At 69.0% G+C, this 111,479-nt stretch carries 113 protein-coding genes and 1 pseudogene (2 of these 114 cut by a window edge); 78 read left to right on the top strand and 36 right to left on the bottom strand.

The window, feature by feature from the left end:
* The 4 genes from B7K23_RS07325 to B7K23_RS07340 all read left to right on the top strand — a co-directional run.
* Window positions 1-1,391: the 3' portion of an ABC transporter substrate-binding protein gene (locus B7K23_RS07325; RefSeq protein ID WP_307175609.1), read on the top strand. Its footprint begins 262 nt before the window's first position; 1,391 of the gene's 1,653 nt are visible here — the last part of the coding sequence; the start codon falls outside the window, past its left edge; the stop codon is at window positions 1,389-1,391.
* A gap of 310 nt (window positions 1,392-1,701) precedes the next feature.
* Window positions 1,702-2,628: an ABC transporter permease gene (locus B7K23_RS07330; RefSeq protein WP_084125688.1), complete on the top strand. Its 927-nt coding sequence runs from the start codon at window positions 1,702-1,704 to the stop codon at window positions 2,626-2,628.
* Window positions 2,621-3,556, top strand: coding sequence for an ABC transporter permease (locus B7K23_RS07335; RefSeq protein ID WP_084125689.1), 936 nt, complete (start codon window positions 2,621-2,623; stop codon window positions 3,554-3,556). The genes B7K23_RS07330 and B7K23_RS07335 overlap by 8 nt, the downstream gene beginning before the upstream one ends.
* A complete protein-coding gene (locus B7K23_RS07340) occupies window positions 3,553-5,298 on the top strand; it encodes an ABC transporter ATP-binding protein (RefSeq protein ID WP_084125690.1) in 1,746 nt (581 codons plus the stop codon). Before B7K23_RS07335 ends, B7K23_RS07340 begins: the two co-directional genes overlap by 4 nt.
* A 67-nt stretch (window positions 5,299-5,365) precedes the next feature.
* On the opposite strand, the gene B7K23_RS15710 is transcribed toward B7K23_RS07340, so the two are convergent.
* Window positions 5,366-5,536 (bottom strand): hypothetical protein, encoded by a 171-nt coding sequence (locus B7K23_RS15710; protein ID WP_159451351.1) that lies wholly within the window; start codon window positions 5,534-5,536, stop codon window positions 5,366-5,368.
* 167 nt (window positions 5,537-5,703) lie between these two features.
* Between B7K23_RS15710 and ychF the strand changes: the two genes are divergently transcribed.
* The 3 genes from ychF (at window position 5,704) to B7K23_RS07355 (ending at window position 8,298) form a co-directional block, all read left to right on the top strand.
* On the top strand, window positions 5,704-6,789 hold the full coding sequence (gene ychF, locus B7K23_RS07345; RefSeq protein WP_084125691.1) for a redox-regulated ATPase YchF: 1,086 nt from the start codon (window positions 5,704-5,706) through the stop codon (window positions 6,787-6,789).
* A gap of 212 nt (window positions 6,790-7,001) precedes the next feature.
* Window positions 7,002-7,712: a hypothetical protein gene (locus B7K23_RS15460; protein ID WP_143338142.1), complete on the top strand. Its 711-nt coding sequence runs from the start codon at window positions 7,002-7,004 to the stop codon at window positions 7,710-7,712.
* Window positions 7,713-7,896: 184 nt separating this feature from the next.
* Entirely contained in the window at window positions 7,897-8,298 is a 402-nt protein-coding gene (locus B7K23_RS07355; RefSeq protein WP_084125693.1) for a hypothetical protein, read from the top strand.
* A 1-nt stretch (window position 8,299) separates the two neighbouring features.
* Here the strand turns inward: B7K23_RS07355 and B7K23_RS07360 are convergent, their stop codons facing one another.
* Both B7K23_RS07360 and B7K23_RS07365 read right to left on the bottom strand, forming a co-directional pair.
* Window positions 8,300-8,527, bottom strand: a complete 228-nt coding sequence (locus B7K23_RS07360) for a hypothetical protein (protein WP_084125694.1) — start codon at window positions 8,525-8,527, stop codon at window positions 8,300-8,302.
* Window positions 8,528-8,656: 129 nt separating this feature from the next.
* On the bottom strand, window positions 8,657-9,259 hold the full coding sequence (locus tag B7K23_RS07365; protein WP_084125695.1) for a hypothetical protein: 603 nt from the start codon (window positions 9,257-9,259) through the stop codon (window positions 8,657-8,659).
* 168 nt (window positions 9,260-9,427) lie between these two features.
* On the opposite strand from B7K23_RS07365, the gene B7K23_RS07370 reads away from it, so the two are divergent.
* The 5 genes from B7K23_RS07370 (at window position 9,428) to B7K23_RS07390 (ending at window position 12,606) form a co-directional block, all read left to right on the top strand.
* A complete protein-coding gene (locus B7K23_RS07370; protein ID WP_084125696.1) occupies window positions 9,428-10,021 on the top strand; it encodes a hypothetical protein in 594 nt (197 codons plus the stop codon).
* Window positions 10,014-10,469 carry a HEPN domain-containing protein gene (locus B7K23_RS07375; RefSeq protein ID WP_084125697.1) on the top strand — a complete coding sequence of 152 codons (456 nt, stop codon included), beginning with the start codon at window positions 10,014-10,016 and terminating at the stop codon, window positions 10,467-10,469. The genes B7K23_RS07370 and B7K23_RS07375 overlap by 8 nt, the downstream gene beginning before the upstream one ends.
* 160 nt (window positions 10,470-10,629) lie before the next feature.
* Complete coding sequence (locus tag B7K23_RS07380) at window positions 10,630-11,163, top strand: RNA polymerase sigma factor (protein ID WP_084125698.1); 534 nt, start codon at window positions 10,630-10,632, stop codon at window positions 11,161-11,163.
* Entirely contained in the window at window positions 11,160-12,134 is a 975-nt protein-coding gene (locus tag B7K23_RS07385) for a hypothetical protein (RefSeq protein WP_143338143.1), read from the top strand. Before B7K23_RS07380 ends, B7K23_RS07385 begins: the two co-directional genes overlap by 4 nt.
* A 70-nt stretch (window positions 12,135-12,204) precedes the next feature.
* The gene (locus B7K23_RS07390; protein WP_304441560.1) at window positions 12,205-12,606 is read left to right on the top strand and encodes a pentapeptide repeat-containing protein; all 402 of its coding nucleotides are present in this window, start codon (window positions 12,205-12,207) and stop codon (window positions 12,604-12,606) included.
* A gap of 3 nt (window positions 12,607-12,609) precedes the next feature.
* Here the strand turns inward: B7K23_RS07390 and B7K23_RS07395 are convergent, their stop codons facing one another.
* On the bottom strand, window positions 12,610-13,317 hold the full coding sequence (locus tag B7K23_RS07395) for a hypothetical protein (protein WP_084125701.1): 708 nt from the start codon (window positions 13,315-13,317) through the stop codon (window positions 12,610-12,612).
* Between the two features lie 146 nt (window positions 13,318-13,463).
* On the opposite strand from B7K23_RS07395, the gene B7K23_RS07400 reads away from it, so the two are divergent.
* On the top strand, window positions 13,464-13,829 hold the full coding sequence (locus tag B7K23_RS07400; RefSeq protein ID WP_084125702.1) for a RidA family protein: 366 nt from the start codon (window positions 13,464-13,466) through the stop codon (window positions 13,827-13,829).
* Between the two features lie 12 nt (window positions 13,830-13,841).
* On the opposite strand, the gene B7K23_RS07405 is transcribed toward B7K23_RS07400, so the two are convergent.
* The gene (locus tag B7K23_RS07405; protein WP_084125703.1) at window positions 13,842-14,759 is read right to left on the bottom strand and encodes a pseudouridine synthase; all 918 of its coding nucleotides are present in this window, start codon (window positions 14,757-14,759) and stop codon (window positions 13,842-13,844) included.
* Window positions 14,760-14,887: 128 nt separating this feature from the next.
* On the opposite strand from B7K23_RS07405, the gene B7K23_RS07410 reads away from it, so the two are divergent.
* The 5 genes from B7K23_RS07410 (at window position 14,888) to B7K23_RS07430 (ending at window position 19,362) form a co-directional block, all read left to right on the top strand.
* The gene (locus B7K23_RS07410; RefSeq protein WP_084125704.1) at window positions 14,888-15,217 is read left to right on the top strand and encodes a TfoX/Sxy family protein; all 330 of its coding nucleotides are present in this window, start codon (window positions 14,888-14,890) and stop codon (window positions 15,215-15,217) included.
* Between the two features lie 67 nt (window positions 15,218-15,284).
* Entirely contained in the window at window positions 15,285-16,994 is a 1,710-nt protein-coding gene (locus B7K23_RS07415) for an FAD-dependent oxidoreductase (protein ID WP_200809780.1), read from the top strand.
* A 129-nt stretch (window positions 16,995-17,123) separates the two neighbouring features.
* A complete protein-coding gene (locus B7K23_RS07420) occupies window positions 17,124-17,699 on the top strand; it encodes a dihydrofolate reductase family protein (protein WP_084125705.1) in 576 nt (191 codons plus the stop codon).
* 87 nt (window positions 17,700-17,786) lie between these two features.
* The gene (locus B7K23_RS07425; RefSeq protein WP_159451352.1) at window positions 17,787-18,929 is read left to right on the top strand and encodes a VanZ family protein; all 1,143 of its coding nucleotides are present in this window, start codon (window positions 17,787-17,789) and stop codon (window positions 18,927-18,929) included.
* 10 nt (window positions 18,930-18,939) lie between these two features.
* The gene (locus tag B7K23_RS07430) at window positions 18,940-19,362 is read left to right on the top strand and encodes a VOC family protein (protein ID WP_084125707.1); all 423 of its coding nucleotides are present in this window, start codon (window positions 18,940-18,942) and stop codon (window positions 19,360-19,362) included.
* Here the strand turns inward: B7K23_RS07430 and B7K23_RS07435 are convergent.
* On the bottom strand, window positions 19,359-20,030 hold the full coding sequence (locus tag B7K23_RS07435) for a DNA alkylation repair protein (RefSeq protein WP_084125708.1): 672 nt from the start codon (window positions 20,028-20,030) through the stop codon (window positions 19,359-19,361). The genes B7K23_RS07430 and B7K23_RS07435 overlap by 4 nt on opposite strands.
* Window positions 20,031-20,161: 131 nt before the next feature.
* Here B7K23_RS07435 and B7K23_RS07440 point away from each other — a divergent pair, with 131 nt between their 5' ends.
* Complete coding sequence (locus tag B7K23_RS07440) at window positions 20,162-20,668, top strand: HXXEE domain-containing protein (protein ID WP_084125709.1); 507 nt, start codon at window positions 20,162-20,164, stop codon at window positions 20,666-20,668.
* Here the strand turns inward: B7K23_RS07440 and B7K23_RS16070 are convergent.
* Complete coding sequence (locus tag B7K23_RS16070) at window positions 20,644-21,774, bottom strand: methyl-accepting chemotaxis protein (protein ID WP_304441561.1); 1,131 nt, start codon at window positions 21,772-21,774, stop codon at window positions 20,644-20,646. The genes B7K23_RS07440 and B7K23_RS16070 overlap by 25 nt on opposite strands.
* Window positions 21,775-21,858: 84 nt before the next feature.
* Window positions 21,859-22,395 carry an ABATE domain-containing protein gene (locus B7K23_RS07450; RefSeq protein WP_084125711.1) on the bottom strand — a complete coding sequence of 179 codons (537 nt, stop codon included), beginning with the start codon at window positions 22,393-22,395 and terminating at the stop codon, window positions 21,859-21,861.
* Window positions 22,396-22,433: 38 nt separating this feature from the next.
* On the opposite strand from B7K23_RS07450, the gene B7K23_RS07455 reads away from it, so the two are divergent.
* Window positions 22,434-23,453 (top strand): DMT family transporter, encoded by a 1,020-nt coding sequence (locus B7K23_RS07455; protein ID WP_084125712.1) that lies wholly within the window; start codon window positions 22,434-22,436, stop codon window positions 23,451-23,453.
* Between the two features lie 30 nt (window positions 23,454-23,483).
* Here the strand turns inward: B7K23_RS07455 and B7K23_RS07460 are convergent, their stop codons facing one another.
* Window positions 23,484-23,822, bottom strand: coding sequence for a DUF952 domain-containing protein (locus B7K23_RS07460; protein ID WP_084125713.1), 339 nt, complete (start codon window positions 23,820-23,822; stop codon window positions 23,484-23,486).
* A 24-nt stretch (window positions 23,823-23,846) separates the two neighbouring features.
* Window positions 23,847-24,941, bottom strand: a complete 1,095-nt coding sequence (locus B7K23_RS07465; RefSeq protein ID WP_143338144.1) for a methyl-accepting chemotaxis protein — start codon at window positions 24,939-24,941, stop codon at window positions 23,847-23,849.
* A 247-nt stretch (window positions 24,942-25,188) separates the two neighbouring features.
* Between B7K23_RS07465 and B7K23_RS07470 the strand changes: the two genes are divergently transcribed.
* The 9 genes from B7K23_RS07470 to B7K23_RS07515 all read left to right on the top strand — a co-directional run bounded on the left by B7K23_RS07470 (window position 25,189) and on the right by B7K23_RS07515 (window position 36,343).
* Window positions 25,189-26,709 (top strand): LPXTG cell wall anchor domain-containing protein, encoded by a 1,521-nt coding sequence (locus B7K23_RS07470; protein ID WP_084125714.1) that lies wholly within the window; start codon window positions 25,189-25,191, stop codon window positions 26,707-26,709.
* 136 nt (window positions 26,710-26,845) lie between these two features.
* On the top strand, window positions 26,846-28,747 hold the full coding sequence (gene typA / locus B7K23_RS07475; protein ID WP_084125715.1) for a translational GTPase TypA: 1,902 nt from the start codon (window positions 26,846-26,848) through the stop codon (window positions 28,745-28,747).
* Between the two features lie 282 nt (window positions 28,748-29,029).
* On the top strand, window positions 29,030-29,383 hold the full coding sequence (locus B7K23_RS07480; RefSeq protein WP_143338145.1) for a hypothetical protein: 354 nt from the start codon (window positions 29,030-29,032) through the stop codon (window positions 29,381-29,383).
* Complete coding sequence (locus B7K23_RS16075) at window positions 29,373-32,231, top strand: VanW family protein (RefSeq protein WP_159451353.1); 2,859 nt, start codon at window positions 29,373-29,375, stop codon at window positions 32,229-32,231. Before B7K23_RS07480 ends, B7K23_RS16075 begins: the two co-directional genes overlap by 11 nt.
* A 91-nt stretch (window positions 32,232-32,322) precedes the next feature.
* Complete coding sequence (gene fdxA, locus B7K23_RS07495; RefSeq protein WP_062203417.1) at window positions 32,323-32,640, top strand: ferredoxin; 318 nt, start codon at window positions 32,323-32,325, stop codon at window positions 32,638-32,640.
* Window positions 32,641-32,649: 9 nt separating this feature from the next.
* Window positions 32,650-33,765, top strand: a complete 1,116-nt coding sequence (dapC, locus tag B7K23_RS07500; RefSeq protein ID WP_084125719.1) for a succinyldiaminopimelate transaminase — start codon at window positions 32,650-32,652, stop codon at window positions 33,763-33,765.
* A gap of 84 nt (window positions 33,766-33,849) precedes the next feature.
* Window positions 33,850-35,145 (top strand): citrate synthase, encoded by a 1,296-nt coding sequence (locus B7K23_RS07505; RefSeq protein WP_084125720.1) that lies wholly within the window; start codon window positions 33,850-33,852, stop codon window positions 35,143-35,145.
* Between the two features lie 162 nt (window positions 35,146-35,307).
* On the top strand, window positions 35,308-35,589 hold the full coding sequence (locus B7K23_RS07510) for a 2TM domain-containing protein (RefSeq protein ID WP_084125721.1): 282 nt from the start codon (window positions 35,308-35,310) through the stop codon (window positions 35,587-35,589).
* A gap of 277 nt (window positions 35,590-35,866) precedes the next feature.
* A complete protein-coding gene (locus tag B7K23_RS07515; RefSeq protein WP_159451354.1) occupies window positions 35,867-36,343 on the top strand; it encodes a MarR family winged helix-turn-helix transcriptional regulator in 477 nt (158 codons plus the stop codon).
* 13 nt (window positions 36,344-36,356) lie between these two features.
* Here B7K23_RS07515 and B7K23_RS07520 read toward each other — a convergent pair whose 3' ends face one another.
* Window positions 36,357-37,253, bottom strand: coding sequence for a hypothetical protein (locus B7K23_RS07520; RefSeq protein WP_084125723.1), 897 nt, complete (start codon window positions 37,251-37,253; stop codon window positions 36,357-36,359).
* A complete protein-coding gene (dapD, locus tag B7K23_RS07525; protein ID WP_084125724.1) occupies window positions 37,253-38,200 on the bottom strand; it encodes a 2,3,4,5-tetrahydropyridine-2,6-dicarboxylate N-succinyltransferase in 948 nt (315 codons plus the stop codon). The genes B7K23_RS07520 and dapD overlap by 1 nt, the downstream gene beginning before the upstream one ends.
* A gap of 44 nt (window positions 38,201-38,244) precedes the next feature.
* On the opposite strand from dapD, the gene B7K23_RS07530 reads away from it, so the two are divergent.
* The 4 genes from B7K23_RS07530 (at window position 38,245) to B7K23_RS07545 (ending at window position 40,932) form a co-directional block, all read left to right on the top strand.
* Window positions 38,245-38,676, top strand: coding sequence for a hypothetical protein (locus B7K23_RS07530; protein WP_084125725.1), 432 nt, complete (start codon window positions 38,245-38,247; stop codon window positions 38,674-38,676).
* Between the two features lie 34 nt (window positions 38,677-38,710).
* Window positions 38,711-39,802, top strand: coding sequence for a succinyl-diaminopimelate desuccinylase (gene dapE, locus B7K23_RS07535; protein WP_084125726.1), 1,092 nt, complete (start codon window positions 38,711-38,713; stop codon window positions 39,800-39,802).
* 95 nt (window positions 39,803-39,897) lie between these two features.
* Entirely contained in the window at window positions 39,898-40,629 is a 732-nt protein-coding gene (locus B7K23_RS07540; protein WP_084125727.1) for a TIGR00730 family Rossman fold protein, read from the top strand.
* A 135-nt stretch (window positions 40,630-40,764) separates the two neighbouring features.
* Entirely contained in the window at window positions 40,765-40,932 is a 168-nt protein-coding gene (locus B7K23_RS07545; protein ID WP_083979979.1) for a DUF3117 domain-containing protein, read from the top strand.
* Between the two features lie 40 nt (window positions 40,933-40,972).
* Here B7K23_RS07545 and B7K23_RS07550 read toward each other — a convergent pair whose 3' ends face one another.
* Window positions 40,973-41,614 carry an O-methyltransferase gene (locus tag B7K23_RS07550; protein ID WP_084125728.1) on the bottom strand — a complete coding sequence of 214 codons (642 nt, stop codon included), beginning with the start codon at window positions 41,612-41,614 and terminating at the stop codon, window positions 40,973-40,975.
* A gap of 146 nt (window positions 41,615-41,760) precedes the next feature.
* Here B7K23_RS07550 and sigE point away from each other — a divergent pair, with 146 nt between their 5' ends.
* The 7 genes from sigE (at window position 41,761) to B7K23_RS07585 (ending at window position 48,482) form a co-directional block, all read left to right on the top strand.
* Window positions 41,761-42,351: an RNA polymerase sigma factor SigE gene (gene sigE / locus B7K23_RS07555; RefSeq protein WP_234996442.1), complete on the top strand. Its 591-nt coding sequence runs from the start codon at window positions 41,761-41,763 to the stop codon at window positions 42,349-42,351.
* The gene (locus B7K23_RS07560; RefSeq protein ID WP_084125730.1) at window positions 42,348-43,199 is read left to right on the top strand and encodes an anti-sigma factor; all 852 of its coding nucleotides are present in this window, start codon (window positions 42,348-42,350) and stop codon (window positions 43,197-43,199) included. Before sigE ends, B7K23_RS07560 begins: the two co-directional genes overlap by 4 nt.
* A 17-nt stretch (window positions 43,200-43,216) precedes the next feature.
* Window positions 43,217-45,025, top strand: a complete 1,809-nt coding sequence (locus B7K23_RS07565) for a S1C family serine protease (protein WP_084125731.1) — start codon at window positions 43,217-43,219, stop codon at window positions 45,023-45,025.
* Window positions 45,026-45,091: 66 nt separating this feature from the next.
* The gene (locus B7K23_RS07570) at window positions 45,092-45,436 is read left to right on the top strand and encodes a twin-arginine translocase TatA/TatE family subunit (protein WP_084125732.1); all 345 of its coding nucleotides are present in this window, start codon (window positions 45,092-45,094) and stop codon (window positions 45,434-45,436) included.
* A gap of 104 nt (window positions 45,437-45,540) precedes the next feature.
* Window positions 45,541-46,551 (top strand): tryptophan--tRNA ligase, encoded by a 1,011-nt coding sequence (trpS, locus tag B7K23_RS07575; protein WP_084125733.1) that lies wholly within the window; start codon window positions 45,541-45,543, stop codon window positions 46,549-46,551.
* Window positions 46,552-46,581: 30 nt separating this feature from the next.
* On the top strand, window positions 46,582-47,664 hold the full coding sequence (locus B7K23_RS07580; RefSeq protein ID WP_084125734.1) for a YihY/virulence factor BrkB family protein: 1,083 nt from the start codon (window positions 46,582-46,584) through the stop codon (window positions 47,662-47,664).
* A gap of 92 nt (window positions 47,665-47,756) precedes the next feature.
* Entirely contained in the window at window positions 47,757-48,482 is a 726-nt protein-coding gene (locus B7K23_RS07585; RefSeq protein WP_143338147.1) for a hypothetical protein, read from the top strand.
* 82 nt (window positions 48,483-48,564) lie between these two features.
* Here B7K23_RS07585 and B7K23_RS07590 read toward each other — a convergent pair whose 3' ends face one another.
* Genes B7K23_RS07590 through sdhC form a run of 4 tightly spaced genes read right to left on the bottom strand, consistent with a single transcriptional unit; the run spans window position 48,565 to window position 51,947 of the window.
* Window positions 48,565-49,332, bottom strand: coding sequence for a succinate dehydrogenase iron-sulfur subunit (locus B7K23_RS07590; RefSeq protein ID WP_084125736.1), 768 nt, complete (start codon window positions 49,330-49,332; stop codon window positions 48,565-48,567).
* A gap of 13 nt (window positions 49,333-49,345) precedes the next feature.
* On the bottom strand, window positions 49,346-51,115 hold the full coding sequence (gene sdhA / locus B7K23_RS07595; RefSeq protein WP_084125737.1) for a succinate dehydrogenase flavoprotein subunit: 1,770 nt from the start codon (window positions 51,113-51,115) through the stop codon (window positions 49,346-49,348).
* Entirely contained in the window at window positions 51,112-51,570 is a 459-nt protein-coding gene (locus B7K23_RS07600) for a succinate dehydrogenase (RefSeq protein WP_143338148.1), read from the bottom strand. Before B7K23_RS07600 ends, sdhA begins: the two co-directional genes overlap by 4 nt.
* The gene (gene sdhC, locus B7K23_RS07605) at window positions 51,567-51,947 is read right to left on the bottom strand and encodes a succinate dehydrogenase, cytochrome b556 subunit (protein ID WP_084125739.1); all 381 of its coding nucleotides are present in this window, start codon (window positions 51,945-51,947) and stop codon (window positions 51,567-51,569) included. The genes B7K23_RS07600 and sdhC overlap by 4 nt, the downstream gene beginning before the upstream one ends.
* A 48-nt stretch (window positions 51,948-51,995) precedes the next feature.
* Between sdhC and B7K23_RS07610 the strand changes: the two genes are divergently transcribed.
* The 15 genes from B7K23_RS07610 to B7K23_RS07680 all read left to right on the top strand — a co-directional run bounded on the left by B7K23_RS07610 (window position 51,996) and on the right by B7K23_RS07680 (window position 67,849).
* Window positions 51,996-53,084, top strand: a complete 1,089-nt coding sequence (locus B7K23_RS07610; RefSeq protein ID WP_084125740.1) for a mannose-1-phosphate guanylyltransferase — start codon at window positions 51,996-51,998, stop codon at window positions 53,082-53,084.
* A 258-nt stretch (window positions 53,085-53,342) separates the two neighbouring features.
* On the top strand, window positions 53,343-54,395 hold the full coding sequence (locus tag B7K23_RS07615; RefSeq protein WP_084125741.1) for a BMP family protein: 1,053 nt from the start codon (window positions 53,343-53,345) through the stop codon (window positions 54,393-54,395).
* 131 nt (window positions 54,396-54,526) lie between these two features.
* The gene (locus B7K23_RS07620; protein ID WP_084125742.1) at window positions 54,527-56,041 is read left to right on the top strand and encodes an ABC transporter ATP-binding protein; all 1,515 of its coding nucleotides are present in this window, start codon (window positions 54,527-54,529) and stop codon (window positions 56,039-56,041) included.
* A complete protein-coding gene (locus tag B7K23_RS07625; protein WP_375730877.1) occupies window positions 56,038-57,258 on the top strand; it encodes an ABC transporter permease in 1,221 nt (406 codons plus the stop codon). Before B7K23_RS07620 ends, B7K23_RS07625 begins: the two co-directional genes overlap by 4 nt.
* A complete protein-coding gene (locus B7K23_RS07630; RefSeq protein WP_084125743.1) occupies window positions 57,255-58,568 on the top strand; it encodes an ABC transporter permease in 1,314 nt (437 codons plus the stop codon). The genes B7K23_RS07625 and B7K23_RS07630 overlap by 4 nt, the downstream gene beginning before the upstream one ends.
* Window positions 58,569-58,589: 21 nt before the next feature.
* Entirely contained in the window at window positions 58,590-58,988 is a 399-nt protein-coding gene (locus B7K23_RS07635; RefSeq protein ID WP_084125744.1) for a cytidine deaminase, read from the top strand.
* A 5-nt stretch (window positions 58,989-58,993) separates the two neighbouring features.
* Window positions 58,994-60,304, top strand: a complete 1,311-nt coding sequence (locus tag B7K23_RS07640; RefSeq protein ID WP_084125745.1) for a thymidine phosphorylase — start codon at window positions 58,994-58,996, stop codon at window positions 60,302-60,304.
* The gene (locus B7K23_RS07645) at window positions 60,304-61,320 is read left to right on the top strand and encodes a hypothetical protein (protein WP_084125746.1); all 1,017 of its coding nucleotides are present in this window, start codon (window positions 60,304-60,306) and stop codon (window positions 61,318-61,320) included. The genes B7K23_RS07640 and B7K23_RS07645 overlap by 1 nt, the downstream gene beginning before the upstream one ends.
* Window positions 61,321-61,329: 9 nt before the next feature.
* Window positions 61,330-62,400: an adenosine deaminase gene (locus tag B7K23_RS07650; protein ID WP_084125747.1), complete on the top strand. Its 1,071-nt coding sequence runs from the start codon at window positions 61,330-61,332 to the stop codon at window positions 62,398-62,400.
* Between the two features lie 92 nt (window positions 62,401-62,492).
* A complete protein-coding gene (deoC, locus tag B7K23_RS07655; protein WP_084125748.1) occupies window positions 62,493-63,185 on the top strand; it encodes a deoxyribose-phosphate aldolase in 693 nt (230 codons plus the stop codon).
* Window positions 63,186-63,264: 79 nt separating this feature from the next.
* Entirely contained in the window at window positions 63,265-63,927 is a 663-nt protein-coding gene (locus B7K23_RS07660) for a hypothetical protein (RefSeq protein ID WP_084125749.1), read from the top strand.
* The gene (locus B7K23_RS07665; RefSeq protein WP_084125750.1) at window positions 63,920-64,402 is read left to right on the top strand and encodes an RNA polymerase sigma factor; all 483 of its coding nucleotides are present in this window, start codon (window positions 63,920-63,922) and stop codon (window positions 64,400-64,402) included. Before B7K23_RS07660 ends, B7K23_RS07665 begins: the two co-directional genes overlap by 8 nt.
* 73 nt (window positions 64,403-64,475) lie before the next feature.
* Window positions 64,476-64,904, top strand: a complete 429-nt coding sequence (locus B7K23_RS07670) for a helix-turn-helix transcriptional regulator (protein ID WP_143338149.1) — start codon at window positions 64,476-64,478, stop codon at window positions 64,902-64,904.
* Between the two features lie 10 nt (window positions 64,905-64,914).
* Window positions 64,915-65,319 (top strand): VOC family protein, encoded by a 405-nt coding sequence (locus B7K23_RS07675; RefSeq protein WP_084125752.1) that lies wholly within the window; start codon window positions 64,915-64,917, stop codon window positions 65,317-65,319.
* 169 nt (window positions 65,320-65,488) lie between these two features.
* Window positions 65,489-67,849 (top strand): excinuclease ABC subunit UvrA, encoded by a 2,361-nt coding sequence (locus B7K23_RS07680; protein ID WP_084125753.1) that lies wholly within the window; start codon window positions 65,489-65,491, stop codon window positions 67,847-67,849.
* 1 nt (window position 67,850) lies between these two features.
* On the opposite strand, the gene B7K23_RS07685 is transcribed toward B7K23_RS07680, so the two are convergent.
* The 3 genes from B7K23_RS07685 to B7K23_RS07695 form a co-directional block, all read right to left on the bottom strand.
* Window positions 67,851-68,504 (bottom strand): vancomycin high temperature exclusion protein, encoded by a 654-nt coding sequence (locus B7K23_RS07685; RefSeq protein ID WP_084125754.1) that lies wholly within the window; start codon window positions 68,502-68,504, stop codon window positions 67,851-67,853.
* Window positions 68,505-68,631: 127 nt separating this feature from the next.
* Complete coding sequence (locus tag B7K23_RS07690) at window positions 68,632-70,329, bottom strand: phospho-sugar mutase (RefSeq protein WP_084125755.1); 1,698 nt, start codon at window positions 70,327-70,329, stop codon at window positions 68,632-68,634.
* 2 nt (window positions 70,330-70,331) lie between these two features.
* On the bottom strand, window positions 70,332-71,129 hold the full coding sequence (locus B7K23_RS07695) for a purine-nucleoside phosphorylase (protein ID WP_084125756.1): 798 nt from the start codon (window positions 71,127-71,129) through the stop codon (window positions 70,332-70,334).
* A 124-nt stretch (window positions 71,130-71,253) separates the two neighbouring features.
* On the opposite strand from B7K23_RS07695, the gene B7K23_RS07700 reads away from it, so the two are divergent.
* Window positions 71,254-72,642 carry an NAD(P)H-quinone dehydrogenase gene (locus tag B7K23_RS07700; protein ID WP_084125757.1) on the top strand — a complete coding sequence of 463 codons (1,389 nt, stop codon included), beginning with the start codon at window positions 71,254-71,256 and terminating at the stop codon, window positions 72,640-72,642.
* A 51-nt stretch (window positions 72,643-72,693) separates the two neighbouring features.
* Here the strand turns inward: B7K23_RS07700 and efeB are convergent, their stop codons facing one another.
* The 6 genes from efeB to B7K23_RS07730 form a co-directional block, all read right to left on the bottom strand.
* Complete coding sequence (gene efeB, locus B7K23_RS07705; RefSeq protein WP_084125758.1) at window positions 72,694-74,109, bottom strand: iron uptake transporter deferrochelatase/peroxidase subunit; 1,416 nt, start codon at window positions 74,107-74,109, stop codon at window positions 72,694-72,696.
* Window positions 74,110-74,134: 25 nt separating this feature from the next.
* Entirely contained in the window at window positions 74,135-75,301 is a 1,167-nt protein-coding gene (efeO, locus tag B7K23_RS07710; RefSeq protein WP_084125759.1) for an iron uptake system protein EfeO, read from the bottom strand.
* Window positions 75,302-75,321: 20 nt separating this feature from the next.
* Complete coding sequence (efeU, locus tag B7K23_RS07715) at window positions 75,322-76,191, bottom strand: iron uptake transporter permease EfeU (protein WP_084125760.1); 870 nt, start codon at window positions 76,189-76,191, stop codon at window positions 75,322-75,324.
* Between the two features lie 154 nt (window positions 76,192-76,345).
* Entirely contained in the window at window positions 76,346-78,130 is a 1,785-nt protein-coding gene (locus B7K23_RS07720; protein ID WP_084125761.1) for a biotin carboxylase N-terminal domain-containing protein, read from the bottom strand.
* Between the two features lie 229 nt (window positions 78,131-78,359).
* Window positions 78,360-79,016 carry a nucleoside triphosphate pyrophosphatase gene (locus B7K23_RS07725; protein WP_084125762.1) on the bottom strand — a complete coding sequence of 219 codons (657 nt, stop codon included), beginning with the start codon at window positions 79,014-79,016 and terminating at the stop codon, window positions 78,360-78,362.
* 10 nt (window positions 79,017-79,026) lie between these two features.
* Window positions 79,027-80,685 (bottom strand): MFS transporter, encoded by a 1,659-nt coding sequence (locus B7K23_RS07730; RefSeq protein WP_159451355.1) that lies wholly within the window; start codon window positions 80,683-80,685, stop codon window positions 79,027-79,029.
* 123 nt (window positions 80,686-80,808) lie between these two features.
* On the opposite strand from B7K23_RS07730, the gene B7K23_RS07735 reads away from it, so the two are divergent.
* Both B7K23_RS07735 and B7K23_RS07740 read left to right on the top strand, forming a co-directional pair.
* A complete protein-coding gene (locus B7K23_RS07735; RefSeq protein ID WP_084126248.1) occupies window positions 80,809-81,312 on the top strand; it encodes a MarR family winged helix-turn-helix transcriptional regulator in 504 nt (167 codons plus the stop codon).
* Between the two features lie 93 nt (window positions 81,313-81,405).
* The gene (locus B7K23_RS07740) at window positions 81,406-81,864 is read left to right on the top strand and encodes a MarR family winged helix-turn-helix transcriptional regulator (RefSeq protein ID WP_084125764.1); all 459 of its coding nucleotides are present in this window, start codon (window positions 81,406-81,408) and stop codon (window positions 81,862-81,864) included.
* A 64-nt stretch (window positions 81,865-81,928) separates the two neighbouring features.
* On the opposite strand, the gene B7K23_RS07745 is transcribed toward B7K23_RS07740, so the two are convergent.
* Genes B7K23_RS07745 through B7K23_RS07755 form a run of 3 tightly spaced genes read right to left on the bottom strand, consistent with a single transcriptional unit; the run spans window position 81,929 to window position 84,383 of the window.
* Window positions 81,929-82,558 (bottom strand): vancomycin high temperature exclusion protein, encoded by a 630-nt coding sequence (locus B7K23_RS07745; protein ID WP_159451356.1) that lies wholly within the window; start codon window positions 82,556-82,558, stop codon window positions 81,929-81,931.
* The gene (locus B7K23_RS07750; protein ID WP_084125766.1) at window positions 82,555-82,797 is read right to left on the bottom strand and encodes an acyl-CoA carboxylase subunit epsilon; all 243 of its coding nucleotides are present in this window, start codon (window positions 82,795-82,797) and stop codon (window positions 82,555-82,557) included. The genes B7K23_RS07745 and B7K23_RS07750 overlap by 4 nt, the downstream gene beginning before the upstream one ends.
* On the bottom strand, window positions 82,794-84,383 hold the full coding sequence (locus B7K23_RS07755) for an acyl-CoA carboxylase subunit beta (protein ID WP_084125767.1): 1,590 nt from the start codon (window positions 84,381-84,383) through the stop codon (window positions 82,794-82,796). Before B7K23_RS07755 ends, B7K23_RS07750 begins: the two co-directional genes overlap by 4 nt.
* Before the next feature lie 192 nt (window positions 84,384-84,575).
* Here B7K23_RS07755 and B7K23_RS07760 point away from each other — a divergent pair, with 192 nt between their 5' ends.
* The 5 genes from B7K23_RS07760 to B7K23_RS07780 all read left to right on the top strand — a co-directional run bounded on the left by B7K23_RS07760 (window position 84,576) and on the right by B7K23_RS07780 (window position 87,519).
* Complete coding sequence (locus B7K23_RS07760) at window positions 84,576-84,887, top strand: PTS lactose transporter subunit IIB (RefSeq protein ID WP_084125768.1); 312 nt, start codon at window positions 84,576-84,578, stop codon at window positions 84,885-84,887.
* 43 nt (window positions 84,888-84,930) lie between these two features.
* Entirely contained in the window at window positions 84,931-85,353 is a 423-nt protein-coding gene (locus tag B7K23_RS07765; protein WP_084125769.1) for a PTS sugar transporter subunit IIA, read from the top strand.
* A 150-nt stretch (window positions 85,354-85,503) separates the two neighbouring features.
* Window positions 85,504-86,265 carry a DeoR/GlpR family DNA-binding transcription regulator gene (locus B7K23_RS07770; protein ID WP_084126249.1) on the top strand — a complete coding sequence of 254 codons (762 nt, stop codon included), beginning with the start codon at window positions 85,504-85,506 and terminating at the stop codon, window positions 86,263-86,265.
* A gap of 133 nt (window positions 86,266-86,398) precedes the next feature.
* Window positions 86,399-86,665, top strand: a complete 267-nt coding sequence (locus tag B7K23_RS07775) for an HPr family phosphocarrier protein (protein WP_084125770.1) — start codon at window positions 86,399-86,401, stop codon at window positions 86,663-86,665.
* Between the two features lie 20 nt (window positions 86,666-86,685).
* Entirely contained in the window at window positions 86,686-87,519 is an 834-nt protein-coding gene (locus B7K23_RS07780) for a biotin--[acetyl-CoA-carboxylase] ligase (protein WP_084125771.1), read from the top strand.
* Window positions 87,520-87,525: 6 nt separating this feature from the next.
* On the opposite strand, the gene B7K23_RS07785 is transcribed toward B7K23_RS07780, so the two are convergent.
* From B7K23_RS07785 to B7K23_RS07805, 5 genes are all read right to left on the bottom strand, one after another.
* Window positions 87,526-88,239, bottom strand: coding sequence for an SOS response-associated peptidase (locus tag B7K23_RS07785; protein ID WP_084125772.1), 714 nt, complete (start codon window positions 88,237-88,239; stop codon window positions 87,526-87,528).
* A gap of 68 nt (window positions 88,240-88,307) precedes the next feature.
* A complete protein-coding gene (locus tag B7K23_RS07790; RefSeq protein WP_084125773.1) occupies window positions 88,308-88,796 on the bottom strand; it encodes an aminoacyl-tRNA deacylase in 489 nt (162 codons plus the stop codon).
* 64 nt (window positions 88,797-88,860) lie between these two features.
* On the bottom strand, window positions 88,861-90,273 hold the full coding sequence (locus tag B7K23_RS07795) for a bZIP transcription factor (RefSeq protein ID WP_084125774.1): 1,413 nt from the start codon (window positions 90,271-90,273) through the stop codon (window positions 88,861-88,863).
* A 135-nt stretch (window positions 90,274-90,408) separates the two neighbouring features.
* On the bottom strand, window positions 90,409-90,702 hold the full coding sequence (locus tag B7K23_RS07800; protein WP_084125775.1) for a hypothetical protein: 294 nt from the start codon (window positions 90,700-90,702) through the stop codon (window positions 90,409-90,411).
* Between the two features lie 341 nt (window positions 90,703-91,043).
* Entirely contained in the window at window positions 91,044-92,141 is a 1,098-nt protein-coding gene (locus tag B7K23_RS07805; RefSeq protein ID WP_200809781.1) for an MFS transporter, read from the bottom strand.
* Window positions 92,142-92,510: 369 nt separating this feature from the next.
* Between B7K23_RS07805 and B7K23_RS07810 the strand changes: the two genes are divergently transcribed.
* The 3 genes from B7K23_RS07810 (at window position 92,511) to B7K23_RS07820 (ending at window position 93,577) form a co-directional block, all read left to right on the top strand.
* On the top strand, window positions 92,511-92,771 hold the full coding sequence (locus B7K23_RS07810) for a toxin HicA (protein ID WP_084125777.1): 261 nt from the start codon (window positions 92,511-92,513) through the stop codon (window positions 92,769-92,771).
* Complete coding sequence (locus tag B7K23_RS07815) at window positions 92,758-93,087, top strand: type II toxin-antitoxin system HicB family antitoxin (protein WP_084125778.1); 330 nt, start codon at window positions 92,758-92,760, stop codon at window positions 93,085-93,087. The genes B7K23_RS07810 and B7K23_RS07815 overlap by 14 nt, the downstream gene beginning before the upstream one ends.
* 202 nt (window positions 93,088-93,289) lie before the next feature.
* Entirely contained in the window at window positions 93,290-93,577 is a 288-nt protein-coding gene (locus B7K23_RS07820) for a hypothetical protein (RefSeq protein ID WP_084125779.1), read from the top strand.
* Between the two features lie 88 nt (window positions 93,578-93,665).
* Here the strand turns inward: B7K23_RS07820 and B7K23_RS07825 are convergent, their stop codons facing one another.
* Both B7K23_RS07825 and B7K23_RS07830 read right to left on the bottom strand, forming a co-directional pair.
* Window positions 93,666-94,661 (bottom strand): hypothetical protein, encoded by a 996-nt coding sequence (locus B7K23_RS07825; RefSeq protein ID WP_084125780.1) that lies wholly within the window; start codon window positions 94,659-94,661, stop codon window positions 93,666-93,668.
* Between the two features lie 364 nt (window positions 94,662-95,025).
* Window positions 95,026-95,889, bottom strand: coding sequence for a hypothetical protein (locus B7K23_RS07830; protein WP_143338152.1), 864 nt, complete (start codon window positions 95,887-95,889; stop codon window positions 95,026-95,028).
* A gap of 269 nt (window positions 95,890-96,158) precedes the next feature.
* On the opposite strand from B7K23_RS07830, the gene B7K23_RS07835 reads away from it, so the two are divergent.
* The 12 genes and pseudogenes from B7K23_RS07835 to B7K23_RS07890 form a co-directional block, all read left to right on the top strand.
* On the top strand, window positions 96,159-96,446 hold the full coding sequence (locus B7K23_RS07835) for a hypothetical protein (protein ID WP_084125782.1): 288 nt from the start codon (window positions 96,159-96,161) through the stop codon (window positions 96,444-96,446).
* Window positions 96,447-96,902: 456 nt separating this feature from the next.
* A complete protein-coding gene (locus tag B7K23_RS07840; protein WP_084125783.1) occupies window positions 96,903-103,523 on the top strand; it encodes a DNRLRE domain-containing protein in 6,621 nt (2,206 codons plus the stop codon).
* A gap of 204 nt (window positions 103,524-103,727) precedes the next feature.
* Window positions 103,728-104,264: a hypothetical protein gene (locus B7K23_RS15470; RefSeq protein WP_143338153.1), complete on the top strand. Its 537-nt coding sequence runs from the start codon at window positions 103,728-103,730 to the stop codon at window positions 104,262-104,264.
* A gap of 146 nt (window positions 104,265-104,410) precedes the next feature.
* Window positions 104,411-104,698, top strand: coding sequence for a hypothetical protein (locus tag B7K23_RS07850; protein WP_084125785.1), 288 nt, complete (start codon window positions 104,411-104,413; stop codon window positions 104,696-104,698).
* A 408-nt stretch (window positions 104,699-105,106) separates the two neighbouring features.
* A complete protein-coding gene (locus B7K23_RS07855; protein WP_084125786.1) occupies window positions 105,107-105,439 on the top strand; it encodes a hypothetical protein in 333 nt (110 codons plus the stop codon).
* A 19-nt stretch (window positions 105,440-105,458) separates the two neighbouring features.
* The gene (locus tag B7K23_RS07860; RefSeq protein ID WP_084125787.1) at window positions 105,459-106,142 is read left to right on the top strand and encodes a hypothetical protein; all 684 of its coding nucleotides are present in this window, start codon (window positions 105,459-105,461) and stop codon (window positions 106,140-106,142) included.
* Between the two features lie 359 nt (window positions 106,143-106,501).
* A pseudogene (locus B7K23_RS07870) lies at window positions 106,502-107,668 on the top strand (IS3 family transposase).
* A 162-nt stretch (window positions 107,669-107,830) separates the two neighbouring features.
* Window positions 107,831-108,346, top strand: a complete 516-nt coding sequence (locus tag B7K23_RS07875; protein WP_084125789.1) for a DUF2975 domain-containing protein — start codon at window positions 107,831-107,833, stop codon at window positions 108,344-108,346.
* On the top strand, window positions 108,346-108,558 hold the full coding sequence (locus B7K23_RS07880) for a helix-turn-helix transcriptional regulator (protein ID WP_084125790.1): 213 nt from the start codon (window positions 108,346-108,348) through the stop codon (window positions 108,556-108,558). Before B7K23_RS07875 ends, B7K23_RS07880 begins: the two co-directional genes overlap by 1 nt.
* 284 nt (window positions 108,559-108,842) lie before the next feature.
* A complete protein-coding gene (locus B7K23_RS15475) occupies window positions 108,843-109,463 on the top strand; it encodes a hypothetical protein (protein WP_143338154.1) in 621 nt (206 codons plus the stop codon).
* A 428-nt stretch (window positions 109,464-109,891) separates the two neighbouring features.
* Entirely contained in the window at window positions 109,892-111,121 is a 1,230-nt protein-coding gene (locus B7K23_RS07885) for a CpaF family protein (RefSeq protein ID WP_084125791.1), read from the top strand.
* On the top strand, window positions 111,121-111,479 hold the beginning of the coding sequence (locus B7K23_RS07890; RefSeq protein WP_084125792.1) for a type II secretion system F family protein. It continues 502 nt past the right edge of the window; the window shows 359 of its 861 coding nt (coding positions 1-359); its start codon is at window positions 111,121-111,123; its stop codon lies beyond the right edge, outside the window. Before B7K23_RS07885 ends, B7K23_RS07890 begins: the two co-directional genes overlap by 1 nt.

Genomic DNA, 111,479 nt, shown 5'->3' on the forward strand with positions numbered 1-111,479 from the left:
ACGAGGTCGCCGAGTCCATCGAGACCGACGACAACCAGACCTTCACGGTCACCCTCGAAGAGGGCTGGGAGTTCACCGACGGCACCGAGGTGCTCGCCCACAACTTCGTGGACGCCTGGAACTGGGGCGCCGACCCGGCCAACGCCGCGACCGCGCTGAACAGCTACTTCTTCGAGCAGATCGAGGGCTTCGACGGCTACAACACCGACGAGGGCGCCTCCACCCCGGAGATGACCGGCCTCGAGGTCGTGGACGACTACACGTTCACCATCACGCTCGCGGCTCCGAACTCGGAGTTCCCGCTCGCGCTGGGCTACTCGGCCTTCTACCCGCTGCCCGACGTCTTCTTCGAGGACCCCGACGCCTTCGGCTCGGCCCCGGTCGGCAACGGCATCTACATGCTCGCGTCCGAGGACGACTGGCAGCACGACGTTCAGATCGAGCTGTCCGTGAACCCCTCGTACACGGGTGACCGCGTCGCGCAGAACGGTGGCCTCCTGATCACCTTCTACGCCTCGCAGGACGCGGCCTACGCTGACCTCCTCGCGGGCAACGTCGACGTGATCGACGGCATCCCGGACTCGGCGTTCGCGACCTTCGAGTCGGACCTGGGCGACCGTGCGGTCAACCAGCCCGCCGCGATCTTCCAGTCGTTCACCATCCCGGCGAGCGACGAGCGCTTCCAGGGCGAGGCCGGCCTCCTGCGCCGCCAGGCCCTCTCGATGTCGATCAACCGCGACGAGATCACGGACGTCCTCTACGAGGGCACCCGCACCCCCGCGTCGGACTTCACCTCGCCCGTCATCGACGGCTGGTCGGACTCCGTCGAGGGCTCTGAGGTCCTGGCGTACGACCCCGAGAAGGCCGCTGAGCTGTGGGCCGAGGCCGACGCCATCGAGCCGTGGACCGGCACCTTCGAGCTCGCCTACAACGCTGACGGTGGCCACCAGGCCTGGGTCGACGCTGTCGTGAACTCGATCAAGAACACGCTCGGCATCGACGCGGCGGGCCTGCCCTACGCGACGTTCGCGGAGTTCCGCACCGACATCACCGGCCGCACCATCACCGCGGCGTTCCGTACCGGCTGGCAGGCGGACTACCCGTCGCTCGAGAACTTCCTCGGCCCGCTGTACTACACGAACGCTGGCGCGAACGACGGCGACTACTCCTCGGAGGAGTTCGACGCTCTGGTCGACGAGGGCAAGCAGGCCTCGGACTCGGCCACCGCGATCGAGAAGTTCCAGGAGGCGCAGGTCATCCTGTTCCAGGACCTGCCCGCCATCCCGCTCTGGTACTCGAACGTGACCGGCGGCTACTCGGAGAACGTCGAGAACGTCGTCTTCGACTGGCACTCGGTCCCGCTGTTCTACCAGATCACCAAGGCCGCGTAAGCACCTAGGCGATCACCGCGGACGGGCCCGCTCCGCCTCCTGGCGGAGCGGGCCCCTCTGCGTGCGCGTCACGGATGCGCAGGGACGATGCGTCGCTCGACCTTGGCGCATCGGGCCCCACCTAGCAGGGAATTCAGGCCGCCGTACCCCGGCGGTGGCCGCCTCGCAGCAGCTCCCGTGGCGACGCTTCCTTTCGCGTCGCCGCAGCGCCTGCGAGTACGCTCGCTGACAGCGCGTGTCCAGCACGCGTCCGTTCACACTAGAATCGGCACCCTATGTTTTCACCGAACCATGCCCGAGGAGCGCGCAGATGACGCGATATGTGCTCAGGCGCCTCCTCCAGGCCATCCCAGTCTTCTTCGGAACGACGTTCCTGATCTACTTCATGGTCTTCTCGATGCCAGGAGACCCGGTCATCGCGCTCTTCGGAGACAGGACGCCGAACGAGGCCGTCCTGCAGGCCGTGCGCGAGCAGTACCACCTGGATCAGCCGTTCTTCATGCAGTACCTCCTGTACATCCAGGGGTTCCTGACGGGTGACATGGGTGTCACCTTCTCCGGCCAGTCCGTGAACGAGGTCTTCCTCCGCGCATTCCCCGTGACGTTGAAGCTCGTCACCATCGCGGTCGTCGCGGAGTTCGTGCTCTCGGTGGGCTTCGGACTGCTGTCGGGTCTGCGCAAGGGCAAGTTCGCCGACCACGCGTCGCTGGTCTTCGCGCTCGTGCTCAACTCGATCCCCCCGTTCGTCGCGCTCTTCGTCGCGCAGTACTTCGTGGGCATCAAATGGGGATTGGCTCCGGTGACGGTAGGTGCGAACGCGACCTGGGGTGCGCTGCTGCTTCCCGGAATCACCATCGCGCTGACCATCTACGTGGTCGGCATGCGACTCATGCGAGGCTCGGTCATCGAGGCGCGTGAGGGCGACTACGTGCGTACGGCCTACGCGAAGGGCTTGACGAGCAAGCGCGTGGTGCCGGTGCACGTGGCCCGCAACTCCCTCATCCCCGTGATCACGAACACGGCAGCGAGCTTCGGCGCGCTGATCGCCGGTACGACGGTCACCGAGGGAATCTTCAACATTCCCGGTATCGGCAAGGTGCTCTACGACGCGATCCTTCGCGGCGAGAACTCCACCGTGGTCTCGTTCGTGACCATCCTCACGGTGATGTACATCATCGTGAACATCCTGGTGGACCTGCTGTACGCCGTGCTCGACCCGAGGATCCGTTATGTCTGATCGCAACGCACACTACGTCGCCCCGATCGAGGAGACCGAGCCCGGCGCGGTCGATCAGGTCAAGCTGTCCAAGCGACGCTCGAACATGTGGATCGACGCGTGGCGCGACCTGCGCAAGCGTCCGCTCTTCTACGTGGCGCTCACGCTCTCGTTCATCGTGCTGCTGATGGCGCTCTTCCCGTCGTGGTTCACCAACGCGGACCCGGGCTTCGGCCAGCTGTCGGACAGCAACGCCGCCCCGACTGAGGGCCATCCGCTCGGCTTCACCCGCCAGGGCTACGACGTCTGGGCGCGAATCGTCTACGGCGCCCGCACGTCGCTCTCGGTCGGTCTGCTCGTCGTGGCCATCACCGCCGTGATCGGCATCCCGATGGGTGCGATCGCCGGGTACTACGGCGGTCGGGTCGACTCGATCCTGTCGCGCATCGGCGACGTGTTCTTCTCGATTCCTTACTTCCTCGCGGCTGTCGTCGTCATGTCGGTCATGTCGGCCTGGCGCAACCCGCTCACCATCTCGATCGCGATCGGTGGCTTCGCCTGGGCGTCTCTCGCCCGCATCGTGCGCGCCGAGGTGCTGAGGAACAAGAACCTCGAGTATGTGATGGCGTCCGAGGCTGTGGGACGCTCGCGGGGCTCGACGCTGCTCAGACACGTGCTGCCGAACTCGATGGGGCCCGTCATCGTGGCGCTCACCCTGTCGCTCGGAGGCGCGATCACCGCGGAGGCGACGCTCTCGCTGCTCGGAATCGGCCTCAACGGCTACTTCTCGTGGGGCAACGACATCGCCGAGGCACAGCAGACGCTGCGCACCAACCCGTCGGCACTGCTCTGGCCGTCGCTCGCGCTCACCTTGACCGTGCTCGCGTTCACCTTCCTCGGTGAGCTGATCCGCGACGCCCTGGACCCGAAGGCGAGGGCCCGACGATGACGGAGACCACTCCAGTGACAGACACCAACGGCGCCGCGCCGGTCGTCGGCGAGGACCAGCCGATCGTCTCGGTGCACGAGCTCGAGGTCGGGTTCCAGACCCAGAACGGCATCGTCAACGCGGTGCGTGGCGTGTCGTTCGACATCTACCCCGGTGAGACGGTCGCGATCGTCGGCGAGTCGGGCTCGGGCAAGTCCACGACGGCCACCGCGCTGATGAAGCTGCTGCCCGGCAACGGCGACATCACCGGCGGCAAGGTGCTCGTCGAGGGCACCGACATCGTCGACCACGACGAGAAGCAGATGGCCGCCATCCGTGGTGGCGTCATCGGTTACGTCCCGCAGGACCCGATGTCCAACCTCAACCCGGTGTGGTCGGTGGGCTTCCAGGTCCGCGAGGCGATCCGCGCCAACGGCGTCGCGACCGGCAAGAAGGAGATCGAGGCCCGCGCGGTCGAGGTCCTTCAGCAGGCCGGGCTCGCCGACGCCGAGCGTCGCATGAACCAGTTCCCGCACCAGTTCTCCGGCGGCATGCGCCAGCGCGTGCTGATCGGCATCGGACTGGGCGCGGACCCGAAGCTGCTGATCGCCGACGAGCCGACCTCGGCTCTCGACGTGACGGTGCAGAAGGTGATCCTCGACCACATCGAGTCGCTCACGCGGGACAAGGGCACCGCTGTCCTGCTCATCACGCACGACCTGGGCCTGGCCGCCGAGCGTGCCAGCAAGGTGATCGTGATGCACCAGGGTCGGATCGTCGAGTCGGGTCCCAGCCGGGATCTGCTCACGAACCCGCAGCACCCCTACACGCAGCGGCTCATCGCGGCGGCGCCCTCGCTGGCCTCGCGGCGCATCGAGTCGACCGCTCAGGCGGCGGATACAGGTGCGGAGAAGTTCGACGTGGCTGCGATGGCCGAGGCTCGTGCGGAGCACGTGGACGCCGACGCCGCACCGGTCATCTCGGTGAAGAACCTCACCAAGGAGTTCTCGATCCGCAAGGGCGGCTTCCGTTCGGAGTCGTTCCGCGCCGTCGACGAGATCAACTTCGACATCCCGAAGGGCACCACGCTCGCACTCGTGGGCGAGTCGGGCTCGGGCAAGTCGACGGCCGCGAAGATGATCCTCGGCCTGGAGACCCCCACGGCCGGTGACATCGTCGTGGGCGGCACGAACATGACCAACGTGTCGCGTTCGGACCTGTTCAAGCTGCGCTCGCGCATGCAGCCGGTGTTCCAGGACCCGTACTCGTCGCTCGACCCGCAGCGGTCGATCGGCGCGACGATCGCTGAGCCGATGAAGGTGCACAAGGTCGGCGACAAGGCCGCCCGTCGTGAGCGTGTCCGCGAGCTGCTCGACCAGGTGTCGCTCCCCGAGGAGCTCGCCAACCGCTATCCGAACGAGCTGTCGGTCGGCCAGCGTCAGCGCGTGGCTATCGCCCGTGCGCTCGCGCTCAAGCCTGATGTGGTCGTGCTCGACGAGGCGGTCTCCGCGCTCGACGTGCTCGTCCAGGCGCAGATCCTCCAGCTGCTGGCGGACCTGCAGGCCGAGCTCGGGCTGACCTACCTGTTCATCACGCACGACCTCGCGGTGGTGCGCGTCATCGCCGACCATGTCGCGGTGATGGAGCAGGGCAAGATCGTCGAGGCCGGCAGCACCGACGAGATCTTCGAGTCGGCCAAGGAGCCGTACACGCAGCGCCTGCTCGACGCGATCCCGGGCGCCGGGATCGAGTGGGGCAACTGACGCTCGACTGAGACGACGCGAGGGCGGGGCGGGTGCATACCGGTCCCGCCCTCGTCGCGTCTGGGGTTTACTCCTCGAAGGGCTCCAGGTTGTCGATGTCGGGGATCTCGACGCCGTCGGGCGGCGGCGGCAGCGGGGGAGCGCCCGCGATCGGAGGTGGGGCGGGAAGCAGCTTCTCCCGCTCCATCTCCTCCTTCGCGCGGCCCAGGCCGGGGGCGAAGATCTCCTCGAACGTCATGCCGTCAGGATAGATCGCAGGGCGTCTCCTGGGGAGGGGACGATGCTGGGGCGGGGAAGGGACGATGCGCCCCGCACCCGGGCGACTGACGCATCGTCCTGGCGATCGCATCGTCCCGGGACCCCCGCCACCCGGCGCTCGTGCTGGCGCCGGTAGACTTGTCGCCCGTGGCTCTTACTATCGGAATCGTCGGACTGCCCAACGTCGGCAAGTCCACCCTCTTCAACGCTCTGACCCGCGCCGAGGTGCTCGCGGCGAACTACCCGTTCGCGACGATCGAGCCCAACGTCGGCGTCGTCCCGCTCCCCGACTCGCGCCTCGGGAAGCTCGCCGAGATCTTCGGCTCCGAGCGCGAGCTGCCGGCGACCGTGTCGTTCGTGGACATCGCGGGCATCGTCAAGGGTGCCTCGGAGGGAGAGGGTCTGGGCAACGCGTTCCTCGCGAACATCCGCGAGGCGGACGCGATCTGCCAGGTGACGCGCGCGTTCGCCGACCCCGACGTCACCCGCGTCGAGGGCAGTGAGGACGCCGCCGGCGACCTCGAGACCATCTCGACCGAGCTGATCCTCGCCGACCTCCAGACTATTGAGAAGGTGATCCCCCGCCTCGAGAAGGAGGTGCGGGCCAAGAAGGCCTCGGCCGACTTCCTCGCCGCGGTTCAGGAGGCCAAGGAGATCCTCGAGGCAGGCCAGACGCTCTTCGCGGGCGGCCCCGTCGCGGGGCTCGACCTCGCGGAGCTCAAGGAGCTCAACCTCCTCACCACCAAGCCGTTCATCTACGTCTTCAACACCGACGATGCGGGCCTGCTCGACGAGGAGCAGAAGGCCGAGCTCGAGGCGCTCGTCGCGCCCGCCAAGGCGATCTTCATGGACGCGAAGTTCGAGTCGGAGCTCATCGAGCTCGACGACGATGAGGCGGCCGAGATGCTCGCCTCGACCGGCCAGACCGAGTCCGGCCTGGACCAGCTCGCGCACATCGGTTTCGACACGCTCGGGCTGCAGACGTACCTGACCGCCGGCCCCAAGGAAGCCCGCGCCTGGACCATCCGCAAGGGTTGGACCGCGCCGCAGGCCGCCGGCGTCATCCACACGGACTTCGAGAAGGGCTTCATTAAGGCGGAGGTCGTCTCGTACGAGCACCTCGTCGAGGCCGGCTCGATGGCCGAGGCGAAGGCCAAGGGCTGGGTCCGCATGGAGGGCAAGGATTACGTGATGGTCGACGGCGACGTGGTGGAGTTCAGATTTAACGTGTAGTCGCCGTCCAACATCTGGGCGCAGCGCCTAGCGTTTGACAAGTTCCTCGCGGACGCGGTGTGTGCGGTCGCTGTGCTCGTGGATGCAGATCGTCGCAGATGTCGCATGGATATGCTTCCACGCGTGAACGCGAAGAGGGTGCTCCTGCTGGGGTGGACCTGCCCGTGGATCGTGACGGTTTTCTTCAGCCCTGGGAGAAGGAGCCTCCGAACGTGACCGAAATCGACTCGGCAAGCGTGTTCTCCGGCATGGGTGATGACTCAGTGCCTATGACTCGAACGTGGATCTCCCGTCGTCCGAGCCGTCTTCGCGGGCCGGCCCGTTCGCTGTCGACCTGGCGATTGCGCAGCGCACTGCGACGCGCTCCGAACGGGAGCCCGGATCAGGTCGTGGTGGTCGACGTGCGCTTCGTCCTCGGCGGCGACGGTCCAGCGATGGTCACGCGTGAATGTCTTCGGGCGATAGCAGAACGAGCTACGGCCCTGGAGGTCGTGTTCCCGTGGCTAGGAACCGAAGCCACTTTCGGATTCATGTCGGACGCCCATAAGCAAGGTGTGGCGATCTCGGCGTTTCCGGAAGCTTCGATTCACATTGCGAGTTGGACTCCGAGAGGTGTGCTGGCAGAACGGGTCCTCTTCCCTCAGCGGATGAGGGAGGAGGACAGAGCCAACGACGATTTAGCCGACGATTGGCGGGTCGAACTGGACGATGCGGCGCTGGCGGAACTGCTTGGGAAAAGCGATGAGGCTAAGGACGTCGTGCGGCTGGAGATCTCGGCCGCAGTCGACGAGGGATTCACCAGTCTGGCGGTTCTGAGCGATGAACTCGTTGAGCTGGCGGATCGCGGTATCGAATTGGTTGTCACGCTCCGGCCCTCAATGGAGACGTATTCTCGATTCATCGACGCGATCGCCACAGCTTGAGTCGAATCGGCCCGGGCGGGGACAGGTGGCAGGAGAGCACAGCGCCAGACGTTTTTCGGCTACGGAATGCGGTCGAATTTAGATTTAATGTGTAGTCGCCGTCCAACATCTCGCGTCAGATCCACCGGTAAACGAGCCGGGTGGAATCTGGCACGTGTCCCGGCGTTGCTGCCAGGATGAGCAGATGTCATCGCAGGACTCAGAGACGGCTTTCATGGCAGCCTGTGCCGCGTTGATGGCGGGAGCCACGCCCAGCGCCGGCGACGACCTGCTCGGCATGTCAATGGACTTCGACGTCTACTTGTTCGAGTCCGAGGTGCTCAGCGATGTCCTCGTGGCGTCAACTGGAGACCCGGAGAATTTGCTCGATGTGACAGCGATCGCCCGGCCCGGCGTGAGCGATGACCAGGTCGAAGCGGAGTTAGTACGCGCCTGGATGGACGATCTCCGTTATGGCTTCGCTGAGGCCCACGTCGTCACGCGGGAACCGGTGGGTGTCAGGATGCGAGCCATCACGAAGATCGCGCCACACGGTTTCTACGTCACGGCTACAGTGACTGTGTCCCGCTCACCGAGCCCGCGCTGACTCACTTGCCTACGGAGGGCAGAGGCTCTCCCGAGAGGGTCTCCGAGACGCACTTCAGCCAGTCGGACCACGATGCTGGGTCATTCGTTCGCGCATAGTCCGCGGACGGCTCCATGGCGATGAGCATCAGCTCCAGCGACTCCGAGTCCTGCTCCCTGCCGAAGTATTGGGCGACGAACCGAAACGCCGCTTCGTAGGCCTGTTCGGTCGAGAGAGTCTGCGAATCCATGCGACCAAGGTACAGAGGTCATTGCTTCTTGCCCGGACGAACATCGATCTGGACACCCAGACGTTATTCGGCTGCGGAATGCGGTTGAGTTCAGATTTAACGTGTAGTTGAGGGCCGACCGACGATGCGCTAGTCGGGCGGTTCGCCGAGCACTCCGCGTGCTTGGTCCCTTACGACCTCGTCCGGGTCGTCGCGAAGCAGCTCCGCAACCTCGCGCGTGTTCCTCGTGAAGATCAGCCACCAGCGCACAAGCGCGGAGCGGTCTGACGCGAGGGTTATGACTAGGTCCTCCGGTAGCGCGTGGCGACAGGCCACGCAGGCGCGGACTTCGGCGCGTCGGTCTGCTGCCAGTTTGCGCACCAGGTCCTCAGGTACGTCTTCGTTGTTCCCGGCCAAAGATGCTCGGACTTTGAGGTCGGGGTCCGAGGCGAGGCGTTCCTGTGTTGTCCGGTCGTGCGCAATACAGCCAAGTTGCTCGCGTCCGTCCCTCTTCGGGTGCTCGAACACGGCCTCAAGAACGGTCGACGAGAGTGCGTCGCCTAGCTGGCCGACTGCGGCAGCAAGATCCTTGTCGCCCGTCGCGAGCGCCGCTAGTCGCACGGCGTCGCTCGCTCCGCGATTCTGAGCCGCGTTCCAGCGCACCTGCCAACTGCGGTGGGACAGAAGACGGATCAGCGCATCGTCCGGGGTGTCGGGTGCTGCCGCGAGCGCTTCGTCTTCGGCCAGGGTCATGGCCAGACTCTAGTGCGGTCTTCGTCCCAAGGAGCAATGATGCTGACGACGCGACTCGCACCGTGGACACCCATACGTTATTCGGCTACGGAATGCGGTGGAGTTCCGCTTCAACGTCTAGCGCCCACCCTTGACCCTTCTCTTAACGAGAAGATATAGTCACGTTTTGTGAAGACTCTTCCGTCGGTACTCACGCCTTTCGTGAGGTCGGACGTCTCCGGTGCGTTGCTCGCGGAGACTCTCGGTCGTGCCGAGGAGGAGTTCTCGCTCGCCGATCTTGGCCGTCTGACGGGCGCTGGGCCGGGCGTGGTGCACAAGGAGATCGGCCGCCTCGTCGAGGCCGGCGTGCTTCGCGACCGCGCCGTCGGGCGCAACCGGATGGTTCGCGCGAACGCAGAGCATCCGCTCTTCTCGCTCATGCGAGACCTGATCGCGGCGACCTACGGGCCGGTGCCGGTGCTGCGCGAGCTCCTCTCTGAGATCGACGGTGTCGAGGCTGCGTTCATCTACGGCTCGTGGGCGGCGCGACGTGGCGGAGAGGCAGGGGAGTTCCCGCGCGACATCGATGTTCTGGTTGTCGGTACGGCGTCGCGGAGGGCTCTCGCCGATGTGGCCTCTACGGCCTCCGCCCGGATCGGTGTGGACGTCAACGTCTCTCGTGTCGCGCGCGAGGAGTGGGAGGCGGCTGAGCCGACGCCCTTCCTCGCAACGGTGAAGGGCCGCCCCATGGTCGATCTGCTGAGGGACGGTGCGCATGGCTGAGCTCCCCGAGGAGATTGTGCGGATGCTCGCCTCCAGGCGGCTCGAACGAGTCGCAGTGAATCGCGACCACGCACGGGCGGTGATCGTCACGGCTCAGCGCCACCTCGTCACGGCGGAGGCCTTGGTCGGAACCGACGACGTGGCCATGGCGTTCACCGCTGCGTATGACGGGACCCGCAAAGCGCTGGTGGCGGTACTGGCCGTCTACGGACTGCGCGTGCGACCAGTGGGAGGCGCGCACCGCAACACGGGCCTGGCCGCGGGCGCGCTGATGCCGGACGCGGCGAACGAGATCGCCGAGTTCGACTGGATGCGCCAGATCCGCAACAGCACTGAGTATCCGGAGGATGCCCGCCCGGAGGCGACCCGCGACGACGTTCGGGAAGCGATTGCGGCAGGCGGAAGGATCGTCGGAGCCTGTGCGCTCGTGGTCCAGGCACAGGGGTGATTCCGCGCGGAACGCGGTCGAGTTCAGATTCAGAATCTCGTGGCCGTCTCACCTCTGGTGAGGCCATCCCGTGGCAACCCGGTTCATGTCCGCTCGTGGATGGACGTCCCCAACCGATTGAGGAAGGTGTTCGTTCTACCCTTCGATCGGGGGTCGAGTGATGAAGGACAGGGAAGTCGTCGAGGCGCTGTACGCGCAGTCGATGCGGCGCTTGAGCGCATACGCGTTCGCACTCGTCGGCTCGTACAGCGCGGCTGAGGAGCTCGTCCAGGATGCGATCGTCAGGACCTTCTCGAAGCGGCGACGGTGGCAAGACCTCGCTGCGGCCGAGTCTTACGTGCGGGCCGCGATCCGGAACACCCATATCGACGCGGTGCGTCGCGACGCCCGATGGACGGCACGCCTCCCGAAGCTCATTCGCACGGAGGAGGCTCCCGGTCCAGAAGCCGCAGTTGAGGGCGACGAAGCGGTCGCCGTCGCGCTCGCGGCGCTGCCGCCGCGAGTCCGTACCGCGATCGTCCTGCGATACCTGGACGACATGACGGTTGCCGGTGTCGCGTCTGCGATGTCGGCCTCCGAGGGCACGGTCAAGCGGTATCTGTCGGACGGCCGCGCGCTGCTCTCCCAGCACTTCGAGCTGACCGACGAAGACGAGCAGACAGAGACCGTGAGGGTGAAGGAGGCGCGGCGATGAGCGATCTGGGAGATGTTCTTCACGACGGTGCCGACCGGGTCGGTGGTCGGATCGCAGCGCGTGGCGACAAGTCAGCACGCGCGGCAGCCGCGTGGCGGCGGATCACGGCCCGTCGACGGCGTCGGGCTGCCTGGTACGCGGCGGGCTCGGTGAGCGCTTTTGCGGTCGTGGCGGTCGTGGCCAGCGGCCTCGGAGGCAGGGCTTTCGACGCCGCTCCCGTTCAGCCGGCAGGCTCGGCGGGTGCATGCGTTCGGGGCGAGTCGAGCGTCGATGCCGCCGCGCGGGCCTTCTTCGAGGCGGTGCAGGCCGGTGATGTCGACGCGGTGACGTCAGAGCTTGTGGTGGGCAGGGAAGCCGATGATGCCTCGGTGACCGAGTTGCAGGAGGTCATCGGCGACGCATCCGTTGATGGGTTCACTCTCTCCACCAGCCAGCCGGGAGGCGTGACGCGATACGTTCTTGACGTCTCGACTTCGGATGGCGCCGACCTTGGTCAGTATGAGATCGGCGAGATGGTCGACCAGGATCCCGGTTGCTTCGGTGTCGTGTGGGGAGAGTCTCTGGAGGTCGACCCGTCGGCGTCGATGACACCGTCGGCGAGCACCTTCCGTGGCGAGGTCGCGACGATGGTGTTCCCCGAAGACGCGCCGACCGCGGGCGTTGGCATCGCGGGAGATCTGGAGTTCGCTGACGGCTGCGTGTACATCGATTTGGTCGGCTCGGCGACCGCGGAGGAGAACGGCGTCGAGGTCGGCGTCGACGAGCCTCTGATCCTCATGTTGCCCGAAGACAGCTTCAGCTACGACGGCAGCACATTGACGTTCTCGCGTTTCTCCAGGTCCGAGACCTTCGAGGACGGCGACCGTCTGGTGGCCGGTGGGACGGTGCGGGTGCTGGCGAACGTCAGTGTCGAGCATTCGGTGCCCGCGGGGTGCACGGGCGACGGCGTGCTGCTTCTCACCGGCTGGTAAGTGGGAAGATCGCGGCGCATCCCGCCCGGCGGGCCCTCAAAACCCAGAGGGCACTGGATACGCTACCGGCGTGAATGCTGAGAGGCCGCGCGTGGTCGGGGATCGCGAGACGCTCGCGAGCGCTCGCCCGGGTGCGAGACTGGAGAGCATCGACTTCTCCGGCGCCGACCTGACATCTGTCGGGCGGCAGGGACTCATGTGGATCGACCGGTGCAGCTTCGCTCGAGCGGATCTTCGTCAGGCCACGCTCGGCGGGTGGTACTTCAGGTTCTGTGATCTCACCGGCGCCAACCTCCGCGGAGCCTCGCTGCGTGATGCGCATTTCTCCGCCTGCGATCTGACAGGCGCCGACCTGCGCGGCGCGGATCTGGCCGGCGCGACATTCGGAAGCGTCGGCGTCGGCAAGGGTGCCAAGGAGACGCGCCTCGACGGCGTCCTCGTCGACCCGGGGGTCGACCTGTCCGAGGTCTAGCCCCTATCCAGCCGTCGCGCCCTGGACGACGCTGTAACTGAGCACGTGCGAGTGCGTCGTCTGCACGGTGCTGTCGTGCACGGCCTTGCCGCTCCACGTCATGACACCGACGTAGTGCTCGCGCAGGTCGTCGACGTCGAACGTCGTCCGCCAGGTCGTCGTCGCGTCCTCGAAGTCGGCCATGATGTCCTCGCCGGTCACTGCCGAGGTGGCGGGATAGAGGTAGCCGACGAGCTCGTCGCCGCTGTAGAGGGCCGACACCGCGCCGGGGTACACGTCCAGGATGACGTAGATGGTGGTGTTCGGGATCGCCGTCGCATCGCCACCGTCCGCGGTCGAGGACCAGCCCCAGTCGGTGAGCGAGATCCTGATGTCGGTCTCGGAGGCCATCTCGAGCGTGTAGGCGAGCTCCGCCGTCGCGGTCTCGTCCTTGTCGGAGCGCGCGACCCGGTACTCCTCGATCGTGAACGGCAGGTCCTCGGCCCAGCCGGCCGTGTCTTCGACGGTCGGCTCGGACGACGGCTCCCCGTCGGCGTCGGGCGCGGAAGAGGCGGTCGCGCGAGCGGACGCGGATGCGGACACGGTCCCGGAGGCTGACGGGGACGTCGCCGAGGGCGACGCGGACGGGTCCGTGCCGTCTGTGCAGCCGGTGAGGACCGCGACCGCCACGACAGTGGCGAGCCCAGCGGAGACGATGGTGCGGTGCGTCATGGTTCCCCCTCCAACGACGGGACACGCGACCCCCTGGCATGCAGTGTCCGTCACGAAGTCTAGCGGTGCCGTCGCGGCGGCCACGAGGCCCTCATGCAGCTGCACGGAGTGTCGGCAATCGGCGGGCGGTCCGCCACAATGGGCCCATGACTGAGCGGAAGCTGATCACCTCAGGCGGGCCCTGGGAGGAGCGCGTCGCCTACTCGCGCGCAGTCGTCCATGGCGACTGGGCGTTCGTGTCGGGCACCACGAGCGCCGTGAGCCACGACGTAGCCGAGCAGGCCGACGCCGCGCTCGCGACCATCGCGGAGGCGCTCGCCGAGGGCGGCTTCGCGATGAGCGATGTGGTCCGCGTGCGCTACCTGCTCCCGAATGTCGAGGACTTCGAGTCGTGCTGGCCGGTGCTGCGCAAGTGGCTCGGCGACGTGCGTCCGGCCGCGACGATGCAGCAATGCGGGCTGATCGATCCTGCGCTCAAGATCGAGATCGAGGCGACGGCCTTCCGAGGTTGAGTCGACCGCCGTTCAGGGAGACGGCCACGCGAGCTCGCGCTCGCTGACGTACTCCCGCTCCGTCCCGTCGAGCGGGTCGGTGAACGCGAGTCGCCGCGCGACGAGCCGCAGCGGGTCGGAGAAGTCGGCCGGATCGTCGGGCAGCACGTGCGGGTACAGCGGGTCGCCCACGAGCGGCAGCCCCGCGTCCGACATCTGCAGGCGCAGCTGGTGCGTCTTGCCGGTCACCGGCGTGAGTCGGTACCGCGCGAACGCGCCGCGCACCTCGAGCACCTCGACGAGCGTCTCGGCATTGGGTTCGCCGGGGATGAGCCGCGCCTGAAGGTCGCCGCGCGTCTTCTCGATCCGGCCGACGAGGCGCAGCGGGAACTCGACGGTGGCGTCGTACCGCCCGATCGCCTCGTACGTCTTGTCCATCCTGCGCGACTGGAACACCTTCGCGTACGCGCCCCGCACGTCGCGCCGTGTCGTGAGCACGAGCACGCCGGCGGTCAGGCGATCCAGACGATGCGCGGGCGCCAGATCGGGCAGGTCCAGTTCCACGCGCAGTCGGATCAGTGCCGTCTGGCGCACGTGCATCCCCCGCGGGGTGGTGGCGAGGAAGTGCGGCTTGTCGACCACGAGCAGGCTGTCGGTGCGATCGAGCAGCGGGATGGGGGACGGGACCGGCACCTCGGGCGCGAGTTCGCGGTGGAACCAGACGAAGGTGCGCGGGCGGTAGCCCTCGTCCCCGCTCCAGGGGCGCCCCGCATCGTCCACGAACGCGCCCTCGGCCAGCCTGCGCTCGACCTCCGCGACGGCCGGGAGCCGGTCGAGGAGGAACTCCCGCATCGTCCCGAACTGGAGCGAGCCGTCGGGGAGGGGGTCGGGCGTGCGGACCCACGCGGCATCGAGGCCGTGGCGCTGCGGGAGCGGGGAGCGGGGAGGCATCAGGACGATGCTCGGGCCGGGTCGGAGTGCACGAGAGGAATCGTACGGACGTGGCCGGGTGGAGCGCTCCTCGGCCCGCACCCAGTCCCGCCGGGCGCCATGTCCGACCCGCGACCTATCGTGAGCCCATGGCCACGTCGCGACAGACCATCGACCACCTTCTGGAACAGCTCGCGCCGCTCGACGTGCGGGCCCGTGCGATGTTTGGCGAGTACGGCCTGTACTGCGACGACAGGTTTGTCGGGCTCGTGTGCGACGACACCGTGTATCTCAAGCCGACGCCCGTGACCGAGGGCTTCGCGCAGGGCGAGCCGTACCCGAGCGCGAAGCCGCATCCGATCGTCGACGCCGACGCGCTCGAGGATCCCGACAGGCTCAGGGAGCTCTTCGCCGCGACCGCGGAGGCGCTGCCGGCACCCAAGCCGAAGAGGCCGAGGAGTCGAAGGTCGGCTTCGTAAACCTCAATTCACATTGAGGCATTATGCTCTCGCGAGGAATCAGGACGTCGACGCAGGGAGTCTCATCGTGAGCGAGCAGGGCAAGAGGATCGTCATCATCGGATCGGTCGCGGCGGGCACCTCCGTTGCCGCGAAGGCGAGGCGCAATGACGAGACCGCGAGCATCGTCGTCTACGAGAAGGACCGTTTCATCTCCTACTCGTCGTGCGGCCTGCCGTACTACGTGGGCGGCGAGGTCGAGGAGCTCGGCGCGCTGACGCCGCGCAGCCCCGAGTGGTTCGCCGGCCGCTACCAGGTCGACATGCGCACGGGCCACGAGGTCGAGGCGGTCGACGCCGAGGCCCGCACCCTGACCGTGCGCAACCTCGACACCGACGAGGTCTTCACCGACACCTACGACGAGCTGGTCCTCGCGACCGGCGCGGCGCCCGTGGTCCCGGCGTGGCCCGGCGTCGACCTGCCGGGTGTGTTCCCGGTGCGCAACCCTGCCCACGTCGACCGGATCCGCCAGTGGATCGTCACTCACGACGCGAAGAAGGCGGTCGTGGTCGGCGCGGGCTACATCGGCCTCGAGATGGCCGAGCAGCTGGTCCAGGCGGGCCTCGAGGTGACCATCGTCGAGGCGCTCGACCACGCGATGGCGCGGATGGACGCGGACGTGTCGTGCCTCGTGGACGCCGAGGTGCGCAAGCACGCGGATCTCCGCCTCGCCACGCGCGTGCAGTCGCTTCACGGTGTTGAATCGCGCGGTGTCGAATCGGACGGGGACGATGCGGTCGCCGGGGTCTCCGTCACGACGCCGGACGGCCCGGAGGAGAGCATCGAGGCTGACGTCGTGATCGTCGCGATCGGCGTGAGGCCGGTGACGGCGCTCGCGCAGCAGGCGGGCGCCGAGCTCGGCGCGTCGGGAGCGATCGTCGTCGACGCGCAGATGCGCACGTCCGTCCCGCACGTGTGGGCGGTGGGCGACGCCGCCGAGTCCTTCAACCTCATCACGGGTGAGCCCACGTGGGTGCCGCTCGGTTCGACCGCCAACAAGATGGGGCGCATCGCGGGCGACGCGATCACCGGAGGCGCCCTGGAGCACCGGGGGATCCTTGCCACCGGCATCGTCCGCGTCTTCGACCTGCCTGTCGCCACGACGGGTCTCACCGAGGACGCCGCTCGCGCCGCGGGCTACGACGTCGAGGTGATCCACAACATCAAGCCCGACCACTCGGAGTACCTGGGCGGCGGCAAGCTCCTCATCAAGGGCGTCGCCGACCGCGCGACCGGGCGTCTGCTCGGCGCTCAGGCGGTCGGCCCGGGCGCGGACAAGCGCACGGACGTGTTCGCCACCGCGATCACCTATGGAGCCGAGGCCGCGGACCTGTTCCACCTGGACCTCGCGTACGCGCCGCCGTTCGCGACCACCAAGGACCCCGTGCACTACACGGGCATGGCGCTCGCGAACGCGATCAGCGGCGTCGCGCCGCTGATCACCCCAGGCGAGCTGCGTCGCCGCCGCGAGGCGGGCGAGGCGATCCAGGTGGTCGACGTGCGCTCGCCCAAGGACCACGCGCGCGGCGCCGTCACGGGCGCGGTCAGCATCCCGCTCAAGGAGCTGCGCGAGCGGCTCACCGAACTTGACCCGAGCCTGCCCACGGTCACGTACTGCAACAAGGGCGTCACCGGCAACGCGGGCCAGAACGTGCTGCTGCGTTCGGGCTTCGCCGATGTCGCGAACCTCTCGGGCGGCTACACGACCTGGAAGACATTCACCGACGCAGGGCTGTGATCGCCCGCGGGCGGGGACAGTTGTGCTCCTGATCGAGCGCGCCCACGCCCACGGGTTCTCGGGATCGCCCGCGCGCCCGCAGACGTGACGCTCTAGCCTGGAGCTGCCCGCTGACGGAGGGACGAGCCCATGGGGACGCTGTGCTTCACCGCGACCGTCTCGCTCGACGGCTACGCCGCGGACGCGAGTGGTGGCTTCCAGTGGTCCGCGCCAGGCGAGGAGGTCTTCGACTTCCACGTGGAGCGGATGGCGGCCGTGTCGGCCGAGGTGCTCGGCCGCCGCGCTCATGAGCTCATGACCTATTGGCTCGAGGACGATCCGACCTGGGGCGACGCCGAGCGCGAGTTCGCCGTGCGGTGGCGCGATCTCGACCGCGTCGTCGCGTCCACCACGCTCACGGCCGAGGCGGTCGCCCCGACGGGTGCCCGCCTGGTGTCGGACCTCGACCTCGATGCGCTGGCGCGGATCGTGGCAGACGCGGACGGGGAGGTCGAGATCTTCGGTCCGACCACCGCCGCGCCCGCGATCAGCGCCGGGATGGTCGAGCACTTCCGTCTGTTCGTCGTGCCGCGGATCGTCGGGGGAGGTCTGCGCGCGCTGCCCGACGGCGCCTCCGCGGCCCTCGAGCTCGTCGAGCAGCGGGTGTTCGAGGGCGGAACGACCCTGCTCCACTACAGGTCGGTCGCGAGCGGCGCCCCGCGCTGAGCGGCGAGCACCCAGATCTCGCACACGCCGCCCACAGTTCCCTCAGAACCGTTCCGAGCGGCGGTCGCGTCCGGTTGAATGGCACCTGTGTTCGAGACCTGGGCATCGCCGGCCATCGCCGCGGTCATCACCGGCGGAGCGCTGTGGGGCGTCATCCTCGCGCCGCTCCTGCTGTATCAGGTGCGCGCCTACGGAGGCCTGAGCCTCATCCGCGCGGGCGGCGCTGCGGCGGTCTCGATCTACGGGGTCGCGCTCGTCGCCTACACGCTGCTGCCGACGCCGGGCACGGAATCGTGGTGCGAGTCGGACCGCGGAGGCACCTTCGAGCTCGACGCGTTCCACTCGATCGACGACATCCGTTGGGCCGTGTCGTACTACGGGATGCCCGACGCCCTGCTGTCGTTCACCGTGCTGCAGGTCGCGATGAACGCCGTGCTGTTCATCCCGTGGGGCATCCTCGCGCGGCGCTACTTCAACATGCCCTTCGTGCTCGCCGTCCTGTCAGGGGCGTTCGCGTCGTTCGTGATCGAGATGACGCAGTACTCCGGGGGCTGGTCGCTCGTGGGCTGCCAGTACCGCGTGGCCGACATCGACGACCTGCTCGCGAACACCCTGGGCGCGCTCATCGGCGCGATCCTCGCTCCGTTGCTGCTGTTCTGGATGCCGCCCGCGAAGCGCCTCTCCGAGGGGCGCCTGCGCCCCCGCCCGCTCTCGGGCCTGCGGCGCGGAGCCGCGGTGGTGCTCGACCTCGCGATCCTGTGGGTGACGGCACTTCTGACATTCCAGGTGATCGACCTCGTGTCGCCCGGAGGTGGCACGGAGGCGGACTCCGCCTCGCGCCACGGGCTCTCGTTCGTGGTCGGCGGCCTCGTCGTCCTGGTGCCGTCGCTCACGCGCGCCGGCGCCTCGTGGGGCGAGCGAATCCTCTGGCTGCGCCCCGAGCGCAAGGGCGGCGGCGACCTCGGCCGCGGCCGCATCGTCGTGCGCGCCCTGGCCGGCCTGGGGGTCTATGCCGCGCTGTGCGCGACGGGCTCGTGGCTCGAGGGCGGCTCCGACGCGAGCCCGTACCTCGTGGTCGTCGGGCATGCCTTCGCAGCCACGCTCGTGCTGTGGGCCGCGATCGATCCGCGCGGCGGGTTCCCCGATCTGGTCACCGGCACGGCGACGGTGGACGAGCGCGGCCAGGCCGAGCCGGACGGATCCGAGGACGATGTCAGTGCCGAGGCGTAGCGTCGCACGCATGGACCCGCGCCTCTCCTTCGTCACCCTCGTCGTCCGTGACCTCGCGCGCAGCCGCGCCTTCTACGTGGACGCGCTCGGCTGGACGCCCGAGCTCGACGTCCCCGGCGAGGTGCTCATGGTGCGCGTCGCCGACCGCGTCGTGCTGTCGCTGTGGCAGGAGGATTCCGCCGCGGGCGAGATCGGCCCGGTCGCCAGGGGAGGGGGCGCACCCCCGTTCACGCTCGCGCACAACGTGCGCCAGATCGAGGACGTCGACCGGGTGATCGGCGAGCTGGTCGAGGCGGGCGCGACGCTCGTGCATGAGGCGACGACGCGCGACTGGGGCGGCCGCTCCGGCTACGTGGCCGATCCCGATGGCTTCCTGTGGGAGATCGCGTACAACCCCGGGCCCATCGGGCAGTCCGTCCTGGGCGAGGCCTAAGAGCCCTCCGCGCGCCGCACCATCTCGCCGATCCACAGCGGCGCGTACGGTGACGTGCAGTTCGGGGGCGTGGGGTAGTCCTTGAGCACCTCGAGCCGCTCGCCGATCTCGAGCGCGCGGGGTCGGCGCGACGGGTCGGTGATGCCGATCTGCGCGAGCGTGCTGTTCATCTCCCACTGGAGCCGTTCGGCGGCGCCCTTCATCTCACTCTCGACCTGGTCGAGCAGCGCGTCGAGGTCCAGTCCCGCGGGGCTCTTGACGACCCGGTTCCAGGTGAGGTTCCAGCCGGCGGCGGCGATCCACGGGTCGGGATCGTCGAACCAGAGTGCGCGCAGCTCCTCGGCGTGGGGTCCCTTGCGGACGACGTAGTTGATCAGCCAGTCCTGGATCTTGGGGCGGCGGCCCTCGCGCAGCATCGTGTCCAGCTGCGCGGCGGAGAAGTCCTTCGGGCGGCAGATCAGCAGCGCGAGCAGGCGGGCCGCGGTGTCCTCGGTGGCCCACAGCGCCAGTGCGAGGTCCTGGTCCTTGCCCAGCCGCTTCGCTATCGCCCTCATCTTCGTGAGGTTCACGCCGTGGTCGTCGCCATGCCGCTCGTTGACCGCCCTCATCTTGGGGTCCTCGAGCGAGGCCAGCTCGTCGAGCAGCCCCGTCACCGTCGCATCGTCCATGGTGCCCTCCCCGGCATCAACTCACCCTCGAAGGGTAGTCCCGGGCGCGCCAGCAGGTCGCAAGTGCCGGGATCCGCCGGGCGCTTGCGCGAGGCCGGACCGGGGTGGCGTGGCACGACTACGGTGGAGGCATGGCCCTGTCAGGTCCGTCGGCGCTGTTCCTCGCGTGGTCGCTCCACGATGTCGAGGAGGCCGTCGCATTCCCCGCCTCCTCGAGGAGGCTGGCCGACGCGACGGGCATCGACGCGTTGCGGATGGACCACACCCAGGGCATCGTCGCGATCGGGCTGATGGGCGTGATCGTCGCGACGGCATGCGTGCGCGGGGCGCGATCCGAGGGGCGCTCGCGCCTGTACCGCGCGGCGGTCGCGGGGCTCGAGGCGCACGTGTGGACCCACGTGATGCAGTCGGTCGCGATGCGCGGCTACACGGCGGGCGTCGCGACCGCGGTCCCGGTGATGCTGCCAGGTGCGGTGCGCGCCCGCCGCGAGCTCGAGCTGGCCGGAAGCCCCCTCAGCCGGGCTGACCGGGCCGGGGGCGCGGCGTTCATGTGGGCGGCGGCGATGGCGTGTCAGGGTGCCGCGCGGGTGATCGTCCGATCAGTCCGCCGTCGTCACGAGCCCGACGCGACCCGCTGAAGGTTCTGCGTCTCCTCACGGACGTCGCCGACCTCCTGCGCGATCTCGGCGACGTCGTGCGTCGTCTCCTGCGCGGCCTGCGCGACGTGCCCGACGGACGCAGCGAGCTCGTTCGTCGTCGCCGACTGCTCCTCGACGGCGCTCGCGATCGATGTCTGCGCCTCGGAGATCTGGTCGATGAGTCCGGAGATCGAGCCGAGGGCGTTCGTGACCTCGGTCGTGTTGGTCTGCAGTCCGGAGATCATGTCGGTGATGCGCTTGGTCGCGTCGGCGGTCTCGCGGGCGAGCTCCTTGACCTCGGAGGCGACGACGGCGAAGCCCTTGCCTGCCTCTCCGGCGCGCGCTGCCTCGATCGTGGCGTTGAGGGCGAGCAGGTTCGTCTGGTCGGCGATCTGGGTGATGAGCTTGACGACCACGCTGATCTCCTGGCTCGACGCGTCGAGCCTCGAGACGGACTCGGACGCGGTGCTGGCCGAGGAGACGGCGTCGCGCGCGACGGTCGAGGCCTGCGCGGTCGACCCGGCGATCTCCTTGACCGCGGCGCTCATCTGCTCGACGGCGGCCGCGGCGGTCGTGGCGCCCTCGGAGGTGCGCGACGCCTGATCGGTCAGGGCGCGCGCGAGGGAGTCGAGCCTGTCGCTCTTGTCGAGGATGCGGCTGCTCGTGTCGCGGGCGACCTCGCCGACCGACTCGTCCCACGTGGCATCCGTCCACACGACGCAGTAGCCGATGACCTTGCCCGCGGCGTCCTTCACCGTGTTGATGTTCGTGTGCAGCGTGGTCTCGCCGAACGAGAACGATGCCTCGCGGGGGAAGTTGCGGCCGTCGCCCAGGAGGCGCGCGATGCGCGAGGGATCGCTGTGGAAGCGGTGGATCTGCCCGCCCACCATGTCGCCGCTGTCGACGTCGAAGTTGTCCTTGATCGAGCCGTGGATCGACTTGATCGCCTCGAGCGCCATGGGATTGGCGTAGACCATGTTGTGATCCATATCGGCGAGGAAGACGTTGGCGCGAATGCTGTCGAGGATCGCTCGCAGGCTCGCGGTGCTGGTGAGCAGAGGGTGGTCACCGCGACCGTGCGGCGAACGGGTGCTTCCGAAGTTCATGGGCTCTCTCCTGGGACGGGCGGCATCCCCTTGTGCCGCTGCCTCCCTCATCGACCGCGATCGCGGGATTGAGAGAGAACCGGTTCAGTCTTCCGCAGCCTGGCGGGCGCGGAACGCGGCCTGCGCTGCCCGGTTGGTGCACGTGACCGAGCAGTACTTGCGCGAGCGGTTGCGGGACATGTCGAACACGACGCCCTCGCAATCGTCCATCTCGCAGCGGTCGAAGCGGCTCATCTCGTCGGCGCGGATGACGTCGGTCATGCCCATCGCGGTCTCGACCATCACGCGGGTCGCGAACGGGGCGTCGTCGGCGACCGCGTGGAAGTGCCAGTCGGAGTCTCCGTGCCGCACGAGGCGCGGGATCGCGTCGGCGTCCTCGAGGATCTGGTTCACGAGAGGCACGGCGCCATCGCGTGTCGCGGTGAAGAGTCGGCGCAGCGGCGTGCGGATCTCGCGCACGGCGTCGAGGTCCGCCGCGGTCGGCTCGTTCCCGGAGTAGCCGTAGCTGCGGAAGAACGTGAGCAGTTCGTCGAGCGTGGTCAGCGTGTCGGGTTCGAGCTCCGTGTTGGACAGGCGCACTCCGGCGTCGAGCGCCTCGGTCGTGTCATCGGTGAAACCCATGTTGACACATTACCAGTCGAGGTCTAGCGTCAGGAGTCATGCAGACGTTGACTCATGACGCGCCCGTGGGGCGCCTCACCGCGGGACTCGGGTTCGCGCTCGTGTCCGCGGGCTCCTTCGGGCTGTCCGGCAGCCTCGCGCGCGGCCTCATGGACCTGGGCTGGAGCGCGGGCGCCGCGACGCTTGCCCGCGTGGGCATCGCCGCCATCGTGCTGCTGGTGCCGGGCCTTCTCGCCCTCAAGGGCGACTGGGCGCTGCTGCGCCGAGGCCTGGGCACGATCGTCGTCTACGGCCTCTTCGCCGTGGTCGGCGCGCAGCTGTGCTACTTCATGGCGGTCGGCACGCTCGACGTGAGCGTCGCGCTGCTGATCGAGTACCTGTCGCCGATCGCGGTGATCGCCTGGATGTGGATCCGGCACGGGCACCGCCCCGGCCGCGCGACCTACGCGGGAGCGGGCGTCGCGGCCGTGGGCCTCATGCTGCTCCTCGACGTCCTCGGCGGAGGTCCGCTGTCGACGACGGGGATCGTGTGGGCGCTCGGCGCGATGGTCGGCGCCGCCGTCTACTTCGTGGTCTCCGCGGACGACAGCTCGGGGCTGCCCCCGCTCACCCTCGCAGCGGGCGGGCTCTTCGTCGCGTTCGTCGGCCTCGTCGTCGCCGCCGCGCTTGGGGTGCTGCCGGTGTCGTTCGTGTCGGGAACCGTCGACTTCGTCCCGTTCGAGGCGCCCGTGTGGGTGGTCCTCGTGGCGCTCGGCGCGATCACGGCCGGCGTGGCCTACGTCGCGGGCATCGCCGCGACCCGCCGCCTCGGCGCGCGCCTCGCATCGTTCGTGGGCCTGCTCGAGGTCGTCGCCGCGACCCTCCTCGCCTGGTTCCTGCTCGGGCAGGCGCCCGGCCTCACCCAGGCGCTCGGCGCGGGACTCGTGCTCGTCGGCGTCGTCGTCGTGAAGCTCGGCGAGAAGGAGACGTCCCACACGGACGATGCGGCCCTTGCGGACGTCACGACGCTCGAGACCCCGCCGCCCACGGTCGAGCCGCCCGCACCCGTCGCGGCGTGAGGGGGCCCGCCCGCCCGTGCGCGAGTGCGCTCACTCGAACGTGAGCCAGCCCTTCTCGATGCTCGCGGGGCGCGGCGTGACCCATGCGGGGTCGATCGGCCCGTAGATGTGCGGGAACAGGTCGGAGTCGCCCTCGTAGCGGACCTCGGTGCCCGCGGCGCGCACGGTGTCCTCGTCCATCACGAGCGCGACGAGAGGCTCGGAGATATCGGCGTAGAAGCGCTTCGCGGTGCGCGGCAGCTGCAGCCACGTCGAGCAGTGGATGAAGCCCTCTTCCTCCAGGGTCATCCCGACCCCCGAGACGCGGTACTCGCCCGCGGCCTTGGCCGCCTCCCAGTCCGACGCACGCGCCAGGTGCACGATCTCCATGCCCTCAGCGTGCCACGCCGAGGGTCACTCGTTGGTGAGCGCCTCCAGCGCGTGCGAAGCCGCGGCGACCTCGGCGACTCCCTGGGCGATCGTCGCGACGTCCTGCGACGTGGTCTGCGCGGTGGTCGCGACGTCGGCAACCGAGCGCGAGATCTCGTTGGTGGTCGCGGACTGCTCCTCGACCGCGCCTGCGATGGCGGTCTGGGCGCCCGAGATCTGGTCGATGAGCTCGGTGATCGCGGTGAGCGAGGACGTCACGTGGCCGCTGTCGTCCTGGAGTCCGCTGATCATGTCGGTGATGCGCTTGGTGGCCTCGGCGGTCTCGCGGGCGAGCTCCTTGACCTCGCTGGCGACGACGGCGAAGCCCTTGCCTGCCTCTCCGGCGCGTGCCGCCTCGATCGTCGCGTTGAGGGCGAGCAGGTTCGTCTGGTCGGCGATCTGGGTGATGAGCTTGACGACCACGCTGATCTCCTGGCTCGAGGCGTCGAGCTTGGTGACGCGATCGGTCGCCTCGCCCGCGGCGCCGACGGCCTCGTTGGCGACCTCGACGGCCTTGGTGGCGGAGGACGCGATCTCGTGGACCGAGGCGCTCATCTGCTCGACCGCTGCCGCAGCCGTCTGGGCGCCGTCCGAGGTGGTCTGCGCCTGCTGGCTGAGCTGGTCGGTGACGACCTCGAGCTGTCCGCTGAGCGCCATGATCTGCTGCGCGGTGTCGTGCGAGGACTTGCGGATCTGCACGGACTCGGTGAGGTCGTTCCACGAGTACGTGAAGCACACCGGGTTGCCCTTGATGTCGTGCAGGAGGTTCAGCGTCGTCTCGACGAACCCGCCGTTGACGGAGAAGGAGTCCTTGGACGGGTAGTCGGATGCGCGCGTCGACAGCTTCGAGACCTTCTTGGCCTCCTCGATCTGCTGCCCGAGCAGCTGCTCGGGGGTCATGCCGCCCATCATGTTGATCGTTTCGCACGAGGCCTTGTTGATGTACTCGATGCGGCCGTCCAGGGCGACGACGAAGATCGGGATCGTCAGGCAGTCCACCATCGACTCGATCCCGACGCGCTTGAGCGCCTCGGTGCTGCCGATGCCTGCGTTGTCTCGAGCCAGCTTGGTTGCGGCCATCGTGGGTGCCCTTCTCGCTGTCGTGGCGGCGGCGTCCTTTGCCTCCGCGTGTCGGTTGCCTGGCCCATCGGCCGCCGGAGGTCTGGGGTGAGGACTCGGTCGCCTGTTCGTGAAGCGGTGGTCCGGGCCGGGGTTGGCGAGAGTGGGAAGGTGATGCTTCACATATTTGCAACACGTGAACGATAGTGTGGTGTCTGTCACACGGTGCCAATCCAAGGGGCGGCCGGTGACGCTGAGGAGAACACCCATGCACGCCACCCGCACCGCTGCGCGCCTCGGCGCCATCGCGGCCCTTTCACTCACCTCGATCGCCGTGGTCGGCACCTCTGCCGGGGCGGTCGACAGCGACCTGACCGTCGCGAAGTCCGCCGACGCCTCGACCGTCCAGGCCGGCGACACCGTGGGCTTCACGGTCGAGGTCGCCGCCACAGGGGACGCTGAGGGCGTGACTGTCGCGGACACGCTTCCCGACGGCCTCACGTATGTCGAGGGCTCGTCGCACCTCGTGTTCGAGGACCAGCGCGACACCTCGGCCGTCGAGCCGTGGGCCGCGAAGTCCTACACCGGCGGCACCGGCTGGAACGGGCCCTGGGTCGAGACCGACGACGACGGCTCGGCGTCGGGTGGGCTCCTGCAGGTCGTGCCCTTCGTCGGCGGACTGGCCGCGATCGCGTACTCCGGCACGTACGCGGGCCAGGAGCTCGAGCGCTCGCTCGACATCCCGGCAGACGCCACGTCGCTGACGGCGTCGTTCGACACGGGCTCGATGGCCGCCTCCGACGCCGGCGACCAGTGGACCATCTCGCTGCTGCTCGACGGTTCGGTCGCCGACTCGGTGGTCCTGAGCGGCGCCTCGGCCGCGGGCACCCAGACCCTCACCTCGGCCGTCTCGGGCGAGAGCGAGGCGACCCTGCTGATCCATGTCGACTCGTTCACCGGTGGCTTCAGCAACGCGCTGTGGTTCGGCGATGTGACCGTCGATGTCACGGTGCCCCCCTTCGTGACGAGCATCGACCCCGCCGGCGCGCCCTCGGATCTCACGAACGGCGCCTCCTATGACATGACCGCTGGCGACACCCTGACGATCACCTATGACGCGACGGTCGACGATGTGCTCGCCGGCGACGTCACCTTGCTCACGAACGACGTCGTCGTCGCCACCGCGACCGACGCCGCCGCGGGTCAGGACGCTGTCACGCTCACCGTGACGCGTCACCCCTCGCTCTCCGCCGCCTTCACGCTGCCGGAGAAGATCCTGGTCGGCGATGACATCCCCGTCACCATCGAGCTCAGCCACGCGTCCGACTCGGACGGCGCCGACGTGTGCGACGTGCTCACGAGCCTCGCGGGCACCGGGCTCTCTCTCGACTCGGGCGACGACGGTGACGGGTGCCTCGAGTACGGCGAGACCTGGGTCCTGACCGCCAAGCTGAGCGGCATGGCAGACAGCGTGGGCGCAGGCACCCTGGCGTTCGACGCGAGTGGCAGCGGCGTCGGGCAGTCCCTCGCCGAGCTCTCCGAGGAGGTGGCGTACACCGTCCTGTCGGCCGACGCTCCCTCGGCTGACGACTCGTCGGACGAGGACGCCTCCACGGACGACGGCGACACCTCGACCGACACGTCTTCCGACTCTGAGGCGGACGCGACCGAGCTCGCCGAGACCGGGCCCGCCGACGCCGCACTCGGCCTCGCGGCCGGCGCGGTCCTGGTCGCCGGCGGTCTGGCCCTGCTCGCAGCGCGCCGCAGGATCGCACTGCAGCGCCGCTGATCGCACTGCAGCGCCGCTGATCGCTTCCCGACGTGAGGGCCCGCGGCACGCCTCGGGCCCTCACTCGTACAACCGCTAGAATGGAGCGTCGGCCCAGGGAGGGACCGGCTCCCTCCCTTACGAAACGAGTACACGCATGCCCCTGCGCTCAGACCTGCGCAACGTCGCGATCGTCGCCCACGTCGACCACGGCAAGACCACCCTCGTGGACGCGATGCTCGTCCAGGGCGGCGCCTACGGCGACCACGCCCACGTCGAGGACCGCGCGATGGACTCGGGCGACCTCGAGCGCGAGAAGGGCATCACGATCCTCGCGAAGAACACCGCGATCCGCTACACCGGCGAGGCGGCTCCCGAGGGCGGCGCGACGATCAACGTCATCGACACCCCCGGCCACGCCGACTTCGGTGGCGAGGTCGAGCGCGGCCTGTCGATGGTCGACGGCGTCGTCCTCCTCGTCGACGCGTCCGAGGGCCCCCTCCCGCAGACCCGCTTCGTGCTGCGCAAGGCGCTCGCAGCGAAGCTGCCGGTCATCATCGTCGTCAACAAGGTCGACCGCCCCGACTCCCGCATCGACGAGGTCGTCGAGGAGACCCACGACCTGCTGCTCGGCCTGGCCTCCGACCTCGAGGACGAGGTCCCGGACCTCGACGTCGACGCGCTGCTCGAGGTCCCCGTCGTCTTCGCCTCCGCGAAGAACGGCATCGCCTCGCTCACCCAGCCTGCCGACGGCGCGCTTCCCGAGGGCGACACCGTCGAGCCGCTGTTCAAGGTCATCATGGAGCGCATCCCCGCCCCGTCGTACGAGGAGGACGCCCCGCTCCAGGCGCATGTCACCAACCTCGACGCCTCGCCGTTCCTCGGCCGTCTCGCGCTGCTGCGCGTGTTCAACGGCGAGATCCGCAAGGGCCAGCAGGTCGCGTGGGCCCGCCAGGACGGCACGCTCAAGTCCGTGAAGATCACCGAGCTGCTCGAGACCAAGGGCCTCGAGCGCGTGCCGGCGGAGAAGGCGTTCGCGGGCGACATCGTCGCGATCGCGGGCATCGAGGACATCACGATCGGTGAGACGATCACCGACCTCGAGGACCCGCGCCCGCTCCCGCTCATCCAGGTCGACGATCCCGCGATCTCGATGACGATCGGTATCAACACCTCGCCGCTGGCCGGCCGCGTCAAGGGCGCGAAGGTCACCGCGCGTCAGGTGAAGGACCGCCTCGACAAGGAGATCATCGGTAACGTCTCGATCCGCGTGCTGCCCACGGAGCGCCCGGACGCGTGGGAGGTCCAGGGCCGCGGCGAGCTCGCGCTCGCGATCCTCGTCGAGCAGATGCGACGCGAGGGCTTCGAGCTCACGGTCGGCAAGCCGCAGGTCGTGACCAAGGAGATCGACGGCAAGCTCCACGAGCCCATGGAGCACATGACCATCGACGTCCCCGAGGAGCACCTCGGCGCCGTCACGCAGCTTCTCGCGTCCCGCAAGGGCCGCATGGAGTCGATGTCGAACCACGGCACCGGCTGGGTGCGCATGGAGTTCATCGTCCCGGCGCGCGGCCTCATCGGCTTCCGCTCCACGTTCCTCACGGACACCCGCGGCACCGGCATCGCGTCGTCCATCGGCGCGGGCTACGAGCCCTGGGCCGGCCTCATCGAGTACCGCAGCAACGGCTCGCTCGTCGCGGACCGCGCGGGCGCCGTCACGTCCAACGCGCTCATGGCGCTGCAGGAGCGCGGCACGTTCTTCGTCGGCCCGACCGAGGACACCTACGAGGGCATGGTCGTCGGCGAGAACTCGCGCAACGAGGACATGGACGTCAACATCACCAAGGAGAAGAAGCTCAACAACATCCGCTCGTCCACGGCGGAGGAGCTCGAGCGCCTCGCGCCGCCTCGCCGCCTGACCCTTGAGGAGTGCCTCGAGTTCGCGGGTGAGGACGAGTGCGTCGAGGTCACCCCCGAGAACGTGCGTATCCGCAAGGTGATCCTGGACCAGACCGAGCGCGGCCGCGCCGCGTCGCGCGCCAAGCGTCAGAACGCGTAGGTCCCAGACCCGCTTCGACTCAGGCCCGGCTCCCGTTCGCGGGGGCCGGGCCTGAGTCGTCTGCGGGCCTCGCCTGAGTCGTCTGCGGGCCTCGCCTGAGTCGTCTGCGGGCCTCGCCTGAGCGGTCTCACGCGGCCGCAGTTCGACTGGGTGCCTCGGACGCCCAGGCGGTTGCCCGGGTGCGGCGGACGCATCGTCCCGTCGCGGCACGTGCCAGGGGCGTCCCCGGACGCGCCCACAGCGTGACAAAAGCCCCGCGCGGCCGGAAGTAGAGTAGGCGCCATGATGCGGCGTGCTCTTGGACTCGGAGGGCTGCTCGTGATGGGAGCCGCGATCGCGGCCATCGGGACGCTCTCGCATCGGACCTACCCCTTCTACGGCGTGATCGCCGTGGTGGTGATGACCTTCACCGGGGCGCTGTTCGCGCGCGCCTGGCACGACTGGGCGGGGCTCGCGCTCTACTCGGGCGCCTGGGCGATCGTCGTGTTCCTGCTGGCGCAGGCGGGCCCGGGGGGATCCGTGCTGATCGTGGAGGACGCGCTCGGGTACACCTATCTGCTCGGATCGGCGGCGGCCATCGTGCTCGTGTCCTTCACGCCGAGCTTCTTGATCAAGGGACGTGAGCATGTCGCGTAGGCGTCGACTGGACAACGCGCAGCAGAAGGGCGCAGGGCAGCCGCGGCGCAGGGCGGTGGCCGGCAGCAAGCGCCGAGCCAGCGCGGCGAGCGCGGCCGAGACCGCTTCCGCCGCGGAGGTCGAGGAGACCCCGCAGACGGACGATGCGTCGGCTGAGTCGTCCGAGGAGGTCGCGCAGGAGGACGATGCGGCGGCCGAGTCCTTCGAGGAGACGCAGCCGGACGACGCTCAGGTGGAGGCCGGCGAGGGCGCCGCGGTGGAGTCCGAGGAGGCCGAATCCATCGACGAGGAGGCCTCTCCCGCCGTGCCCGCGGACGAGCCGGAGCCGGTCGTGGACCGCGCCGTGCCCGTGAGCCCGTACCTCGCGAGCTTCACCGCGCCGTCCGCCCAGGACGTCTCGCCGCAGGAGTCCTCGCCGACCGAGCCTGAGGTCGCCGCGGACCGGGCGGATGCGTTCGACGACGAAGTGGCGCCGGTCGAGGAGTCCTCGCCCGAGGACGAGGCGGGCGTGGTCGTGCCCGCGCTCGCGCCCGAGGACGACGGTGCTGAGCCCAGTGCGACCGACGAGGGTGCCGCCGAGGACAGCGCCAGCGACGAGAGCGACGCCGCGGATGCCTCGGACGATGCTGCGACGGAGCCGGATGCAGCGGCTGACCTCCAGCCCGAGCCGGAGCCCGACGAGGACTCGGCGACGGAGTTCCAGCCTGAACCGGAGACGGAGCCGGAGCAGGACTCGGCGACGGAGTTCCAGCCCGAGCCGGAGCCCGAGCCGGTGCCCATGGTCGAACGTCAGAGCCTGCTCCGCCAGGAGCTTGCCGAGGAAGCCGACGACGCGGACGATGACTCAGCGGCACCCGCCGCTGGCGCTGCCGCGGGCGCCGCAGCGCTCGGTGTGGCGGCAGGCGCATCGGATCAGACCGACTTCCTGCCGGACGTCGAGCCCGACGTGGGCGAGGAAGCGGTGACCGAGACCGCTCCTGCGACGGCGCCCGAGCTCGACTATCCCACCGAGGTGCTTCCGGCCCAGGTGGACGAGCCCGAGGAGGAGGGTGAGCCCGCGCAGGTGGACGAGCCCGCCGCGGAGACCACGCTCGCGACGCAGTCGAACTATGTGGGCCTCACGGATCCCGACCAGGAACCGCTGCCGGAGTTCCTCACGCGCGAGCCCGAGCCCGAGCATCGTCGCCGTTGGCCTCGCGTCGTGGCGATCGTGATCCTCGTCCTCGGCCTGCTGTATGTCATCGCGGAGGCGGCGATCGCGGATCGCGTGCCGAACGGCACCTCGGTGCTGGGCGTCGAGATCGGTGGCATGACGTCGGAGGACGCCGCCGCCGCGCTCGCTCCGGCCGTGGAGGAGATCGATGCGACGGCGGTGTCCTTCACCGTCGGCACGGCGTCGTACCTGACCTTCCCCGAGAAGCTGGGCCTGTCGATCGATGTCGAGCAGACCGTCGCGGACCACACCGGCTTCAGCCTCGACCCGAAGCGCTTGTGGGACTACGTCGCCGGCGTCGGCGAGGTCGATCCCGTGATCACGACCGATGACGATGCCTTCAAGCAGGAGACGGCGACCGTGGCGTCGGTCCTGGACCGCGATGCGCTCGACGCGCGCGTGACCATCGTCGACGGCGTGGCCGAGACGGTCGGCGGCGCGGACCAGATCGCGGTGACGACCGAGGACGTGCGCGACACCGTCAGCGAGGAGTGGCCGGCGACCCGCATCGAGGTGCCGGCAACGCTCACCGAGCCCGACCTGTCCCTCGCGGATGCCGAGGCCTACGCCGAGTCGCTCAACTCGGGTCCGCTGTCGACCGATGCGACCCTCACGTGGGACGGCGACGACATCGTCGTGCCCGCCGAGGAGATCGCCGCGGAGGCGTCCGTCGAGATCGTCGACGGCGAGTACGCGCTCGAGGTCGATGGCGAGACGATCGCCGTGGCCCTGCTCGAGGACCACCCCGAGCTCGTGACCGAACCGGTCGACGCGAGCGTGACCTTCAACGCCAACCACAAGATCGTCATCGACGAGGGCGCGCCGGGGCTCACCGTCGACAGCGAGGCGCTCGGTGCCTCGCTCGTCGAGGCCGTGACTGCGGCCGGCGGAACCGCCGAGCTGCCGATGAGGGCGACCGAGGCGGAGTACACGACCGAGACGCTCGGCTCGGACGACTTCAAGAAGATCGTGTCCTCGTTCGAGACCCCGCTCACCAATGAGTACATCCGCACGCAGAACCTGATCACCGCGGCCGCCGACGTCGAGGGGACGATCATCCTCCCCGGCGAGCAGTTCGACCTGCACGAGATCCTCTCCCCGATCACCGAGGAGGAGGGCTACGGCTACGCCCACGTGATCGTGAACGGGGTCCTCACCGACGGCATCGGCGGTGGCCTGTCGCAGATGGCGACCACGACGTACAACGCCGCCTATTTCGCGGGCTACGACATCGATCGGTTCCGGCCGCACACGGTGTGGTTCCAGCGCTATCCCGCGGGCCGTGAGTCGACGATCTACGGCACGCAGATCAACGTCGAGTTCACCAACGACACCCCGTACGCAGCGGTCTTCAACAGCTACGTCGAGGACGGCTACGTGCACGTCGACGTCTGGTCCACGCCGTACTACACGGTCGAGACCCAGGCCTCGGACAAGACCAACATCGTCCAGCCCGGCGTCGACAAGATCTCGTCCGCCAACTGCGCGGCGAAGAGCGCGGGCCAGCCCGGGTTCACCATCACCAACTACCGCCAGGTGTTCCTGGACGGTGAGCAGGTCAAGGACGAGAGCTTCACCTGGACCTACAACCCGGACGATGCGGTCAAGTGCGTGTCCGCGAGCGACGACGAGTAGGTGCGATACCGGCAGGGGTACCAGCGCTTTCTTCCCGCCCTTCCGGCGGTATGATGCGAGAGTTCAGTAGACCCTTGGGAGGGAGTCCACAGTGACGTATGTCATCGCTTTGCCCTGTGTCGACGTCAAGGACCGGGCGTGCGTCGACGAGTGTCCGGTGGACTGCATCTACGAGGGCGAGCGCAGCCTCTACATCCACCCGGACGAGTGCGTCGACTGCGGCGCGTGCGAGCCGGTGTGCCCGGTCGAGGCGATCTACTACGAGGACGATCTGCCGGACAAGTGGTCGGACTTCTACAAGGCCAACGTGGAGTTCTTCTCCGAGATCGGGTCGCCCGGCGGAGCCGCGAAGATGGGCGTGATCGAGCACGATCACGACGTCATCAAGGCCTTCCCCCCGCAGGCCTGACGCGCGCCCGTGGCGCTGCACCCGTCCGCGCTGCCGGACTTTCCGTGGGACTCGCTCGTCCCCTTCCGCGAGAGGGCGGCGGCGCACCCTGACGGGGTCGTCGACCTCTCGGTCGGCACCCCCGTCGATCCGACGCCCCAGGTGGTCCGCGATGCGCTGATCGCCGCAGCGGACGCGCCGGGCTACCCCCAGACCTACGGCACCGCGCCGCTGCGCGAGACCGTCGCCGCCTGGTACTCGAGGCGCCGCGGCGTGCCTGACCTGGACCCCGCCGGCGTGCTGCCGACGATCGGCTCCAAGGAGATGGTCGCGCTCCTGCCCGCGCTGCTCGGGATCGGTGAGGGCCACACGGTCGTCCACCCGGCGGCGGCCTATCCCACCTACGACGTCGGGGCGCGCCTCGCGGGCGCGACCCCGCGGGCCGGTGACGACGTCGACACCTGGGCCGGAGATCGCTCGGTGCGCCTGGTGTGGGTCAACTCGCCGTCGAACCCGACGGGCGGCGTGCTGTCGCGCGAGGAGCTGAGGCGCATCGTCGAGGCCGCCCGCGAGATCGGCGCCGTCGTCGCCTCCGATGAGTGCTACGCGGAGCTCCCGTGGGACGAGCCGTGGGTTCGCGAGGGCGTGCCGTCGATCCTCGACCCTGCAGTCGCCGGAGGCAGCCATGAGGGGTTGCTGTCGGTGTACTCGCTTTCGAAGCAGTCGAACCTCGCGGGCTACCGTGCCGCATTCGTCGCGGGCGACCCGGTGCTTGTGAAGCGTCTGCTCGAGGTGCGCAAGCACGCGGGCTTCCTCATGCCTGCTCCGGTCCAGGCCGCCATGGCCGCCGCTCTCGCGGACGATGCGCACGTCGCAGCGCAGCGCGAGGTCTACCGCGCCCGTCGTGACGCCCTGAAGCCCGCGCTCGAGCAGTTCGGCTTCCGGGTCGAGGGCTCGCACGCGGGCCTCTATCTGTGGTCTACCCGGGACGAGGACTGCTGGGCTACGCTGGGCGAACTGGCGGACCGGGGCATCATCGTGGCCCCGGGGGAGTTCTACGGCGAGGCCGCCCGTCGGCACGTGCGGATCGCTCTCACCGCCACGGACGAGAGAATCGGCGAGGCAGTGCGCCGACTGGCAAACTAACGGTAAACTCACCGCCAAGAAGCCATCCGGGGCAGTGCCGCCCCACCCACCCAAGGCGCTCGCGCGTCGTCTGGAAGGAGTCCCATGGTCCACGCTGAGAATGCACAGCTGACGGTTGACGGAGTCGCCCGAGACCTGGAGATCGAGCGTGCCAGCGTGGGCAACGACGGATTCGCGATCCCCACCCTGCTCAAGGACACGGGGCTCGTCACGGTCGACCCGGGCTTCATGAATACGGCATCGTGCTCGAGCGACATCACGTACATCGACGGTGACGCGGGCATCCTGCGCTACCGCGGCTACCCGATCGAGCAGCTCGCCGAGCAGTCGACGTTCCTCGAGGTCGCGCACCTCCTGATCCACGGCGAGCTCCCCAACCGGGACCAGCTCGCGTCGCTCAACAACCGTGTGTCCCGCCACATGCACCTGCACGAGGGCATGAAGGCGTTCCTCAACGCGTTCCCGCGTGACGCGCACCCCATGGCGGTGCTCTCGGGCGCCCTGAGCGCGCTCAGCACCTTCTACCCCGAGTCCGTGGGCCGCGGCGACTACGAGACCGAGCTTGCGACGGTCCAGCTCCTCGCGAAGACCGCGACGGTCGTGTCGTACCTCCAGCGCCGCGGACGCGGCGGCGAGCTCATCGAGCCGAAGCGCGGCGGCCACTACGTGGACGAGTTCCTGCGCATCGCGTTCTCGGATGGCTCCGGCGAGGTCGACATCGACCCCGAGGTCCGCCGCGCGGTCGACCTGCTGCTGATCCTGCACGCCGACCATGAGCAGAACTGCTCGACGTCGACCGTCCGCATCGTCGGCTCGTCGCAGGCCAACATCTACGCCTCCGTCGCGGCCGGCGTGACGGCGCTCTCGGGCCCGCTGCACGGTGGCGCCAACGAGGCGGCGCTGCGCATGTTCGACCAGATCAAGGAGAGCGGCGACACGGTCGAGCAGTTCGTCGCGAAGGTCAAGGACAAGGCCGAGGGTGCGCGCCTCATGGGCTTCGGCCACCGCGTCTACAAGTCCTACGACCCGCGCGGCGCGGTCGTGAAGGGCGTCGCCGACAGTGTGCTCGAGAAGCTCGGCGGCGACAACGAGACCTTCGAGATGGCCAAGCGCCTCGAGGAGATCGCGCTCAGCGACGAGTACTTCATCGAGCGCAAGCTCTACCCGAACGTCGACTTCTACACGGGTCTGCTGTACTCGGCGATCGGCTTCCCGCACACGATGTTCACCCCGCTGTTCGCGCTGGGCCGCATGCCTGGCTGGATCGCGCATTACCGCGAGATGATGAACGACCCGCGCACCAAGATCGGCCGTCCGCGCCAGATCTACACCGGCGAGGTCAACCGCGACTACGTGCTCATGGAGGACCGCGAGCTCTAGCCCGCCGGCGCCTTCCCAGCCCGCCGGCGCCTTCCCAGCCTCGCCCTCCCATCCCGGCCCTCTCCGCCAGTCGGTGCCTTCCCATCCTGGCCCTCCCCGCCCGCGCCATCGCCGTCCAGCGGCGATACCGTGGAAGCAGGAGAACTGCGAGGGGAGAGCGCCATGGACGACGACGGACTGCGGCGCGAGGCGAAGCGGCGCGTGGAGGCCCGCAACGGCTTCTACTGGTACCTGGTCGTGTGCGTGGTGGTGTGGGGCATCCTCACGCTCGTGTGGTGGATGAACGGCGGCGGCTATTTCTGGCCGGTGTGGGCCATGCTTGGCATGGGTATCGCGCTGATCTTCGTGGCGGCCAACGCGTTCCTGCCCGGCGCGGGCCAGGTGACCGAGGACCGGATCGAGCGCGAGTACCTCAAGATGAAGCGCAAGGCCGAGGGCCAGTAGGCCTCAGTTCCCCACTGGTTCCACGCGGAGGCATGCGCGCCGAACCAGGATTCGGCGCGGGGGACTCCCCGGAGAGCATCGTGGGGTCTGAGTGTGGTGCGGGCGTCGTGCGCGGGTGCAGGCGCCAAGGATCGCGGCGACACCGGTGACGCCCCTACGGAAGCGCAGGACGTCCTCACGCGATTCGCGCCGCGCTGCGGCCGGAGACATGGTCGATGGGGACGGGCTGGGATCGATGTCCGCTGCGATTCACCAAAGATGTATGTACGGTACATATATGGGTGGGACGGATCTTGATGACTATCTCCGCGCGCGCCTCGAAGGGATCGACCTAGCCCTCATGCAGCTGCGGAGGTTCGTATCCGGCTCGGCGGTTGACGTCGAGGTCGGACGCTTCGAGATGTCGACCGTGCTCGTCATCGACGCTGTGAGTCGTCAGGGCGGGCGGGCCACCGTGGGCGCCGTCGCTTCGGAGCTGCGGGTTGCGCCCACCACTGCCACCCGGTTCGTCGACCGCGCTCAGGGCGCGGGCTTGGTGACACGCGCGACGAGCCTCGAGGACGGCAGGCGAGTCGAGGTGCTGCTCACCGACGCCGGGCGCGAGCTTGACGCTCAGGCGCTCGACTTCCGCGTCGCGAGGCTCGCACGCGTCTTGGTCGACTGGGATCCCTCTCGGATCGCGCGTCTTGCCGCCGACCTGGAGGCGTTCGCGGAGGCCGCCGACGCAGACGATCGAGAGGGACCACGGAACTGACTCCGAACGCGGGTCAGCCCTCCGACGCGGTCGCCTCCGCCTCGGTCCTGAGGGCGACCTCGACCGCGTCGCCGAGCGAGTCGTCGCCCGTCGTCGTCGTGCCCTGGTCGATGCTCCACGAGCTGTCCGACGTCGTCACCGCGGTCGCTCCGGTGGTGCTCGCGGTCGCGACGGCCCACGCCGCGACCTGGTCGCGGGTCACCTCCGAGCCGTCCCTCGCGGTGATCCGCACGGACGTCGAGGCGCCCATGCCCGTGACCGCGACGTCGTAGACGCCTCCGCCGAAGTCGGCCGAGAGTCGTGCGGCAAAGTCGGCGGCCGTCGAGGGGTCGGGCGTGGAGATGTCGCACGAGACGGCGTCCGGTCCGCCGTAGCCGCGCAGCGCGGTGGCCCACAGCCGCGCCTCGGGCTCGTGATCGGCGTAGGCCTCGGGGAAGCCGCTGCGCTGGACGGCCTGCGCGGCGTCGGTGATCTCCATCTGGTCCCAGTCCGAGACCTTCACGAGCGCGGCGTAGAAGGCATCGGCCGCGTAGCGGACGTCGAGCACCTCCTCCTCGGTGCCCCAGCCCTGCGAGGGGCGCTGCTGGAACAGGCCGAGCGAGTCGCGGTCCCCGTACTCGATGTTGCGCAGACCCGACTCCTGGACGGCCGTCGCAAGCGCGATCGTCACCGCGCGGGCGCGCAGGCCCGCGGGCACCGAGCGCGCCGCGATGATCGCCGCGTTGTCGGCCTGCTCGGCCGTCAGCGTGTGGCTCTCGCCGTCGAACGTGACCGTGCACCGCTGGGTGGACAGGCGGTCACCGTGCCGCTCCCACAGCTCGGGACCCCACACGACGCCCGCGACCGCGACGGCGACGAAGACCAGGAACGCGAGCGCCCTCGCCCCTCTCCGACGCGGGCGCTCTGCCATCAGTTGGCGTGCAGCGCGGAGTTGAGCTCGATGCCCTTGCCCTCGCGCGCGACGGCCTCGATGGCGCCGGTCACGGAGTTGCGCCAGAACATGATGCCGTCCTGGCCGGAGAGCTCGCGGGCCTTCACGACCACGGGGTTGCCGTCGTCGTCGGTGCGGCCCTTGAGCGTGACCTTGGTGCCCGCGGTGACGTAGAGGCCCGCCTCGATCACGCAGTCCTCGCCGAGCGCGATGCCCAGGCCCGAGTTCGCGCCGAGCAGCGAGCGCGCGCCGACGGACACGACCTCCTTGCCTCCGCCCGACAGCGTGCCCATGATCGACGCGCCGCCGCCCACGTCGGCGCCGTCGTGGATCACGACGCCCTGAGAGATGCGGCCCTCGACCATGCTCACGCCGAGCGTGCCGGCGTTGAAGTTGCAGAAGCCCTCGTGCATGACGGTCGTGCCCTCGGCGAGGTGGGCGCCGAGGCGCACGCGGTCGGCGTCGGCGATGCGGACGCCCGACGGCACGACGTAGTCGACCATGCGCGGGAACTTGTCGACCCCGAACACGGTGAGGTGCCTGCCCGCGGCGCGCATGCGCGTGCGCACGGCCTCGAAGCCCTCGACCGCGCACGGACCCTCGGAGGTCCACACGACGTTTGTGAGCGTGCCGAACAGGCCGTCCAGGTTGAGCCCGTTCGGCTGGATCAGCCGGTGGGACAGGAGGTGAAGGCGCAGGTAGGCGTCCGACACGTCGGCCGGGGCCGCATCGATGTCGATCTCCTTGAACACGACCTCGACATTCACCGCGCGCAGGTCGTCGGTGCGCTCGGCCGCAGTCAGCTCCGCGGGCGCGCTGTGCCCGTCGGGGGCGGCCGCGAGGACGGGGGCGGGGTACCAGGTGTCGAGCACCGTGCCGGAGGCGTCGATGGTGGCGAGTCCGTATGCGTAGGCCATGCGAGTCATGCGTCCCAGCGTAGTTGAGCACGCGACGTGGTTAGGCTCGCCCCATGGAGGCAGAGGGGCCGGCGCGCGACGGCGACGAGGACGCCGCGACCGCGCCCGCCCGCGGCGGCGATGCCGCGCGTGAGAGTGATGACGAGGCGCCCGGCTGGGAGCCCGCGACGCTTCCCCGCCGAGATGCGGAGTGGGAGCCGGAGTTCTGGCCGAGGGACCGCGTCGAGCTCGAGGCGGAGAGCGCGGTCTTCGTGACTCCGCGCTCCGGTCGCCGACGACTCGTCGCTCTCGTGGTCACGGCGCTCGCGATCGCGTGGCTGCTCGACGCGATCATCGACGGCGTCCGCTACGTCGGAGAGGTCGGCGATGCGCCGGAGCGGGTCCTGGGCGTCATGATCGTCCTCCCGCTCGGCTTCCGCCTGCTGATCGGAGGACTGGCGACATGGCTGGTGTGGCGCTGGGCGCATCGTCCTGTCGCCCGGTGACGGGAGCGTCAGGCGGCGCGGCTAGGGTGGCCGTATGACGCTGGACCTCACCGCACCCGTCGAGGCGCTCGCCAAGGCGCTCGTCGACATCCCGTCCGTCTCGGGCGACGAGCTCGCGATCGCCGACGATGTGGAGACCGCGCTGCGCGCGTGCGCCCACCTCGAGGTCACCCGGCTCGGCAACAACATCGTCGCCAGGACGATGCTGGGCCGCGCCGAGCGCGTGGTCGTCGCCGGGCACCTGGACACGGTCCCGATCAAGGACAACGTCCCCGGGCGCTGGGACGACGACGGGGGGACGCTGTGGGGTCGCGGCACCGTGGACATGAAGTCCGGGGTCGCGGTGCAGCTCTCGCTGGCGGCCTCTCTCACCGAGCCGACGCGCGACGTCACGTGGGTGTTCTACGACCAGGAGGAGGTCGAGGAGACCCGCAACGGGCTCGGCCACGTGTCGCGTGAGCGTCCCGACCTGCTGCAGGGGGACTTCGCGGTGCTCGGCGAGCCGACCAGCGCGACCATCGAGGGGGGCTGCAACGGCACCATCCGGGTCGACGTGGTGCTGCCCGGCGTCGCCGCGCACAGCGCCCGCTCGTGGAAGGGCGTCAATGCGATCCATGCTGCGGCGCCCGTGCTGACCGCGCTCGCGGCCTACGAGGCGCAGACGGTCGAGGTCGACGGGCTGTCGTACCGCGAGGGCCTCAACGCCGTCGGCGTGAGCGGAGGCATCGCCGGCAACGTGGTGCCCGACGAGTGCACCGTCACGATCAACTACCGCTTCGCTCCCGACAAGAGCGCCGACCAGGCGATCGCGCACGTGTCCGACGTCGTCGCGGCCTCGGGAGCGGGTGAGCACCGCATCGTCGTGACCGACCGGGCCGAGGGCTGCAGGCCGGGCCTCGACGTGCCGCTCGCGCAGTCCTTCGTCGACGCAGTCGTGGCGACGGGCGTCGAGCCGCCTCGCGCGAAGCTCGGCTGGACGGATGTGTCGCGCTTCGGCGCGCTCGGCGTCCCCGCGGTCAACTACGGCCCGGGCGACCCCGAGCTCGCGCACGCCGACCAGGAGCGCTGCCCCGTGAGCCAGATCCGCGACGTCCGCGCGGGGCTGGAGGCCTGGCTCACGTCCTGACCCACGGGTGCGGGCCGCATCGTCCGCGTCCCAGAACCGCCCCTGTCCACCGCATCGTCCTGATCCAAGGAAGCCGTCCACCCCGGGAGGTCACCATGACCGAGTACCGCAAGGGTCCCGTGCTGCTGCGCGGGCGCAACGTCCCCACCACGAGCACGTCCGGGCGGCTGCTCGGCGAGCAGGACAGCCCGAGCTGGCTGCACGACGATCCATGGCGCGTGCTGCGCATCCAGTCGGAGTTCGTCGAGGGCTTCGGCGCGCTCGCGGAGCTCGGGCCCGCGATCACGGTGTTCGGCTCGTCTCGCTCGCAGGTCGACGCCGAGGACTACGGGCACGCGGTCACGGTCGGACGCCTCCTCGCCGAGCGCGGCTACGCGACCATCACGGGCGGCGGCCCGGGAATCATGGAGGCCGCGAACAAGGGCGCCCACGAGGCCGGGGGAGTGTCCGTGGGGCTCGGCATCGAGCTGCCGCACGAGCAGGGCATGAACTCCTACGTGAACCTCGGGATCAACTTCCGCTACTTCTTCGCGCGCAAGACGATGTTCGTGAAGTACGCGCAGGGCTTCATCGCGCTGCCGGGCGGCTTCGGGACCATGGACGAGCTGTTCGAGGCGCTGACGCTCGTGCAGACCGGCACGATCGACAGGTTCCCGATCGCGCTCGTCGGCAAGGAGTACTGGGGCGGGCTGGTCGACTGGCTGCACGGCACGATGGTCGCCGACGGGAAGATCGCGCCGGGCGACATGGACCTGATCCGCGTGACCGACGACCCGGAGGACGCGGTCGACCACGTGACGACCGAGCTCAAGGTCGCGGTCGACTGATCCGTCGGCGGGGTCTCTCCGACGCAGCTTGGGCGTGCGCGTCGGCGAGGGATTTGGGGCGCGTCTGCCCAAACACGTAGAATGACACGAGCGTTGCGCGCCGCGCGACCGCAAGGACCCAAGGAGTGGCAGACGATGGCCGCAATGAAGCCTCGTACCGGTGACGGCCCCATGGAGGTCGTGAAGGAAGGCCGCAGCTACGTGCTGCGCATGCCTCTCGAGGGTGGCGGCCGCCTGGTCGTGGAGATCAACGCCGACGAGGTCAAGGAGCTCGGCGACGCGCTTCAGTCAGCGCTCCAGTAGTCTCCTCGACCCGCGTCGCGCGGGTCGACTCCGACCCGCCTCAGGCCGCGTCGGAGTCCTTCAGCGCCACCAGCAGGCCATCGCCTGCGGTGAGCAGCACCGGCGTCAGCGCCTCGTTCTCGCGCACGGCCTTGAGGGTGACGCGGATCGCCGTGGTCTCCTCGTCTCGCTGGGCGGGATCGGCGACCCTGCCGTGCCACAGCGCGTTGTCGATCGCGAGCACCCCGCCGACCCGCAGGAGCCGCAGCGAATGCTCGAGATACATGGGGTACTCGGCCTTCGCCGCGTCGATCAGCACCATGTCGTAGCCGCCGTCGGTGAGGCGGGGCAGCACCTCGAGCGCGCGACCCGTGATCATCCGTGCCCGCTCGGGAGCGAAGCCGGCTGCGACGATCGCCCTGCGCGCCGCCTTGTGATGCTCCGACTCGACGTCGATCGTGGTCAGCACGCCCGTGGGCGTCATGCCGCGCAGCAGATGGATGGCCGCCACGCCCGCTCCCGTGCCGATCTCGACGACCGAGCGCGCGCCCAGGGTGCGCGCGAGCACCTGCAGCGTCCGGCCGACGGCGGGCAGCACGGGCACGCATCCGAGCTCCTCGGCCGCGTCGCGCGCCGCGAGCAGCGCGCGGTCCTCGGCCAGGAAGTCCTCGGCATAGGCCCAGTTGGCAGCCTCGTTGGTCATGGCACCTCCCCTTACCTGGGCATCGTATCGGGCGCGGTCCCTCAGAGTTGCCGCAGATCGGCGCCCATCGGCGCGATGCGCGGCGAGGGGCGTGGGAACATGAAATGGCAGCAAGGCGTTGGAACGAAGCAGAAGGAGGCGAGGCGATGACCACGGCCACCACCCCAGCCTCGGTCGAGGCTGCTCCGGCGCTGCCGGAGGAGCTCACCTGGGAGCGCATCGTCGAGGAGCACTCGGGACGGGTCTACCGTCTCGCGTACCACCTCACGGGAAACCAGCACGATGCGGAGGACCTCACGCAGGACGTGTTCGTCCGCGTGTTCAACTCGCTGTCGCAGTACAAGCCCGGCACGTTCGAGGGCTGGCTGCACCGCATCACCACGAACCTCTTCCTCGACCGCATGCGCCGCAAGAAGCGCATCCGCTTCGACTTCATGGCGGACGACGACGCGGCCGTCTCGACCTCCGAGAGCTTCGACCGTCACGAGCGCTCGGGGCAGCCCGAGGACGCGTTCGACATGGCGAACCTCGGTGACGACATCGTTGCCGCGCTCGCCGACCTTCAGCCCGAGTACCGCGCCGCGGTCGTGCTGTCCGACATCGAGGGCCTCTCCTACGAGGAGATCGCCGCGACGCTCGGCATCAAGATGGGCACGGTCCGCTCGCGCCTGTCGCGTGCCAGGGCGAAGCTGCGCGAGTCCCTCGCGCACCGGGCGCCCGCGCGGAGCGACGGATGACAGGAAAGCACCTCGGGCGGTCCGTGCACGACCTCCTCGACGGTCGCCTCGATGCGAAGGCGACCGCGGAGGCGATGGCCCACCTCGCCTCGTGCGAGGAGTGCAACGGCCGCTACGGGGAGCTGAGGGACGCGCGCGAGCGCCTCACGAGCTCGCCCGCCGGCATCGACATGTCGTTCGCGAAGCAGCTGCTCGACCGCGACCGCATGGCCGAGATCGCCGCGCAGGAGGACCCTCACCACGTCAAGGCGGTCCGCCCGCCGGACCACCGTCCGCGCCTGCTCACGCTCGGCGCGCTCGTCGCGGTGGTCGGAGGCGTCGGCGCCGCGTACGTCGCAGGCGCGCCCGAGACCTACTCCGCGGAGGTCGCGTCGACCGGCACGACCGACTCCTCGGGGACCGCGGTGGCCTCCTACGCCTCCGCCGACCTCAGCAGCCCGGACGAGCTCCACGGCTGGTCGAACCCCTTCGACTCGGACTCGGACCTCAAGGCGATCGGGGGCACGGTGATGTCGCTCTCGGACGGCTCCGAGGGCCTCATCATGACGCTCGCCGCCGGGTCCGACACGGTCGTCGTGACCGAGCGCCGCGCGCGGCTCGGTGCGGGCTTCTCCGACCTGCCGACGATCACGACTGACAGCCTCACCCTGTACCTGGTCCACGGATCGTCCACCACGGTCGTGTGGGAGAACGGCGACTTCGTCATCACCGCCTCGTGCGAGGGATGCGACACCACGACGCTGGTGAACGTCGCCGGGGCGTTCCCGCTGGACGACGAGCCAGGGCTCGTCGACCGCCTCTCCTCCGGACTTGTTGAAATCGCCGATGCGTTCATCGGCACCGACTGAAAGAGCCAGCACTCCCCATGAACGACTCCCAGAAGCCTGAGGACGGCGCGCCCTCGCAGGACCCGCAGCCCACCTCGCCGTTCGCCGCGCCGTCGCCTTTCGGCGCCCCGTCCGCCGGCACCCCGTCCTCCGATGCCCCTTCCTCGGGGACGGCGGACGAGCAGCCTCAGTCCGTGCCCGGCCACGAGCAGGCTGAGGTGACCGAGACGCTGCCCGCCACCGCGGATGCGACCGAGACCCTTCCCGCGACGCCCGACGCCACGGAGACTCTCCCCGCGACGCCCGGCACGCCCGCGGACGCCACGGCGGAGCTGCCCCCGACGGCGGACACGACGGCTGAGCTTCCCCCGACGGCGGACTCCACCTCGGAGCTCGCCCCCGCCGAGGCCGCGGCGACCTCCTCGCAGGAGCCGACCCGGGTCGCCCCCACGGGGCCGTACGCCGCCACCGCGTACGCGGCGCCCGGCGCCGTCGCGGCCGCTCCCGCCGGATCCGGCGCGTACACCCCGCCGGGATCGACGACCGCCGAGACCTTCGCCGCCACCCCGCAGCAGTACGCGCCGCCCGCCAAGACGCAGACCGTCACCGGCAGGGTGCGCAGGGGCACCGTCGCCGCGATCGCCATCGGCGCGCTCGTGCTCGGAGGGGTCGCCGGGTTCGGCGGCGCGGCCCTCTACGGCGCGACGCTCGGCGCAGACGACGACTCGAGCACGGCGAGCACCTCGAGCACGCTGCCCGAGTCCTCCTCCGACGACGACTCGGGCACGACGGCCACGAGCTCGTCCTCGGCCGACATCGACGTGGTGTCGATCGCCGCGACAGTCACCGAGTCCGTGGTCGTGATCGAGGTCGTCGAGAACGGCTCCGTCGCGTCCGAGGGCTCGGGCTTCTTCATCCGCGAGGACGGCTACATCCTCACCAACGCGCACGTCGTCGCCGACTCCGGCGGCACGGTCAACGTGGTCCAGGCGGACGGCAGCGAGACCGAGGGCACCGTCGTCGGCTCGTCCGAGGAGTACGACCTCGCCGTGGTCCACATCGACGAGACGGGCCACACCCCGCTCGTGCTCGCCGACTCCGACGAGGTCGTCGTCGGCGAGAGCGTCGTCGCGATCGGCTCCCCGCTCGGCCTCGAGTCCACGGTCACGACCGGCATCGTCTCGGCGCTGCACCGTCCCGTGACCACCTCCGAGTCGAGCACCACGGCGTTCGTCGACGCGATCCAGACCGACGCGGCCATCAACCCCGGCAACTCCGGTGGCCCGCTGCTCAACGCCGACGGCGAGGTGATCGGCATCAACAGCGCGATCGCCACGCTGTCCACCTCGACGGACAGCTCGGGCTCGATCGGCCTGGGCTTCGCCATCACGTCGAACCAGGCGCGACGCACCGCCGAGGAGCTCATCGAGACCGGCGTGGCCACGTACCCGGTCATCGGCGTGCAGCTCGACAGCACCTACACCGGCGAGGGCGTCCAGGTCGCCGATATCGACGGCGGCGTCGTCTCCGGCAGCCCGGCAGACGAGGCGGGCATCGAGCCCGGCGACATCATCACCGCGATCGACGGTCGACCCGTCACCGCCTCCGACGAGCTCATCGTCGCGATCCGCGCCAAGGCGCCCGGCGACGACGTCGTCCTCACGATCCAGTCGGGCGACTCCGAGGAGGACGTCACGGTGACGCTGTCCTCGAACGAGGACGTGGTCTTCAGCGACGACAGCGAGGAGTCCGAGTCAGACAGCTCCGACGACGGCTTCGGCGACGACTCCGGCTCCGACGAGGGCTTCCAGCTCCCCGACGAGCTCCCCGAGCTGCCGGGCCGCTGATCAGGTTCCAGTCCCTGCGCGGGCCGGGTGCTTCCCGGCCCGCGCAAGGCACGGCACAATAGACCCGTGTTCGACATCAACGGCAGCGAGCTGCTGATCATCATCGTCCTTGCGATGATCGTGATCGGCCCCCAGCGCCTGCCCGAGTACGCCCAGCAGCTGCGCGGCCTCGTGCGCCGGGGCCGCGACATGATTCGCGAGGGCAAGCAGACGCTGACCGCCGAGGCGCCCGACGTCGACTGGAAGCAGTACGACCCGCGCCAGTACGACCCGCGGCGCATCGTCAAGGAGGCCCTCGCCGAGGAGCCGCCGCTGCCCGTCGAGGAGACCCGGCCCGGCGTGCCGCGCAAGCGTCACCCGCTCGCCGTCAAGCGCGACGCCGTCGCCCCGTACGACCCCGAGTCGACCTAGCGTCTTCTCTCGGTCCGGCGGCAACCGCCGGATCGCCGCCCATGGACGCGAGGGCGAGCGCCGCATCGTCGCTCGGCACTCCGAGGCTTTGACAGAATGGCTGCATGAAGCAGCGCGTGTTCTCGGCCATGCAGCCGACCTCCGACTCCCTCCAGCTCGGCAACTACCTCGGCGCCCTGGTGCAGTGGGTCAAGCTCCAGGAGACGCACGAGGCGATCTACTCGGTCGTGGACCTGCACGCGCTGACCGTCGCGCCCGACCCCGCCGTGCTGCGCGACCGCACGCGCCGCACCGCGGCTCAGTTCCTCGCCGCGGGCGTGGACCCTGAGCGCTCGCTGCTGTTCGTCCAGTCGCACGTGCCTCAGCACGCCGAGCTCGCGTGGGTCCTGTCGACGTTCACCGGCATGGGCGAGGCCGGCCGCATGACGCAGTTCAAGGACAAGTCGGCGAAGGTGGGGGAGTCCGGCACGAACGTCGGCCTGTTCACCTACCCGGTGCTGATGGCCGCGGACATCCTACTGTACGACACGAACGTCGTGCCGGTCGGCGAGGACCAGCGCCAGCACCTCGAGCTCTCGCGCGACCTCGCGCAGCGCCTCAACACGCGCCTGGGCGAGGGCACCGTCACGGTCCCCGAGCCGCACATCGTCAAGGAGGTCGCCAAGATCCAGGACCTCCAGGAGCCGACCAAGAAGATGTCGAAGTCGGCGTCGAGCCCCAAGGGCCTCATCGAGATCCTCGAGGACCCCAAGAAGATCGCCAAGAACATCAAGTCCGCGACCACGGACACCGACACCGTGATCCGCTACGACGACGAGAACAAGCCGGGCGTGTCCAACCTCATGCGCATCTACTCGGCGTTCACCGGCAAGACCATCGCGGAGCTCGAGGCGGAGTACGAGGGCAAGATGTACGGCCACCTCAAGGTGGACCTCGCCGAGGTGGTCGTCGAGGCGCTCACGCCCGTCCACGACTCGGCCATGGAATGGATCGAGTCCCCCGAGCGGTTGGACAAGGTGCTGGCAGACGGTGCGGCCAAGGCCTCTCATATCGCGCAGAACACCCTGGACCGCATCTACGATCGAGTGGGACTGCTGCCCGCGCTGCATCGCTGATCCGACCGCCGCCACCAAGGGGGAACCGCCATGGCCGACGAGGCCGACACCAGCACGCTCTCCCTGAAGAAGGACGAGGTCGTCGCGCAGGCGAAGGATGCGGCCCAGCGCGGCAAGCGCCTCAAGGAGTGGTGGGAGCGGACGTCGTGGGCCAAGGGGCTCAAGCGCTTCTCGCTCCAGAACGGCAACGTGCTCTCGGCCGGCATCGCGTACTTCTCGCTCGCGTCGGTGGCCGCGGGCCTCGTGGTCGCGACCACGCTCGCCACGCTCTTCCTCGCCGGCAACGAGGACCTGCGCGACTCGCTCGTCGAGTTCCTGGGCAACGCAGTCCCCGGCCTCATCGAGACCGATGACACCGCGGGGATCATCCAGCCCGACGACCTCGGCTCGGGCAGCGCGACGTCCGTCGCGGGCATCGTCGGTGTGATCTCGTTCTTCGTCCTCATCAACACCGCGACGCGGTTCATCAAGGGGATGCGCACGAGCATCAGGACGATGCTGGGGGAGGAGTACTCCTCGCCCGTCCTGGGCAAGCTTCGTGACGTGGGCGCGCTCGTCGGGCTCGTGCTGATCGCGCTCATCGGCCTGGCGATCCAGGTGGTCGCGACGAGCGCGGCGGAGTGGTTCGCGGACGTGATCGACGTCGCGATGCCGTGGTGGGGTGTGCGGCTGATCGGTTTCGGCGCCGGCATCGTCGCCGACATGCTCTACGTCGCGCTCGCCCTCATGGTTCTCGGTGGCGCCCGCTGGTCGATGCGGCTCGTGTGGATCATCCTGGTCGCCGCGTTCGCGATCGGGGTGCTCCGCATCGGTGTGAGCTACGTCGTGAGCGGCTCGACCGAGAGTCCCGTGCTCGCGCCCTTCGCGGCGATCATCACCCTCATGGTCTTCGTCGACTACGTGAACCGCATCATCCTCATGTGCGCCGCGTGGCTCGGCGCGCATCACGTCGCCCCCGAGGTGGGGCAGGTCCACTACTCGGACGTGCCGGACGACGACGCGCACGTCGACTACGTCACCGGTCGCCGCGGTCGCCACACGAAGGTGACGACGGCGCGCGCGACCGTGCGGCGCAAGCCGGGGCAGGCCCCGATCCGCGAGTCGCACGTCTGACCGGTCCCTGCCCTTGCGTGCTTCCGCGAGTGCGGGCGCGCTCGTGCGTCGGTGCTGCTGAGCGGGCGAGCCGCGGCGCGGCGTGGATCCTCATGGGAATCGCTACACTCGGTGTTACCAGGCGGCTCGGGGAGCCGACCGTGCGTGACCAGGGGGATGCTGTGATCGACTCGTTGAGGACCGCGCCGAAGCTGCTGCTGGCAGTGCCGGTCGTCGCGGCCATCGTGCTGGGCTTCGCCATCTGGGCGGCCGCCCCGCACGTCGAGACCTACGACTACGTCGCCTCGTTCGAGGACTCGGGCCAGGAGCTGGTGGGCGACGTGTGCGTGCACTGGACGGTGTCGGGGGAGCTGGTCGGAGAGGCCAGCGGCTACGACGACGGCAGCCAGTGGGCGGCGGGCTTCTCGGACACGGGCGAGGTCGACGCCGACGTCGTGTCGCCCAAGCTCGCGCTCGAGTTCACCGACGGCTGCGGCGGTGCTCCGGTCGTCATCGACGCGGCCGACGCGCGCTGGGGCTTCGAGCCCAGCTGCTCGGCGGCCGACGCGCTGGGCGCTGAGGTGCCCGCGACCGAGAGCATGCCGACGTGCGCCCTGGAGCTGTCCTTCGGCTTCGAGGACGGCGCCGCGGTCACCGACGGTCCGCAGGCGACGTCGTCCTTCACCGCCGCGAACACGGACCAGGTCGTGGAGCTCGACGACGTCCTGCCGATCGGGGACAGCGGGTTCGTCTGCCTCGACGCCGTCGCCGCGCTCACCCTCTACGACGGCGACACCTCCGAGTCGGCCACCCTGTCGATGGAGACCTGCGCGATCTAGGGGTCGGCCGACGCGGGCTCGCCCGCGAGGGAAGCGAAAGGGCCGGGACGACGCGCGTCCCGGCCCTCTCGCACAGCAGTGGCTAGATCTCGCCCGTGTTGAGAGCCTTCTTGACCTCGGAGATCGCCTTCGTCACCTCGATGCCGCGCGGGCAGGCCTCGGTGCAGTTGAACGCGGTGCGGCACTTCCACACCCCGGCCTTGTCGTTGAGGACCTCGAGGCGGTCCCACTGGCCCTCGTCGCGCGAGTCGAAGATGAAGCGGTGCGCGCCGACGATCGCCTGCGGGCCGAAGAACTGCCCGTCGGTCCAGAACACCGGGCACGCCGACGTGCACGCGGCGCACATGATGCACTTCGTGGTGTCGTCGTAGCGCTCGCGCTCGGCGGGGGTCTGCAGCCGCTCGCGCTCGGGGGCCGGCCCGTCGGTCATGAGGAACGGCATGATCTCGCGGTACGACGCGAAGAACGGCTCCATGTCGACGATGAGGTCCTTCTCCACCGGCAGGCCCTTGATCGGCTCGATCAGGATGGGCTTCGCAGGGTTGAGGTCCTTGAGCAGCGTCTTGCATGCGAGGCGGTTGCGCGCGTTGATGCGCATCGCGTCGGAGCCGCACACGCCGTGCGCGCAGGACCGCCGGAAGGCGAGCGAGCCGTCCTGGTCCCACTTGACCATGTGGAGCGCATCGAGCACGCGATCGGTCGCGTGCGCCTTGACGCGGAACTCCTCCCAGTACTCCTCGCCCGCAGCGTGCTCCGAGGTGCCCTCGGGGTTCATGCGGCGGATGCGGAGCGTGACCTCGAAGGAAGGGACCTCGCCCGCGGGCGTCGTGGCGTCGGCAGTGGCAGTCATGTGAACCTCCCTCTCAGTACTTGCGTTCCATCGGCTGGTACCGCGTCACCACGACCGGCTTGTAGTCGAGCCGGAGCCCGTCGTCCTCGCCGTAGACCATGGTGTGCTGCATGAAGTTCTCGTCGTCCCTGGTGGGGTAGTCCTCGCGGTAGTGGCCGCCGCGGGACTCCTTGCGATTGAGGGCGCCGAGCACGACGACCGCGGACAGCTCGAGCAGGAAGCCGAGCTCCATCGCCTCGAGCAGATCGGTGTTGTACCGCTTGCCTCGGTCGTGGATCGCGATGCTCGCGTAACGCTCGCGCAGTCTCGCGATGTCCTCCTGCGCCGTGGTGAGCGACGTCTCGTCGCGGAACACCTGGGCGTTCCTGTCCATCGTCTCCTGGAGCTCCTTGCGCAGCGCCGCGATCGATTCCGAGCCGCTTGTGCCGACTGTCGAGCGCAGGCGCTCGACAGTCTCGATCAGCGGCGTGGCCGCCGACTCGTCGAGCGGCGCGGCCTCGTCCGTGGCGAGCGCGTGCTCCGCGGCGGCGATGCCCGCGCGGCGACCGAACACGTTGAGGTCGAGCAGCGAGTTGGTGCCGAGGCGGTTGGCGCCGTGAACGGACACGCATGCGCACTCGCCGGCCGCGTAGAGGCCGTTCACCTTGCTCGTGTTGTTGCGCAGCACCTCGCCGTGGACCGTCGTGGGGATGCCGCCCATCGCGTAGTGCGCGGTGGGGTACACAGGCACGGGCTCGGTGTAGGGCTCGACGCCCAGGTATGTGCGCGCGAACTCCGTGATGTCGGGAAGCTTGGCGTCGATGTGCGCGGGCTCGAGGTGAGTGAGGTCCAGGAGCACATAGTCCTTGTGCGGACCGCAGCCGCGGCCCTCGCGCACCTCGTTGGCCATCGCGCGCGCCACCATGTCGCGCGGCGCGAGGTCCTTGATCGTGGGCGCGTAGCGCTCCATGAAGCGCTCGCCCTCGCTGTTGCGCAGGATGCCGCCCTCGCCTCGTGCGGCCTCCGACAGCAGGATGCCGAGACCGGCCAGGCCCGTCGGGTGGAACTGGAAGAACTCCATGTCCTCGAGCGGAAGCCCCGCGTTGAACGCGATCGCCATGCCGTCGCCCGTGAGGGTGTGGGCGTTCGACGTCGTCTTGAAGACCTTGCCGGCGCCACCCGTGGCGAACAGCACCGACTTCGCGCGGAACGTGTGGACCTCGCCCGTCGCGAGCTCGTAGGCGACGACCCCGGCGACCGAGACCGTCTCATCGTCCGGGGTGGACTGCGGGTCCTTGTCCAGGACCAGCTCGAGGACGTAGAACTCGTTGAAGAACTCGACCTCTTGCTTGATGCACTGCTGGTACAGCGTCTGGAGGATCATGTGGCCCGTGCGGTCGGCCGAGTAGCAGGCGCGACGCACCGCGGCCTCGCCGTGGTTGCGAGTGTGGCCGCCGAAGCGGCGCTGGTCCACGTGACCGTCCTCGGTCCGGTTGAACGGCAGGCCCATGTTCTCGAGGTCGAGCACCGCCTGGGGCGCCTCGGTGCACAGGATCTCGGCCGCGTCCTGGTCGACCAGGTAGTCGCCGCCCTTGATCGTGTCGAACGTGTGCCACTCGGCGTTGTCGTCCTCGACGTTGCTCAGCGCGGCGGCGATGCCGCCCTGCGCCGCACCCGTGTGGGAGCGCGTGGGGTAGAGCTTCGAGATCACGGCGGTGCGCGCCCGCTGCGAGCTCTCGAGGGCCGCGCGCATGCCGGCACCACCGGCGCCGACGATGACGACGTCGTACTCGTGAAGGGTCATTGAAGAACATCCTCGCAGAAGCTGGGGAGCAGGGACATGTCGGCGTCGACGGGGCACGGGTCGAAGGTGAAGATCACCAGCGCGCCGAGGACGATGACGACCGTCACCGCGACGCCCAGCGCGCCCATGAGCACCGAATGCCAGGTCTTATTGTGAGCGTAGTCGTTGATCAGCAGGCGCATCCCGTTGCCGCCGTGCAGCATCGCGAGCAGCAGCATGAGCAGGTCCCACACCTGCCACACGGGCGAGGCCCACTTGCCTGCGACGAACGCGAAGTCGATCTGGCTGACGCCGTCCCCGGTCATGAGGTTGACGAAGAGATGCGTGAAGATCAGCACCATCAGGAAGGCGCCCGATCCGCGCATGAACATCCACGACCAGCGCTCGGCCTTGCGGCGCGTGCGACCCGACCGGATGCGGGGCTTGGGGTCGATCAGCTCGGGGGCAGCCATCATGCACCTCCGAACACGTGCATGAGGTGGCGCGGCAGGAAGCCCGCCATGAGGATCACGAAGATGATCCATACGCCCCATGCCAGCTTCTTCTGGTGGCGCAGCGCCCACGTCGAGTAGTCCACGGCGATGATCCTCAGCCCGTTGAACGCGTGGATCAGGATCGCCGCGACCAGGCCGGCCTCCACGAGCCCATAGATCGGGGTCTTGTAGGTGCCGATCACCTCGTTGTAGGCCTCAGGCGAGACGCGCACGAGGGCCGTGTCGAGGACATGGATGAGCAGGAAGAAGAAGATCGCGACGCCAGTCGACCTGTGGATGAGCCACATCCACATGCCTTCATGGCCGCGATAGAGCGTTGGTGCGGGGGACACGGGCATCCCTTCATCGTTGACGGGTGAACCATTCGTCATCCTAGTCTTGGGTCTGTGACCGATACGACTGCTCGACACGCGCTTCCGTCCGATCTCGTCGCCGTCGTCCCCGCAGGGGGCGTGGGCTCACGGCTGTGGCCCCTCTCGCAGCCCACCCGACCGAAGTTCCTGCTGGACCTGCTCGGCACGGGCAGCACCCTCATCCAGGACACGGTGACGCGCCTGTCGGCGCTCACCGACGAGGTCTACATCGTGACCGGCGCGCGCCACGCCGACGCGGTGGCCGCCCAGGTGCCGCAGGTGCCCGCCGATCATCTGATTTCCGAGCCGAGCCCGCGCGACTCGATGGCGGCGATCGCGCTCGCGGCGGCGATCATCGAGCAGCGCCGCGGCCCGTCGATCATGGGCTCGTTCGCCGCGGATCATGTCATCACGGAGACCGAGGCCTTCGCGACCGCCGTGACGACCGCGGTCGAGGCCGCGCGCACGGGCAAGATCGTGACGATCGGCATCCAGCCGACCGAGCCCTCGAGCGCCTTCGGCTACATCAAGCAGGGGCCGGGACTGGACGGCGTCGATGGCGCGATGGAGGTTGCGGAGTTCACCGAGAAGCCCGACCCCGAGACCGCCGCGCAGATGCTTGCCGACGGCGGATACGTGTGGAACGCCGGAATGTTCGTGGTCGGCACCGACGTGCTGCTGGGGCACCTCGAGCGCCTGCAGCCCGCGATCCACGACGGCGTGCGCCGCATCGCCGCCGCATGGGACACCCCGGAGCGGGACGCGACGCTCGACGAGCTGTGGCCGACGCTGACCAAGATCGCGATCGACAACGCGATCGCCGAGCCCGTCGCGCTCGAGGGCGGCGTCGCCGTGGTGCCCGCCTCGCTCGGGTGGCACGACATCGGCGACTTCGACTCGCTCGCGGGCATGCTCACCCCGGACTCCGAGGGCCTCATCAAGGTCGACCGCAAGGAGCCGGTCAAGCTCGTGGACGCGCCTGGCGCGCTCGTCATGGGGGGCACCAAGCCCGTCGCGATCGTGGGGGTGAAGGACGCGGTGGTCGTCATCACCGACGAGGCGCTGCTGATCACGACCCGCCCCCAGGCGCAGGCGGTCAAGCACGCGTCCGCGGGACTCTAGGGTCCGCCGCGCTCGCCTCGTGTCAGCCCACAGCGGGGTGGTCGGTGTGCCCGGGTGTCCAACAACGCTGGATGAGCGTCCAAGACGTCGGTCAAGGGAGTTCACGACCGTCCAAACCTGCGTCCAAGTGCCGGATCGTCACCGATTCGTTACTCACGTCTTGATAACGAGCAGTTTTCCGAAACAATTCGCGCGTAGGGTGGCGTTCGACGCATAGCCTGGCGTCGCTTTGGCCAGACATAGTGAGGAACCACACTCATGAAGAACATGACGCGCTTCGGTGCGCTCGCCGCCGTGTCGGCGCTCGCGCTCGCCGCTTGCTCGGCCGCCCCGGAGGAGACCGAGTCCTCGGCCTCCGAGTCCGCTGAGGCGACCACCTCGATCGACTTCAAGGCCTGCATGGTCTCGGACTCGGGCGGCTTCGACGACGCCTCGTTCAACCAGGCCGGTTACGAGGGTCTTCAGACCGTCGCCGCCGACCTCGGTCTCGAGACCAACACCGCCGAGTCGACCTCCGAGGCCGACTTCGAGCCGAACATCTCCGCGATGGTCGCCGACGGCTGCGACCTGACCATCACGGTCGGCTACCTGCTCGCCGACGCGACCGCCGCCGCGGCCGAGGCGAACCCCGACTCGTACTTCGCGATCATCGACTCCTCGTACGAGGAGCCCCTCGACAACGTCAAGGGCCTCACCTACGAGACCGACCAGGCCGCGTTCCTCGCGGGCTACGGTGCCGCCGCCGCCTCGGAGACCGGCGTCGTCGCCACCTTCGGTGGCATGCAGATCCCGACCGTGACGATCTTCATGGACGGCTTCCTCGCGGGCGTCGAGTACTACAACTCGGAGATGGACGCGGCCGTCGAGGTCCTCGGCTGGGACGGCGAGACCGGCTCCTTCACCGACGACTTCTCCGACACGACCAAGGGCCAGTCGGTCGCGCAGGGCTTCATCGACCAGGGTGCGGACATCATCCTCCCGGTCGCGGGCCCCGTGGGTCTCGGTGCCGCCGCCGCCGCTCAGGAGGCCGGCGACACCTGGATCATCGGCGTGGACTCCGACTGGACGCTGTCCGCGACCGACTACGCGGACATCATCCTGACCTCGGTCCTGAAGGAGATGGGCCCGTCGGTCTACGACGTCGTCTCTGAGGCTGCCAACGGCAACTTCACCAACGAGAACTACGTCGGCACGCTCGAGAACGAGGGCGTCGGCGTGGCCGACTGGGCCGATGGCGCTCTCGACGACGACACGCTCGCCGCGCTCGAGGAGATCAAGGCCGGCATCATCGACGGCTCCATCGAGCCGTAAGCAACACCTGTCGGACCAGGTCCGACGCGAGGGGCGCGCTGCGTGGACGCGGCGCGCCCCTCGTGCTTGACTGACACTGTGCGACGCCCCGGGTCAGGGGGCACTGGGACACCTTCGAAAGGCAGTGACGAGTGAAGCTCGAACTGAAGGGGATCACGAAGCGCTTCGGCACCTTCACCGCGAACGACGCGATCGATCTGGTGGTCGAATCGGGTACGGTCCACGCCCTCCTGGGCGAGAACGGCGCGGGCAAGTCGACGCTCATGAACGTGCTCTTCGGCCTCTATGACGCCGACGAGGGCGAGATCCTCCTGGACGATGCGCCTACGGACTTCGAGGGCCCCGGTGACGCCATGGCCGCTGGTATCGGCATGGTTCACCAGCACTTCATGCTCGTCCCGCCCTTCACGGTCGCGGAGAACGTCATGCTCGGCCACGAGCAGGTCAGGGGCCCCGCGAAGCTCCTGGACATCCAGGCGGCACGCGCCAAGGTCAAGGAGATCTCCGACCGCTTCAAGTTCGACGTCGACCCCGACGCGGTCATCGAGGACCTGCCCGTCGGCGCCCAGCAGCGCGTCGAGATCATCAAGGCGCTCTCGCGCGACGCGAAGGTGCTCATCCTCGACGAGCCGACCGCCGTCCTCACCCCGCAGGAGACCGACGAGCTCCTCGCGATCGTGAAGGACCTTCGTGACGCGGGCACGGCCGTCGTCCTCATCACCCACAAGCTTCGCGAGGTGCAGGCCGTCGCGGACACCATCACGGTGATCCGCCGTGGCAAGGTGGTCGGCACGGCCGAGCCCACCGCCTCGCAGGAGGAGCTCGCCTCCCTCATGGTCGGCCGCGACGTGTCGATGACCGTCGACAAGGATCCGGCGACTCCCGGCGACGTCATGCTCGCGGTCGAGGACCTCTCCGTCGTCGACGAGGATGGCATCGCGCGCCTCAAGCACGTGAGCTTCGACGTGCACGCGGGGGAGATCCTCGCGATCGCGGGCGTCCAGGGCAACGGCCAGACCGAGCTCGCGGAGGCGCTGCTCGGCGTCGTCCCGACGACGAGCGGCACCGCGACACTCGACGGCGAGCTGCTCACCGGCAAGTCGATCAAGGAGACCCTGCACTCGGGCATGGGCTTCGTTCCCGAGGACCGCACCGAGGACGGCCTCGTGGCGAACTTCACGATCGCCAACAACCTGATCCTCGACCTCCACGACGTGGCGCCCTACGCGAAGGGCATGGCACTCCAGCCGAAGACGATCGCGGAGGAGGCCGAGAAGCACGTCGAGCAGTTCGACGTCCGCACGACGTCGATCGAGCAGACCGCAGGTTCGCTCTCGGGCGGAAACCAGCAGAAGGTCGTGCTCGCGCGCGAGATGTCGCGCCCGCTCAAGCTGCTGATCGCCTCGCAGCCCACGCGCGGTCTGGACGTCGGCTCGATCGAGTTCGTCCACAAGCGCATCATCGCCGAGCGAGACAACGGCGCGGCCGTCATCATCGTGAGCGCCGAGCTCGACGAGGTGCTCGCCCTCGCCGACCGCATCGCGGTGATGTACCACGGCGAGATCGTCGGCATCGTCCCGCCCGACACCGATCGCGACACCCTTGGCCTCATGATGGCCGGAGCACACGAGGAGGCGGCCGCGTGAGCGCCGACGCAGTGAAGAAGGACGACGAGTCGCCAGCGGAGGGCTCGCGCGACTGGCGCGGGCTCCTGAGGGAGATCGCCGAGAGCTCGGCGCTCGTCGTGGTCATGGCGGTCGTCGCGTCGATGATCATCGGCGGACTGCTCATCATCTTCGCGGACTCCGACGTCCGAGAGGCCGCGGGCTACTTCTTCTCCCGCCCGATGGACACGTTCTCCGCGGCCTGGGACGCGGTCTCGAGCGCCTACACCGCGATGTTCCGCGGCTCCGTGTGGAACTACAGCGCGGACACCTTCGTCCAGCAGTTCAAGCCGTTCACCGAGACGCTGACGATGGCCACCCCGCTGATCTTCGCGGGCCTGGGCCTCGGCATCGGCTTCCGTGCGGGCCTGTTCAACATCGGTGCGCAGGGCCAGATCATCATGGGTGCGATGCTCGGCGGCTGGGTCGGCTTCGCGTGGCACCTGCCGGTCGGCCTCCACCTGCTCGTCGCGGTCGTGGCGAGCGCTCTCGGCGGAGCGATCTGGGGCTTCATCCCTGGCATCCTCAAGGCCAAGACCGGCGCGCACGAGGTGATCGTCACGATCATGCTCAACTACGTGGCCGCCAACCTGCTCGCGTTCGCCCTCAGCCAGGACGCCTTCCAGCGCCCAGGTTCGGACAACCTGCAGTCGCCGATCATCGACGCGTCGGCGCAGTACCCGCTCATCCTCGGCTCGAGCTACCGCCTCCACCTGGGCTTCCTCCTCGCGATCGCCGCGGCGTTCGGCGTGTGGTGGCTCATGGAGCGCTCGACGTGGGGCTTCCGCTTCCGTGCCGTGGGCGCGAACCCGCGCGCCGCGCGCACCGCGGGCATGAACGTGTCCTTCGGGATCATCGCGGTCATGACGATCGCGGGTGCGCTCGCGGGTCTCGCGGGCTCCGCGCAGATGCTCGGCACCGAGAAGTCGCTCACGACCGGCATCGCCGGATCGTTCGGCTTCGATGCGATCACCGTCGCGCTGCTCGGCCGCTCGAGGCCGATGGGCACAGTCTTCGCCGGCATCCTGTTCGGCGCCTTCAAGGCGTCCGGCCCGACGCTCCAGGTCGCCGCCGGACTCCCGGTCGACATCGTGCTGATCCTCCAGTCGCTCATCGTGCTGTTCATTGCGGCGCCTCCGCTCGTGAGGTTCCTCTTCCGATTGCCCACCCCGACGAACGAGAAGGTGGTGGCAGCATGACCGCGACCCTCGAGGCCCCTCAGACGCACGAGCCGGAGGCCATCGTCGAGACTCCCAAGAGCTGGAAGATGCCGATCCTGCTCGGCGCGGTCGGACTCGTCTCGTTCCTCCTGCTCGTGCTCGACACGCCCGGCGGCACCGTCACCCGCTTCGTGCTCTCCCGCAAGAACGACGCGATCCAGATCCCGGTGTGGCACGCCCCCTCGCAGCTGTTCGTGATCCTCGCGACGCTGCTGATGCTCGCGCTTGCGGGCCTGTCGGCCTGGGCCGTCGCGAACCGCCGCACGCTCGGCGTGTGGCTCCCGATCGTCTACGGCGTCGCGCTCGTCTTCGCGATCCTCGTGTGGGCAGGCGCGGGCAAGAGCTCGACGTCGATCCAGGTCACGGGCCTCCTCATCGGCGCGGTCGTCCTCGCGACGCCGCTCGTGTTCGGCGCGCTCGCCGGCGTGGTCTGCGAGCGCTCGGGAATCGTCAACATCGCGATCGAGGGCCAACTGCTCTCCGGCGCGTTCATGGCCGCGCTCGTCGGCAGCATCGCAGCGACGGCCACGGGCTCGAGCACCGCGGGCGCCTACATCGGCCTCATCGCCGCACCGGTCGCGGGAGCGTTCCTCGGGCTGCTCCTCGCGCTGTTCTCGGTCCGCTACTGGGTGGACCAGATCGTCGTCGGTGTCGTGCTCAACGTGCTCGCGGTGGGCCTCACGAACTTCTTCTACGGCACGATGATGAAGGAGAACGCGGACCTCAACCAGCGCATCGGCCTTCCCGACCTGCCCATCCCGCTGCTGTCGGACATCCCGGTGATCGGCCCCGTGTTCTTCGACCAGAACCTGCTGGTCTACGCGATGTACGCGCTCGTCATCGTGCTCAACATCATGCTGTTCAAGTCGCGCTGGGGCCTGCGCGTCCGCTCCGTCGGCGAGCACCCCAAGGCGGCGGACACCGTCGGCATCAAGGTGAACCGCACGCGCGTGCGCAACACCGTCCTGGGCGGCGCGATCGCGGGTCTCGGCGGTGCGTTCTTCACCGTCGCCTCGGGCCTCGCGTTCAACAAGGAGATGACGGGAGGCAAGGGCTACATCGCCCTCGCCGCGATGATCCTCGGCCGCTGGAGCCCCAAGGGCGCCCTCGCCGCGGCGCTGTTCTTCGGCTTCGCCGACTCGCTGCGCGAGCAGTTCGGCATCATCGGCACGTCGATCCCCTCGCAGTTCCTGGCGATGCTGCCGTACCTCGCGACGATCTTCGCGGTCGCGGGCCTCGTGGGCCACGTGCGCCCGCCCGCCGCCGAGAACCAGCCCTACAAGAAGTAACGTCCCCGACAAGAAGGTCGCATGCCAGACATCGACTGGGACACCCTTCGCGCCGCGGCGCGTGAGGCATCGTCCCGTGCGTACGTCCCCTATTCGAAGTACAAGGTGGGCGCCGCGGCGCTGACTGATACGGGCAACATCGTCACCGGCGCGAACGTCGAGAATGCGAGCTACGGGCTCACGCTGTGCGCCGAGTGCGCACTCGTGTCCAAGCTCCACACCGACGCGCTCGGCAAGCGCCTGATCGCGTTCGCGTGCGTCGACGCGGCGGGATCGCCCCTGCAGCCGTGCGGCCGCTGCCGCCAGCTGCTGTACGAGTTCGGCGGCGACGAGCTGCTCATCGACGGTCCCGAGGGGACCCTCACGATGACCGACATCCTTCCCTGGGCCTTCGGCCCGCAGCACCTCGAGGAGAGCTGATCCCCATGGCAGAGCGGCACGACGCCGTCGACGTCATCGTCACCAAGCGTGACGGTGGCACCCTCACCGACGACCAGATCGACTGGGTCATCGACGCCTACACGCGTGGGGTGGTGGCCGACGAGCAGATGAGCTCGCTCGCCATGGCGATCCTGCAGCGCGGCATGACGCGCGCCGAGATCGCTCGCTGGACGCAGGCGATGATCGAGACGGGCGAGCGCATGGACTTCTCGTCCCTATCGCGTCCCACCGCGGACAAGCACTCGACGGGCGGCGTCGGCGACAAGATCACCCTTCCTCTGGCGCCCCTCGTCGCGGCGTGCGGCGTCGCGGTCCCGCAGCTGTCGGGTCGCGGCCTCGGTCACACGGGCGGCACGCTCGACAAGCTCGAGTCGATCCCCGGCTGGCGCGCCGCGCTCACCAATGAGGAGATGATGAGCCAGCTCGAGTCCGTCGGCGCCGTGGTGTGCGCCGCAGGCTCCGGCCTCGCGCCCGCGGACAAGAAGCTCTACGCGCTGCGCGACGTCACCGGCACGGTCGAGGCGATCCCGCTCATCGCGTCGTCGATCATGTCGAAGAAGATCGCGGAGGGCACGGGCGTGCTCGTGCTCGACGTCAAGGTCGGCACCGGCGCGTTCATGAAGGACATCGACCAGGCACGCGAGCTCGCGCGCACGATGGTCGACCTCGGCACCGACGCGGGAGTCCGCACCTCCGCGCTGCTCACCGACATGTCCACGCCCCTGGGCCGTGGCATCGGCAACGCCCTCGAGGTCACCGAGTCTCTCGAGGTGCTCGCAGGAGGCGGGCCCGCGGACGTCGTCGAGCTCACGGTCGCGCTCGCGCGCGAGATGCTCGCGGGCGCGGGCGTCACCGACGTCGACCCCGCCGAGGCGCTCAAGGACGGCCGCGCGATGGACGCCTGGAAGGCGATGATCCGCGCGCAGGACGGCAACCCCGAGGCCCCGATGGCGGTCGCGACTCACACGGAGGACGTCGTCGCCGAGCGCGACGGCGTGATCACGCGCATGGACGCCCTCGGCGTCGGCGTCGCCGCGTGGCGCCTGGGCGCCGGTCGCGCGCGTCAGCAGGACCCGGTCCAGGCGGGTGCGGGAGTCTTCCTGCACAAGACGCTGGGCGAGGCGGTCAAGGCCGGCGACGTGATCGCGACGCTGCACACCGACACCCCCGATCGCATGCCCCGCGGCCTCCAGGCCCTCTCCGAGGCCTGCGGCGGCGACGGCGCGATCGAGATCGGCGACTCGGCCCCCGAGCGCACGATCCTGCTGGACTCGGTCGGCGCGCTCACGGCCTGATGGGCTGGACGCTCACGTCGGTCGTCGCCCGCGCGCTCCGGCCGCTGGGCTGGGGGAGACGCTGGCTGTCGGACGCTGCGGTGGCACGCGCGCACGCGCTCGTGCCGTCGGGTGTCGGTGCTGCCGCGCGCGCGTGGGAGCGGCGACTCGCGGCATCGTCCCTGGCCGACAGGCGCGCCCTCGAGACCGCGCTCGCCGAGCTTGCCGAGGACGGAGACGTCGTCGTCCGAGCCGGCGCGACCGGGGCGCCGGTCGACGCGATCGCGGCCCTCGCATCGTCCTGGCGCCGCCTTCATGACGACGCGAAGGCCGCGGCGCGCGACGCGTTCGCGTCCTCGGGCGCGCGCAGCGAGGGGCCGGTGGCCCTCGGCGTCGTCACCGCACGGCAGGTGGACCAGACGACGTGCGGCGCGGCCGTGCTCGGCATGCTGCACGTCGCTTCCGATCCCTTCGTCGCGATCTGGGTGGTCACGGGGCGGTACTTCGCGGGCTACACGCCCGAGGCGGTGGCCGCCGCGCTTATCCACGGCGGCGGCGAGCGAGGAGACGTCGACGGCCGCTGGCGCGCGCTTCAGCGAGGTCAGCACACCGTGGCGACCGATCGTGCGGTCGGACCATTCCCGTGGCCGCGCAGCCTCGGGACGCCGCCGTGGTCCGTCGCGAGGCTCGTGCGTCCCTTCGGCATCCGCTACCGTTCGGCGATGCTCGACGACCGCTCGCCCGAGGCGGCCGACGCCCTGACCGCCCACGCGTCGGCAGCGCTCGCCGACGGGCTCCCGGTGGTGCTGTACTCCGCGGGGGACTCGGACCTGGGGCTCGAGACCGTCGTGCCCCGGCACGTCGTCCTCCTGGTCGCGGCCATGGACGATGCCTTCCTCGCCTACGAGCCCGGTCGCGGCTCGCTTGTGCGCCTGAGCGAGGAGGCGTTCTCTGGCCCAGGTCCTCGCCGTCCGGGCCTGGGCAACTGGAGCCGCGTCGCGTGGCTGGTGCTGCCCTCGCCCGCGCCTTCCGTCTAGCCTGAGGCCATGACTCTCACCCCGGACGAGATCCGTGCCCTCCCCAAGGTCGTCCTCCACGATCACCTCGACGGCGGACTCCGCCCGGAGACCCTCATCGAGCTCGCCGAGGAGATCGGCTACGAGCTGCCGTCCGGCGACGCCGACCTGCTGTCGAAGCACTTCATCGCGAACTCGAACTCGGGCGACCTGGTGCGCTACCTCGAGGCGTTCACGCACACCTCCGCGGTGATGCAGAGCGCAGCGAACATCACGCGCATCGCGCGCGAGGCCGTGATCGATCACGCCCGCGACGGCGTCATCTACCTCGAGCTGCGCTACGCGCCCGAGCTGCACACCCAGCAGGGGCTCATCATGCAGGAGGTCGTCGACGCGGTGACGCTCGGGATCGAGGAGGGCGTGTCCGACGCGCTCGAGGAGGGCTACACGATCCGTGCGGCCGCGCTGCTGTGCGCGATGCGGCAGAACAGCCGCTCACTCGAGGTCGCCGAGCTCGCCCTCGCGAACTGGGGGACCGGCTGCGTCGGCTTCGACATCGCGGGGCCCGAGGCCGGCTTCCCGCCCGCCAAGCACGCCCCGGCGTTCACGCTGCTGCGGGACGAGCTGTTCCCGGTGACCATCCACGCGGGCGAGGCCGACGGGGTCGACTCCCTGGCGCAGGCGCTCGGCCTCGGCGCAGCGCGCCGCATCGGGCACGGTGCGAGGATCACGGAGGACATCACGGACTTCGGCACCGAGATGCCGATCTTCGGGCACGTCGCGCAGTACGTGCTCGACCAGCAGATCCCGCTCGAGATCTGCCCCACGTCCAACGTGCACACGGGCGCGGCGGAGTCGATCGCCGAGCACCCCATGCACGAGCTGCGCGACCTGGGCTTCGCGATCACGATCAACACGGACGACAAGCTCATGTCAGGCGTCGACATGGTCAGCGAGTTCTCCGACCTGATCGACGTGGGCTGGACCAAGGCGGACCTGTTCGAGGCGACGCTCGCCGCCGCATGGGGCGCGTTCCTGCCGTACGACGAGCGCGCTGACCTCGCGGATTTCATCGTCGCCGGCTACGGGATGGACGACTAGGTCCCGCTCCTGCATTCCCCGCAGCGTTGCCGGTGGGGTCGGCGTGGCTCCTGCATTCCGCTCGGTGCGGCGCGAGCGCCTAGGCTGGTCCCATGACTCTTACGCGTTCCGAGCTCGCCCAGTACGTCGACCACACCCTCCTCAAGCCCGAGTCGACCCCGGCCGACGTCGCGGCGCTCGTCGCGGAGGGTGCCTCGCTCGGCGTCTTCTCCGTGTGCGTCTCGCCCTCGATGCTTCCGATCGCCACGCCCGAGGGCCTCGCGGTCGCCACGGTGTGCGGCTTCCCGTCCGGCAAGCACCACTCGTCGGTCAAGGCAGCCGAGGCCGCGCTCAGCATCGAGCAGGGCGCCGACGAGGTCGACATGGTGATCGACATCGCCGCCGCGAACGAGGGCCGCTTCGAGGACGTCCAGGCCGACGTGGCCGCCGTGCGCGCCTCGGTGCCCGAGGGCAAGATCCTCAAGGTCATCATCGAGTCGGCCGCGCTCACGGATGAGGCGATCGTGGGCGCGTGCGAGGCCTCGGAGGCCGCGGGCGCTGACTTCGTGAAGACCTCGACCGGCTTCCACCCCGCGGGCGGCGCCTCGGTGCACGCCGTGGAGCTCATGGCGAAGACCGTCGGTGGCCGCCTCGGCGTCAAGGCCTCGGGCGGCATCCGCACCTCGGAGGCCGCGCTCGCGATGATCGAGGCCGGCGCGACGCGCCTGGGCCTGTCCGGCACTGCCGCGGTGCTCGATGGCTTGGATGGCGTGGTCGCCGAGACCGAGGGCGACGGCGGGTACTGATTTTCTTCTTCTCTTCGTCGTCATCGGCCCTTCCTCCGGACATGTACGGGGTGAAGGGCCGATGTCGTAGGAGGAGTCAATGAACTACCAGGACCGAGAGAACGAGGCGCTCGACGCGCTCCTCGACGGTTCCGCGCCACAGGTGTCGGCCGTCACGCGTGAGCGCTCCGCGGCGATGGGTGCACTGCTCGACGACGTGCATCCCGCGCGGCCTCGGCGCTCGTGGCGCACCTGGGCGGCGTTCGGTGGGGCGGCGCTGCTCCTCGGCGCTGGCGGCGTGGCCACCGCCGAGAGTCGTCCCTGGGAGTCCTGGTGGGCTGACGATGCGGTGACCGAGCTGTCCTACATGCTCCCCAGCGGGGCGGTGTGCACGGGGATCATCGGCAACATCTACGGGCCCGAGGAGTCGGTCGCGGCCGCTGAGGAGTTCCTCGCGCAGCCCGACCTCCTGGAGATACTCGAGCCGGCGATCGCCGCCCAGGTCGGCGACCTGGTGGACGCTGTCAGGACGGCGGAGCTCGCAGACGGGCAGACGGTGGACGCAGGCCCCGGCACACCGTACTGGTCGGATGACGTCGCCTACCACGATGCGGTGTGGGACGCCGCTGTGGACGCGATGTACGCGCAGCTCGAGGAGGACGGTTACGAGATCGACGGGTTGAGCATCTCCGGCGAGGAACGATGCCCCGCCCTGGTCCCCGCCGAATCGGACGACTACGACTCCATCGAGTCCCATGACTGACGCGGAGGAGGCGCTGCGCGCCCACGGCGACGACCTCCTCGCGTACCTCGAGCGACGTGTCGGGCGAGACGATGCGGCTGACGCCCTCGCGGAGACGTTCGCCACGGCCTGGCGACGCGCCGCGGACATGCCACCCGATCTGCAGGAGGCGCGCCTATGGCTCTTCGGGGTCGCACGGATGACGGCGGCCAACACTGGACGTGCAGGTCGTCGGCGCAGCCGCCTGGTCGCGACGCTGCGAGACGCCATGGTCACGGCCGCACCCGCGGCTGATCGTGGGGTCGAGGTGCGGGACGCGATCGCGCGGCTCGAACCCGACCAGGCCGAAGTGGTGAGGCTGCGGCATTGGGAGGGGCTCACGCTGGCCGAGGCGGCTGTGGTGCTCGACGAGCCCGCCTCCACGGTGCGCAGCCGCTACGCCCGCGCGCGGGCCGTTCTTGCCGAGGCGCTCGCGGACGAGGGCGTCGCCGACTGAGCGGGCAGCGGCGCCGGGACGATCCGAGTCCACTGGCCGAGGACGCTGCGCCGACCCGTGCGACCATGAGCGGGTGACCGACCCCCGACTCGATGAGCTTGCGACCCTGCGCCGTGTCCGGGACCGCATCGATCGCGAGCATGCTCAGCCTCTCGACGTCGAGGCCCTCGCACGTGGTGTCCACATGTCGGCCGGCCATCTGAGCAGGCGGTTCAAGGCCGCTTACGGAGAGTCGCCGTACTCGTATCTCATGACCCGTCGCGTCGAGCGGGCGATGGCGCTCCTGCGTCGCGGCGATGTCTCCGTCACCGAGGCGTGCTTCGAGGTCGGCTTCTCCTCGCTCGGCACGTTCTCGACGCGCTTCGCCGAGCTGGTCGGCATGCCGCCGAGCGAGTACCGCGAGCGAGCGGCCACGCATCCGGTCGACCTTCCGACCTGCGTGGTCAAGGCAGCGGCGAGACCGGTCAGGAATCGAGAAGCGCCGCCGCTCGCTCGCGCGTAGCGTCGCAGTCATGAAGCTCACGATTCAGCACACGTTCGTTCCGCACACCGACCCCGAGGCCTCGCTCGCGTTCTACCGCGACTCGCTCGGATTCGAGGTCCTGAATGACGTCGGAGGGGGTCCCATGCGGTGGATCACCGTCGGCTCGTCCGACGGCGGCACCACCGTCGTCCTCACCCCTCCGGCCGCAGATCCCGGCATCACCGACGACGAGCGCCGCGTGATCGCCGAGATGATGGCCAAGGGCACCTACGCGGCGCTCGTGCTTGCCACGGACGATGTCGACGAGGCGTTCGCGCGGATCGAGGCGACCGGCGCCGAGGTGGTGCAGGAGCCGACCGACCAGCCGTACGGCGTGCGCGATTGCGCCTTCCGGGACCCCGCCGGCACCATGGTCCGCATCCAGCAGCGCTGAACCGCGCCCGAGCCCGCGCGAAGCCAACGCGAAGCTCCGGCGACGCCCGCGCGACGACCTGGCGACGCCGGCGCTCGCCCAGAGAACGGCGCGCGCCGCATCGTCCCTGGTGGGACAATCGCCGCGTGAGCGCGAGCGACCCGGACCCCGCGCCATCGCAGGAGGCCCCATGACCGACCACGCCGCAGACGCCCACGACCTCATCAAGGTCCGCGGCGCGCGCGAGAACAACCTCAAGGACGTCTCCGTCGACCTCCCGAAGCGCCGGCTCACGGTGTTCACCGGGGTCTCCGGCTCGGGGAAGTCCTCCCTGGTCTTCGACACGATCGCGGCCGAGTCCCGACGCATGATCAACGAGACCTACAGCTCCTTCATCCAGGGCTTCATGCCGAGCCAGCAGCGACCCGACGTGGACGTCCTCGAGGGGCTCACGACGGCGATCATCGTCGACCAGGAGCCGATGGGCGCCAACGTGCGCTCGACCGTCGGCACCGCCACGGACGTCCACGCGATGCTGCGCATCCTGTACTCGCGGCTCGGGCAGCCCCAGGTCGGCCCGCCGCAGGCGTTCTCCTTCAACGTCGCGACCTCGTCGGGCTCGGGCTCGGCCACGGTGACCCGCAAGGACGGCACGACGGTCCGCGAGCACCGCGAGTACTCGGTCACGGGAGGCATGTGCGTGCGCTGCGAGGGCACGGGGCGGGTCTCGGAGCTGGATCTGACTCAGGTCTTCGACGACTCGAAGTCACTCGCGGAGGGTGCGCTCACCATCCCGGGCTACACCGCAGACGGCTGGGCGGTCCGGATCTACACCGAGTCTGGATTCCTCGACCCCGACAAGGCCATCAAGGACTACTCCAAGCGTGAGCGCGACGACTTTCTCTACAAGGAGCCGACCAAGGTCAAGATGGCCGGCATCAACATGACCTACGAGGGCCTCATCCCCAAGATCACCAAGTCGATGCTGTCCAAGGACAAGGACGCGATGCAGTCCCACATCAGGGCATTCGTCGATCGCGCGGTGACCTTCCAGACCTGCCCCGACTGCGACGGTACGCGGCTCAGCGCGCTCGCGCGGTCCTCGAAGGTCGCGGGCAAGGGCATCGATGAGCTCGCGGCGATGCAGATCTCCGACCTCGCAGCGTGGATGCACGACCTCGACGAGCCGGGCGTCGGTCCGCTGCTCGACTCCCTGCGCGACACGCTCGACTCGTTCGTCGAGATCGGGCTCGGCTATCTCTCGCTCGATCGCGCGGCCGGCTCGCTGTCAGGGGGAGAGGCGCAGCGGACCAAGATGATCCGCCACCTCGGGTCGTCGCTCACGGACATCACCTACGTGTTCGACGAGCCGACGATCGGGCTTCACCCGCACGACATCGCGAGCATGAACGATCTCCTGCTGCGCCTGCGCGACAAGGGCAACACGGTCCTTGTCGTGGAGCACAAGCCGGAAGCCATCGCCATCGCGGACCACGTGGTCGACCTCGGCCCCGGCGCCGGCACCGCGGGCGGCGAGATCTGCTTCGAGGGAACGGTCGACGGGTTGAAGGCCTCCGACACCCTCACCGGCGCCCACCTGGGCTATCGCGCGGCGCTCAAGACGTCGGTGCGCGCGGGCAAGGGCTCCATCTCCATCAAGGGGGCCTCCGCGAACAACCTTCAGGACGTCGACGTCGACGTGCCTCTCGGCGTCCTCACGGTCGTCACCGGCGTCGCGGGTTCGGGAAAGTCCTCGCTCATCCATGGCTCGATCCCGGACGATGCGGGGGTCGTCAAGGTCGACCAGCGCCCCATCAAGGGCTCGCGCAGGTCCAATCCGGCCACGTACACGGGCGTCCTCGAGCCGATCCGCAAGGCCTTCGCGAAGGCCAACGGCGTCAAGCCCGCGCTGTTCAGCGCGAACTCCGAGGGCGCCTGCCCGGTGTGCAACGGCGCCGGCATGATCTACACCGAGCTCGGTGTCATGGAGACCGTCGCGAGCGTGTGCGAGGCGTGCGAGGGCCGGCGCTTCAACGACGATGTCCTCCAGTACACGCTCGGAGGTCGGTCGATCGCGGACGTCCTCGAGATGCCGGTGGCCGACGCGCTCGCGTTCTTCTCCGACGGCGAGGCCAAGAACGCGGCGGCCGCCAAGGTCATCGGTCACCTCGATGACGTGGGGCTCGGCTATCTCGCGCTTGGGCAGCCGCTGACGACGCTCTCGGGGGGCGAGCGGCAGCGCCTCAAGCTCGCGACCCACATGGCAGAGAAGGGCGGCGTCTACGTCCTCGACGAGCCGACCACGGGCCTGCACCTCGCCGACGTCGAGAACCTGCTCGGTCTGCTGGACAGGCTCGTGGACGCGGACAAGACGGTGATCGTGATCGAGCACCATCAGGCGGTGATGGCGCACGCGGACTGGGTCATCGACCTCGGCCCTGGCGCGGGCCACGACGGCGGGCGTGTGGTCTTCGAGGGCACGCCGGCCGATCTGGTGGCGTCGGGGGAGACGCTCACCGCGCGGCACCTCAAGGCGTACGTCGGAGGATGACTCAGCCTTCGGCCGTGACCTCGCGGCCTCGCGCCTGATCCAGCATCGCCTTCGCGATCGCGGGAACCTCACGGATGTTGCCGAGCACTGTCGACTTGGTGAGCCGGATCGCCGGGTACCGACCCTGCGCGTCGAGCCCTGCCTGCTCGCACAGCCACACCGCGCGCGGCTCGTGGAACTCCTGCGTCGCGACGATCACCGACGAGGCGCCGTAGACCGACCCCGCCCGCGCGCACGACGAGTAGGTGTCGAGCCCGAGCGGGTCCTCGACGATCGCGTCTGACGGCACGCCCATCGACTCGGCGAGCGCGCGCATGATGGTCGGCTCGCCATAGCCCGACGAGTCCTCGCCGTCGCCGCTCATGATGAGGAGGTCGACCGTGCCGTCGAGATACAGGGCGACGCCGGTCTCGACGCGCTCGCGCAGGAACCTCGACGGCTCGCCGTCCTCGTACACGCGCGCGCCGAGCACGAGCGCGGCGTCGGCATGCTCCGCCGGGGTGCCCGCCTCGGAGACGGACGAGGCGGTGGTGAGCCTCACCACCGCCCACGGCGCCGCAACGAGCGCCGGGATCAGGACGATCGCCGCGATCACCCAGCGCAGGCGCGGGTGAAGGCGCTCGCGCATACGTGGGCGCAACGCGAGATCAGGCATGCCGTGACACTATCGCGACGTCCGGTCGCAGGCGGGGTTTCCCACACGGAGAGGAACGCAGGAGCCTGGCCGGACCCGCGGGGGCCACGGAGAGGAACGCAGGAGCTGACTCCAGCCCGCCCCCGCGCTACAGCCCGAGCGCCGCGTGCACGTCCGAGTCGAGCGCGTCCATCGCCTGGGTCGCCCGCGCGCGCGCAGCGCCGACATCCCCATCGGAACCGAGCGGCTCGATGACCTCGAGGTACGCCTTGACCTTGGGCTCAGTCCCGGAAGGACGGATGATGACGCGCGCGCCCGACACCGTGGCGAGGTGCAGCCCGGTGGTCGGGGGCAGTCCCTGGAAGCCCTCGCCCATGTCGTCGGTCGCGACCACGTCGGATCCACCGAGCGACGCCGGGGGAGCGGACAGCAGCCGGTCCATCGTCTCGCCGATGAGCGAGATGTCCGCGAAGCGTGCCGAGACCTGCCTGGTCAGATAGACGCCATACGCGCGCGCGAGGTCGTCGATCGCGTCCGCCAAGGTCCGACCCTCGGCCTTGAGCGACGCGACGTAGTCGGCCATCACGACGGCCGCGGAGATGCCGTCCTTGTCGCGCACGAGGTCGGGCGCGACGCAGTAGCCGAGCGCCTCCTCGTAGCCGTAGACGAGCCCCTGCTCGCGGGAGATCCACTTGAAGCCCGTGAGCGTGTGGCGGTAGCCGAGCTCATACCGGGAGGCGATCGCGGACAGCTGCTGCGACGACACGACCGAGTTCGCGAGGACGGCACCCTCGGGGTGGCCGCCGCGCGAGGCGACCCGCTCGCCCAGGAGCGAGCCGACGACGTCGCCGTGCAGCATCGTCCACTTGCCGTCGATCATCGTGGCGACCGCGGCGCGGTCGGTGTCGGGGTCGTTCGCGATCACGACGTCCGCCTCGACCGACTCGGCGAGCGCGATGGAGAGGTCGATCGCGCCCTTCTCCTCGGGGTTGGGGAAGCTCACGGTCGGGAAGTCGGGGTTGGGCTCCGCCTGCTCCGGGACGGTGTGCAGGTCGCTGAAGCCCGCGGTGCGGAGCACGCGCTCCACGGTCGAGGCGCCCACGCCGTGCAGGGGCGTGAGGACGATGCGGAGGTTGGCACGGGCGTCGTCCGTGGGCGGGGGGACGAGGGCGCCGGTCGCGGCGACGTACTGGTCGACGATGTCCTCGCCCAGCACGGTCCAGCCCTCGGCGGCGCGGGGCACGGACTCGACGGTCTCGACCGCCTCGATGCGCGCGGCGATCCGCGCGTCGTACGGGGGCACGATCTGCGCGCCCTGACCGGAGTCGGTGACGACGCGTCCGCCCAGGTAGACCTTGTAGCCGTTGTCCTGAGGCGGATTGTGCGACGCGGTGACCATCACGCCCGCATCGGCGTCGAGGACGCGCGTCGCGTAGGCGAGCACGGGCGTCGGGAGCAGGCGGGGCAGGAGCAGCGCCTCGTGACCCGCCGCGGTCATCACCGCGGCGGTGTCCTTCGCGAACTGCGCGGAGCCGTGGCGTGCGTCGTAGCCGATCGCGACGCGCGCGGGGGCGTCGCCGAGCTCCTCCGTGAGGAAGGCCGCGAGGCCCGCCGCGGCGCGGATCACGACGGCGCGGTTCATGCGGTTCGGGCCGGCGCCGATGCGGCCGCGCAGCCCGGCGGTGCCGAACTGGAGCATCCCGCGGAAGCGGTCCGTGAGGTCCACCTGGGCCTTGTCGTCGCCGACCTTCGCGCCCGCGATGACGGCCTGGAGCTCGCCGCGGGTGCGGGGGTCAGGATCGTCGTCCACCCAGGCGAGGGCGGCTTCGAGCAGTGCGTCGTCCATCACTACATCTCCTTCACGATCTCGGCGAGGAGCCGCGAGATGCGGGGAGCCGCGGCGGCGCCGGCGTCGAGCACCTCCTGGTGGTCGAGGGTCTCGCCGCCGAAGCCGGCGGCGAGGTTGGTCACGAGCGACAGGCCGAGGATCTCCATGCCCGCCTCGCGCGCCGCGATCGACTCGAGCGCGGTCGACATGCCGACCAGGTCGGCGCCGAGGATCGACGCCATGCGCACCTCGGCGGGCGTCTCGTACTGGGGCCCGGTGAACTGCATGTAGACGCCCTCGGGCAGATCTGCATCGATCGTGCGGGCGAGCTCGCGCAGGCGCGGCGTGTAGGTCTGGGTCATGTCGACGAAGGTCGCGCCTTCGAGCGGCGTGGCCGACGTGAAGTTGATGTGGTCGTTCAGCAGCACCACGGTGCCGGGGACGAAGTCGCGGTTGACGGAGCCGCAGCCGTTCGTGACGACGAGCTGCTTCGCGCCCGCGGCGGCGGCCATGCGGACCGCGTGCGCCACGGTCGAGGCGTTGCGCGACTGGTAGAAGTGCTGGCGCGCGCCCAGGGCCAGCACGATGCGGCCGTTGGGAGTGCGGAACGAGCGGTGGACGGCGTGGTGGCCGGCGACCGCGTGGCCTGTGAATCCGGGGATCTCCGCGGCGGGCACGGAGGCGATCTCCTCGCCGAGCAGCTCGGCGGCGCCACCCCAGCCGGAGCCGAGGATCAGGGCGATGTCGTGGCTCTCGATGCCGGTCTTCTCGGCGAGGACGCGCGCCGCCTCTGCGGCGTAGTCGTGGGCTTCAGTCATGAGGTCGAGCCTAGTCGCGACCGGGTGCCATCGCAGGGACGATGCGGGAGTCGGGGCCGTTCCAGGGCTCCCGTGGGCGGCGTCGCTGGGTGACGCGTCCACCCCGCTGTGCCACGATGGCGGCATGCACGATGTCGTGATCCTCGGTGGAGGTCCAGGCGGCTATGAGGCCGCGCTCGTGGCGCGCAAGGCGGGCGCCGACGTGACGCTCGTGGAGCGTCACGGGCTCGGCGGCAACGCCGTGCTGACGGACGTGGTGCCGTCCAAGACGGTCATCGCGACCGCCGAGTGGCGCACCATCGCCGAACGCGCACCTGAGCTCGGCATCGTCGCGGAGGACGGGGCGCCCGTCCGCACCCGCGTGGACCTGGCGGCCGTCAACGCGCGCGTGCGCGCTCTCGTCGCCCGCCAGAGTGAGGACATCGAGGCGCGGCTCTCCTCGGAGGGCGTGCGTCTGGTCCGAGGAGCGGGACGGCTCACGGCCGAGCGCGCGGTCGAGGTCGAGGGCGAGACGATCACGGGCGACGCCGTGCTGCTCGCCCTCGGGGCGCGACCGCGAGTGCTCGCGTCCGCCGCCCCTGACGGCGAGCGGATCCTCTCCTGGACGGACCTGTACGCGCTCGAGAAGCTGCCCGAGCACCTCGTGGTGGTCGGCTCGGGAGTCACGGGTGCCGAGTTCGCCGAGGCGTACGCGCTGCTCGGCTCCCGCGTCACGCTCATCGCGTCGGGCGACAGGGTGCTTCCGCGCGAGGACCCCGAGGCGTCGGCGATGATCACCGCGGTGTTCCGCGAGCGGGGAATGGAGCTCGTGGGCGGCAGGGCGGCGGCCGTGTCGCGCACGGACGATGCGGTCGTCGTCACGCTCGAGGACGGGCGCGAGGTGCGGGGATCGCACTGCCTCATGGCGGTCGGCTCGGTGCCGAACACCGACGGCGTGGGGCTCGAGGAGGCGGGCGTGCGGCTCGACGAGCGCGGCTACATCGCGGTCGACAAGGTCTCGCGCACGAGCGCGCAGGGGGTCTACGCCGCGGGTGACTGCACCGGGGTGCTTCCGCTCGCGTCGGTCGCGGCGGCCCAGGGGCGCATCGCGATGGCGCACGCGCTCGGCGACGCGGTGCGGCCCCTCCATCTGGGCCACATGGCCTCCACGGTGTTCACGGCACCCGAGATCGCGACGGTCGGTGCCTCCGAGGCGGATCTGAAGGCGCGCGGGATCTTCTATCGGGTCGAGAGGCTCGACCTCGCGCGCAACCCGCGCGCCAAGATGCTCGGCATCGACCAGGGCTTCGTGAAGGTCTTCGGCCACACCGTCACGGGCCACGTGCTGGGCGCGGTCATCGTCGGCTCGCGCGCCTCGGAGCACATCTACGCGCTCTCGCTCGCGGTTGCGAACCGCCTCACGGTCGATCAGGTCGCGGATACCTTCACGGTGTACCCGTCGCTGTCGGGGACGTCGAGCGAGGTCGCGCGGCGTCTGCACGGCATGCGGGAGGACGGCCCGCACGGCACCTGAGGCGACCGAGGAGGACCGGCGCCTGCCGCATCGTCCCTGTGGCCCGCGGGCTCAGGCGAACAGACCCTGCCCCACGAACGCGCCGTCGTCCCCGCCGAGCGTCGCGCCCGCGGGCACGCCCGGCGGGACGGCGAAGAGCGCAGAGCCCACGGCGCGCACGTACTCGACGGTCATGGCGTCGGACGACGAGATCGCGTTCTGCATGGGGATGAACTGCGTCTCGGGGTCGCGCACGAACGCGAGGAAGAACAGCCCCGCATCGAGGCGCCCGAGAGTGTCCGCGCCGTCCGTGTAGTTGTAGCCGCGGCGCAGCATCATGACGCCGCCGTTCGCGTCCGGGTGCGCGAGCGCGATGTGCGAGTCGGTCGCGATGAGGGGCTCGCCGTCGGAGCCGGTGCGCGAGAAGTCGGGCTCGGTGAACTCGTTGCCACCGCTGAGCGGGGCACCCGAGCCCTTGGTGCGACCCACGAGCGTCTCCTGCTCGTTCAGCGCCGCGCGGTCCCAGATCTCCGCCAGGATGCGCAGCTTGCGCGCCACGAGGTACGTGCCGCCCGCCATCCACTCCTGGCCGTCGTCGGCCTGCGACCAGAGCCACTCGCGCACGTTGTCAGTGTCCTCCGCGCGGAGGTTGCGCGTACCGTCCTTGAAGCCCATGAGGTTGCGGGGCGTCGACTGGTCGCGCGTGGTCGACGAGGTGCGGCCGAACCCCAGCTGCGCCCACTTGACCGACGCGACGCCGAACGCGAGCCGCGAGAGGTTGCGGATCGCGTGCATCGCGACCTGCGGGTCGTCGGCGCAGGCCTGGATGCACAGGTCGCCGCCGGTGAGGTTGTCCTGCAGGGTGTCGCCGGGGAAGTGCGGGAGCTCCTCGAGCTGGGCCGGCCTGCGGTCGGCGATGCCGAAGCGGTCCACGCCGTCCTTCTCGAACAGCGTCGGACCGAAGCCGAACGTGATCGTCAGGCCCGAGGCGGGCAGGCCGGTCGCGTCGCCCGTGTCGTCCGGCGGCGCGTACTCCGAGCCGCCCGCGATCCCGGTGCCGAGCTCCGAGCCCGTCATGAGAGTCGCCGCGGCCTCGCTCCACGACCGCAGCAGCGCGATGAGCTCGTCGCGGTCGTCGGTCGTCACGTCGAAGGCCGCGAAGTGCATCCGGTCCTGGGCGGGGGTGACGATGCCGCTCTGGTGCTCGCCGTGGAAGTCGTACTGGCGACGCAGGGACGATGCCTCGGTCGCCTTGCCGACGGCGTAGCCGCCGCCGGCGAGAGCCGCGGCGCCCACGACGGCGCCCGCGCCGCCGAGCATCGCCGCGCGCCGGGACAGACCGCTCCTGGAGTGGCCGTGCCCGGAGTCGTCGCTTGCCGACGCGCCACGACGGGTCGGCGCCGCCTGATCCTCGGTGGGGACGGCCGAGGCGGCCTCCTCCGAGGGGACATCAGGCGTGGGCGCGGACCCGTCGTGTGCGTCGTTCATGCGGACTATTGTGCGCGAGCCTGGATCAGCCGATCGCCGCGGCGGTGAGCTGCGACAGCGACTCGCTGAGGGCCTCGACCAGGCGCGACAGCTCGAGGACCTGGTCCTCGGTGAGCTCGGAGTAGGTGAGGAAGCCCTCGTCGTACGAGCCGTACTGCACGAGCTCCTCGTCGAGCGCCGTGAAGCGGTCCTCGATCTCGGTGCTCAGGTCGGCGTCGGTGAGGTCCGAGGCGGGCTTGAGGACGATGTACGCCTCCCACGCGCCGTCGAGGTTCGCACGGAAGTCCCACAGGTCGGTGCCCGACCAGATCTCCTCCTCGCCGGTGATCTTGCCGGTCGCGACCTCGTCGAGCAGCTCCTTCGCGCCGTTGCCGATCTGGAAGGCCTCGAACGTGAAGTCGTCGGCGTTGACGCGCTCGGACAGCTCCGCGGTGTCGGCGACGAGCTGGTCCGCGAGGGCCTGACGCTCCTCGGTGGTGAGGGCCGTGTACGAGCCGTCCTCCGGCTGCCACAGGTCCTGCTCCATCGCGTGCCAGCCGGTCCACTCCTCGCCCTCGGCCAGGTCGGCCTCGCGCAGGTCCATGCTCGGGTCGAGGTCGCCGAAGGACTCGGCGACGGGCTCGATGGCCTCCCAGTGCGTGCGCGCGGGGGCGTAGATCTCGCGCGCCGCGTCGTCGTCCCCGGCCACGAAGGCCGCGACGAACTCGTCGGTCGCGGTGACGAGCTCCGCGACCTCCTGCTGGACGTAGGCCTTGTACGTGACCGTCGCCTGCTCGAGCAGCGCGGCGCGCTCCTCGTCGACGACGACCTCGCCCTCGGCCGCGGTGATCGTGAAGGCCTCGGGGGTCGCCTCGGCGGTGTCGGACTCGCGGCACGACGTGAAGTAGTCGCCCTCGGCCACCTGCACGGTGAGGTCGCGGGTGAGGCCGGGGCCCACGTTCTCGACCTCGGACACGATCGCCGACGCGTCCGACGCGAGCAGGTAGAACTCGGTCGCCGACGAGCCCTCGTTGGTCACGGAGAAGACGACGGTGCCGGCCGGCGCCTCGACTGCGGACAGCGTGCAGCCGTCGTCGGTCGCGGTGACGGCGATCGTGCCGCCCTCGGCGCTCGCGGCGTTCGGGACGCAGCCCGCAAGCACGACGGTGGACGCCGCGAGGGCGAGCGCGGGCAGGGTGAAGCGTGGTGACATGCGCGGGTGGTTCCTTCTGGTCAGGCCGCGGACGCCGCGTGAGCGTCCTTGGTCGGAGAGGGGGCGACGGCGCGCGGGGGCGCCGGGGTGGTGCGGAACGCCATCCGGACGAAGAACCACATCGTCGGGACCACGTACAGCGTCCACGCGAGGGCCTCGAGCACGGTCGTGGCGGGGGAGAAGTTGAAGACGCCCTTGAGCACGGTGCCGAGGAGCGAGCCCTCGGAGATCGTCGCGCTCACGTCGAAGGCGAGGGTGTTGAGCCCGGGCAGGACACCGGCCTCCTGGAGGTCGTGGATACCGTAGGCGAGGACGCCACCGGCCACGATCACGAGGAAGACGCCGGTCCACTGGAAGAACACGCGCAGGTTGATCCGCACGGCGCCGCGGTAGATCACGTAGCCGAGCGCGACCGCGGTGAGCAGGCCCAGGGTCGCTCCCACGATCGGCGCGGTCGACGAGCCCGCGGCCTGGATGCCGGCCCACAGGAACAGAGAGGTCTCGAGGCCCTCGCGTCCGACTGCGAGCAGCGACATCGTGATGACGGCGCCGCCGCCGACGGCGATCGCCTTGTCGAGCTGGCCCTCGAGGTGGCCCTTGAGGTGACGCGCGGTCTTGCCCATCCAGAAGATCATCCACGTGATGAGGCCGACCGCGACGATGCTGAGCGAGCCGCCGATGATCTCCTGCGCCTCGAACGTCAGCCCCTGCGGGCCGAGCGTGAGCAGCGCGCCGAAGCCGAGCGAGACCAGGACTGCGATTCCGACGCCGAGCCAGACGTGGCGGAGCATGTCGCGGCGCTCGATGCGCACGAGGTAGGCGACGAGGATGCCGATGACCAGCGAGGCCTCGAGGCCCTCGCGCAGGCCGATCAGGAAGTTCGCAAGCACGCCGTTGGCTCCTCGGGGACGGGGCAGGGAAGGGTTCCCTTACTCGCGGCGAGCCTAGAGTGCCGACGGTTGACGTGTCAAACTTTAGAAACGTCGGTGTTGCGTAATAGCCGGGTGTCCATGGACGATGCGGTGGGCGCCTCGGCGGGGAGCGTCAGGCGGGTTCGGCGATCTCGCAGATCAGGGTGCCCGCGGTCACGCCCGCGCCGACCGCGGCGGACAGGCCCGAGATGACGCCCGCCTTGTGCGCGGTGAGGGGCTGCTCCATCTTCATCGCCTCGAGGACGACGATGAGGTCGCCCTCCGCGACCGTCGCACCGTCCTCGACGGCGACCTTGACGATCGTGCCCTGCATGGGGGAGGTGAGGCCGTTGCCGTTGACCGTGCGGGTCGCGGAGCCGTTCGAGCGGCGCGAGGAGCGTCGCGTCGGTCCGGCGGCGCGGGCTCCCGCGCGGCCCGCCTGCGCGAGCGAGGCGGGCAGGACGACCTCGAGGCGCTTGCCTCCCACCTCGACGACGACGCGCTCGGTCGCTCCTGCATCGTCCTGGTCCGTGGAAGCGGCGCTCGAGCCGAGGCCTGCGACGGTGTCGGCGAACTCGGACTCGATCCAGGTCGTGTAGACGCTGAAGTCGCCATCCTCGGCGGAGAAGGCAGGCGCGTCGACGACGGCCCTGTGGAATGGGATCACGGTGGGGATGCCCTCGACGATGAACTCGGCGAGAGCGCGGCGGGCGCGCTGAAGCGCCTGCTCGCGCGTCGAGCCCGTGACGATGAGCTTCGCGACCATCGAGTCGAAGTTGCCCGAGACCGTGTCGCCCTGCGTGACGCCCGCGTCGACTCGGACTCCGGGCCCCGACGGGAAGGCGAGGCGGTGGATGCGGCCAGGCGCGGGCATGAAGCCGGCGGCTGGGTCCTCGCCGTTGATGCGGAACTCGATCGAGTGGCCGCGCGTGACGGGGGCGAGGTCCGAGATCGGCTCTCCTGCGGCGATGCGGAACTGCTCGCGCACGAGGTCGACGCCCGTGACCTCCTCGGTCACGGGGTGCTCGACCTGGAGGCGCGTGTTGACCTCGAGGAAGCTGATGGTGCCGTCCGAGCCCACGAGGAACTCGCACGTGCCGGCGCCGCGGTAGCCGGCCTCGCGCAGGATCGCCTGGCTCGACTCGGTGAGGCGCGCGCGCTGGTCGTCGGTGAGGAACGGCGCCGGGGCCTCCTCGACGAGCTTCTGGTGGCGGCGCTGGAGCGAGCAGTCGCGCGTCGAGACGACCACGACGTTGCCGTGGTCGTCCGCGAGGCACTGCGTCTCGACGTGGCGCGGCTTGTCGAGGAAGCGCTCGACGAAGCACTCGCCGCGCCCGAAGGCCGCGACGGCCTCGCGCGTGGCGGAGTCGAACAGCTCGGGGATCTCCTCGCGCGTGCGGGCGACCTTGAGGCCGCGGCCGCCGCCGCCGAACGCCGCCTTGATGGCGACGGGAAGACCGTGCTCATCCGCGAAGGCGACGACCTCGTCGGCCGACTCGACCGGGTCGGGGGTGCCCGGCACGAGCGGGGCGCCCGCGCGCTGCGCGATGTGGCGCGCGCTGACCTTGTCGCCGAGGCTCTCGATCGCCGCGGGCGGCGGGCCGATCCAGACCAGCCCCGCATCCATGACGGCCTGCGCGAACTCGGCGTTCTCGGACAGGAATCCGTAGCCGGGGTGGATCGCCTCGGCGCCCGAGCGCTTGGCGACCTCGATGACCTTCGCGATGTCCAGGTACGTCTCGCGGGCCGTCGCGCCGCTCAGCGCGTAGGCCTCGTCGGCGAGGGCGACATGGAGGGCGTCGCGGTCCGGGTCTGCGTAGACGGCGATCGACCTGAGGCCCGCATCGGAGCAGGCTCGGACGACGCGGACGGCGATCTCCCCGCGATTGGCGATGAGGACGCTCGAGAAGGCTGGCACCCGCCTACGTTAGCGCGGCGCCACGCCTAGGCCCTCGGTCCCGGCCTCGCGGGGGCCAAGTTCTCGCGGCGTGCCAAGGGCGGCCAAGGCGATTTGTGGGGAATGCACAACGAATTCGGCATGGTCATGGGTTAGCCGGGCGCGGGTTGTTCGCTCTCTACAAGTGGACGATGCTGTGGTCCGCTTCATCTGCGGGGCGCGGTCTCCCGCAGAGGGATGAACCAGGGAGTCAGCCCCGGACCGAGTCCCTCCACAGCTCGTGGAACGCGACGCCGCACGCCCCGAGCAGGTGGCGCAGGAGTGGCAGCGAGACTCCGACGACCGCGTGATAATCGCCGTCGATCGATTCGACGTACGGTCCGCCGAGCGAGTCGACCGTGAACGCGCCCGCGACGTGCAGGGGCTCGCCGGTCGCGACGTAGGCCTCGATCTCGTCGTCCGAGAGGTCGGCGAAGCGCACCGTCGTCGACGCCGTGGCGCCGACCGTCGCCCCCGAGCCGCCGGGGCGATCGTCCACGATCCAGTGGCCCGTGTGGAGGACCCCGACCCGCCCCCGCATCGTCTGCCAGCGCGCGATGGCCGTCGCCGGGTCGCCCGGCTTGCCGAGGATCTCGCCGTCGATCTCGAGCATCGAGTCGCACCCGAGCACGAGCGCTTGCGTTTCGTAGCCGTCCGCGACCACCTCAGCCTTGGCCTGTGCGAGCACGAGCACCGAGTCGTCGAAGGCGAGCTCGCCGAGCCCCGAGGCGAGGTGGGCCTCGCGCGCGTGGGCGAGCGCCGCGTCCTCGTCCACGTCCGAGACGATCACCTCGGGGTCGACCCCGGCCGCTCGCAGGGTCGCGAGGCGGGCGGGGGACTGGGAGGCCAGGACGAACGGGATCGGCATGTTCGTGAGCCTAGTCCGTGACGGCAGCGGGCTCCTGGGCGTCGGAGGCGGTGGTGGCGGCAGCATCAACCTCCGGCTCGGCCGGCTCCGCCGACAGCGAGCGGTCGCCCTTCGGCAGTGCGATCAGCATGAGCACCGCGGTCGCGCCCGCGATGATCGCGGAGATCAGCATCGCGTGCTGGCTTGCGTCCATGAAGGCGACCTGCGCGGCGTCGAGGATCTGTGCGGCCGTCGTGGCGGTCTCGCCGCCGACCTCGGTCATCGCGTCGGTGACCGCGACCGCGCCCGCGAGCGAGTCCTGCACCGTGGAGCCGGCCTCCTCGGGCAATGCGGCGGCGGTGTCGGCGATCGACGACGTGTACTGATTCGCGATGAGCGAGCCCAGCAGCGCGATGCCCAGCGACGCGCCGAGCTCCCGCGTGGTGTCGTTCATCGCCGAGCCCATGCCCGAGCGGTTGCGGGGCACGGATGCCATGAGCATGTTCGTCGCGGGCGTCATCACGAGTGCCATGCCCGCGGTGATGAGTGACATCGCGAGGAAGAAGTCCCAGTAGGACGGCACCGTGGGCCACGTGGTCATGAGGAGGAACCCTCCCGCGATGATCACGAGCCCGGGGACGACGGACCAGCGCGTCCCGACCTTCTCGACGAGCTTCGGCACGAGCGGCCCGAGGACCATCATCGGCAGCATCGGCGGGATCATCGCGACGGCGGTCGTGAGCTCGTCGTAGTCCATGACGAGCTGGAAGATCTGCGTCATCGAGTAGAAGGCGCCGATCATCGCGAAGAACGTGAGCGTGACGGACAGCACCGACAGCGTGAAGCGGCGGTTCCTGAACAGCGTCAGGTCGAGCATCGGGTAGGTGACGCGGTTCTCCCACCACACGAATGCGGCGAGCGAGGCGGCGCCGACGGCGGCGATGACGACGGTGAGGGTCTCCCAGCCGTGCGAGGGCGCCTCCATGATCGTGTAGACGATGCCGGCGAGCGCGACCGTGACGAACAGGCCGCCGATCCAGTCGACGGGGGTCGCCTTCTCGTCCACGGACTCGGGGACGATGCGGGCCGTGAGGGGGAGGGCGACCAGGCCGAAGGCCGCGCCCAGCAGGAAGGCGGAGTGCCAGTCGAAGAAGTGCAGCAGCAGCCCGGTGAGCACCGAGCCGACCATCATCCCGACGCCCGCGACCGCGGCCCAGATCGCGATCGCCTTGGGGCGCTCCTTGGAGGGGAACACGACGTTGACGAGCGACAGCGTGGTCGGCATGACGAGCGCGCCGCCGATGCCCATGATCGCGCGCGAGGCGATGAGCTCCTGTGCCGTCGTCGCGAAGAACGGCGCGTACGCGGAGGCGAGCACGAAGATCACGAGCCCGACGAGCATCACGCGCTTGCGCCCGTAGCGGTCCGCGATCGCCGCGGCGATGAACAGCAGCGCCGCGAACACGAGCGTGAACGCCTCGACGACCCAGGTGAGCTCGAGCTGCGTCATGGAGAACTCGACCGCGAGCTCGGGGAGCGCGAGGTTGAGGCTCATGTTCGCGATCATCGCGGTCATGAGGCCGAGGCAGAGAGTCGCGAGGATTGCCCAACGGCGGCGATAGGTCGACTCGGGGATCCCCTCGGCGAGGGCCTCCTCGAGCGCGAGCGGGGCGGGCGCGGGCGCAGTCATGCGTAACCTCCGGGGCGGTGACGGGCGGGGCACCCCGGCGGTGGGGCATGACCCAAGATAATTGCGGTAACCAGAATTATCAAGCACCCTGGTGTGGGAGACTTCCGGCGTGAGGAGGCGGCGATGAGTGAGCAGCGCGGCGAGGAGTCTCCGCTGGGTGCGTCCGCGGACGACTCGGATGCTGCGGTCGACGAGCGCGAGGCGCTCATCGCGCGGGTCCTCGACCTGCAGCGAAGCATCGTGTTCGCCCAGATGGGGCAGCAGTCGGCGCTCATGGGCGACCATCGCCTCACCGTCGCCCAGCTACGGCTCCTGCTGTTCATCCATGCGCGCCCGGGCCGCCCGACCGCCGAGGCCGCGGCGTTCGTCGGGGTGCTGCCGAGCATCCTCACGGGGATCGTGAAGCGCCTCGTCGAGCGAGGCTGGGTCGAGAGCACCACGGATGTCGAGGACAGGCGCGTGCGCAGGCTCACGCTCGCGCCCGAAGGTGCGACGCTCGTCGAGGGCATCGCGGGCGCCGCGGAGAAGGACTTCACTGACGACATCGGGGTGCTGGACGATGCGCAGCTCGCTCAGCTCGAGGGGATCCTGTCCACGATCGTGCGCGTTCGTGCGGGGGATAATTGACACATTCGTGACGATTCTCATGTCGCGGAATGTCGAGGTGTCCGAAGCGTCGTCTCTGACTAGGATGATCCCAGGTAGCACCGGGGAGGATCCATGTCTGACCGTGAGGCTTTGCTCGACGCCGCTGTCGAGGAGTTCCTGCGATTCGTCCATCTGTCCGCGCCGAATCAGGCGGGAGCGGTGGCCCGGCTAGGCCTGACGCTGCACCAGTTCCGAGGGATCGTGCAGATCTACGTCCAGCCCGGCATCTCGACCACCGAGTTCGCCGACGCGATCGGCGTGCAGCCGTCGGTGGCCACCGGTGTGGTGCAGCGCCTCGTCGATCGCGGGCTCGTCGCCCGCACGCTCGACGAGGAGGACCGCCGCATCAGGCGGCTGTCGCTCACAGCCGAGGGACTCGAGGTGGCCGAGGAGGCCGCCGGGATCGCCCGATCGACGCGGCGCACCCAGCTGGGTGTGCTGAGCGACGAGCAGCTGGTCCAGATGCGCGAGCTGCTCAAGGTCCTCGAGTCGGGCCTGGGACGCAGCATCCCGCCGATTCAGGTCTCGTAGCCCCGCCCAGGTTCGGGAGGGCCCCGTCACTCGACGACGGCCCGGCACACGGGCGTGAGCCCGGCTACTCGGAGGCCGTCGCGGCGTCCTCCGGCGCGAGGTCGGCGTCGTCGAGCACGCCAGCCTCGATGAGCGCGGCCTTCCACGACGCCGCGAGCTCGCGGCCGTAGCCGATCGCCGTATGCGGCTTGAGCGCGATCGCGGGGTGAACCCCCTGCGCGTCGAGTCCCGCGCGCTCGCACAGCCACACCGCGCGCGGCAGGTGGAACTCCTGCGAGCACACGATCACGCTCGAGTAGCCGAGCTCGAGGGCATTGAGCGCAGAGGTGCGGGTGTCGTAGCCGTCGGGGTCGAGGACCAGCGCGGACTCGGGCACGCCGAGGTCGAGCGCGGTCGTGCGCATCGCGGCGGTCTCGTCGAGGCCCTCGCGGTTGTTCCCGGCTCCCGACAGGATCAGCGTCGGCACGAGCCCCGAGTGGAACAGCGCGGCACCGACCTCGACGCGCTCGCGGAGGAAGCGGCTCGGCCTGCCGTCCTCCCACACGCGCGCGCCCAGGACGAGCGCGGCGTCCGCGGTGTCGATGCCCGGGCAGCCGGCCCCGTGGATCGCGCCCCACGTGCGCACGCGCATGTACAGGTGCGGGGCCGCGGTCGCGGCGGCGGCCACGGCAAGACCCCTCGTGAGATCGCTCATCGCAGCGAATGCCTCCATGCCTCTTCCCCGCGCCCGAGCGGCAGCATCAGGCGTCGTCCCTGCATGCGGCGGGTGCGGTCCATCCACGCCGATGCGGGAGCGCCGGGGCCCTCCTCGTCGGCCGAGGCGGACGCGACCGCGACCATGCCCGCGACGAGCGCGGCGAGCTCGGCCTCGTCGGGCGCGCCGCGCACGACGCGCAGCGACGCCGCGGCCTCGAGGAGTCCGTCGTCGGTCACAGCGGGACGTTCCCGTGCTTCTTGGGCGGCAGCGACGCGCGCTTGGTGCGCAGCGCCCGCAGCCCTCGCACGATCTGCGCGCGCGTCTCGTGCGGCTGGATCACCGCGTCGACGTAGCCGCGATCGGCCGCGTCGTACGGGTTGACGATGCGGTCCTCGTAGTCCTCGACGAGCATCTGGCGCTCGTGCTCGACATTGCCGCCCTTCGCCTCGACGTCCGCGAGGGTGCGGCGCGACAGGATGTTGACCGCCCCCGCGGCGCCCATGACCGCGATCTGCGCGGTGGGCCACGCGAGGTTGATGTCCGCGCCGAGCTGCTTGGAGGCCATCACGATGTACGCGCCGCCGTAGGCCTTGCGCGTGATGACCGTGATGAGCGGCACGGTCGCCTCGGCGTACGCGTAGATGAGCTTCGCGCCGCGGCGGATGATGCCGCGGTGCTCCTGCGCGACGCCGGGCAGGAAGCCGGGGACGTCGACGAAGGTCAGGACCGGGATGTTGAACGCGTCGCACGTGCGCACGAAGCGCGCCGCCTTCTCGGACGCGTCGATGTCGAGCGTGCCCGCCATCGACTGAGGCTGGTTCGCGACCACACCGACCGAGTGACCCTCGACGTGGCCGAATCCGACCACCACGTTGGGCGCGAACAGCGGCTGCACCTCGAGCAGCTCGCCGTCGTCCAGGACGGTCTCGAGCAGCGTGCGCATGTCGTACGGCTGGTTGTCGGAGTCCGGCACGAGCGTGTCGAGCGCCATGTCGTCGTCCGTGAGCTCGAGGTCGGACTCCTGCTCCCACGCGGGCGGGTCCGACAGGTTGTTCTGCGGCAGGTACTGGAGCAGGTGCTGGACGTACTCGATCGCGTCGTCCTCGTCGGAGGCGAGGTAGTGCGCGACGCCCGAGGTGGCGTTGTGCGTCTGCCCGCCCCCGAGCTCCTCGAACGTGACCTGCTCGCCCGTCACGGACTTGATGACGTCGGGGCCCGTGATGAACATCTGCGACGTGCCTTCCGCCATCACGATGAAGTCGGTCAGCGCGGGGGAGTAGACCGCGCCGCCGGCCGACGGGCCGAGGATGAGCGAGATCTGCGGGATCACTCCCGACGCGGCGACGTTGCGGCGGAAGATCTCCGCGAACTGCGTGAGGGCCGCGACGCCCTCCTGGATGCGCGCGCCGCCGCCGTCGGAGATGCCGATGAGAGGCACGCCGGTGCGCAGCGCGAAGTCCTGCACCTTGGCGATCTTCTGGCCGTGGACCTCGCCGAGCGACCCTCCGAAGACGGTGAAGTCCTGCGAGTACACGGCGACCTGGCGGCCGTCGATCGTGCCGTAGCCGGTGACGACGCCGTCGCCGTACGGACGGTTGCGATCGAGCCCGAAGTTGGTCGAGCGGTGCCGCGCGAACTGGTCCATCTCCATGAACGAGCCCTCGTCGAGCAGCTGCAGCACGCGCTCGCGCGCCGTCTTCTTGCCGCGGGCGTGCTGCTTCTCCTGGGCCTTCTCCTCGGCGGCGGTGACCGCGGCATCGTGGCGCTTGCGCAGAGCTGCGTTGGCGCCTGCCGTGGACTTCCGTGGCTGGGTGTCGGACACGTCTCTCCTTGGGTCGGGACTGCGACACAGCCTAGCCGGGGGTGCCGTCCCGCCACTGGGCGAGAACGACAAGGATCGAGCGATGATCTTGGCGTGATGTTCCCCACCTGTCGCGAAAGCCACCACAATGGGTGCACACGGCCGCAATGGATGCGGCCACGCGCCGCGACATCAGCGAAGGGGGCGGACACCATGCCGTCGATCAACGGTTCCGCAGTCAAGAAGGTCGTCGTCGCGTGCGACGCGGGCATGGGCTCGAGCGTCATGGTGGCGAGCAACCTCAAGACCCGCCTCAAGCAGTACGGCGTCGAGGTGGACCATCTGCCAGTGAACCAGCTTCCCGAGGAGTCGGGCCTCGTCGTCCTGTGCCACCAGGGCCTCGCCCCGCGCGCCCAGCAGACGGCGCCGCACGCGGTCGTCGTGCCCTTCGCGATCTTCATGGGAGACCCCGCCTTCGCCGCGCTCGAGAAGGCGATCGCCGACGGCGAGGCGCTCGCCTCGTGACCGACGCCGCCGGGCCTCCTCGCGCCCGTCGGGCGCGGTAGCCATGGGTGTCCTGTCCGCCGAGGGCGTGCTGCTGCGCAGGAGCGCCACGGACAAGGACGATGCGCTCGTCCAGTGCGCGGAAGCGCTCGTCGCGCTCGGGGCGGTGGGCGACGACTACCTCACCGCGATGCGCGAGCGCGAGTCGCAGATCAGCACCTTCCTGGGCGAGGGCGTCGCGATCCCGCACGGGACGCATGCCGCGCTGGGAGGGATCCGCCGCGCAGCGATCGCCTTCCTCCAGTTCCCCGAGGGCGTGGACTGGGATGGGCAGGACGTCCGTGTGTGTATCCCCATCGCCTCGCGCACCGACGAGCACGTCGACATCCTCAGCGCCCTCGCGACGACGCTCTCGGATCCCGCCGCCGCGGCGGCTCTGCGCGAGGCCGAGGACGTGGACGCGGTGCTCGCCCTGATGGCGCCGTGATCGCGCCGCGAACGCCTGATCCCGGAGAGGCGGCCCCCGCGCCGCCGCGCGACACGCCGCGCCCCCGTGGCGCGGCGCTCGAAGACCACGATCGCGCGGCACTCTCGGGGATGATAGGGACGATGTTCGGACAGCGAAGGAGCGGTGTCGATGTACGCGGCTGAACGCCAGCACGAGATCCTGACGAGGGCGCGCGCGAACGGCAGGGTCGAGGTGGGTCCGCTCGCCGACAGCCTCGGCGTCACCGTCGAGACCGTGCGCCGCGACCTCACCGCCCTCGAGCGCATGGGCGCGGTCCGCCGCGTGCACGGAGGCGCGCTCCCGGTCGAGCGCCTCGCGCTCGAGCCGAACCTCGCCGCGCGCGAGAGCCGCAACTCCGAGCAGAAGCGCCGCATCGCCACGCGCGCCCTCGAGGAGGTCCCGACTGGCGGGACGATGCTGCTCGACGCGGGCACGACGATGCTGGCGATCGCCGAGGCGCTGCCCGCGGACCTGGAGGCCACCGTGGTGACGAACTCCGTCGCGATCGCCTCGCGGCTCGCCGACCACCCGGGCATCGAGCTGCTCATGCTCGGCGGACGGATCCGCCAGCTCACGGGCGCCGCGGTGGGCGACTGGACCGAGTCCGAGCTCGAGCCGCTGTGCGTCGACGTCGCGTTCGTCGGCACGAACGGGCTCACCGTCGAGAGGGGCCTCACCACGCCCGACCAGACCGAGGCGGCCGCGAAGCGCGCGATGGTGCTCGCGGGGCGCCGCGTCATCGCGCTCGCCGACGCGACCAAGGTCGGTCCTGTCCACCTGCACCGCTTCGCGGCGCTCGACGAGCTCGCGATGCTCATCACGGACGACTCGCTCGACGAGGAGACCGCCGCCGAGATCGTCGACGCCGGCGTCGAGGTCGCGAGGGTCTAGTTCGCCTTGGGCTCCGTTCGCTCGGGTCGAGGTCGCTCGCCGTGCGCGGAGCGGGGTACGGTGAAACGCGCGGCGCGCCTCGTGCCGCGGATGGGTCGGTCCAGCCGGCCATGACCCCCGGGAGGGACCACACATGACCACGCGCACCGTCGAGATCGGATCGTCCGTCGGCCTCCACGCCCGCCCCGCCGCGCTGTTCGTGCAGGCGGTCAACGACGCCGGGATCCCCGTGACGATCTGCAAGCCCGGCGGCGCCTCGACGCCCGCCAACTCGCTGCTCGGTGTGATGGCGCTCGGCGCGAAGCATGGCGAGACGGTCGAGCTCTCCTCGGACGCCGACGGCGCGGACGAGGTCCTCGACACCCTCGTCGAGCTGCTCAAGAAGGACCTCGACGCCTAGGGCGTCCGCGGGCCACCTCGATGACCGATCGGTCGCGCGCGGCTGACAGGCCGCCGCTCACCGCCGACGCGGTCGCGCCCCTGGTCGCGCCGCGCGGCCCGCTCGCGCTCGCGGCCGTCGTGGATGCGGAGCCGTCCACCAACACCGCGCTCGCGACCGCGCTGCGCGAGGACCCGGGAGCGTGGCCTCACCTTGCCGTGTACCTCGCCGATCACCAGACCGCGGGCCGTGGCCGCGCCGGCAGGGTCTGGGAGACCCCGCGCGGCACCTCGCTGACCCTGAGCTGGGTGCTTCGTCCCCGTGCGACCGGCACCGACCTCGCGTGGGCGCCGCTCGTCGTCGGGCTCGCGGCAGTGCGCGCGCTGCGCTCGCTCGGGCTCGACGCGTGGATCAAGTGGCCGAACGACGTGGTCGTCCGCGTCGACGCGGACGACGTCGCGGGCTGGGGCTCGTGGCGCAAGGTCGCCGGGATCCTGTGCGAGGTCGTGGACGATGCAGTGGTCGCCGGGACCGGCATCAACGTGCTTCAGACGGCCGACGAGCTTCCCGTGCCGCACGCCGCGTCGCTGGCCTCGCTCGGGTGCGAGGCCTCGCGGCTCGACGTGCTCGGCGCTCTCGGCGCCGCACTGCGCGAGACCACCGCGGCCTGGGACGACCACCCGGCCGCCGTCCGCGACGAGGTCGAGGCCGTGTGCGCGACCATCGGCTGGGACGTCGCGGTCGACGTCGGCACCGCCGCGCCGGTGACCGGCACCGCGGTGGGACTCGGGGCCGACGGCTCGCTGCTGGTCCGCTCCGCCTCGGGCCGCACGACCGCGGTGCTCGCGGGAGACGTGCGGGTGCGCAGAGCCTGAGGTTCGTTACCCGACAGGCGCGACCAGGCTCTCGTCGTTGTTGCGGACGTTGCCCACGGCCCTGCCGACCTCGTGCCACGCGAGCTCGGGCGCGGGGGCGGCGATCGCGTCGTGCAGGTCCGACGCGGGAGCCTCACGGTCGAGCCAGGTCGCTGCCGACTCCGGGGTGAGCATCGCGGGCTGGCGATCGTGGATGTCCTGCATCTCGTCCCGCGACGCGACGGTGACGATCGAGCACGAGGCCATCCAGGGCGCATCGTCCCCCTCCGACCCGTCTGCATTGACGCTGCCCCGCCAGAACTCGTACAGGCCCGCGAAGGCGAGGGGAGCGTCGTCCGTGGGGTGGATGAAGAACGGGTGCTTGCCGTCGTCCTTGGTCTGCCATTCGTAGTAGCCCGAGGCGGGGACGACGCACCGGCGCTTGGCGAAGGCCGCTCGGAAGGACGGCTTCTCCGCCATGGTCTCCGAGCGCGCGTTGAACATCCGCGAGCCGACCGCCGGGTCCTTCGCCCACGACGGCACCAGCCCCCAGCGGGCGATCTCGAGCTGACGCTCGCCCACGGGCGCGGGCTCGCGCGACGGGACGACGATCGGCACCCTCTGCGTCGGCGCGATGTTCCACGACGGGGGCAGCAGGCGCGCCTCGTCCGAGGCCACCGCGACCTCGAACGCGTCGATCAGGTCCTGCTCGGTGAGGAAGTTCGCGTAGCGGCCGCACATGCCTCCAGTGTGCCCGTCCCGTCCGACACACGGCGCGGGCAACGGTCAGGGGACGCGTGGATGTGGGACTACTGCGGCTCGGTGACGTCCGCGACCTCGGCGCCGAGCGTCGCGACCAGGTCCGCCGGGTCGACGGTCGCGCCGAGCCCGTGCGCGCCCGCGCCGATGCTGACCAGTCCGGGGCGTTCGGCGATGAGGGAGTCCGCGATGACGGGGAGCGGGTCGCCCGAGGGCGCGGGGCGGGCGCCGAAGGGCGTGATGGTGCCGCGCTCGTAGCCGGTGACCTCGAGCGCCACGTCCTTGTCCGGCATCGACAGGCGGCTGACGCCCAGGAGCGCGCGCAGTTTGGGCCAGCTGATCTGCCGGTCGCCGGGCACGAGGACCAGGAGGAAGTCGCCCTCGCCGCGACGCACCACCATGGTCTTGAGCAGCTGCGACGGTTCGACGCCGCGCGCGGCGGCGGCTTCCTCGAGCGAGCGCACGGGGCCGTGCTCGGTGATCGTGTGGTCGATGCCGGAGGCGGCGAGCGCGCGAGTGGCGGCGGTCTCGGTGGTCATGTGAGGGTCAACCGCGGTGAGGCCGTATCGCTTCCGCCGCGCGTCGTCGCGTTGTGAAGGCGCGTCAGACCGGGTCGACCGCGGGATCGCTCTCGGTCGCTGGCGCGGGAGCCGGGGCGTCGCCACGGAACAGGCCGAACGCGACCGCGACGAGAGCGAGCAGGATCGCGGTGACCACCACGTCCCACGGGGACAGCGGGCGCAGGACCGCGAGGCACAGGGCGAAGACGGCCGCGAGGGCCGCCCACAGCAGCCATGCGTGGCGGTCGAGCAGGCGCGCGAGCTCGGGGGAGCGCCAGCCGCGCGTCTCGAGGCTCGTGGCGCCCCTGCCCAGCGCCGTCGACCCGCCGCTGCGCGCCGCCGCCGCGGCAGCGGAGCCGCCCGCGATGAAGCCGGCGATGAGAGCGATGAGGCCCGCGAGAGCGAAGGCCATGCTCGACGCGACCAGGCGGGCGGTGAGCCCGTTGTAGATCGCGACGGTCGCGTCGACGGGGATGTCGGAGGCCAGGGCCGCGCCCGCGATCGCCCCGGCCACGAGGAGGCCGCCAGCGACGAGCGAGCCGACGATCAGCATGAGCGTCCCAGCGACGACGAGCGCGCGCGGGCGGCGCGGGTGGACCAGGACGCCGACGATCAGCAGCGCGATCGTGAGCCACGGCAGGACGCTGCCGAGCGTCGTGAGGACCGCGTACCCGAGGCGCGCGGTCGCGACCTGCGGCACCTGTGTGACGGTGATGCTCACGTCGACCTCGGGGATCGAGTCGGCGAGGCTGAAGCCCTGCTCGACGAGCGCGGGCTTGATCGCGTCGATGATCGGCTGGAGCTGGATGACGACGTTGCCGGACGAGTCGATCGCGACTGCACCCTCGCCGTCGCCCTCAAGGATCGCGACCATCTGGGAGTGGGTGAGCGTGAGCGCCTCCTCCCAGATGTTGGCGAAGGCGTCGGACTCGACGACCGCCGTGAGCGCCGCGCGGATCGCGGTCCGGGTCTGGTCGGCGAGCAGCGGGCCGAGCACGTCGGCGGCCTCGGCCAGGCGCGGGGTGGACTCCTCGGACAGGACGGAGTCGAGCAGCTCCTCGACGAGCGCGTCGGGGTCGAGCGCCTCGTCGATCGCGGCGGCCGCCTCGTCGACGATAAGCGCCTGCACCGCGGGATCCTCCGCGAGAGGTGCGAGCGTGCCCACGAACGTGGAGGTGTCGCTCACCTGCGCCGCGGCGTACGACGCGACCGAGGCCAGGGGCGCGAGGATCGCCGCCAGGACGATCAGCGTCGTCGCGAGGAACGCTCGGCCGCGGTGGCGCGACTCGGCCGGGGCGGCGGGCGCGGACACGGACGATGCGGGTGTCGGCTCGGGCGCTGGGGCTGGCTCCGGCTCGGGCCGGGTGTCGAGCTGCTCCTTGAGCGAGGCGTTCTCCGCCTCGAGCTCCTTGAGGCGCTCCTCGATCTGTGCCTTCGTCATCCTGCTGGCCGCCATGGGAGCCCCCGTATGTCGCAGGGGCGATCCAGCATCGTCCCTGTACCCGAGCGTAGCGAGGTGCGGGGCGTGGTGGCGAGGGGGCGCGAGGCGGGAGCGGCCGAGTCGTCCGAGTCGTCCGAGTCGTCCGCGTCGTCAGGCGGTCACGTCGAGCACGGTGCCGGTCGTCGATGTGACGTCGACGGACGACGTGTCGGTGTCGATCTCCAGGTCGTCGGGGATCCCGTTGTTGTTCTCGTCCTCATCCTCCGTCTCCGATGATGCGGCCGGTCCAGCGGGCGGGGCTCCCTGCGGGCCGCCTGCGGGCCGAGGCGAGCCCATGCCCGACGTGCCAGCCGTGCTCTCGTCGGATTCTGCCTGCGTCGTGGACGCCTCGCTGGCGATGGTGCGCACATTGAACGTCGCGCTCGAGATGCCTGAGATGGACACTGGATCTCCTTCGGTGATGGGGCGCGCCCGAGGGCGTGCCGTGGATGGCCTGCGGTGCGGCGATGACAGTCCCGATGTGAGGAGTGCATGTCCGTTCCGGCGAGCATCGCTGCTCGTCCTGCGCATCGACCGACGGCGAGCGAGGGCGAGGATTCCACTCCCGTTCTGCGGAAACTCTTGGCAAAGGACGCCGAGCGCGGTCCACGCCGGTGGTGGAACGTGGCACTCGGGCCCTCCTACGCCGGCTCGCGAGCCCTTGGGCGTCTCGGAGCCCGAGCGCACACGAGGACCCGGCCGAGTTGCACGCCTTCGACCGGGTCCCGTGAGCCGTCGTCAGCGGGTCAGCTCCGTGCGCGCTCGGCCTCCGCGAAGCCAGCGGGCTCATCGACCGGCTTGGGGTCGACGAGCCAGAACAGCACGACGTTGACCAGCGCGATGCCCGCGAGCATCGTGTACGCGCCGGCGTAGCCGCCCAGGTGGGTGAGGCCCCACGCGAGGATCGCGTACGACGTGATGCGCACGAGACCCTGCATCGGCTGGATGATGCCGAACGCCTTGACGAACGTGCCGCGCGGGAACTTGTCCGCCACGATCGCGGTCGTGAGCTTGGTCGCGCCGCCGAAGCTCAGGCCGATCATCACGAGCGAGACCCACAGCATGAAGGTGTTCGTCGCGAAGAGGTTGGCCACCACGGCGACGAGCCACCAGCCGGAGTAAGCCATCAGGCCCATGCGGGTGGACATGCGCTGGCCCAGCCATCCCCACGCGTACGCGCCGGGAACCCCGATGAAGGCGGCGATCGCCATGTTGGTGGTGGCCTCCGACTGGGAGTAGCCGAGATCCATCATGCGCGGCACCAGCTGGCTGAGGACCGCGACGAGAACGATGTAGATGCCACCGGAGCCGAGACCGATCAGCCACACGTCCTTCATCTTGAGCAGCTGGAGGGTCGTGAACGGGGAGCGGAACGTCTCGGCCGCATCGCGGCTCGCCTGGATCTGCTCGGGGGTCATCGGGATGTTGTCGGGCGTCGCTCCCATCTCCTCGGGCAGGTTCTTGACGAACAGCGCGACGACGATGAAGACGACGCCGAGGATCGCCGACACGGCCCAGAAGCCGTTCTGGACCCCGAAGATGCCGAAGAACGCCGCGAGCATCGGGACGAACAGCGCGGTGGACATCGTCTGGCCCATCGTCACCCAGCCGAGCGCGAGGTTCTTCTTGCGGGGGAACCAGTTCGCGATCAGGTTGAGCCCGCCGACGTAGCCGAAGCCGCTGCCGAAGAAGTTCACCAGGAAGAACAGCCCCACGAACGCGGGGATGGTGCCCCACGTGCCCAGCAGGCCGAAGGCGATCGCCGAGGCGGCCAGCGACACCAGGATGTTGATCTTCGCGCCCCACAGCTCGCACGTCTTCGCGACGGCCCATCCGGCGAGCACACCTCCGAGCGACGCCGGCGTCGCCCAGTACAGCAGCGTGGCACAGGGTGCTGCACATGAGGTATGCGCAATTGCGCATAAATCCGGACGGTCGGCCGTCTCGATCGGCGGTGGGGGTTCTCCACGGATCCTCCTGTCGCGCGGCACTTCGCGCCCGATATGTCTACTTTTCGAGTCGTGGGGGCGGACACGATCGCGCAGCTGGAGTTGCAGGTGCGTGCGGTGGGCCTGTATCGGAGTGCTCGCCGAATTGCGTCCGTCGCGGTGATGGATGGCGCGGGGCGGGGTACCTGTCGATCTGGATCACTCTCCGGAGGGTAGCCCCAGCGTTTAGTGCCAATAGTAGTGCTACATTGAGAGGGCGTTCACGTGGCGCAACTGAAGAAGATCGTCGAGAAGATGATGCGAGCTCCAGACGATGTGCGTTACGACGACCTCTTCAAGGTGTGCGAGGCGAACTTCGGTGCGCCCCGCCAGAGTGGTACCTCGCATGCGGTGTTCAAGACGCCTTGGCAGGGAGACCCGCGAGTCAACATCCAGAACAGCAAGGGCAGAGCCAAGGGCTACCAGGTTCGCCAGGTCCTGAAGGCACTCGAGAAGTTGGAAGGTGGGAGTGATGGTCAACCCTGACCACTACACGTACCGGGTGTCGTTCTCTCCGGAAGATCACGAGCACGTGGCGACCGTCGCGGAGCTTCCGTCCTTGTCGTGGTTGGCGGGCAGCCCACAAGACGCGCTCTCCGGCCTCACGGCACTGGTCCACGAAGTGGTGGCCGACATGGAGCAAAGCGGCGAGAGCGTTCCGGAGCCGCTGGCCGACCGCGAATACTCGGGTCGCTTCCAGGTTCGCGTCCTCCCTGAGCTGCACCGCGCCTTGGTGATCCGCGCGCACGAGCAGAACGTCTCGCTCAATCGGCTGGTGTCGGATCGCCTAGCGTCAGCCTGAACCGTCCTGGGATTCTCGCCGCTTCCGTCTCGGTCTGAAATGCCGAGAGGGCTCGGGCAGAGGAGGCGGCTGACCCAGGTTCGGTTGATTCCTTGACCTGACCTGCCCGGTTGGCCTTCGCGGCGGGCGCCGGGGCTGCGAGTTCTCCACAGATTCCCTTGTGGCCCGGCACTCGGTGTCCGGTATGTCTACTTTTCGAGTCATGGGGGCGGACACGATCGCGCAGCTGGAGTCGCAGGTGCGCGCGCAGATTCGCGAGCGGGGCGTGGATCCGCTGCGCGAGCGCGAGGCCGTGCGTGCCCTCGTGGACGATGCGTTGGCCGAGTGGGGCGAGCGGGCGCTGACCGGGGCCGTGGTTCCGGTCGACGATCCGGCGGAGGCGTCTCGCGAGCTGCTCGCGAACGTGGCCGGCCTCGGGCCGCTCCAGCAGTATCTGGATGACCCGGAGATCGAGGAAATCTGGATCAACGAGCCGTCGTTGGTCAACTAGGGGTCTCTTCAAACTACCTGGCAATGCACTTCTTCGCCCCGGGGAAGGGGGCGGTCCTGCCTTGCCCAGGACTTTGATGGGCGAGGCGTCAGTGCTCCCATCGTCCGACGGTCGTGGTGCCTTCGGTGCCGCTGAAGGTGACCCATCCGAGCCAGGCGCCGCCCTGGATCTGGGCGTTCGAGGCGACATCGCCTGATCCCGGGAGCTTCCACAGGCTCGACGTCACCGTGTCGTACAGGAACAGTCGGTTGCAGTTCCATTGCACTGTGCCATCGCCAACGGCGAGGTTGATGGCGACATCAAGAAAGTTGTTCTCTGGCTTGATCTGGCTGATGTCGGTGAGGGTGCCGGTGGCGCGGTCGAAGATCAGGACGTCGACCGTGTCGGGCATGCCCTCGTCGTCGTTCTCGCGGATCGACCATGCGAGAAGGCCGTCTCCAGCGGCGAGGTCGCTGATGCGGCCGTCGGGTCCGAGTTCACCCTCGATCAGGCGGTGCTCGACGCCGTCCTCGCAGACCTCGCTGATGACATAGGTGCCGTCGGCGACGGAAGTATCTGTGCCGTTGACTCGCACGAAGGCGACGCAGTCGCCGCCCGAGGCGGACGGGAGAATCGCGCCCTTGGCGACGACCTCGAGTTCGCCGGAGCCGTCGAGGTTGCGTCCGAGGATCTCGAGGCCGAAGTCGCTGTAGTGGCCGTCCTCGCCCTTGTCTCCTAGCGGATAGGGTGTGCCCCACCAAGCGCGGGTGTCGCCGACCGTGACGTACGTGTACGGTCCGACGATCGGCAGGGTGTCGTCGGGCAGGACCTCAACGGAAGCGCCGAGGGCGACCGTGGTGCCGGTGGCGATGTCCGCGGCGAACACCGACCAGTCGTCGTAGTACAGGTCAGTTGAAGGGGTCTCGACCCACGCGACATAGTCGTCGTTCATGGCCGTCGACTCGGATTGGCGCGCGGTGTCGAGATCCACGCCCTCGGGAGTGACGGTGGGAAAGGCGTCGAACGAGCCGTCCTGGTTGATGATGCCTGTCGACGTCTGAATCGCGGTCTCGCCCGCGGAAGGTGGGTAGTGGGTGCCTGCCACCGTGCCTGTGCTATTGACGGCTCCCGTGCTGACGTCGTCGTTGTCGGCAGCGATTTCCGTGACGTTGGCGAGATGGTTCGAGCCGGCTGCTTTCGCGGCGTCTGTGGACTCGAGAATGGTTGCGGGTTCGGTAAAGACCCCGTCGATCCATACCGAAGTGGAGTAGGCACCGACCTCTCCGAATACTGGGGCGGGGCTCTCGCTTGGCGATGCCGAAGCTGTCGCTGGCTCCGAAGCTGTCGCGGTTGTCGTAGTGCCGGGAGAGGCATCCACCGTCGTGTCGGTACAGGCTGCCAGTAGCATCGTCAGTGCTCCAGCTGCGGCGAGCGCGGCGCCGGCCCGCGTGGGGCCGGCGCTCGCGTGGTCAGTACGCAATGCCGTTGTACTGCAGGTACTTGTTCGTGAAGTTCGCTGTCGTGGACTTGAACTTCGGCTTGGCATCCTCGAATCCAGTCACCGCGGTGGAATTGGCTGTGGAGTCGACCCACCACGTGTACTTGCCGGAGTTGCTGTAGTAGTAGGCGACGATCCAGTGGCCGATCTTTCGATGGGGGTGGTTGTTGTAGTGCGGGTTGTCGTCGCCGGCGAGTTCAACGGTGTCGGCTGCGACGGGGTACCCCGCCATCAGTCGCGTCGTGACCGCGGCCTTCACCTCGGCTGCGGGCGGGGTGCTGTACTGGTGGTAGACCGTCTTGCCGATCCACGCGTTGAGGCCGTTCTTGAAGTTCTTCGACGCCCACGCAGTCGTTCCGTTGGCTGTCGTCTTCATGTGATTCGAGTTCGCCATCGTGCTCTGCTTGATCGATGACCCGTCGGCTGCGGACTTCATGCTGCCAAAGATGGGCGCACGGATGATCTCGACGCCGACCGCCGGGCCGCAGTAGTACCCCTTCGACTGAGGCACCTGATCGATGTTGAGAAGAATAGAGCCGGCGACGGACGAGGTCGTTGCCGCCAGCGCCGTGGTGGCCGTGCTCTTCGTTGACAATTGCGCGGCCACCTCGAGGTCCTCAGAGGCGTCTTCAAGCTCCGCTGCGATGCCCAGATCGTCCGCGAGCTCCACAATCTCGTCGTCGGACACGAGCTTCTTGCCGCTCATCTCCATGTACTGCGCCAACACCTCGGCGCGGTGTTGCGCGTCCTCGTCGCTCATCGAAAGCGCCGGGCCGGTGTAGACATCGCCGCCAGTGCTTGTGCCGTCATCCGAGTCGGCCGCTTCGGCAGCCACGCACGGCGCTGTGACGAGCAGGAGCGAGAGTGGGAGCGCAGCGAGGCGCTGAAATGCACGAGATCTCATCGTTAAGTCCCCTGAAAATGTGCACACCCCCCCCTGGGTGGCACTGAGTGGCACGTTAGTGTGCTGCTGGGAATTTGGTCAAGAGGTCGTGAAGTATCTCGTCCCTGTTTGCTTCTTGCGGTGGTCGGCGGCGCCCGAAGTTCTCCACAGATTCACGCCCAGCCCGGCACTCGATGTCCGATATGTCTACTTTTCGAGTCATGGGGACGGACACGATCACGCAGTTGGAGTCGCAGGTGCGCGCGCAGATCCGCGAGCGGGGCGTTGACCCGCTGCGCGAGCGCGAGGCCGTGCGCGCCCTGGTGGACGATGCGCTGGCCGAGTGGGGCGAGCGGGCGCTGACCGGGGCGGTGGTTCCGGTCGACGATCCGGCCGAGGCGTCGCGCGAGCTGCTCGCGAACGTGGCCGGCCTCGGGCCGCTCCAGCAGTATCTGGATGACCCGGATATAGAGGAAATTTGGGTCAACGAGCCGTCGTTGGCCAACTAGAGGTCTCTTCAAAGGGCCTGCTGTGGAAGCAGTTGCGCCACCTTGACGCCGCCAGGTGGCGTGGGGGAACCGCCGTCTTAGGGCGAGGCTCTCGACTGTTGGTTGGGTGTCGTCCGGTGGGCCGCTTACTGAGAACGGCGTCCGTCGGACACGGAAACCGGGCGGAACGAAACCCGGCCGATTCATTGCCTCGCGGCGGCGCGACGACTCCAGGCTGCGCCGCCCGTGGTGCACATGTGAGGTAGATCACTTTGCGCTAGACGAACTGTTTGCGGTGGCTGTAGTTATGAGCCAGCCCACGAGCGAGTTGTTGCCGATGCAGGCAGCTACGGGGCGGCGGTTGGCGGGGTGCCAGGTCCGCTGTTTCGAGTGCGTGACGTGCTCGCTGGTTCGTTGGGGGACGCCGTCATGGCTGCGTATTCACTCTTTGGGACGGTTCCAGGCGCGTGGTCGCGTGTGGCGAAGAGCGCGGCGGTCGTGACGGTGGCTGCCTTCACGATCGTGGTCGCGGCTGACGGTGCTGCGGTGGCGACTGAGCCGACGACCGCTGAGGTCGATTGGACGGAGCAGGGCGCCTGGAACGGTCTGACAGCGCCTGATGCGATCTCTGCGGCGATGCTCGCGGTGGTCGAGGACGAGGCTGTTGAGGATTTGTCGCAGCGCACCGAGACGTCGCAGACGTTTGCGCTTCCTGATGGGCAGTGGCGTTCGGACATGTATGCGGGCCCGGAGTGGGTGGCTACTGGTGAGGACCCGACGACCGAGGAGGGCTGGGAGGCGCTGGACACGAGCTTGGTGTCGTGGACGGACGGTTCGTACAGGCCGGGCGCGCATCCTGCGGATCTGGTGTTCTCGGGTGCTTCCGAGGGGCACACGGCGCTGGTGTCGGGTACCGACGCTGACGGGGGAGACTTCACGTTGTGGTGGGATGGCGAGCTGCCGGATCCGGTCGTGGAGGATGATGCGATCAGGTACGTGGATGTCGAGCCTGGCATCGACATCGTGTTCTACGTCACCGCGACGGGTTACGAGCAGTTCTTCGTGGCGCAGACCGCATCGGCGCTTGAGCGCGCCGAGACGTTGTCGCTTCAGTTCGATAGCGAGGGTGCAGAGCTGACGACCGACGGGGATTCGATCACCGGGACCTCTGACGGGGGCGACGAGGTCGTGCAGGTGACGGACGTGTTGGCGTGGGATGCGGACAACGATGCGTTGCGGTCGGTGCCGGTGGCCGAGATGGCGCCGGCCCAGGAGGCTAGCGCAGCCGCGTCGGCGGAGCCATCTGCGTCGGCCTCGCCTGAGCTGTCGGCGTCGGATGTCAGTGGGCTGAACGTTGTCGCCGAGGAGGTCGAGGTCCCTGCGGACTATGACGTCACGCGGGACGAGGGATCGGTGACGATCGACACCGACGACGTGCCGTTTGACTCAAGCGATGATTTCCCTGTTGTGATTGACCCGTCGGTGAACCTCACGCTTTCGTTCGACACCTACGTGTCCACTGCCTGGAACTCCGACCGGTCGACGCAGACCGATCTGCTGATCGGTACGTGGGATGGCGGTGATTCGAAGTACCGTTCGTACCTCAACGTCAAGGTCTCACCGATTCAGGGCAAGGACGTCACGAAGGCGACGCTGAAGTTGTGGAACTATCACTCGTGGTCGTGCACCGCGAAGTCGTGGGAGGTGTGGTCGACCTCGACGACGTCCGCCTCGACGCGGTGGTCGAACAAGCCGTCGTTGATCAACAAGTATGCGACTGTGTCCTCGACGAAGGGCTATTCGTCGTCGTGCGCCGACGGCTGGGTCAGCGCCGATATCACGACGTTGGTGCAGAACTGGTCGAAGGGGTCGCCCACGACGCAGGGTTTGGGCATCAAGGCGACGTCGGAGACGGACAACGCCTACTGGAAGCGATTCAACTCTGGCAACGCCTCGTCGAACAAGCCGGTGCTGTCGGTGACGTACAACAGCTACCCCAACCGGGCCTCCAGCGTGCAGGTCAACGGCAAGTCCCCGTCGGCCGACTCCGTCTACTACACCAACGACACGACGCCGACGTTCTCTGCCACTGTGTCTGACCCCGATGGGACCAAGGTCAAGGGTCTGTTTACGATCACGACGGGCTCGTCCACGAAGGTCTCCAAGGCCGCGGGCTCGAACGTGGCCTCAGGATCGATCTCGAAGTACAGCGGGTCCACGCTGGCCAACGGCAAGGAGTACAACGTCGAGGTGTGGACCAGCGACGGCTCGCTGACATCGAAACTGTCACGAGTACCTTCCTGGTCGGTTTACATCGACACCGACGCGCCGGGCTCGACATCGATCACGTCGAGTCAGTTCACGAACGGGGAGTGGGTCGACACTGCGCCGTCGTCGGCGTCGGCGACACTGAACGCCACCGATGCTGTCAAGTTCGAGTACACGATCGATGGTGGATCGACCAAGACCGTCACGGCGTCGTCGACGTCGGCAACGATCACGCTGCCTCGCACCAAGGGCGGCCACATCATCAAGGCACGTGCGATCGACCGCGCCGGCAACACCAGCGTGGAGAAGACTTTCGAGTACGGCATCGGCTCGGTGGCGATCTCTTCCCCGCAGCTGAACTTTAAGACCACCGATGAGGTCCCGGTCGTGGCCAGCGCGCCGCCGGCGACCAACGGCACCGTGACGCGCGCCGTCTACTGGCGTCCCTCGGGCACCGCCAACGGAACGGGCTACACGTCGGCGGCAGGTTCGGCGTCCGGGTGGACCGAGCTCACGGGAACCTCGACCACGTTCGCGACGGGAGTGAATCCGTCGCTCACGAAGGACGAGCACTACACCTGGTCCGCGGGTGCGAGCGTGCCCGACGACAAGGAACGCGTCCCGTACGGCATGGATGTCCAGGTGTGCTTCACCTACAACTACACGTCGGACACGATCTGCACCTGGCAGGGCGACGCAGATTCCCACACGTCGGTCGTGGTGATCCCGCATGCGTTCGGTGACGGCTACCCGACCGCAGAGGCCGGGCCCGGCCAGGTGGCTTTGTGGACCGGCGAGTTCAACACGGCCGTGACGGACCTGGAGGTCCCCGCCTACACCGGCACGATGTCGATCTCCCGCAGCTACAGCTCCTTCGCTGGCGGCACCGAGGATTCAGTGTTCGGCCCAGGCTGGAGCCCTTCGTTCGAAGGCTCGGACCTGGGGCAGGCGGGATTGGCGGTGCTGGATTCCACCGGCGATGACGGGCTGCTGGCATTCCAAGACGTCGATGGCTCCTACCTGCTGTATGTCGAGCCCTCTGGAGGCAACAACGCGCAGGAGGAAGGCACATATGTGCCCTTCGATGACGACACCGCCTCGCTGGGATACACCGTCACCATTGCCGGCGACGATACTGACGCGGTGCTGACCGTGGTCGATGATCTGGGCGTGACGACGACCTGGGAACACCTCGGATCTGGTCAATGGGTGGCGTCCCAGATCACCGAGCCGGGCTCGACCGGTTCGACAACGTTCACCCACGACGGACAGGGCCGCATCACTGAGATCCTCGCGCCCATCCCCGACGGCCTGGTAACAGAGGACAACCCTGAGCCGTGCGCGGGAGAGGCGCCCGACCCCGGCTGCCGTCTCTTGGAGATCTCGTACTACGCTTCGACGGATGCCGCTTCGGGCGCGTATGAGGGGCGCGTCGCCACAGTCACGTTCCACGCCTGGGACCCCGATGAGAACGCCATGGGCGAACAGGTCGTCGCCCGCTACACCTACGACGCTCAGGGGCTGCTGAGCTCGGTGACGGACCCGCGCTCAAACCTGAGCGTCACCTACGAATACGGCGACACCACTGCCGCGGGCGTGCCGACGCTCACGTCGGTCACACCAGCGGGACTCGCGACGTGGAAGCTTACCTACGGGACAGCCTCCCAAGGCGCTGACTCCCTACTCACGGTCTCTCGTGCCTCCGAGACCGGCAGCGGCAGCGACGCGGTGATCTCCCGCTTCGTGTACGGCATCGACGTGTCCGCAGCACCGTCGGGTAGCCCCGACGTCGCCACGGCCGCGGCCGCGTGGGGACAGACCCGCACGCCCGAGATCGGGTTCGCGGTCTTCGCGCAGGGCGACGACCCAGGCACCTCAAGTCCAGGATCTGTCACTTCGGACCAGTGGCTGAACGCCGACATCCAGTACACCGACGACGAGGGCTACACCGTCAACACCGCCAGCTACGGCGCGGGCGCGTGGCAGTTCACCGCCGACGAGTACGACGAGGACGGACGCATCGTCCGCACGCTGGATGCTGCCGCGACCGCCTACCTGATCGGGCAGTCCGCGCTCAATGACGGTCAGCCGGTCACCGTCGAGGAAGCCAACTCGGTCGCCACGATCACCCGCTACAACCACGACATCGTTGCCACGGCCGACATCGCGTGGGATGGCGGAACTATCGCCGCTGGCACCGTCCTCGTGCCCGCTGGCAGCCTCGTGACAGACACGTGGGCACCGGCCGAGGAGGACACGGACGGCATCAGTGCACGCATCCACACCGCGTACACGTATGACGAGGGCGCACCCAACGATGGCGTCAACCCCCGTACGGGACAGAGGTTCAACCTGACGACGACCGTGACCGAGACGCGGGCCGACGCGCTCAGCGGCACCTGGGACACAGAGGTCGACGTCGCGACAGACGAAGCAGTCCTGTCCACGTCGCTGACCGGCTACGACCCGATCGACGGGGCATCGGCCACCGCGGACACGTCGGGCTGGATCCTGTCCTCACCCACCACGACCACCACGGTCATGGAAACCGAGGCAGACAACATCGTCACGCTCACCCGCTACGACAGCCTGGGACGCGTCGTCGAGACCCGCCAGCCAGGCTCCGACGGCACCGACGCCGCGACCGAACTCACCGTCTACTACACGGTCGGCGACAATGCGGACGATGCACAGTGCGGCAATGCTCCGCAGTGGGCGGGCCTGACCTGTGTCGTGAAGACCGCCGAATCCACCCCGACCGTCCCTGAGGTGCGCACGACGGGATACACGATGCTGCTGGCTCCTGCGACGACGGTCGAAACACTCGGCGACGTCACCCGCACCAGCACGAGCGTCTACGACGATGATGGGCGTGTACTGACGTCCGCCACGGCCACTGAGGGCCTCGCCGGTTCGCAGACGGTCGCGAGCACCGCATACGTCTACGACGACGAGACTGGACTGCTGACCGACACGAAGGCGGTCGATGCTGAGGGTGCCGCTGTGTCGACTGTGTCGACCGGATACGACGCCTGGGGTCGCACCGTGACCTACACCGATGCCGACGGCGCGGTGACGTCCACGACCTACGACTCTCATGGTCGTACAGCGTCGGTTGATGATGGGCTGCAGGTGACGGCGTACACCTACGACGGCATTGACGCTGCCGGCAACGACGAGCATCGTGGTCTGCCGACGGCGCTGACAGTCACGTCCAAGACCTTCGACGTCGCCTCAGATGCGTATCCGAGTTACACGTTCGGTGCCGCCTTCGATGAGGCGGGGAACATGACGGTGCAGACGATGCCGAGCGACATCACCCAGACCACTGCCTACACCCTGACAGGCACGACGACGTCGGTGTCGTACGCCGCCGTTGATGTCGAGGGTGAGTCGGTGCCGTTGATCGCCTGGACGCAGGCCTCGGATCTGTTTGGTCGGGTGGTGGCGGAGTCGACGCCGAGCGCAGGCGTCAGTCCTGAAGCTGTGTCGCAGTACAACCGCACGTACGCGTACGACCTCGCTGGTCGCCTGGTGGAGGTCACGGACCGTACCGCTGGCATCGGCGAGACGGTCAACACCGACAGCGAGGCTGGCGACGTCACCGCGTGTGTGACGCGCGCCTACAGTTTCGACGTCCGTGGGAATCGCCTGTCACGCACCACCGGCGTCTCCGACACCGACGGGGTGTGCGTCAGCGCCGGTACGGGTGATGCGGATGAGTGGGTATATGACGATGCGGATCGTCTACAGTACGCCGCCAACAGCATGGATGCTTACGTGTACGACGCGTTGGGTCGCCAAACCCTGATTCCTGCCGCGGATACGCCCGCTGGGGTGGCGGCGAGCGATCTTCAGATCAGCTACTACGACAACGATCTGGCGTACTCGATCACCCAGGACGATGCGACGGCCGTCTACGGGTTGGATGCGTTGCAGCGGCGTGCCACGGCGACCACCACATCGTCCACAGGCACCGAATCGTTGGTGCGTCACTATGCCGACAGCTCTGACAGTCCGGCGTGGGCGGTCGCGACCGAGGCCGACGGCACCGAGACCACCTCCTGGTACGGCGCGTCGCTGGGTGGCGACCTGGGGCTGACGATCACCGAGGGCGTGGCGACGCTTCAGCTGGCCGACATCCACGGCGACATCGCCCTACCGATCACGCTCACCACAGACGGTGAGGTCGCCGGTGTGGGCGGCTACAGCGACTTCGACGAGTACGGCAATGCGCTTGACGGGATGCTCGACCCAGACACCGGTGCCATCAACTACGGCTGGTTGGGGGCGAAGGAACGCGCCACCGACATGACCGGGCTGATGTTGATGGGGGTACGGCTGTACAACCCGGTCACGGGCCAGTTCACGTCCGTCGACCCCGTCCCCGGCGGCAACACCACCACCTACACCTATCCCCAGGATCCGATAAATGCGTACGACCTCGACGGTCGCCAATCGGAGGACGGCTTGTACGTGAATTACAGCAAAGCTGAGATGGCGGCCTATCACAAGCATGCCAAAGGCCTCCCCATGACTGCGCAGGAGAAGAAGGCCTACAAATCGTACAAGCGGAAAGTAGAAACGAACCAGAAATACGCTCGTACACGAGGAGTTCAGCCGAAGACCTCGACCTACACGAAGAGCAAGGGCAAGAGCAAGGGCAAGTCATCTGGCAAGAACGGTGGCAAGGGTGCTGGGCGGGCGAACGAACTCGTGTGGGGCTACTACATCTACAAGGACTACACCGATATGTATCGTTGCCGGACGACAAAGGGTTGCTCGTGGAGTCTGATGGGTGGGTCTCAGTACGGAGCGGGTCTTGCCTGAGACCCGAGGTGGAAGGAGCCTCGGAACGTGACAGAAATCGACTCCGCAAGCGTGTTCTCGGGCCCAGATGATGACTCGGTGCCTATGGCTCGCACGTGGATATCCCGTTGGCCGAGTCGTCTTCGTGGGCCAGCCCGTTCACTGTCGACCTGGCGATTGCGCAGTGCACTGCGACGAGCCCCAAATGCGGGACCTGATCAGGTCGTGGTGGTCGACGTGCGCTTCGGCCCCGGTGGCAACGGTCCAGCGATGGTCACGGGTGAATGCCTTAAGGCGATGGCAGAACAGGCTGCAGCCCTGGAGGTGGTGTTCCCGTGGCTAGGAACCGACGCCACCTTCGGTTCCATGTTGGACACCCATCGGAGGGGAGTGCCCATCTCGGCCTTTCCGGAAGCTTCGATTTGTATCACAAGTTGGACAGACCGCGGAATGTTGGCAGAACGGGTCCTCTTCCCTCAGCGGATGAGCGAGGAGCACCGAGCCAACGACGATTCTGTCGACGATTGGCGGTTCGAACTGGACGACGAGGTGCTTGCCGATCTGCTCGGGGTGGAGGTCGATGACGATGGTGTCGTGCGACTCGAGATTCTCGCGGCAGTCGACGAGGGATTCACCAGTCTGGCAGTTCAGAGCGGTGAGATCGCTGAACTGGCGGATTGCGGCATTGACTTGTCTGTCACGCTTAAGCCCTCAATGGAGACTTATCGTCGGTTCCTTGACGGGATCCGTGCGGCTCCATAGCGACCCGGGTGAGCGCCGTGTCACTCAGGGCGGCATCGCGGCCTCACGGCCGTAGGGCGTAGTTGTGGCCGACGGTGTGGCAACGAGTTCTCCACAGATTCATGACCCGCCCGGCACCCGGTGTCCGATATGTCTAGTTTCCTGTCATGGGGACGGACACGATCGCGCAGCTGGAGTCACAGGTGCGCGCGCAGATTCGCGAGCGGGGAGCGGATCCGCTGCGCGAGCGCGAGGCCGTGCGCGCTCTCGTGGACGATGCGCTGGCCGAGTGGGGCGAGCGGGCGCTGACCGGGGCGGTGGTTCCGGTCGAGGATCCGGCCGAGGCATCGCGCGCGCTGCTCGCGAACGTGGCCGGGTTCGGGCCGCTCCAGCAGTATCTGGATGATCCGGATATAGAGGAAATTTGGGTCAACGAGCCGTCGTTGGCCAACTAGAGGTCTCTTCAAAGGGCCTGCTGTGGAAGCAGTTGCGCCACCTCGGTGCCGCCAGGTGGCGTGGGGGAACCGCCGTCCTAGGGCGAGGCTCTCGACTGTTGGTTGGGTGTCGTCCGGTAGGCCGCTTACTGAGAACGGCGTCCGTCGGACACGGAAACCGGGCGGAACGAAACCCGGCCGATTCATTGCCTCGCGGCGGCGCGACGACTCCAGGCTGCGCCGCCCGTGGTGCACATGTGATGTAGATCACTTCGCGCTAGACGAACTGTTTGCGGTGGCTGTAGTTATGAGCCAGCCCACGAGCGAGTTGTTGCCGATGCAGGCAGCTACGGGGCGGCGGTTGGCGGGGTGCCAGTTCCGCTGTTTCGAGTACGTGACGTACTCGCTGGTTCGCTGGGGGACGGCGCTGTGCTCACTGTGATCTCTGACGAAGCCGACATTGAGACTGGCACGTCGACGATCTACAACTTCGCTGCCGCCTACGACGAGACAGACAACCTCGTCGTGCAGGCGATGCCAGGCGACATTACCCAGACCACGACTTACACCCGCACGGGCGCGACGACCGGGCTGGCGTACTCGACCGTGGACGAGGAAGGCGAGACAGTTCCGCTCATCGCGTGGGCGCAGGAGACTGACCTGTTCGGCCGTGTCACCGCGGAGTACACGCCTAGTGCTGGCATCAGCCCCGAGGACGTCTCGGAGTACAACCGCACGTATTCCTACGACCTTGCGGGTTAACGAAGAGGTAGAAGTAGGAATGACATTGCGAGCGCACCGCATCCGAAGTCTCGGCCTCGAATTCTTCGCCATGGGCGCTGTTCTAGCTTGGCTCATCGGAATCGCGGCGATGCCCGCCTTTGAGAGCCTGAACCGGCCGCTCGTCGTGCTTCAGGTGTTCATCGGATCCGGCGTGATCCGCGTAGTCCGGAAAGCGCTGCATGGCCCGTTCCTGACTTCGTGGGGGCTTCGTGCGCGCTGGCCAGTTGACTTTGGCGAAGACGGAACGTTTGGCCTCTACCTGACAGGCACCCGTCCGATCGACTCGCGCGCGGCAGCCAGCGTCGCGCGATTTACGAGTCTTCCGGAGGCTCGTGTGAGAGCCTTCATCGAGGGCACGCCGCTTCCGGCGCTGCTCGCGGTCTCGATGTCGCAGACATCGGCGGAATCGTTGAGTTCTGAGCTTTCGGGCGTGGATACATCGGCAAACGTCTCCGGGGATGAGAGCCTTTCGTTCCCGAAGCGTGTAAGAGCGGTGATCATCGAAGGGGTGATTCTCGCACTCGGGGGAGCCCTGCTTATCGCGCTGGCATTGCCGCTATATGGAAGCCTCTGGTGGTTGTGGGCCGTGCTGGTGGTCGGTGGCTCCTGGGTTGTCACTTCCATCGCCTACGAGGTGCTTTGGGGCGAGGCGGGCACTCGTGGGGAAGTGGCGGCCGAGTGAAGCGCCCCAGGCCCGAGGTACGAGCTGGCTTTCTTGTGAAGGCTGTCGCCGACATGTCCGTTCCATCGACAGCGAGTGGCGTGAAGATGCGTGGGTTTTGGGCCGTGCGTTTCTCGGCACAGACTCTTGGACTCGTGCTCTTCATGATTTGGTATGTCTTCTTGCAGGACGTCCTGCCGCCCTGGCCGAAGTGGGCCGCCTTCGCTTTCGCACTGCTCCTGATTGCGGGTTTGCTGCCCCTGCCTAAGTGGGCACGAAACTAGAGTTTGGACGGAGATGCGAGTGAAGAAGGGGTCTGCCCCAGCATCGGTTGACTTCTGTTCTGTGCGGACTTCGTCCGTGCTGGAAGGATGTCACCCATGCCCAAGCCCTATCCCGCCGAGTTCCGACGTGATGTGGTCGCGGTCGCCCGTCAGGGCGGCTCGATCGCTGTCATCGCGAAGGACTTTGGCATCACGGAGTCGTGTCTGCGCAACTGGCTGAAGAAGGCTGACGTCGAGGACGGCGTCCGGCCCGGCGTCACCAGCGCCGAGGCTGCCGAGGTGCGTGAGCTCAAGCGCCGCAATCGGCAGCTCGAGCAAGAGGTCGAGATCCTGCGCCGCGCGGCCGCGTACTTCGCCAAGGACATCTCCCCAAAATGACCTACCCGCTGGTCCTTGACCTTGCCGCTGAGGGAATTCCCGTCGCGGTGACCTGCCGGGGGGCAAGGCTTCAGCAAGCAGGCGTTCTACAAGTGGAAGGCCGACCCCGTCACGAACGCGGATCTGGAGCGCGCGTATCTGACCAACGCCGCGCTCGACGTCCACTCTGACGACCCGGAGTTCGGCTACCGCTTCATCGCCGACGAGCTCGAGGACCAGGGCTACGCCGTCTCACGCAACACGGTGCACTCGATCTGCCGCGACGCGGGGATAGTCGCCGCCGTGCACCGCCGGCGCGGCTCGGGCAAGAAGGCCGGCCCTCCGGTGCACGACGACCACGTCCAACGTGACTTCACCGCCGATGCGCCTGACCGGGTGTGGCTGACGGACATCACTGAGCATTGGACCGGCGAGGGCAAGCTCTATCTGTGCGCGATCAAGGACGTGTTCTCCAACCGGATCGTGGGCTACTCGATCGATAGTCGGATGAAGTCCTCGCTCGCGGTCGCCGCATTGGAGCAGGCCGTCGCCCGACGCTCACTATCGGGCGCTGATCTGATCGGTCTGACGTGTCATTCGGATAGAGGGTCGCAATTTCGAGCCAGGAGCTTCGTCACCGCGTTGAACCGGCACGGCATCCGCGGCTCCATGGGCCGCGTCGGCGCTGCAGGCGACAACGCCGCCATGGAGTCCTTCTTCTCGCTACTGCAGAAGAACGTCCTGAACCGCCGCCGCTGGGACACCCGCGAGGAGTTGCGCCTCGCGATCATCACGTGGATCGAGAAGACCTACCACCGACGCCGCCGACAGGCCCGACTGGGACGCATGACGCCCATCGAGTTCGAAGCCGTCTACGCTACCCAACAGGTCGCCCTCGCGGCCTGACCACCCCGGTCAACCGATCTTGGGGCAGACCCCTCTTTAGGTCTTCGGCGTGTCGTTTCGTGTCTCTACTAGGTGCGCTCGACTGTGGACGTCTGGAGGTCTCGACGTTGCCAATCTATCGACTTGCGATATTATTCAATTGATAAACGAGAGGATGGAATTGTGAGTAGTCGTGCCGTCTGGCTGTTTCGCGCAGCGCTTTGTTTGGTGTTCGCTGCGTTCGCTGTAGTTCAGGTCGCCCTCGTGTTTGGCGTCATTGCAGCGCCTCACTCCGAGATTGCGTCTGACTGGTGGAAGGTTTACGTGGTGATGCTGGTGCTGGCGGAGCCTATCCTGATCTCGATCGGATTCGCGTTCTATGCGATATGGAAGTTGACGGCGCTCGCCGGGGAAGGAGCAGCGTTTACGCCGCGGGTGTTCGTCTGGGTGAACCGCGCTATCGCTGGCTTCGTCACTGCGACTGGCGTCGCGGTGATCTTGCTGGTGTTCGCGTTCGTGACGATGGCGGGCTCGCGTGATCGTTTGCAGTTTGTCTATATCCCCGGCGCAGCTGCTGTTGCGTTGTTCGCGGCGGTGACCGCGGCTGGCTTCGCGGTCATGAAGAGGCTGCTGGTTCAGTCCGTGGCTCGCGAAGAGGAAGCGCGAGGTCTTCGCGCCGAGCTCGGTGGGGTGATCTAGTGGCGATCGTCGTTGACGTGGACGTGATGCTCGCGCGGCGAAAGATGGCCGTTGGCGACCTTGCGGAGCGTGTTGGTATCACGCCAGCGAATCTGTCAGTACTGAAGAACGGGCGTGCGAAGGCTGTGCGCTTCAGTACCCTCGACGCGCTATGCGAGGCCTTGGACTGCCAACCCGGAGAGATCCTGCGCTGGGTCCCAGAAGTTGAGTAGGCCTTGGAAACGCGTTTCAACTGCGGAGGGTGGTTGCATGCAGGTCCACTCCCGTCCGCGCAACAGTTCGCTTCCGCCTATCCCGAATTGGCAGTAACACTTCACGGTTCGTTGACATTCCCCGCAGGTTGCGCCATCGTGGCACTGAGTGGCACTGAGTGGCACTGAGTGGCACTGAGTGGCACTGAGTGGCACTTGCTGTTTGCTATGCAAGATTAGACGGGGGAAATTCAATGCGATTTGTAAGTTAGATGTTGGTTCAGCCACGCAGTCGACAGCGCTCGTTGGCGACGGCTTCAGCTCTGGCACTGACCTGCGCAGCGCTGCTGGCGCCCGCGGCTGCTGCCTCCGCCGAGGAGTCCACGGACGGGCTTGGCGCCGGCGGCACTCAGCTGACGCTGACAGGGCTGGCTCTGCCATCGGGCACGGTTGTGGTCGAGACGGAGACACAGCCGATCTCGGCAGACGCTGCGGTTGCCGATGCACTTGAGGTCGCTGACGATCTCGAGGTCGGAGAGTCCGCGACTCTCAGTTCGGCGACATCGCAGACTGTTGTCTATGCGGCTTCGTCCGCGTGCAATGTGAGCTACACGGTCTACAAGCCCTACCGGAAGTTGTCGAGCGGGAGCTACTGGGCGACCTCGAAGGTCTCACTGACTCGTTCAAGCGGGTGCTCGGCAGCTCAGTCGTACTACTCGTATCTGGAGCGCAAGAGCACGCTGAACATCGCCTCAGTCGGTTACAGCAAATTCACGGTCAAGCCCGGATACACCACTACGTCGTGGGTCTCGTACAAGTGCTCGTCGACGAGCAGCAAGAACACGTGGTACAGCGATTTCTCGAGAACCCTATGGGGTGACAGCATCGAGCAGAGCGACGCCGCAAGTCTCAACTGCACGAAGTAGCTCCCTCGCGCACAATCGCCCGCGAGTCTGAAAGCCTGCGAACGATCCGATCTTCTACTGGAGTTCCGGGTCGAGTCTTCTACGCGAGCAGGAGGGGTGATCCTCGCGGGAGTCTGTCCGGAATGGCACGCCGCCACACGGCAAGGCACCCGTCACCCAAGGCGACGGGTGCCTTGCCTTGGGTGCGATCTGGTGGGGGTCTGGACGCGGACGGCGCGTTGAACCAGATCGCATGCTCACCCTCTTACCTCAGGTGTAGCCACGACCGCTGGAACCCGCCGAGCAGAACTGGGGATTTTCAGCGAGCGCCGTCAGATCGATTGACATCACGTTCGCATCTGCTTTTCGTGCGATTGGCCGGGTCGCGAGTTCTCCACAGATTCACGTCCCGCCCGGCACGCAGTGTCCGAAATGTCTACTTTCCTGTCATGGGGACGGACACGATTGCGCAGCTGGAGTCGCAGGTGCGCGCGCAGATTCGCGAGCGGGGAGTGGACCCGCTGCGCGAGCGCGAGGCCGTGCGCGCCCTGGTGGACGATGCGCTGGCCGAGTGGGGTGAGCGGGCGCTCGCCGGTACGGTGGTCCCGGTCGACGATCCGGCCGAGGCGTCGCGCGCGGTGCTCGCCAATGTCGCTGGTCTCGGGCCGCTTCAGCAGTATCTGGATGATCCGGATATAGAGGAAATTTGGGTCAACGAGCCGTCGTCGATCTTCGTGGCCAGGCGCGGGGTGCCGGAGCTCACCACGACCATCCTCACCGACGCGCAGGTGCGCGACCTCGTCGAGCAGATGCTGAAGCTCTCGGGCCGCAGGCTCGACATCAGCTCTCCCTTCGTCGACGCGACGCTGCCGGGAGGGGAGCGGCTGCACGCCGTCATCCCGGACGTCACCCGCGAGCACTGGTGCGTGAACATCAGGAAGTACGTCGCCCGCGCCTCTCATCCGGAAGACCTCGTCGCACTCGGCTCGCTCACGCCCGCGGCCTCGAGGTTCCTGTCGGCAGCCGTGTCTGTCGGACTCAACGTGCTCGTGTCCGGAGCGACGCAGGCGGGGAAGACAACTGCGCTCGCCGCTCTCTCTGGCGCGATCCCCGCGCGCGAGCGCGTCATCACGTGCGAGGAGGTCTTCGAGCTCTCCCTGCCACTTCGCGACGTGGTGGGGCTCCAATGCCGACAGCCCTCGCTCGAAGGCACCGGAGAGATCCCGTTGCGTCGGCTCGTGAAGGAGGCGCTGCGCATGCGTCCCGACCGGCTCGTCATCGGCGAGGTGCGCGAGGCCGAGGCGCTCGACATGCTGATCGCCCTCAACGCAGGAATCCCTGGTATGTGCACGATCCATGCCAACTCCGCGCGCGACGCGATCACCAAGATGTGCACCCTTCCGCTGCTCGCCGGGGAGAACGTCTCCGCCGCGTTCGTCGTCCCGACCGTCGCGTCGGCGATCGACCTCGTCGTGCATCTCGACCGAGACGAGCGCGGCCGTCGTCAGGTGCGCGAGATCATCGGCGTGCCCGGAAGGGTCGAGGGCGGCATCGTCGAGACCTCTGATTTGTACCGCCGGGCCCGTGGCGAGCTCGTCCGCGCGGAGGGGTATCCGCCTCACGCGGAGCGCTTCGCCCGCGCGGGCGTCGACCTGGTCCGGCTGCTGGAGGCCAGCTGATGGCGACCGCGCTGGGGCTCACCCTCGGGGCGGGGCTGTTCCTCGTGTGGTGGTCCACGTGGGTGCCGGACAGGGACGCGCCCGATGCTGCGATCGCGTGGGCCGACAGGCTCCGCGACGACCTCGTGCAGGCCGGCGCTCACGGCGTGGGGCCCGGAGGCGTCGTCGGGACCGCCGTCGGCCTGGGCCTCCTGGTCGCCCTCCTCGGAGGAGCCGTCATGGGCTCGGTGGCGATCGGCCTGTGCTTCGGCGTGATCGCGGCGCGCGGGCCGTTCGCGCTCGTGCGGGCGCGTGCCCGAGCGAGGCGCGCCCGCATGAGGGACGTGTGGCCCGAGGCAGTCGACAACCTCGCCTCGGG

The organism is Demequina sp. NBRC 110054 (assembly GCF_002090115.1).
Taxonomy (GTDB): Bacteria; Actinomycetota; Actinomycetes; order Actinomycetales; family Demequinaceae; genus Demequina.

What these genes read in the sequence shown, in the direction of transcription:
- B7K23_RS07330 (WP_084125688.1), top strand. Translation starts at nt 1,702, where the DNA reads ATGACGCGATATGTGCTCAGGCGCCTCCTCCAGGCCATCCCAGTCTTC.
- B7K23_RS07335 (WP_084125689.1), top strand. Translation starts at nt 2,621, where the DNA reads ATGTCTGATCGCAACGCACACTACGTCGCCCCGATCGAGGAGACCGAG.
- B7K23_RS07340 (WP_084125690.1), top strand. Translation starts at nt 3,553, where the DNA reads ATGACGGAGACCACTCCAGTGACAGACACCAACGGCGCCGCGCCGGTC.
- B7K23_RS15710 (WP_159451351.1), bottom strand. Translation starts at nt 5,536, where the DNA reads ATGACGTTCGAGGAGATCTTCGCCCCCGGCCTGGGCCGCGCGAAGGAG.
- B7K23_RS07355 (WP_084125693.1), top strand. Translation starts at nt 7,897, where the DNA reads ATGTCATCGCAGGACTCAGAGACGGCTTTCATGGCAGCCTGTGCCGCG.
- B7K23_RS07360 (WP_084125694.1), bottom strand. Translation starts at nt 8,527, where the DNA reads ATGGATTCGCAGACTCTCTCGACCGAACAGGCCTACGAAGCGGCGTTT.
- B7K23_RS07365 (WP_084125695.1), bottom strand. Translation starts at nt 9,259, where the DNA reads ATGACCCTGGCCGAAGACGAAGCGCTCGCGGCAGCACCCGACACCCCG.
- B7K23_RS07375 (WP_084125697.1), top strand. Translation starts at nt 10,014, where the DNA reads ATGGCTGAGCTCCCCGAGGAGATTGTGCGGATGCTCGCCTCCAGGCGG.
- B7K23_RS07380 (WP_084125698.1), top strand. Translation starts at nt 10,630, where the DNA reads ATGAAGGACAGGGAAGTCGTCGAGGCGCTGTACGCGCAGTCGATGCGG.
- B7K23_RS07385 (WP_143338143.1), top strand. Translation starts at nt 11,160, where the DNA reads ATGAGCGATCTGGGAGATGTTCTTCACGACGGTGCCGACCGGGTCGGT.
- B7K23_RS07395 (WP_084125701.1), bottom strand. Translation starts at nt 13,317, where the DNA reads ATGACGCACCGCACCATCGTCTCCGCTGGGCTCGCCACTGTCGTGGCG.
- B7K23_RS07400 (WP_084125702.1), top strand. Translation starts at nt 13,464, where the DNA reads ATGACTGAGCGGAAGCTGATCACCTCAGGCGGGCCCTGGGAGGAGCGC.
- B7K23_RS07405 (WP_084125703.1), bottom strand. Translation starts at nt 14,759, where the DNA reads ATGCCTCCCCGCTCCCCGCTCCCGCAGCGCCACGGCCTCGATGCCGCG.
- B7K23_RS07410 (WP_084125704.1), top strand. Translation starts at nt 14,888, where the DNA reads ATGGCCACGTCGCGACAGACCATCGACCACCTTCTGGAACAGCTCGCG.
- B7K23_RS07420 (WP_084125705.1), top strand. Translation starts at nt 17,124, where the DNA reads ATGGGGACGCTGTGCTTCACCGCGACCGTCTCGCTCGACGGCTACGCC.
- B7K23_RS07430 (WP_084125707.1), top strand. Translation starts at nt 18,940, where the DNA reads ATGGACCCGCGCCTCTCCTTCGTCACCCTCGTCGTCCGTGACCTCGCG.
- B7K23_RS07435 (WP_084125708.1), bottom strand. Translation starts at nt 20,030, where the DNA reads ATGGACGATGCGACGGTGACGGGGCTGCTCGACGAGCTGGCCTCGCTC.
- B7K23_RS07440 (WP_084125709.1), top strand. Translation starts at nt 20,162, where the DNA reads ATGGCCCTGTCAGGTCCGTCGGCGCTGTTCCTCGCGTGGTCGCTCCAC.
- B7K23_RS16070 (WP_304441561.1), bottom strand. Translation starts at nt 21,774, where the DNA reads ATGAACTTCGGAAGCACCCGTTCGCCGCACGGTCGCGGTGACCACCCT.
- B7K23_RS07450 (WP_084125711.1), bottom strand. Translation starts at nt 22,395, where the DNA reads ATGGGTTTCACCGATGACACGACCGAGGCGCTCGACGCCGGAGTGCGC.
- B7K23_RS07455 (WP_084125712.1), top strand. Translation starts at nt 22,434, where the DNA reads ATGCAGACGTTGACTCATGACGCGCCCGTGGGGCGCCTCACCGCGGGA.
- B7K23_RS07460 (WP_084125713.1), bottom strand. Translation starts at nt 23,822, where the DNA reads ATGGAGATCGTGCACCTGGCGCGTGCGTCGGACTGGGAGGCGGCCAAG.
- B7K23_RS07465 (WP_143338144.1), bottom strand. Translation starts at nt 24,941, where the DNA reads ATGGCCGCAACCAAGCTGGCTCGAGACAACGCAGGCATCGGCAGCACC.
- B7K23_RS07470 (WP_084125714.1), top strand. Translation starts at nt 25,189, where the DNA reads ATGCACGCCACCCGCACCGCTGCGCGCCTCGGCGCCATCGCGGCCCTT.
- typA (WP_084125715.1), top strand. Translation starts at nt 26,846, where the DNA reads ATGCCCCTGCGCTCAGACCTGCGCAACGTCGCGATCGTCGCCCACGTC.
- B7K23_RS07480 (WP_143338145.1), top strand. Translation starts at nt 29,030, where the DNA reads ATGATGCGGCGTGCTCTTGGACTCGGAGGGCTGCTCGTGATGGGAGCC.
- B7K23_RS16075 (WP_159451353.1), top strand. Translation starts at nt 29,373, where the DNA reads ATGTCGCGTAGGCGTCGACTGGACAACGCGCAGCAGAAGGGCGCAGGG.
- B7K23_RS07505 (WP_084125720.1), top strand. Translation starts at nt 33,850, where the DNA reads ATGGTCCACGCTGAGAATGCACAGCTGACGGTTGACGGAGTCGCCCGA.
- B7K23_RS07510 (WP_084125721.1), top strand. Translation starts at nt 35,308, where the DNA reads ATGGACGACGACGGACTGCGGCGCGAGGCGAAGCGGCGCGTGGAGGCC.
- B7K23_RS07515 (WP_159451354.1), top strand. Translation starts at nt 35,867, where the DNA reads ATGGGTGGGACGGATCTTGATGACTATCTCCGCGCGCGCCTCGAAGGG.
- B7K23_RS07520 (WP_084125723.1), bottom strand. Translation starts at nt 37,253, where the DNA reads ATGGCAGAGCGCCCGCGTCGGAGAGGGGCGAGGGCGCTCGCGTTCCTG.
- dapD (WP_084125724.1), bottom strand. Translation starts at nt 38,200, where the DNA reads ATGACTCGCATGGCCTACGCATACGGACTCGCCACCATCGACGCCTCC.
- B7K23_RS07530 (WP_084125725.1), top strand. Translation starts at nt 38,245, where the DNA reads ATGGAGGCAGAGGGGCCGGCGCGCGACGGCGACGAGGACGCCGCGACC.
- dapE (WP_084125726.1), top strand. Translation starts at nt 38,711, where the DNA reads ATGACGCTGGACCTCACCGCACCCGTCGAGGCGCTCGCCAAGGCGCTC.
- B7K23_RS07540 (WP_084125727.1), top strand. Translation starts at nt 39,898, where the DNA reads ATGACCGAGTACCGCAAGGGTCCCGTGCTGCTGCGCGGGCGCAACGTC.
- B7K23_RS07545 (WP_083979979.1), top strand. Translation starts at nt 40,765, where the DNA reads ATGGCCGCAATGAAGCCTCGTACCGGTGACGGCCCCATGGAGGTCGTG.
- B7K23_RS07550 (WP_084125728.1), bottom strand. Translation starts at nt 41,614, where the DNA reads ATGACCAACGAGGCTGCCAACTGGGCCTATGCCGAGGACTTCCTGGCC.
- sigE (WP_234996442.1), top strand. Translation starts at nt 41,761, where the DNA reads ATGACCACGGCCACCACCCCAGCCTCGGTCGAGGCTGCTCCGGCGCTG.
- B7K23_RS07560 (WP_084125730.1), top strand. Translation starts at nt 42,348, where the DNA reads ATGACAGGAAAGCACCTCGGGCGGTCCGTGCACGACCTCCTCGACGGT.
- B7K23_RS07565 (WP_084125731.1), top strand. Translation starts at nt 43,217, where the DNA reads ATGAACGACTCCCAGAAGCCTGAGGACGGCGCGCCCTCGCAGGACCCG.
- trpS (WP_084125733.1), top strand. Translation starts at nt 45,541, where the DNA reads ATGAAGCAGCGCGTGTTCTCGGCCATGCAGCCGACCTCCGACTCCCTC.
- B7K23_RS07580 (WP_084125734.1), top strand. Translation starts at nt 46,582, where the DNA reads ATGGCCGACGAGGCCGACACCAGCACGCTCTCCCTGAAGAAGGACGAG.
- B7K23_RS07585 (WP_143338147.1), top strand. Translation starts at nt 47,757, where the DNA reads ATGGGAATCGCTACACTCGGTGTTACCAGGCGGCTCGGGGAGCCGACC.
- B7K23_RS07590 (WP_084125736.1), bottom strand. Translation starts at nt 49,332, where the DNA reads ATGACTGCCACTGCCGACGCCACGACGCCCGCGGGCGAGGTCCCTTCC.
- sdhA (WP_084125737.1), bottom strand. Translation starts at nt 51,115, where the DNA reads ATGACCCTTCACGAGTACGACGTCGTCATCGTCGGCGCCGGTGGTGCC.
- B7K23_RS07600 (WP_143338148.1), bottom strand. Translation starts at nt 51,570, where the DNA reads ATGATGGCTGCCCCCGAGCTGATCGACCCCAAGCCCCGCATCCGGTCG.
- sdhC (WP_084125739.1), bottom strand. Translation starts at nt 51,947, where the DNA reads ATGCCCGTGTCCCCCGCACCAACGCTCTATCGCGGCCATGAAGGCATG.
- B7K23_RS07615 (WP_084125741.1), top strand. Translation starts at nt 53,343, where the DNA reads ATGAAGAACATGACGCGCTTCGGTGCGCTCGCCGCCGTGTCGGCGCTC.
- B7K23_RS07630 (WP_084125743.1), top strand. Translation starts at nt 57,255, where the DNA reads ATGACCGCGACCCTCGAGGCCCCTCAGACGCACGAGCCGGAGGCCATC.
- B7K23_RS07635 (WP_084125744.1), top strand. Translation starts at nt 58,590, where the DNA reads ATGCCAGACATCGACTGGGACACCCTTCGCGCCGCGGCGCGTGAGGCA.
- B7K23_RS07640 (WP_084125745.1), top strand. Translation starts at nt 58,994, where the DNA reads ATGGCAGAGCGGCACGACGCCGTCGACGTCATCGTCACCAAGCGTGAC.
- B7K23_RS07645 (WP_084125746.1), top strand. Translation starts at nt 60,304, where the DNA reads ATGGGCTGGACGCTCACGTCGGTCGTCGCCCGCGCGCTCCGGCCGCTG.
- B7K23_RS07650 (WP_084125747.1), top strand. Translation starts at nt 61,330, where the DNA reads ATGACTCTCACCCCGGACGAGATCCGTGCCCTCCCCAAGGTCGTCCTC.
- deoC (WP_084125748.1), top strand. Translation starts at nt 62,493, where the DNA reads ATGACTCTTACGCGTTCCGAGCTCGCCCAGTACGTCGACCACACCCTC.
- B7K23_RS07660 (WP_084125749.1), top strand. Translation starts at nt 63,265, where the DNA reads ATGAACTACCAGGACCGAGAGAACGAGGCGCTCGACGCGCTCCTCGAC.
- B7K23_RS07665 (WP_084125750.1), top strand. Translation starts at nt 63,920, where the DNA reads ATGACTGACGCGGAGGAGGCGCTGCGCGCCCACGGCGACGACCTCCTC.
- B7K23_RS07675 (WP_084125752.1), top strand. Translation starts at nt 64,915, where the DNA reads ATGAAGCTCACGATTCAGCACACGTTCGTTCCGCACACCGACCCCGAG.
- B7K23_RS07680 (WP_084125753.1), top strand. Translation starts at nt 65,489, where the DNA reads ATGACCGACCACGCCGCAGACGCCCACGACCTCATCAAGGTCCGCGGC.
- B7K23_RS07685 (WP_084125754.1), bottom strand. Translation starts at nt 68,504, where the DNA reads ATGCCTGATCTCGCGTTGCGCCCACGTATGCGCGAGCGCCTTCACCCG.
- B7K23_RS07690 (WP_084125755.1), bottom strand. Translation starts at nt 70,329, where the DNA reads ATGGACGACGCACTGCTCGAAGCCGCCCTCGCCTGGGTGGACGACGAT.
- B7K23_RS07695 (WP_084125756.1), bottom strand. Translation starts at nt 71,129, where the DNA reads ATGACTGAAGCCCACGACTACGCCGCAGAGGCGGCGCGCGTCCTCGCC.
- B7K23_RS07700 (WP_084125757.1), top strand. Translation starts at nt 71,254, where the DNA reads ATGCACGATGTCGTGATCCTCGGTGGAGGTCCAGGCGGCTATGAGGCC.
- efeB (WP_084125758.1), bottom strand. Translation starts at nt 74,109, where the DNA reads ATGAACGACGCACACGACGGGTCCGCGCCCACGCCTGATGTCCCCTCG.
- efeO (WP_084125759.1), bottom strand. Translation starts at nt 75,301, where the DNA reads ATGTCACCACGCTTCACCCTGCCCGCGCTCGCCCTCGCGGCGTCCACC.
- B7K23_RS07725 (WP_084125762.1), bottom strand. Translation starts at nt 79,016, where the DNA reads ATGCCGATCCCGTTCGTCCTGGCCTCCCAGTCCCCCGCCCGCCTCGCG.
- B7K23_RS07730 (WP_159451355.1), bottom strand. Translation starts at nt 80,685, where the DNA reads ATGACTGCGCCCGCGCCCGCCCCGCTCGCGCTCGAGGAGGCCCTCGCC.
- B7K23_RS07735 (WP_084126248.1), top strand. Translation starts at nt 80,809, where the DNA reads ATGAGTGAGCAGCGCGGCGAGGAGTCTCCGCTGGGTGCGTCCGCGGAC.
- B7K23_RS07740 (WP_084125764.1), top strand. Translation starts at nt 81,406, where the DNA reads ATGTCTGACCGTGAGGCTTTGCTCGACGCCGCTGTCGAGGAGTTCCTG.
- B7K23_RS07745 (WP_159451356.1), bottom strand. Translation starts at nt 82,558, where the DNA reads ATGAGCGATCTCACGAGGGGTCTTGCCGTGGCCGCCGCCGCGACCGCG.
- B7K23_RS07760 (WP_084125768.1), top strand. Translation starts at nt 84,576, where the DNA reads ATGCCGTCGATCAACGGTTCCGCAGTCAAGAAGGTCGTCGTCGCGTGC.
- B7K23_RS07765 (WP_084125769.1), top strand. Translation starts at nt 84,931, where the DNA reads ATGGGTGTCCTGTCCGCCGAGGGCGTGCTGCTGCGCAGGAGCGCCACG.
- B7K23_RS07770 (WP_084126249.1), top strand. Translation starts at nt 85,504, where the DNA reads ATGTACGCGGCTGAACGCCAGCACGAGATCCTGACGAGGGCGCGCGCG.
- B7K23_RS07775 (WP_084125770.1), top strand. Translation starts at nt 86,399, where the DNA reads ATGACCACGCGCACCGTCGAGATCGGATCGTCCGTCGGCCTCCACGCC.
- B7K23_RS07780 (WP_084125771.1), top strand. Translation starts at nt 86,686, where the DNA reads ATGACCGATCGGTCGCGCGCGGCTGACAGGCCGCCGCTCACCGCCGAC.
- B7K23_RS07785 (WP_084125772.1), bottom strand. Translation starts at nt 88,239, where the DNA reads ATGTGCGGCCGCTACGCGAACTTCCTCACCGAGCAGGACCTGATCGAC.
- B7K23_RS07790 (WP_084125773.1), bottom strand. Translation starts at nt 88,796, where the DNA reads ATGACCACCGAGACCGCCGCCACTCGCGCGCTCGCCGCCTCCGGCATC.
- B7K23_RS07795 (WP_084125774.1), bottom strand. Translation starts at nt 90,273, where the DNA reads ATGGCGGCCAGCAGGATGACGAAGGCACAGATCGAGGAGCGCCTCAAG.
- B7K23_RS07815 (WP_084125778.1), top strand. Translation starts at nt 92,758, where the DNA reads ATGGTCAACCCTGACCACTACACGTACCGGGTGTCGTTCTCTCCGGAA.
- B7K23_RS07820 (WP_084125779.1), top strand. Translation starts at nt 93,290, where the DNA reads ATGGGGGCGGACACGATCGCGCAGCTGGAGTCGCAGGTGCGCGCGCAG.
- B7K23_RS07835 (WP_084125782.1), top strand. Translation starts at nt 96,159, where the DNA reads ATGGGGACGGACACGATCACGCAGTTGGAGTCGCAGGTGCGCGCGCAG.
- B7K23_RS07850 (WP_084125785.1), top strand. Translation starts at nt 104,411, where the DNA reads ATGGGGACGGACACGATCGCGCAGCTGGAGTCACAGGTGCGCGCGCAG.
- B7K23_RS07860 (WP_084125787.1), top strand. Translation starts at nt 105,459, where the DNA reads ATGACATTGCGAGCGCACCGCATCCGAAGTCTCGGCCTCGAATTCTTC.
- B7K23_RS07885 (WP_084125791.1), top strand. Translation starts at nt 109,892, where the DNA reads ATGGGGACGGACACGATTGCGCAGCTGGAGTCGCAGGTGCGCGCGCAG.